The sequence below is a fragment of the Streptomyces sp. NPDC048481 genome, assembly GCF_043200075.1.
In the GTDB taxonomy this organism is placed as follows: Bacteria; Actinomycetota; Actinomycetes; order Streptomycetales; family Streptomycetaceae; genus Streptomyces.
This window is the reverse complement of sequence record NZ_JBICXC010000007.1, coordinates 341,667-441,631: the sequence shown is the minus strand read 5'-3', so window position 1 is coordinate 441,631 and position 99,965 is coordinate 341,667. Positions and strand designations below refer to the sequence as shown.

The following is a 99,965-nucleotide window of genomic DNA, read 5'->3' as shown; positions in this document are numbered from 1 at the left end:
GTTGATAGGCCGGATGTGGAAGCCCAGTAATGGGTGAAGCTGACTGGTACTAATAGGCCGAGGGCTTGTCCTCAGTTGCTCGCGTCCACTGTGTTAGTTCTGAGGCAACGACCGTTGCCGGTTAGAGCTGGAAACAAGTAAAAAGTGTGCTTGTTCGCTCGAAACCATTAGGGTTTCGGTGGCCATAGCGTGAGGGAAACGCCCGGTTACATTTCGAACCCGGAAGCTAAGCCTCACAGCGCCGATGGTACTGCAGGGGGGACCCTGTGGGAGAGTAGGACGCCGCCGAACAATCTTTGGAAAGGACCCTTGGTCCCAGCGTTCAGCTGGGACCAAGGGTCCTTTTCGTTTTTCTGGAGCGCGCCGGGTACGTGGGTGCGCGAGAATGTTTGCTGTACCGATGACAGGAGTCACCCATGTCCACCAACTCTCCCGACGACCGACCTGAGCGCGACCAGCGGCGACGGGACAGTGGGGACCGCGGCGACCGCGCCGGCAGCCGCGGTGACCGCGGTGACCGCGGCGGCTTCCGCCGCGACGACCGCGGCGACCGTCCGGCGTTCCGTCGTGACGACGACCGGAGCGGAAACGGCCGTCGGGACGACAACCGGGGTGGCGGCGGTTACGGCCGTCGTGACGACAGTCGTGGTGGTGGCTTCGGCGGTCGCGACGACAACCGGGGTGGCGGTTATGGCCGTCGGGACGATCGTCGTGAGGGGGACCGGGGGTCCCGGCCCGGGTTCCAGCGCGATGACCGCGGCGACCGTGGGCCGCGTCGCGACGACCGTGGCGGCGACCGGCCGGGCTTCCGCCGCGACGACCGCGGTGACCGTCCCGCCTTCCGCCGGGACGACCGCCGTGACGACCGCCGTGACGACCGGGGCGAGCGCCCCGCCTTCCGCCGCGACGACCGTGGAGATCGGCCGGCGTTCCGTCGGGACGACAACCGGGGTGGCGGCGGTTACGGCCGTCGTGACGACAGTCGTGGTGGTGGCTTCGGCGGTCGCGATGACAACCGGGGTGGCGGTTATGGCCGTCGGGACGATCGTCGTGAGGGGGACCGGGGGTCCCGGCCCGGGTTCCAGCGCGATGACCGCGGCGACCGTGGGCCGCGTCGCGACGACCGTGGCGGCGACCGGCCGGGCTTCCGCCGCGACGACCGCGGTGACCGACCCGCCTTCCGCCGCGACGACCGCCGTGACGACCGCCGTGACGACCGGGGCGAGCGCCCCGCCTTCCGCCGCGACGAGCGTCGGGATGATCGCCGTGACGACCGTGGGGACCGTCCCGCGTTCCGGCGCGAGGAGCGTCGTGACGACCGGGGTGAGCGTCCCGCCTTCCGCCGCGACGAGCGTCGGGATGATCGCCGTGACGACCGTGGGGACCGTCCCGCGTTCCGGCGTGACGAGCGTCGTGACGACCGGGGTGAGCGCCCGGCGTTCCGGCGGGATGACCGGCGGGACGATCGTGGTGGGTTCCGTGGGCGGGACGACCGGGGGGCCGCTCCCCGTGGTCCCCGTCGGGACGACCGTGGTGGACGGCCCGGTGGGTTCGGCGGTCGGGACCGCGACCGTGACGGCGGCGGCTACGGCCGGCGTGACGATCGCCGGGACGACCGGCGTGGCGGCGGCGGCCGCTTCCGCGACGAGCGGGACCGGGACCGTGAGCCGATCAAGCGGCTGCCGATCCCGGAGGACGTCACCGGCGAGGAGATCGACAAGGACGTGCGGCAGGAGCTGATGAGCCTGCCCAAGACGCTCGCCGACGACGTCGCCAAGAACCTGGTGATGGTCGCCCGGCTGATCGACGAGGAGCCCGAGCGCGCCTACGCCTACTCCAAGGTGGCCCTGCGGCTCGCCTCGCGCGTCGCCGCCGTCAGGGAGGCGGGCGGGTTCGCCGCGTACGCCAACCAGAAGTACAGCGAGGCGCTCGCCGAGTTCAGGGCGGCCCGGCGGATGAGCGGATCCGTGGAGCTGTGGCCGGTCATGGCCGACTGCGAGCGTGGGCTCGGGCGGCCGGAGAAGGCCCTCGACATGGCCGGCGCTCCCGAGGTGCACAAGCTCGACAAGGCCGGGCAGGTGGAGATGCGGCTCGTCGCGGCCGGCGCCCGTCGTGACCTGGGACAGCTGGACGCGGCCATCGTGACGCTCCAGAGCCCCGAGCTGGCGGCCGGGTCCGTCCAGCCGTGGACCGCGCGGCTGCGCTACGCCTACGCCGACGCCCTGCTCGCCGCCGGGCGTGAGGACGAGGCGCGCGAGTGGTTCGCCAAGGCTGTCGAGGCGGACCGGGACGGCAGCACCGACGCCTCCGACCGGCTCGCCGAGCTGGACGGGGTGGACTTCGTGGACGCCCTGGACGAGGAAGGCGCCGACGACGCGGGCGAGGCCGTCGTGGCGGAAGCGGCGCCCGCCGAGGACGTGACGGAGGGCGCTCCCGAGGCCGGGGCGAAGACCGAGCGCGACGAGGACTGACGTCCGATGAAGGGGCGGGACCCGGTGACACCGGGCCCCGCCCCTTCGTGCGTTCGGGCTCAGACGTCCAGTGCGCGCAGGACCAGTCCCGAGGCGGGCTTGGGGCCGAACGACGTCGACTTGCGGGGCATCGTGACGCCCTGGCGGGCGAGGTCGCGGACGACCTCCTCGCGGACCGGGTGCAGCAGGACCGCCGTGCCGCCGTCGCGTTCGGCCTTCCGCACGGTCGCGGCCGTGTCGTGGATGTAGGCGATGCGGGCGGGATCGTCCTCCGGGATGCCCCAGACGTGATCGAGGAGCGTCGCGTGCAGGACCGTCGCGTCCAGGGTGCGCCAGGCCTGCGGGCGGTCGGCGGGGACCGTGCGGGCGAGGAGGTCCGGGTCCGGGCCGTCGACGAGGTGGAAGGCGCCGTCGCCGGCGAGGAGGAACGCGTTGCCCGCGCAGGCGGCGTCGGCGAGGACGTCGAGGGCTTGCGGGAGGCCGACGTCCAGGGACCGTACGCGGAAGTGCCCGTCGAGCGCCGCCAGGGCCTCGGCGACCGGCAGGCCGTGCAGGAGGCGGTGGATGGCGCGCACGCGCAACGGGTAGCGCGCCGTGTCCACCAGGAGGACGAGGCCGTGGTCCCAGGGGCCGGGCCCGGACTGCTCGGAGCGCAGCCGGAGGTAGGTCGCCCAGCGGTGGTGGCCGTCGGCGATCAGGGCCTGTCGGCGGGCGAGGTCCTGCTGGACGCGGGCCGTCTCGGCGGGGTCGGTGATCGCCCAGAGCCGGTGGCTGTAGCCGTCCTCGGTGGTGGTGGACAGCAGCGGGGGAAGGACGGCCGCGCGGTCCACGGCCTCCGCCGCCGCGCCGTCGCCCCGGTAGGTGAGCAGGAGGGGTTCCAGGTTCGCGTGGGTGGCCCGCATCAGGGCCGCGCGGTCCGCCACGATGTGCGGCATGACGTCCTCGTGGGGCAGGACGACGCCCTCCGAGGGCTCCGAGAGGCGCAGGGCGCCGATCAGCCCGCGCTGGAGCATGCCGTCCGCGTGGCGTTGCTCGTAGACGTACAGGGCGGGCTCGGGGTCGGCCGTCAGGACGCCTTCGGCGAGCCAGCGGCGCAGGGTGCCGGCGGCCTGTTCGTTGCGGGCGGCGGGGGTGGCGGCCTGAGGCAGGATCAGGCGGACGATGTTGTACGGGTCCGCGTCCTGGAGGTGATGCAGGCCGTCGGGGCGCACCACGACGTCGTACGGCGGGGAAGTGACGGCGGCGAGGCTGCCGACCCGGTCGGGGTCGTAGCGCAGGCCTCGGAACGGGGTGAGTTCCAGGCCTCGGGGCGCCGTCGCCTCGGAGGGACCTGCTGTGTTCATCCCGGCATCGTACGTGTGCCGGTGGCGTGCGGGATGATCGAGGGAAAGCGGACCGAACGAGGAGCGATGTGGAATGAGCCGGAGTGCCAGGACGAGGCCCGAGGGCAGTGGGCAGGCCCTGAGCGAGGCGTACGACACGGCTCTGCTCGACCTCGACGGGGTGGTGTACGCGGGAGGGAACGCGATCGTGCACGCCGTCGAGTCGCTCGCCTCCGCGCGGGAGGGCGGCATGCGGCTCGCGTACGTCACCAACAACGCGCTGCGCACGCCGGACACGGTGGCCGGCCATCTGTCGGAGCTGGGCATACCGGCGGTCGCCGACGACGTCATCACGTCGGCGCAGGCGGTCGCGCGGCTGATCGGCGAGCAGGTGCCGGCGGGGTCGCGGGTGCTGGTGATCGGCGGGGAGGGGTTGCGGGTCGCCCTGCGTGAGCGAGGGCTGGTGCCGGTGGAGTCGGCGGACGACGACCCGGCGGCCGTGGTGCAGGGCTTCGGCGGGCTCGACCTGCCGTGGGGGCGGTTCGCGGAGGCGTCGTACGCCGTCGCGCGCGGGGTGCCGTGGTTCGCGTCGAACACGGATCTGACGATTCCCAGCGGGCGGGGCATCGCGCCGGGCAACGGCGCGGCGGTAGAGGTCGTGCGGATCGCGACCGGCGCCGAGCCGCAGGTGGCGGGCAAGCCGCTGCCTCCCATGCACCGGGAGACGATCCTGCGCACGGGCGCGGAGCGGCCGTTGGTGGTCGGGGACCGGCTGGACACCGACATCGAGGGAGCGTTCAACGGCGAGGTGGACTCGCTGCTCGTCCTGACCGGAGTGACCGACGGGCCGCAACTGCTCGCCGCGCCGCCGCAGCACCGGCCGACGTACGTCGACGCCGACCTGCGCGGGCTGCTCACCGGGCAGCCGGAGGTGGCCGTGGCGGAGGACGGGTTCCGGTGCGGCGGCTGGACGGCCACCGCCGGGTCGGAGCGGCTGGAGCTGGCCGGCGCGGGCGAAGCGCTGGACGGGCTGCGGGCGTTGTGCGCGGCGGCCTGGACGGCGGCCGGGGACGGAACCTGCGAGCTGGACGGGGGGAAGGCGCTGGCCCGGCTCGGCCTGTGAGGAGTGAGCGCCGGCTCAGGGCGTGCGGGGCGGGGGTGAAGGGCGCGTGCCGGGCCGGAGGACGCGGGCGGGCCCGGGACCTGGCATCGTTGCGAGGGTAGGCTAACCTAACTGCGTGTTGGTCGACAGTGTTCCCGTACCGCGCGCGGAGACCGCGCCCGCGCCCCCGGACCGCCGGGCGGTCCGCTCCTTCGGGCTCCTCGCCGCCGTGGCGGTGCTGCTGCTGGTGGCAGTGGCGAGCATCGCCGTCGGGGCCAAGGAGTTGACGGTCGCGCAGGTCTGGCACGGGCTGTTCCACGACTCCGGGACCTACGCCGACGTCGTCGTCGACGAGCGGCTCTCACGGACCGTGCTCGGGCTGCTCGTCGGGGCGGCGCTCGGCCTGTCGGGAGCCGTCCTCCAGGCGCTGACGCGCAACCCGCTGGCGGACCCCGGGCTGCTCGGGCTCAACGCGGGCGCGTCGGCCGCCGTGGTCACCGCCATCTCCTTCTTCGGCGTCACCAGCCTGAGCGGCTATGTGTGGTTCGCGTTCTGCGGGGCGGCCGCGGTCGGGGCGCTGGTCTGGTTCCTGGGCGGCAGCCGGGGGGCCACCCCGGTGCGGCTCGCGCTCGCCGGCACCGCCGTCAGCGCCGCGCTCTACGGCTATCTCCAGGCCGTCATGATCCTGGACGGCGCCGCGCTCGCCCGGATGCGGTTCTGGACCGTCGGCTCGCTGTCCTCGGCGACCGACGACACGATCCGGCAGGTGCTGCCCTTCCTCGTGGCCGGCACGCTCCTGGCGTTCGCCCTCGCCCGGCCGCTGAACGCCGTGGCGATGGGCGACGACACCGCCCGGGCGCTCGGCGCGAACCTGAACCGCACCCGGGCGCTGTCGATGCTCGCGGCGACCGTGCTGTGCGGCGCGGCGACCGCGGCCTGCGGACCGATCGTGTTCGTCGGGCTGATGGTCCCGCACGTGGTCCGCTCGTTCACCGGGCCCGACCTGCGCTGGATCATGCCGTACGCGGCGGTCCTGGCGCCGGTGCTGCTGCTCGGCTCCGACGTCGTCGGGCGGGTGGTGGCCCGGCCGTCGGAGGTCCAGGTCGGCATCATCACCGCGATCATCGGCGGCCCGGTCTTCATCTTTCTCGTACGACGGCGGAGGACGGCCCAGCTGTGAAGAGCGCGCAGAAGACCCCCCGCGGCCCCCGTGCGCTGCGCACCCGGGGCGGGCTGTCCGTCCGGCTGGACCCGCGGGCGCTGGCCGTCGTCGTGCTGCTGGCCCTCGCCGCGCTCGCCGCGGGCGTGGTGCTGATCGGCACCGGCGACTTCCCGATCCCGGCGGCCGACGTCGTGCGCACGCTGTTCGGCCACGGGGACGCCGGACAGGAGTTCGTGGTCAACGAACTGCGGCTGCCGCGGGTGCTCGTGGGGCTGCTCGTGGGGGCGTCGCTGGGTCTGGGCGGGGCGCTGTTCCAGGCCGTGTCGCGCAACCCGCTGGGCAGCCCGGACGTGCTGGGGCTCGGGCAGGGGGCGACGGCCGGCGCGCTCGTGATGATCGTGCTGTTCTCCGGGAGCGCCGCCCAGGTGACCGTGGGCGCGCTCGTCGGCGGGCTGGTGACCGGAGCCCTGATCTATCTGCTGGCGTGGAAGCGGGGCGTCCACGGGTACCGGCTGGTGCTCGTCGGCATCGGCGTCTCGGCCGTCGCGACGGCCGTCAACGGCTACCTCCTCACCAAGGCCGACTTCGTCGACGCGGCCCGCGCCGTGGTGTGGATGACCGGGACGCTCGACGGCCGGGACTGGAAGCAGGTCTGGCCGCTGCTCGCGCTGGCCGGTGTGCTGGTGCCGGTCGTCCTCGGCCACGCGCGGGGGCTGCGCATGATGGAAATGGGCGACGACGTCTCCCAGGCGCTGGGCGTGCGCGTGGAGCGTGTGCGGCTGGTGCTCATGGTGTCCGCCGTGCTGCTGACGGCCGCCGCCACCGCCGCCGCCGGGCCGGTCAGCTTCGTGGCGCTCACCGCGCCGCAGCTCGCCCGGCGGCTGACCCGCTCGCCCGGACCGAACCTCGTGGCGTCCCTGTGCATGGGCGCCGCCCTTCTGGTGACCGCCGACTGGGCCTCGCAACGGCTCTTCGGGGACGGGCAGCTGCCCGTGGGCGTGGTCACCGGCGTGCTGGGCGGCGTCTATCTGCTGTGGCTCCTCGTCACCGAGCGCAGGGCTGGCCGCATATGACCGGCGCGCGCAACCGCCCCGAGCCACGGCCCGCACGCCCCGGCCCGGGTCCTGGCCGCCCGGCCGACCGCGACAACCCAGGGAGCATCGTGAACCGCCTGTCCGCCGAGGACGTCACCCTCGCCTACGACCAGAGGGTCATCGCCGAACAGCTGTCGGTGGAGATACCGGACAACTCCTTCACCGTGATCGTCGGCCCGAACGCCTGCGGGAAGTCGACGCTGCTGCGCGCGCTGTCGCGGATGCTGAAGCCGAACCGGGGCCGGGTGCTGCTGGACGGGCAGGTCATCCAGTCGATGCCCGCGAAGAAGGTGGCGCGCACGCTGGGGCTGCTGCCGCAGTCGTCCGTCGCCCCCGACGGGATCACCGTCGCCGACCTGGTGGGCCGCGGCCGCTACCCGCACCAGGGCGTCCTGCGGCAGTGGTCGGCCGAGGACGAGCGGGTGGTGCGGGAGTCCATGGCGCGGACCGGGGTCGCCGAACTCGCCGACCGCTACGTCGACGAGCTGTCCGGCGGCCAGCGCCAGCGCGTGTGGATCGCGATGGCGCTCGCCCAGCAGACCCCGCTGCTGCTGCTCGACGAGCCGACCACGTTCCTCGACATCCAGCACCAGATCGACGTCCTCGACCTGTGCGCCGAACTCCACGAGGAACAGGGGCGCACGCTCGTCGCGGTGCTGCACGACCTCAACCACGCGGCCCGCTACGCGACCCATCTGATCGCCCTGAGGGGCGGCCGGGTCATCGCCGAGGGCGCGCCGGGCGAGATCGTCACCGCCGCCCTGGTCGAGGAGGTCTTCGGGCTGCGCTGCCAGGTCATCGACGACCCGGAGACGGGGACGCCGCTGGTCGTGCCGGCGGCGCGCAGGGCGCGGACGGGCGCCGGGAGGCTCGCGGCTACAGAAGCTTCCTGAGCTGGAACAGGTCCTTCAGGCCGGCCTCCAGCTTCACCCGGCCCGAGCCCCAGGCCTTGGCGAAGTTCAGCTCGCCGTCGACCATCGCCACCAGGTCGTCGCCGGTCATGGTCAGTCTGATCTGCGCCTTCTCCACCGGAGGGCCCTGGAGGGTGTCCTGCACCACGATCCGGCCGCCCGTCATACGGCCGACGAAGGTGACGTCCAGGTCGGTGATCCGACAGCTCACCGAGCGGTCCAGGGCCGTGGCCGTGCGGACGTCCCCCTGGGCGCTCTGCATGGAGTCGGAGAGCTTCTCGAGTGCGGCGCGGCACTCCTCGATCGTGGCCATCGCGCACGACGGTACCCCAGGCGTTCGCGGTAGCGTCTGGGCATGAGCGACACAGTGCCGGAGACCGGACCGCGCGCGGCGCAGGCGCCGACGGCGGCCGTGCCCGAGGAGCGCGGGCGGGCGGCCGGCCCGGAGCGGGAGCAGACGGCCGGTCCGCACCCGGAGCAGGGGGCGGGCCCGGAGCAGGCGGCCGAGCGGGACCCCGCCGCTCCCGCGCCGCTGGCCGTCCCCCGGGTCCCCACCGGGCACGCCGACGTGGACGCGTGGCTGGAGCGGCTGGCCGACGCCGACCACCTCGCCACCGACGGACACGTCGAGGTGTACGAGGATGTACACCGGGGGCTGCGCGACGCGCTCACCGCGCTCGACGCCCGCCCCGGATCCCCGGCGCCCGCACCGTCGCACGACCGTCGGACGCCTTCACCCTCGCATGGCAGTAGGAGCTGAACCGAACGTGGCAGGAGTCGCACGTCGCCGTCTGGACGCGGAGCTGGTCCGCCGCAAGCTCGCGCGCTCGCGTGAGCACGCCGGGCAGCTGATCGCCGCCGGCCGGGTCAGCGTCGGCAGGACCGTCGCGACGAAGCCGGCCACCCAGGTCGAGACCGCGGCCGCGATCGTCGTCGCCGCCGACGCCGACGACCCGGACTACGTCTCCCGCGGCGGGCACAAGCTCGCCGGGGCGCTGGAGGCGTTCGTGCCCCAGGGGCTCGCGGTGCGCGGGCGGCGGGCGCTCGACGCCGGCGCCTCCACCGGAGGGTTCACGGACGTGCTGCTGCGCGCGGGCGCCGCCCACGTCGTCGCCGTCGACGTGGGATACGGCCAACTCGCCTGGTCCCTGCAGAGCGATGAACGCGTCACCGTCAAGGACCGTACGAACGTACGCGAGTTGACGCTTGAAGCGATCGATGGGGAGCCTGTGGATCTTGTCGTGGGGGACTTGTCCTTCATCCCGCTCGGGCTGGTGCTGCCGGCCCTGGCACGGTGCGCCGCACCGGACGCGGACCTGGTGATGATGGTCAAGCCGCAGTTCGAGGTGGGGAAGGAGCGGCTCGGCAGCGGGGGTGTCGTGCGCAGCACGCAGCTGCGGGCCGAAGCCGTCCGAGGGGTGGCCGCGAAGGCGTGGGATCTGGGACTGGGCGTGCGGGGGGTCACCGCCAGTCCGCTGCCCGGGCCGTCGGGCAATGTCGAGTACTTCCTGTGGCTCCGGGCAGGGGCGCCCGCCCTGGACCCGGCCGACGTCGACCGTGCAGTTGCGGAGGGGCCGCGTTGAGTCAGAACCGAGCTCGTACTGTTTTCCTGCTCGCGCACACCGGACGGCCGGCGGCCATCCGCAGCGCCGAGCTGGTGGTCAAGGGCCTGCTGCGCGAGGGCATCGGGGTGCGCGTCCTGGAGTACGAGGCCTCCGACCTGCATGTACCGGACGACGTGGAGCTGGTCGCCGAGGCCACCCCGCAGTGCCTGGAGGGGTGCGAGCTGCTCATCGTCCTCGGCGGTGACGGCACGCTGCTGCGCGGCGCGGAGTTCGCACGTGCGTCCGGGGTGCCGATGCTGGGCGTCAACCTCGGCAGTGTCGGCTTCCTGGCCGAGGCCGAACGCGACGACCTCGACAAGGTTGTCGACCGGGTGGTGACGAGGGCGTACGAGGTCGAGGAGCGCATGACCGTCGACGTCGTCGTGCACCGCAACGGGGACATCGTGCACACCGACTGGGCGCTGAACGAGGCGGCGGTGCAGAAGGCCGGCGCCGAGAAGCTCCTCGAGGTGGTGCTGGAGATCGACGGGCGGCCCGTCACCGGGTTCGGGTGCGACGGCATCGTCCTGTCGACGCCCACCGGCTCCACCGCCTACGCGTTCTCGGCCGGCGGGCCCGTGGTGTGGCCCGAGGTCGAGGCGCTGCTGATGGTGCCGATCAGCGCGCACGCGCTGTTCGCCAAGCCGCTCGTGACCTCGCCGAACTCGGTCCTCGCGGTCGAGCTGCTGCCGCACATCCCGCCGGGCGTCCTGTGGTGCGACGGGCGGCGGACCTTCGAGCTGCCTCCGGGCGCCCGGGTCGAGGTGCGGCGCGGCGCGGTGCCGGTGCGGCTCGCCCGGCTGCACCACGCCTCCTTCACCGACCGTCTGGTGGCGAAGTTCGCCCTGCCCGTCGCGGGATGGCGCGGGGCGCGGAACTAGGAAGGGACCCGCGCCCGCCGGGCTGGTCCGACGGCGGGCGGCGGGGCTCCGCGGGGGCCGGGGAGACGTGTCCACCCGCCCGGGTGACAGGGTGCCTCGCACTTTCCCTCCCCGACCTCGTAAGGTCGTCTCCGTGTTGGAGGAGATGCGGATACGGTCGCTCGGAGTCATCGACGACGCTGTCGTCGAGCTGTCGCCAGGCTTCACCGCCGTCACCGGTGAGACGGGCGCGGGCAAGACTATGGTGGTCACCAGCCTCGGACTGCTGCTGGGCGGACGCGCCGATCCCGCGCTGGTGCGGATCGGTGCGGAGAAGGCGGTCGTGGAGGGGCGGATCACGGTGCCCCCGGGCGCCGCGGCGGCCCTGCGGGCCGAGGAGGCGGGCGCCGAGCTCGACGACGGGGCGTTGCTCATCAGCCGGACCGTTTCCGCCGAGGGGCGGTCGCGGGCGCACGTGGGCGGGCGGAGCGTGCCCATGGGCGTGCTCGCCGAACTCGCCGACGAGCTGGTGGCCGTGCACGGGCAGACCGACCAGCAGGGGCTGCTCAAGCTGTCCCGGCAGCGGCAGGCGCTCGACCGGTACGCGGGAGACGCGGTGACGGTCCCGCTCGCCAAGTACACCGAGGCCTACCGGCGGCTGCGGGCGGTGACCGTCGAGCTGGACGAGATCGTCACCCGCGCGCGTGAGCGGGCGCAGGAGGCCGACCTGCTGCGCTTCGGACTCGACGAGATCGCTGGCGTCGAACCGCGCGCCGGGGAGGACGTCGAGCTGGCCGAGGAGGCCGAGCGGCTCGGACACGCGGAGGCCCTGTCGTCCGCCGCCACGGCCGCGCACGCCGCGCTGGCCGGGAACCCCGAGGATCCCGAGGGCATCGACGCCGCCACCCTCGTGGCGGGCGCGCAGCGGGCCCTGGAGGCCGTCCGGGCGCACGACCCGGCGCTGGCCGCGCTCACCGACCGGATCGGGGAGATCGGGATCCTGCTCGGCGACGTCGCGGGCGAGCTGGCCGGATACGCCGACGACCTGGACGCCGATCCGCTGCGGCTGGCGGCCGTCGAGGAGCGGCGGGCCGCGCTCACCGCCCTCACCCGCAAGTACGGGCCGGATGTGAACTCCGTGCTCGCCTGGGCCGAGCAGGGAGCCGCCCGGCTGACCGAGCTGGACGGCGACGACGGGCGCATCGAGGAGCTGACCGCCGAGCGGGACGCGCTGCGGGCCGAACTGGGCGAGCTGGCGCAGGCGCTGACCGACGCGCGCACCGACGCCGCCGGACGGTTCGCCGCGGCCGTGACCGCCGAGCTGGCCTCGCTGGCCATGCCGCACGCGCGCGTGTCGTTCGACATCCGGCAGACCGAGGATCCGCAGGGCGTCGAGGTCGGCGGCCGTCGGGTCGCCTACGGGCCGGCCGGCGTGGACGAGGTGGAGCTGCTGCTCGCCCCGCATCCGGGCGCCCCGGCGCGGCCCGTCGCCAAGGGCGCGTCGGGCGGTGAGCTGTCACGCGTGATGCTCGCCGTCGAGGTCGTGTTCGCCGGTACGGACCCGGTGCCGACGTATCTCTTCGACGAGGTCGACGCGGGCGTGGGCGGCAAGGCGGCTGTCGAGATCGGGCGCCGGCTGGCGCGGCTCGCCAGGACCGCTCAGGTGGTGGTCGTCACGCACCTGCCGCAGGTCGCCGCCTTCGCCGACCGGCAGCTGCTGGTCGAGAAGACCGACGACGGCTCGGTCACCCGGTCCGGGGTGAAGGTCCTGGAGGGCGAGGAGCGCATCCGCGAACTGTCGCGCATGCTCGCCGGCCAGGAGGACTCCGAGACGGCGCGGGCCCATGCGGAGGAACTTCTCGCCACGGCCCGCGCGGACGGCTGACGGCCTCAGCGGCCCGGTCGGCCGGCGGCGGGTCCGTCGTCACGGCGACGGCCGCCCGGAGCCGGCCGGGGCCGCTCCTGACGCGGCGGCACGCACGGCGGAGGGAGGCGGTCCGGCGTGGGCCGGTGGTCCGCGGACCGGCCGGTCGAACAGAGAATCGGGAGGCTTCACCCGTGGGGGTGAAGCCCGAGGGGTCGCGACCCGTCACGCGGAGGGCGCAGGGCCCGGAACACCCGTACGTCCTGGCATTCTTGGGCGGAAGACGTGGAGGAACCTCAGCGGTCCACCCCTCCGCCCGGTCCCTCTGTACGTTTCTTCGTGACCGTCCGACGCCGAACCAGGAGCCCCGGCCACGTGAGCAGCCACTCACCGCACGGCCAGTCGCCGCTGCGCACCGTGCAGGTGCTGGGCGGCGGCAACGCCGGCAGCAGCGCACACGTGCGCTCCCTGACCGCGGGGCTCGTCGCGCGGGGCGTGCGGGTGACGGTGTGCGCCCCCACCGACGCCGATGACACCTACGACTTCACGGGCGCTGGTGCCGAACACGTGCACGTGCCGCGCAGCAGCGACCCGGGCTCCGTGACGGCGCTCCGCGCGGCCTGCACGGACGCCGACCTCGTCCACGCCCACGGCCTGCACGCCTCCTTCAGGGCCGTCCTCGCGCTCAGCGGCCGCAGCACCCCGCTCGTCGTCACCTGGCACAACCGCGCGCACGCCGAGGGCGCCCGCGCACATCTGCTGCGACTGCTGGAACGACGTGTCGCGCGGACGGCCGCGGTGGTCCTGGGCACCACCTCCGACCTCGTCGACCGGGCGCGCCGCACCGGCGCGCGGGACGCGCGGCTGGCCGCGGTGGCGCTGCCCCGGCCTCCGCGGGGGGAGGGACCGCACGACGATTGCGAACTGCCGCTGCCCAAGCTGCGCGCCGAACTCGGCGCGATCGGCCGCCCCTTGCTCGTCGCCGTCGGCTCGCTGGACCGGCACCGGGGCTACGACCTCCTGCTCGACGCCTCGCACGCGTGGCGCGACCTGGATCCGGCGCCCCTGGTCGTGATCGCCGGGGAGGGGCCGTACCGCGCGGAGCTTCAGCGCCGCATCGAGGCGGATGCGCTCCCGGTCCGGCTCGCCGGCCTGCGCGACGACGTCGGCGAACTCCTGGCCGCCGCCGACCTCGCGCTGCTGCCCGGCGGCGGTGAGTCGCGGTCCGTGCTGGCACAGGAGGCGCTGCACGCGCGGGTGCCGCTCGTCGCGGCTCGGGCGGCCGGCGTCCGCGAACTCGTCGGGGACGCGGCCGAGCTGGTGCCGTCCGGCGACGCGCGGGCCTTCGGCGCCGCCGTCGTGCGGCTGCTCGGCGACCCCGCGCGGGCCGGGCGGCTGCGCGAGGCGGGCGCCCGGCAGGCGGCCACCTGGCCCACCGAGGACGAGACCGTCGCCCAGGTGCTCAGCGTCTACGACGAGCTGACGCAGCCCCGTCCCATGATCTGACGCCGGCCGCGCGGGAGGCGGCCCGCGCCGCTCTCCCCGACGCCCTCGGCGGCACGGCGCGTGGCATCACGGCACGTGGCGTCACGGCACGTGGCGTCGCGCGCGCAGCGCCAGGCTCAGCGCGAGGACCGTCTGGGGGTCGTCGAGGTCGGTGCCGAGCAGTTCGCCGATGCGGGCGAGGCGGTTGTAGAGGGTCTGCCGGTTCAGATGCAGCTCGCGGGCCGTCTCCGCCTTGCGGCCCGCGTGCGCCAGATAGGTCTCCAGGGTCGGCAGCAACGGCGGCTTGGAGCGCAGGTCGTGATCGCGGACCGGCCCGATCGCACGGTCCACGAACGCCGCCAGGTCCCGGTGGTCGCGCAGCCGCCACAGCAGCAGATCGATGTCCAGGCGGCGGGCGTCGTACCAGGGGCGGTCGGGGAGGCCGTGCGCGGCCGTCGCCGTCTCCGCGGCGTGCCGCAGGCCCGCCGAGGCGGCCGCCCAGCCGCCGGCCACGCCCACGACCACCACCGCGGGCGCGGCGCCGGGCCGCTGCATCCCGGCTCGCTCCACCCCGGCCCGCAGGGCCGCCGCGACCCGGTCGGCCACGGCGGGCCGCTCGGACTCCGAGCGCAGGCCGAGCAGCACCGGCACCCGGCCCTCCACCGGGCGCACCCCCAGCAGCACCGGCACGCCCAGCGACGTCAGCTCCTCGGCGACCGCCCGCGCCAGCACGGCCCAGCCGCCGCCGGGGGAGGGGCCCTCGCCCAGCCGCATGACGACCGGCAGCAGCGGCCCGGCGGCGGGCCTGAAGCCCAGCACCCGGGCCTGCGCCGGGGCGTCCTCCGCGGCGATCCGCCCCTCGGCGAGGTCGGTCAGGAAGTCGCCCCGGCCGCGCGCGGCCAGCTCGTCCTCCTGGCGGGCCTGCATCAGCACCACGGCCAGCACGCCCGCCGCGCGTTCGGCCGCGATCCGGTGCACGGGAGCCAGCGGGCCGCGCACGGGCAGCTGCACCAGCCGGGCGCGCACCGCACCCGCCCCCGGCCCGCCCCCGGGCACGTCCACCAGGACCGAACCGGCGGGGGGCGGCGCGTCCTTGTGCGGGCCGCGCAGCCCCTCCCACACCTGGAGCGGATCCGCGCCCTGCGGGCCCTCCCCGGCCGCGTACAGCAGCCGTCCGTCGGTCGTCTCCAGGAACACCGGGTTGTCGCCGAAGCCGGCCAGGATCCCCAGCACCTGCGGGATGCCGCCGCCGCCGAGCAGGGCGTTCGTGCAGCGCCGGTGCACCTCCTCGGCCTGCTGGAGAAGGGCGTAGTGCCCGTTGACGATCTCGGTGTGGACCTCCTCCGTGACCGTCACGAACGCCACCTCGCGGTGCAGTTGGACGAGCGGGAGCCCCGTGCCGCGGGCCGTCTCGACCAGGGCGGAGGGCAGCCGCTCGAAGCGCGGCCCCAGCTCGATCACCAGGGCCGCGATGCCCCGCTCGGCCAGGGTGCGCACGAACGCCCGCTGCTCGGCGGGGCGGCTGCCCAGGCCGTAACCCGTGGTCAGCAGCAGTTCGCCGCCCTTGAGCAGCGAGGCGATGTGCGGGACCTCGCCGGCGTGCACCCAGCGCACCGTGCGCTCCAGCCGCTCGCCGCCCGCGAGGACCTCGGGCAGTCCGCTGCGCAGGCCGGGCAGCTCCAGCGCGCGCCGCACGGTGATGCCGGCGCTGCGGCTGGCGAATCGGTGGTCCGGGGGGCTGTTCGTGGGTCGGTCCGCGGGGCTGTCCATGCAGCGGACGCTACCTGCGCGGACGTTCCGCCGACATCCGCGGGGCGGTGTCAGGAGGGCCGGATGTTGTGGTTGAAGCGGAACACGTTTCCGGGGTCGTAGTCCCGCTTGACGCCCGCGAGCCGCCGGGCGTTCGCCTCGCCGACGCCCGCCACGACCCGGTCGCCGCCCTCGTCGCCGATGAAGTTGAGGTACACCGCTCCGGTGCTCCACGGCTGCGCGTCGGCCCGGACGTCCCGGACCCACCGCACGCACCGCTCGTCGTCGGCCGGGTCCTCCCACAGCCCGAAGGGGTGCACGGCCCAGGGCGCGTCCCGGTACGGCACGGGGTACTCGTGCGGTCCGGAGCCGATCGCGCCGCCCTGCGGGAACAGCGTGTGCATGGTGCCGGTGGGCACGGGCACGGTCAGACCGCGGGCGCAGTGCACGTCGACGAAGTCGTCCGGGAGGCCGGTCAGGTACTCCGCCGACCAGTGGTTCCGCATGCCGGGCGGGTCGTCGAGCATGCACTGGACGTCGGCGTACGGCATCGCCCCTACGACCTCCGCCTCGTGCGGCAGCGCCAGCAGGGGCTGGGCCAGCTTGCGCAGGTCCTCCTCGGCGCCGGCGTACGTCAGCAGCACCCCGCACAGCAGCGAGCCGACCAGATGCGGCGGGACGAACTCCGCGGGCGGGCCGGTGAAGTAGATGACGGCGCCGCTCGCCTCGTCCGGGCGGGCCGCGATGACGTCCCGGAAGGTGCGGGTGGCGTCGGGGCCGAACTCCGGCTGGCAGAGCAGCAGCGCGATGGAGAACTCGGGCAGCTCGTGCAGCTTCAGGGTGAGCGCGGTGGCGACGCCGAAGTTGCCGCCGCCGCCGTGCAGCGCCCAGAACAGGTCCGGGTGGTCGTCGGCGTCCGCGCGCACCCGCCCGCCCTCGGCGGTGACCAGTTCGACGTCGAGCAGGTTGTCCACGGCCAGACCGAAGCAGCGGTCCAGCCAGCCGGTGCCGCCGCCCAGGACGAAGCCGCCGACGCCGGTCGTGGAGGCGCGCCCGCCGGTCGTGGCCAGCCCGTGGGGCCCGCACGCGCGGTCCAGGTCGCTCATGGTGGCGCCGCCCGCGATCCGGGCCGTCCGGGCGGCCGGGTCGACGGTGACCGTGCGCATGTGGCGCAGGTCCACCACCAGGGCGTCGTCCCCGAGCGCCATGCCGGCGACGCTGTGCCCTCCGCCGCGCACCGCGACGGGCAGGTCCAGGTCGCGGGCGCAGCGCACCGACCGCACGACGTCGGCCTCGTCGACGCACTGGGCGATCACGGCCGGACGGCGGTCGATCATCGCGTTGAAGACGGTCCGGGCCGTGCAGGGGCCAGATGGCTCCAGCGTAGGCGGGCGCGGCCGCCCGGTCCTGTTCTGCGGCCGCACGTCACCGGTCCGTAAGACCTCGGCCCGGCCGCGGGAACCGGGCGTCAGCCGCCGTAGGCCCCCGACGCCGTCAGGCGCAGCGCCGTGTCGATCAGCGGGACGTGGCTGAAGGCCTGCGGGAAGTTGCCGACCTGGCGCTGGAGGCGCGGGTCCCACTCCTCGGCGAGCAGACCGAGGTCGTTGCGCAGCGCGAGCAGCTTCTCGAACAGCTTGCGCGCCTCGTCGACCCGGCCGATCATCGCGAGGTCGTCCGCCATCCAGAACGAGCAGGCGAGGAACGCGCCCTCGTCGCCGGGCAGACCGTCCACGCCCTCGTCGCCGCCCGACGTCGGGTAGCGCAGGATGAAGCCGTCCGGGGTGGACAGTTCGCGCTGGATCGCCTCGATGGTGCCGATCACCCGCTTGTCGTCCGGGGGCAGGAAGCCCATCTGCGGGATGAGCAGCAGGGACGCGTCCAGCTCCTTGGAGCCGTAGGACTGGGTGAAGGTGTTGCGTTCCTTGTCGTAGCCCTTCTCGCACACGTCCCGGTGGATGTCGTCGCGCAGCTCGCGCCACTTGTCCAGCGGGCCGTCCGCGTCGCCGGACTCGATCAGCTTGATGGTGCGGTCGACCGCGACCCAGGCCATGACCTTGGAGTGCACGAAGTGGCGACGCGGGCCGCGCACCTCCCAGATGCCCTCGTCGGGCTCGTCCCAGTGCTGCTCCAGGTAGCGGATCAGCTTCAGCTGGAGCAGGGAGGCGTAGTCGTTGCGGGCCAGGCCGGTCATGTGGCCCAGGTGCAGGGCCTCGGTGACCTCGCCGTAGACGTCGAGCTGGAGCTGGTGCGCGGCGCCGTTGCCGACCCGGACCGGGCCGGAGTTCTCGTAACCGGGCAGCCAGTCCAGCTCGGCCTCGCCCAGCTCGCGCTCGCCCGCGATGCCGTACATGATCTGGAGGTTCTCGGGGTCGCCGGCGACCGCGCGCAGCAGCCACTCGCGCCAGGCGCGGGCCTCCTCGCGGTAGCCGGTGCGCAGCAGCGAGGACAGGGTGATGGCCGCGTCGCGCAGCCAGGTGTAGCGGTAGTCCCAGTTGCGGACGCCGCCGATGTCCTCCGGCAGGGAGGTGGTGGGGGCGGCGACGATACCTCCGGTCGGGCCGTACGTCAGCGCCTTGAGCGTGATCAGGGAGCGGATCACGGCCTCACGGTAGGGGCCGTGGTACGTACAGTGCTCGACCCACTCGCGCCAGAACTCCTCGGTCGCCTCCAGGGACTGCTCGGGCTCCGGCAGCGGCGGCGGCTCCTTGTGCGAGGGCTCCCACGAGATCGTGAACGCGATCCGGTCGCCGGGCGCGACGGTGAAGTCGGCGTACGTGGTCAGTGCCTTGCCGTAGGTCTCGCAGTCGGTGTCGAACCACACCGAGTCCGGGCCCGCCACGGCCACCGTGCGGCCCTCGTGCTTGTGCACCCACGGCACGACCCGGCCGTAGGAGAACCGCATCCGCAGGGTCGAGCGCATCGGCACCCGGCCCGAGACGCCCTCGACGATCCGGATCAGCTGGGGCGCGCCGTCGCGGGGAGGCATGAAATCGGTCACCCGGACCGTGCCGCGCGGGGTGTCCCACTCGGACTCCAGGATCAGCGAGTCGCCGCGGTAGGTGCGCCGGGCGGCGCGCGGCGGAGGCGCGTCGGAGGCGTGCGCCGGACCGAGGCGCCAGAACCCGTGTTCCTCCGTGCCGAGCAGACCGGCGAAGATCGCGTGCGAGTCGAAGCGGGGCAGGCACAGCCAGTCCACTGTCCCGTCACGGCAGACCAAGGCGGCGGTCTGCATGTCTCCGATGAGTGCGTAGTCTTCGATGCGCCCGGCCACGTGCAACTCCAGTCGAACGGCCACGTCACCCCCATGGGACACGGGGGCTGTCGCTAGTGCGGTCAAGGGGTCGTTGGTAATGCGTCGTTGAGCGCTGAAGCAAAGCAGCCGCTCGGCCCTCAGGGCAAAACGCCGATTATTGCTCAACGAACTGCCGGGCTCCCGTTGTTCCGGTGGGGGACGGGCGGGGGTGTGCCGTCTTGCCGACCGGGCTCGGCAGTGAGTGTCCGAGCAGGATACGACGCACGTAGATGATCTGCGTGCCGCTCCGGGCAACGCGGGTGGGCCGAACGGGTGAGCAACGGGTGAGAAACCGGTGCTCGTGCGCCCCACCGTGGCGGGCCGTGCGCGGAGCGTGGCCGGAAGCCATCTCTCCGCGGCGCTGATACCCTGGTAGCCCGTGGACCGGTGGTCTCGAAGCCCCCGAACCGCACCCTCGAATCGCGACCACGGGAGCCCCCTCTTGGCCATGACGCCCAAATCCACGACGACCAAGCACATCTTCGTCACCGGGGGTGTCGCCTCCTCGCTCGGCAAGGGTCTGACGGCCTCCAGCCTCGGCATGCTGCTCAAGGCGCGGGGACTGCGCGTCGTGATGCAGAAGCTCGACCCGTACCTGAACGTCGACCCGGGCACGATGAACCCCTTCCAGCACGGTGAGGTGTTCGTCACCAACGACGGCGCCGAGACCGACCTGGACATCGGACACTACGAGCGCTTCCTCGACCGTGACTTGGACGGCTCCGCCAATGTCACTACAGGCCAGGTCTACAACACGGTGATCGCCAAGGAGCGGCGCGGCGAGTACCTGGGCGACACCGTGCAGGTCATCCCGCACATCACCAACGAGATCAAGCACCGCATCCGCCGTATGGCGACCGACCAGGTCGACGTCGTGATCACCGAGGTCGGCGGCACCGTCGGCGACATCGAGTCGCTGCCCTTCCTGGAGACCGTCCGCCAGGTCCGGCACGAGGTCGGCCGGGACAACGTCTTCGTGGTGCACATCTCGCTCCTGCCGTACATCGGCCCCTCCGGCGAGCTGAAGACCAAGCCGACCCAGCACTCGGTGGCGGCGCTGCGCAACATCGGCATCCAGCCGGACGCGATCGTGCTGCGCTGCGACCGCGAGGTGCCGACCGCGATCAAGCGCAAGATCTCGCTGATGTGCGACGTCGACGAGGACGCGGTGGTGGCCTGCCCCGACGCGCGCTCGATCTACGACATCCCCAAGACCGTGCACGGCGAGGGCCTGGACGCCTATGTCGTCCGCAAGCTGGACCTGCCGTTCCGCGACGTGGACTGGACGACGTGGGACGATCTGCTCGACCGCGTCCACAACCCCGACCACGAGATCACCCTCGCGCTGGTCGGCAAGTACATCGACCTGCCCGACGCCTATCTCTCGGTCACCGAGGCGCTGCGGGCCGGCGGCTTCGCCAACAAGGCCCGCGTGAAGATCAAGTGGGTCACCTCCGACGACTGCAAGACCCCGGCGGGCGCCAAGGCGCAGCTCGAGGACGTCGACGGGATCTGCATCCCCGGCGGCTTCGGCGACCGCGGCGTGCTCGGCAAGGTCGGCGCGATCCGCTACGCCCGCGAGAACAGGATCCCGCTGCTCGGGCTCTGCCTGGGCCTCCAGTGCATCGTGATCGAGGCCGCGCGCAACCTGGCCGGCATCGGCGACGCCAACTCCACCGAGTTCGACCCGGCCACCGGTCACCCGGTCATCTCCACGATGGCCGAACAGCTCGACATCGTGGCCGGCGAGGGCGACATGGGCGGCACGATGCGCCTGGGCATGTACCCGGCGAAGCTGGCCGAGGGCTCCATCGTCCGTGAGGTCTACGACGACAAGGAGTACGTCGAGGAGCGGCACCGCCACCGCTACGAGGTGAACAACGCCTACCGCGCCGAGCTGGAGAAGAAGGCGGGCATCCTGTTCTCGGGCACCTCGCCGGACGGCAAGCTCGTCGAGTACGTCGAGTACCCGCGCGACGTCCACCCCTACCTGGTGGCCACGCAGGCGCACCCGGAGCTGCGGTCGCGGCCCACGCGTCCGCACCCGCTGTTCGCCGGCCTGGTGAAGGCGGCGGTCGAGCGGAAGACCGCCGCGGGGCCGAATCCGGAGTGACACACCGGTTGTACGGTGGCCGGGGTGCAAACCTTCAACGGGTTTGCACCCCGGTTTCGTTTGCGCAGGTGGCACGGTGGAAGGACGCAGGGCATGACGATCAAGGACACTCCGCAGGCGTGGGAGATCCGGGCCACCCGAACCCCCTTCGTGGGCGGCAAGACCTCGGTGCGCACCGACGAGGTGGTCATGCCCGACGGCGCGGTGGTGCGCCGGGACTACCAGGTGCATCCCGGTTCCGTGGCGGTGCTCGCCCTCGACGACGAGGACCGTGTGCTGCTCATCAAGCAGTACCGCCACCCCGTCCGGCACAAGCTGTGGGAGATCCCGGCCGGCCTGCTCGACGTGCCCGGCGAGAACCCGCTGCACGCGGCCCAGCGCGAGCTGTACGAGGAGGCGCACGTCAAGGCCGAGGAGTGGCGCGTTCTCACCGACGTCTACACGACTCCCGGCGGCTGCGACGAGTCCGTGCGGATCTTCCTGGCCCGGGGGCTGTCGGAGGCGGAGGGGCAGCGCTTCGCGGTGGAGGACGAGGAGGCCGACATGGAGCACGCGCGGGTCCCGGTCGCCGACCTGGTCCGGGCGGTCCTGGCGGGCGACGTCCACAACAACTGCCTCGTGGTCGGCGTGCTGTCGCTGGTGGCGGCCCGCGCCGGGGAGGGCGTCGAGGCGCTGCGTCCGGCCGAGGCGCCCTGGCCGGCCCGCCCGTTCGAGGCCTGAGTCCGCCCGACCGTCCGGCTGTCGTCCGTGGCCGGTTCTCGTCCCTTCGGGCCATCTCCGGTGTGACGATCGGCTGATCCGATCGGGGGGTTCCGGCCGCGCGCCGCCGTTCTCCTCCCGGAACGTCGCAGAGCGTGAACTAGGCTCTGGAATCACCCGATCCGGAGTCCCGGCGGGGGTGCGTGCGCGGTGGGACGGGAGTGTGGCCCGTGACGGATCAGGCAGTGGACACAGACGGCGTGCAGCTGTCCGGACACGCTGCGACAGAGGGCCATTTCCTGGGCCGCACCCGGGAGTTGAAGGAACTGCGCGCCGACATCGAGCGCGCGGGCCTGGACACCATCTCCGGCCGCAAGGCCCCCCGCGCGCGCGTGCTCCTGATCGCCGGCCGGCCCGGCTCGGGACGCACCGCGCTCGCCGAGGAACTCGTCCGGCGGATCGCCGGCCGGTACCCGGACGGCGTGCTGCGCGCCCGTCTCGCCGAGCCCGACGGCACCCCCGTGCCGGTCGAGCGCGCGGCACGTGAACTGCTCACCGCGCTGGACGTGCCCGCGCCCGCCGGCGCCGGCGAGGACGACCTGACGGCGCTGCTGCGCGAAGCCCTCGCACAGCGGCGGGTGCTGCTCCTGCTCGACGACGCGACCGGCGCCGAACAGGTCGACGCGCTGCTTCCCGACGCCCCGCAGTGCCTGCTCGTCGCCGTCTCCTCCGGGCCCCTCACCGGCATCGCCGACGTCCGCCCCTGCACCCTGGGCGGCCTGGACACCAAGTCCGCCCTCGAACTGCTGACCCGGTACACCGGCTCCGTCCGCATCACGGTCGACCCGCGCTCCGCCGAGGCGCTCGTGGAGGCCTGTCAGGGCGAGCCCGCCGCCCTGACGCTGGCCGGCGGCTGGCTCGCCGCCCGCCCCCAGGCCGCCGTCGCCGACCTCGCCCGGCAGCTGCACGCGGAGAGCGACGAGGGCTCGCCGCTGAGCCGCGTGTTCGGGCTCGTGCACGCCGCGCTGCCCGCCCCCGCGGCCCGCGTGCTGCGGCTGCTGAGCCTCGCCCCGGCCGGCCTCGCCGACCCGCACACCGCCTCCGCGCTGGCGGGCTGCTCGGTGGCCGCGGCCCGCACCGTCCTGGACGACCTCACCGCCCTCGGACTGCTGCGGGCCGTGGACTCCCCGCTGCCGCAGTACGAGATCCCCGGCTGTCTGCACCCCCTGCTGCGGGCCGCCGCCCGCGTCCACGACCGCCCCGCCGAGCTCCAGCTGGCCCGCGCCCGCATGCTGGAGCGCACGGTACGGCTGCTTCAGTCCTGCCGGGCCGTCACCGAGACCGACAGCCCCCAGGCCCGCGAGAAGCTCCAGAACATGCCGCGCGCGCTGCGCTTCCCCACCCCGCGCGCGGCCGCCGAGTGGCTGGCCGCGCGCCGGCCCGCCCTGCTGGCCTCGGCCCGCCTCGCGGTCGCGGACGGGGAGCTGGACACCCTGGCCCGCCGGCTGATGTCCCAGCTGGTGCGGGCGATGGTGGCGCACCTGGGCACCCAGGCGGCCGCCCCCGACCTGTACGGCGTGCACCGGCTCGTCCTGGACGTCGCCGAGCGCCGCAGGCTGCCGCGGGAGAAGGCCGCGGCCCTGCTGAACCTGGCCGACGTCGACGCGCGGACGGGCCGCACCGCGGAGGCCCTGGCGCGCTACCGCGCCGCGCTGGACGCCGGACGCCAGGCCGGCGATCCGTACGCGATCGGCCGCGCGATGGAATCCGTAGGCGGCGCGCACCTGGAGCTCGGGGACTACGAGCGGGCCGCCGACTGGTTCGGCCGGGCCCTCGCCCAGCGCCTGGCCCGCGAGGAGCGCGCGGACGCCGCGCGGCTGTACGGCCGCATCGCCACCGCGCACACTTACGCGGGCCACTACGGGGAGGCCCAGCGGGCCTGGCGGGCGGCCGCCGCAGGACACCGCAAGAACGGCGATGTGCCCGCGCACGCACGGGCGTTGAGCGAGCTGGCCCGGGTCCAGGAGTACGCGGGCCGCCCCGAGGACTCGCTGCGCACCTGCGAGGAGGCGGTGGAGTGGGCCGGGCGCGCGGGGGACACCCGCTTGCAGGCCGCGGTGCGGCTGCGGCTGGCCGACACCCTGGACCGCCTGGGCGACCCGGCGGCCGCCCGCCTGCACCGGGGCGAGGCCGAGCGCATCCTGGAAGAGGAGCCCGCGGAAGGCGGTACGGGGCCCGAACAGCCGGATCTCGCCGCTGACACCTGCGAAATCCGCAGTGCATCTGCTGAAGGTTGATGCAATGAAAGGCTAGACAGCGGGAACACCTTCATTAGACTGGCTCTGCCGCACGTTCTCCTGCGGTGCGTCCCGGTGTGCCCTGTATCTCCGGGAATGTCTTCGCTGTGCCCCCACACCCTCTGAGCCAAGGACCGTGATCGACGTGAAGGTCGGCATCCCCCGCGAGGTCAAGAACAACGAGTTCCGGGTGGCCATCACCCCCGCCGGCGTGCACGAGCTGGTGCGCCACGGCCACCAGGTCGTCGTCGAACGAGGCGCCGGCCTCGGCTCGTCCATCACGGACGAGGAGTACGTGGCCGCCGGCGCCCGCATCCTGGAGACCGCCGACGAGGTGTGGGCCGCGGCCGACCTGCTGCTGAAGGTCAAGGAGCCCATCGCCGAGGAGTACCACCGGCTGCGCAAGGACCAGACGCTCTTCACCTACCTGCACCTGGCCGCGTCCAAGGAGTGCACCGACGCCCTCGTCGAGTCCGGCACGACCGCCATCGCCTACGAGACCGTCGAGCTGCCGAGCCGCGCGCTGCCGCTGCTCGCCCCGATGTCCGAGGTCGCGGGCCGGCTGGCCCCCCAGGTCGGCGCCTACCACCTGATGCGCGCCAACGGCGGCCGCGGTGTGCTGCCCGGCGGCGTTCCCGGCGTGCTGGCCGCCAAGGCGGTCGTCATCGGCGGCGGCGTCTCCGGCTGGAACGCGGCGCAGATCGCCATCGGCATGGGCTTCCACGTGACCCTGCTCGACAAGGACATCAACAAGCTCAAGGAAGCCGACAAGGTCTTCGGCACGAAGATCCAGACCGTCGTCTCCAACTCCTTCGAGCTGGAGAAGGCCTGCCTGGAGGCCGACCTCGTCATCGGCGCCGTGCTCATCCCGGGCGCCAAGGCCCCCAAGCTGGTCACCAACGAACTGGTGTCCCGCATGAAGCCCGGAAGTGTCCTTGTCGACATCGCGATCGACCAGGGCGGCTGCTTCGAGGACTCCCGTCCGACCACGCACGCGGAGCCGACCTTCCCGGTCCACGACTCGGTGTTCTACTGCGTCGCCAACATGCCCGGCGCGGTCCCCAACACCTCCACCTACGCGCTCACCAACGCCACGCTGCCCTACATCGTCGAACTCGCGGACAGGGGCTGGGTCGAGGCGCTGCGCCGCGACCCGGCGCTGGCCAAGGGCCTCAACACCCATGACGGCAAGGTCGTTTACCGCGAGGTCGCCGAGGCGCACGGCCTGGAGCACGTGGAGCTGGCCTCCCTGCTCGGCTGAGCCGGGCGGCGCCCGACGGGCCTCTGGAAGCCAAGTCACCTGTTCGTAAAGGCGATACGTCAACAAGGCGCGTCAACCGCTCCCACCCGGCCGGACCTTGCCCGACAAGGTCCGGCCGGATGTGTGTATGGTCACTTTGCGGCTCTCGGCCAACTCGCCTCGAACGTAACTCTTCGACCGATTCGCACACCGGTGAAACCTGCCGTGCGACGGCCGTACGCCCTTGACAGAGGGATGTTTCATTGCCGACACATCGGGCCGGGTACGGCGGATTGTGTTGCTGCGGACGCCCGACACGCCATAGAGTCGCCAACCGTCGGCATGGTGCCACGCTGACCTTGTCTAGAAGTTTCCTGGTCACCAAGGAGGTAAGACGACTTGTGAATGAGTCGACATTTGCTCCCGGGGGTGGTCAACCAGGAATGCCTACGCGGGACCCGGGTTCCGCGGGGCTCGAGGCTGTCGGCTCCGTCGCTGTCCGAACCTTCGCAGCCCACCAGAGCCAGCGCAGCCCCCATATGGCTCTGTCAGCACACCAGAGCATGGATGGCCATCACGTGAACGCCATGGCCGGCGACGGAAGTGGCGCGCCCCACAACCATTTCGCCGACTACGACGAACTGCCCGACGGGCACTTCTACGATCCCGATGCCGAGTACGAGCCGGACCCGGAATACGCGGCCACGCTCGCGCCCGACGCGGCCCGACAGCGCCGAGAGCGCGTCGGTCCGACCGGACGCCCGCTGCCGTACTTCCCGATCCCGGGCCCGCTGACCGAGCACGGCCCCGCGAAGATCATCGCGATGTGCAACCAGAAGGGCGGCGTGGGCAAGACGACGTCGACCATCAACCTGGGTGCCGCGCTCGCGGAGTACGGCCGGCGGGTGCTGCTCGTGGACTTCGACCCGCAGGGCGCGCTGTCGGTCGGTCTCGGCGTCAACCCGATGGAGCTCGACCTCACCGTCTACAACCTGCTCATGGAGCGGGGCATGGCGGCGGACGAGGTGCTCCTGAAGACGGCGGTCCCCAACATGGACCTGCTGCCCAGCAACATCGACCTGTCGGCCGCCGAGGTGCAGCTGGTCTCCGAGGTCGCGCGCGAGTCCACGCTCCAGCGTGCGCTCAAGCCGCTGATGGACGACTACGACTACATCGTCATCGACTGCCAGCCCTCGCTCGGCCTGCTCACCGTGAACGCCCTGACGGCCGCTCACAAGGTGATAGTGCCGCTGGAGTGCGAGTTCTTCGCCCTCCGGGGCGTGGCGCTGCTGACCGAGACCATCGAGAAGGTCCAGGAGCGGCTCAACCCGGAGCTGGAGCTCGACGGCATCCTGGCGACCATGTACGACTCGCGCACCGTGCACAGCCGTGAGGTGCTCGCACGGGTCGTCGAGGCGTTCGACGACCACGTCTACCACACGGTCATCGGACGGACGGTCCGCTTCCCGGAGACCACGGTCGCCGGTGAGCCGATCACCACGTACGCCTCCAACTCCGTCGGGGCCGCCGCCTACCGTCAGCTCGCCAGGGAGGTGCTCGCCCGGTGTCACGCCGAGTGAGTCTGCCGGGGGCCGACGAACTCTTCCGTACGACAGGGGGAACGGCGCTGCAGCCGTCCGCGCCCCGGCGCCCCGCCAACGGCGAGGCCCGGGTGCCGGCGCCGGCCGGCGAGAGCGACGCGGTGGCGGCCGGCGGCACGCAGGACGCGCCGCAGGCCGTGCCCGCGCAGGGCGGCGACGGCGAGGGCGCCGAGCACGCGGCGGCCGACGCCGGCCAGGGCGACGCCGGGGAGTCCCGCACCAGGGGCGCCCAGGGGGAGCGTCCCGACCGGCGGCAGGGCGCGCAGGAAGGTTCTGCCGCGGGCGCCCAGGACGACGGCCAGCCGCGCAAGCGCGGCCGGGCCGCCGCCCGCCGGCCCAGCGGGCGTGAGCGCCACGACGAGAAGATCACCGTCTATGTCTCCGCCGAGGAGCTCATGGACCTGGAGCACGCCCGGCTCGTGCTGCGCGGCGAGCACGGCCTGGCCGTGGACCGCGGGCGCATCGTCCGGGAGGCGGTCGCCGTGGTCCTCGCCGACCTGGAGAGCCGCGGGGACGCCAGCATCCTCGTACGACGACTTCGCGGGCGGTAGCGGTAGCCTGCGAGGGCCATGACCTCGAACGACGTTCCCCCGTCCGCCTCCGGCGGCGCAGCCGGCCGCCGGCGCGCGCTGGGGCGTGGGCCGGGGACGCCGCCTCCGCCCGCCGAACCGATCCCGGCGGCACCGCCCCGCGCGCAAGCCCCCGCGGCACTCCGGCCGCGCCCCACGGCGCCGGCCGACCCCCGCCACCCGGCCGCCCCGGCCCACTCGGGCCCGGACGCGCCGGAGGCGGACGTCACGGAAGCGGACCCGGCTGCCCCGGCGGCCCGCGGCCCGGCGGCGCCGGACACGGCCGTGCCGGATGCCGTCGAGCCCGGTCCCCCGGAGCCGAGCCCGGCGGCGCCGGGCGCCCCGGAGCCCGCTGCCGCGGCATCCGACGTCCGGAGGCCGGACGGCACCGGCTCGGCAGGCCCGGAGGCCGGGAGCCCGCAGGCGGGCGCCCCGGAGGTGGCCGACGGGGTGTTCAAGGTGCGGCTGGCCAACTTCGAGGGGCCCTTCGACCTGCTCCTCCAGCTGATCTCCAAGCACAAGCTGGACGTCACCGAAGTCGCCCTGTCGAAGGTCACCGACGAGTTCATGGCCCACATCCGGGCCATGGGCCCCGACTGGGACCTCGACCAGACGACCGAGTTCCTGGTCGTCGCCGCGACCCTGCTCGATCTGAAGGCGGCCCGGCTGCTGCCCGCCGCCGAGGTCGAGGACGAGGCCGACCTGGCCCTGCTGGAGGCCCGCGACCTGCTCTTCGCCCGTCTGCTCCAGTACCGGGCCTACAAGCAGATCGCCGACATCTTCACGCACCGGCTGGAGAGCGAGGGCCACCGCTACCCCCGCACCGTCGGGCTGGAACCGCATCACGCCGAGCTGCTGCCCGAGGTGGTCATCAGCATCGGCGCGGAAGGGTTCGCGAGGCTCGCGGTCAAGGCGATGCAGCCGAGGGCCGAGCCGCAGGTGTACGTCGACCACATCCACGCGCCGCTGGTGAGCGTGCAGGAGCAGGCCGGGATCGTCGTCGCACGGCTGCGTGAACTCGGCGAGGCGAGCTTCCGGGCCCTGGTGGCGGACACCGACGACACCCTCACCGTCGTCGCCCGCTTCCTCGCGCTGCTGGAGCTGTACCGGGAGAAGGCCGTCGCCCTCGACCAGGAGACCGCGCTCGGCGAGCTGCTGGTGCGCTGGACGGGCGGGGACGGGGACGCGCAGCCGACGGTGACCGACGAGTTCGACCGGCCGCCGGAGGAGCCGGGGAAGGAGACACGGACGTGAGCGAGGAGACCGTCGCCGCGCTGGACCTGAAGCCGGCCCTGGAGGCCGTCCTGATGGTCGTCGACGAGCCCGCGACCGAGGAGCATCTCGCGAAGATCCTCCAGCGGCCGCGGCGGCAGGTCGCCGACGCGCTGCGCGAGCTGGCCGACGAGTACACCGTGCAGCGGCGCGGCTTCGAGCTGAGGCTCGTCGCGGGCGGCTGGCGGTTCTACACCCGGCCCGAGTACGCGGCGGCCGTCGAGGGCTTCGTCCTGGACGGCCAGCAGGCCCGGCTCACGCAGGCCGCGCTGGAGACCCTCGCGGTCGTCGCCTACCGCCAGCCGGTCAGCCGCAGCAGGGTCTCCGCGGTGCGCGGAGTGAACTGCGACGGCGTGATGCGCACCCTGCTCCAGCGCGGTCTGGTGCAGGAGGCGGGCGCGGAACCCGAAACAGGTGCGATCCTGTATGTGACGACGAACTACTTCCTGGAGCGGATGGGCCTGCGCGGCCTGGACGAACTCCCGGAGCTCGCGCCCTTCCTCCCCGAGGCGGCGGCGATCGAGGCCGAGACCCAGGAGGGTGTGCCGTCGTTCGATCCGGACGCTCCGGATTCCGAGGACGCAGACGACAAGACGGAACTTTGATGCGAAGCAGCAGCGGCAGGAACAGCAGCGGAAACAACGGCGGGAGCCGTGGTGGCAACAGCGGCGGCCGCGGCGGGAACAGCGGTGGTCGCGGCGGGAACAGCGGCGGACGCGGTAACTACCGTGGCGCCGGCAACGCCCGCGACGACCAGCAGGGCGGCCGGCCCAAGAACCCGCGCCCGGAGGAGCGCCGGTACGACGTCGGCCCCGGCGGCACCCACGAGGGGCCGAAGACCGGGCGCGGCTCGTCCGCGCGCGGCGGCGCCAAGGGCGGCCCCAAGCAGGGGCAGGGCACCGGGCGCGGCCGGTGGGTGCCGGCGACCTCGCGCGAGTACGAGGCGCGGGCCGAGGAGCGCAACCGCGAGCGGTACGCGGGCAAGAAGGACGTCAAGCTCCCCAAGACGTTCCCCGGCGCCGAGCAGGAGGGCGAGCGGCTGCAGAAGATCCTCGCACGGGCGGGCTACGGCTCCCGGCGCTCGTGCGAGGAGCTGATCGAGCAGGCGCGCGTCGAGGTCAACGGCGAGATCGTCCTGGAGCAGGGCAAGCGGGTCGACCCCGAGAAGGACGAGGTCAAGGTCGACGGCCTGACCGTGGCGACGCAGTCGTACCAGTTCTTCGCGCTGAACAAGCCGGCCGGCGTCGTCTCCACGATGGAGGACAACGAGGGCCGCCAGTGCCTCGGCGACTACGTGACCAACCGCGAGACGCGGCTGTTCCACGTGGGTCGGCTCGACACCGAGACCGAGGGCGTCATCCTGCTCACCAACCACGGGGAGCTCGCGCACCGGCTGACGCACCCCAAGTACGGCGTGAAGAAGGTCTACCTCGCGCACATCGTGGGCCCGATCCCGCGTGACCTGGGCAAGAAGCTCAAGGACGGCATCCAGCTCGACGACGGCTACGCGAAGGCCGACCACTTCCGCGTCGTCGAGCAGACCGGCAAGAACTACCTGGTCGAGGTGACCCTGCACGAGGGCCGCAAGCACATCGTGCGCCGGATGCTGGCCGAGGCCGGCTTCCCGGTCGACAAGCTGGTGCGCGTCGCCTTCGGCCCGATCACCCTGGGCGACCAGAAGTCGGGCTGGCTGCGCCGGCTGTCCAACACCGAGGTCGGCATGCTGATGAAGGAAGTCGACCTCTAGGAACCAACTCCCGGGCCCCCGGGGCTTGTGCCGGACGACACCCCTTTTTATAGTCGTGGTGACTATTAAGAGGGGGTGTCCGTCATGCGGGGCCACGACAAGGACGCCGACGACCGCGACCGCGAGCGCGACGGCGACGACCGGGACGCCGGCGGCCAGCGTGCCTACGACAAGTACGCCTACGAGCCCTTCGCCGTCACCGTCGACCTCGCCGTCCTCACCCTCCGCGCCGGCGCCCTGCACGTCCTGCTCGTCGAGCGCGGCCAGGAGCCCTACGCGGGCCGCTGGGCGCTGCCCGGCGGCTTCGTGCTGCCCGACGAGTCCGCGGAGACCGCCGCCCGGCGCGAACTGGCCGAGGAGACCGGCCTGGCGGACGTCTCGGGCCTCCATCTGGAGCAGTTGCGCACCTACAGCGAACCCGGCCGCGACCCCCGGATGCGGGTCGTCTCCGTCGCCTTCGCCGCCCTCCTGCCCGACGCCCCCGAACCCACCGGCGGCGGCGACGCCCGCCAGGCGCGCTGGCAGCCGTACGAAGACGCCGGGCCGCTCGCCTTCGACCACGACCGGATCCTGGCCGACGCCCACGACCGGGTCGGCGCCAAGTTCGAGTACACCTGCCTCGCGACCGCCTTCTGCCCGCCCGAGTTCACCCTCGGCGAGCTCCAGCAGGTCTACGAGACCGTGTGGCGGACCGGCCTCGACCGGCCCAACTTCCGCCGCAAGGTGCTCGCCACGCCGGGCTTCGTCGAGCCCGTCCCCGGTGGCGCGCGTCTGACCGGCGGCCGGGGCAAGCCCGCCGCCCTCTACCGCGCGGGCGCCGCCACCGCGCTCCACCCGCCCCTGCTGCGACCGCCCCGGGAAGGACGTTCCGCATGACCACCTCGACCACCGTCCGAAAGCGCGCCACCGGCTCCCTGCTGGGCCTCGCGCTGGGCGACGCCCTCGGTTTCCCGACGGAGTTCGACGACGTCCCCTCGATCCTCGCCAAGTGCGGGCCGTGGCGGGAGATGGACCTCCCGGCGCGCGCCCTCGTCTCCGACGACACCCAGATGACCCTCGCGGTGGGGCGCGCCCTGCGGACCGCCATGGACCGCGGGCTCCTCGTGCCGGACGCCCTGGCGCCGCAACTGCGCAAGGAGTTCGTGGCCTGGAACCGGTCACCGGACAACAACCGGGCCCCCGGGCGCACCTGCCTGACCGCGTGCGACCTCCTCGAGGACGACGGGCGGCTGTGGCAGGACGCCAGTCAGATCGGCTCCAAGGGCTGCGGCGCCAACATGCGCGTCGCCCCGATCGGCCTCGTCCCCGGCCTCAGCGACGAGCAACGGGCCGGCGCCGCCCAGCTCCAGGCCGCCCTCACCCACGGCCACCCCACCGCCCTCGCCGCCTCCGACCTCACCGCGCACGCCGTGCGCCTCCTCGTCCAGGGCGCCGACCCGGCCGCACTGGTCGGGCTGCTGCGCTCCTACGCCCTCGACAACCGCTCCCGCTACCACCACCGCTGGCTCGGCGACCTGTGGACCCGCGCCCAGGACCCGAGCCCGGAGCACTTCGTCGCGCGCGGCTGGGACGAGTGCCTGGCCGTCCTGGAACGCCTCCAGGAGACGCTGCGCCACCCGTCGCCCGAGACGGACCCCTGCCTCGCGGCCGGGGAGGGGTGGATCGCCGAGGAGGCCCTGGCCGCCGGCCTGCTGTGCTTCCTGCTCTTCCCCGACGAGCCGCTGACCGTCCTGCGCCGGGCGGCCTGCTCCTGCGGGGACTCCGACTCCATCGCCTGTCTCGCGGGCGCCTTCGCGGGCGCGCACGCCGGCGCGGACGCCTGGCCGACGGACTGGGCGGACCGGATCGAGTACCAGGGGGAACTGGTGACGCTCGGGGCGCTGTGGGACCAGTGAGCCGGTGACCGGGCGGGCCCTCAGGCCAGGCTGATCGTGCCCCGCGCGACCGTGATCTTCTCGGCCGGCAGCGGGACGGACGCCGGGCCGCGGGCCACCGAGCCGTCCGCGACACGGAACTCGCTGCCGTGGCAGGGGCAGTGGATGACGCCGTCGGCGACGCTGGAGACCGTGCACCCCTGGTGGGTGCAGATGGCGGAGAACGCCTTGAAGTCGTCCTTCGTCGGCTGGGTGACGACGACCTTCTCGTCGGCGAAGATCTTGCCGCCGCCGACGGGGATGTCGGCCGTCTTCGCCAGCTCCCCGCCGCCGGACGCGTGCGTCGGCTTGTCGGACGACGACGAACCGCCGTCGCCGTACTTGCCGCAGGCCGCCGTGAGCGCCGCGGCCGCGCCGCCCGCCGCCAGGAGAACCGTGCGCCGTGTCGCGGGGAGGGTCATGTCGTCACTCCGAACGTGCGGAAGAACCAGAGGGCGGAGGTGAGCCAGATCACCGTCAGCACGGTGAAGACGAGCCCGCCGACGATCGGCAGCAGCAGACCCGGAAGGCGCTCCCTGCGGAGCAGCAGCATCTTGGCACTGAACGCGCCGAAGAAGAAGCAACCCAGGACGGAGTGCCACATCACGCGTGTTCCGTACGTCTGATACCCGAGCGCGTACAGACAGTGCACCGCGACCGGGACCGCGATCAGGAAGGCGGCGCGGCCCGACCAGCGGTGCAGCGCGCCGGACCAGACGGGCCCGGGCAGCTTCCCGTAGAGCATCGGCGCCGAGGCCAGCTGCACCAGGGCGAAGAACATCGAGGCCGACGCCAGCCAGGCCTTCACCGCGCCCGTGCTGCTGAAACCGGCCAGGTCGAAGGCCGTCCCGGTCGGCTCGTGCACGCTGCCGTAGACGCCCAGGGCGACCGCCACGGCGCAGGCGACCAGCACCGGGACCAGGAAGCGGGCCGGGCCCGGGCCGCGCCCCGCGGGCTCGGGGACGCCGCGCGCGGCGGCGTTCGGGTCGACGGTCATGGGGCTCCCTGCTCGAACGGGGGTCAGGGGGTGACGGGCCCGGCGCCCGGGACGCGGAGGGCGGCGGGCGCGGGCGCGGGTGCGGGGGAGGCGGGGGGAACCGTGCTCCGGGCCGGGGCGGGGGCCGGGCTCGGCGAGCGCTCCCGGTACGGGGAGGTCGGGGCCTTCGTCCCCGTCGTCGCGTCGAGCGTCAGCAGGGCCAGGCCGAGCACCAGCCCCGCGAGGAGGGTGAGCAGAGGTCCTGGACGCTTCATGCCGGGCCTTCCCCGATGCGGGTGTCCTGCCGCCAGCGTGCCACGGCGGCGCGGGCCGCACCCCTTGTGCAGGGCGTGCGGGGGCATCGCCGTCTCGGCACGCGGGCGCGCGCACCCGACCGGCGCGGGCTGACTAGGCTGGACACGTCACGTGGACGTGTCCCGTGGACGTGCCGCGCGGCCGTGTCACGTGCCGCGGCCCGGCACACCGGGCCCCGGCGCACGAGGGCGCGGGCCGTCCGCCGGCACACCGACGCATCAGCACACTTCAGCGAGGAGCAGCGCCGTGGCGGTACGAGCGGTCCGGGGAGCCGTCCAACTAGAGCGGGACGAGGCCGGCCACATGGACGAGCAGGTGGGGGCGCTGCTCACCGCCGTCCTCGAGCGCAACTCGCTCGCCGCCGACGACCTGATCAGCATCTGGTTCACGGCCACGCCCGACCTGCACAGCGACTTCCCGGCGGCCGCGGCCCGCAAGCTCGGCATCGTCGACGTGCCGCTGATCTGCGCCCAGGAACTGGACGTCGAAGGCGCCATGCCGCGGGTGGTGCGCATCCTCGCGCACGTCGAGTCCGACCGGCCGCGCGCCGAGATCAGCCACGTGTACCTCGGCGCCGCGGCCGCCCTGCGCAAGGACATCGCCCAGTGAGGACCGCGCTCGTCATCGGCACCGGGCTGATCGGCACGTCCGCCGCCCTGGCCCTGGTGCAGCGGGGCGTCGCCGTCCACCTCGCCGACCACGACCCCGAGCAGGCCCGTACGGCGGCCGCGCTGGGCGCCGGCACCGACGAGAGCCCCGACGGTCCGGTGGACCTCGCGATCGTCGCCGCCCCGCCCGCCCACGTGGCCGGCGTGCTCGCCGACGTGATGCACCGGGGCGTGGCCCGCGGATACCTCGACGTGGCCAGCGTCAAGGGCGGACCGCGCCGCGAACTGGAGGCGCTCGGCCTCGACCTGTCGGCGTACATCGGCACGCACCCCATGTCGGGCCGGGAGAAGTCGGGGCCGCTCGCCGCGACCGGCGACCTCTTCGAGGGCCGCCCCTGGGTGCTGACGCCGACCCGGGACACCGACACCGAGGTGCTGAACCTCGCCCTGGAGCTGGTCTCGCACTGCCGGGCCGTGCCGGTGGTCATGGACGCCGACGCCCACGACCGCGCCGTGGCGCTCGTCTCCCACATGCCCCACCTGGTCTCCAGCATGGTCGCGGCGCGCCTGGAGCACGCCGAGGAGGCCGCCGTACGGCTGTGCGGACAGGGCATCAGGGACGTCACCCGGATCGCCGCCTCCGACCCCCGGATGTGGATCGACATCCTGTCCGCGAACCCCGGCCCGGTCGCCGACCTCCTCACCGAGGTCTCCGCCGACCTGGAGGAGACCGTCCAGGCGCTGCGCGCCCTTCAGTCCGGTGACGACGCGAAGCGGCGCGAGGGCGCGGGCGGAGTCGAGAACGTCCTGCGCCGCGGCAACGCGGGCCAGGTCCGCGTCCCCGGCAAGCACGGAGCGGCCCCGCGGGCCTACGAGATCGTCGCCGTGCTGATCGACGACCAGCCGGGCCAGCTGGCCCGCATCTTCGCCGACGCCGGGCAGGCGGGCGTCAACATCGAGGACGTCCGCATCGAGCACGCGACGGGGCAGCAGGCGGGCCTGGTGCAGCTCATGGTCGAACCCAAGTCGGCGCCGGTCCTCTCGGCGGCACTCCGCGAACGAGGCTGGGCGATCCGCCAGTGACCAGGCCGCCGGCCGGTCGGCCGAGCCGGACCGAGGGACTGCCGGACAGCCCGTCCGCCGGACACCGGGCCATCGAACCGCCGGGCCGTCAGGCCGCCGGTCGGTGCATCGGCCCGGCGGCCTGAGCCGCGGGCACAGGGCCGCTGCCGGGGTCCGGTCGCCCGACGGCTGAGCGGTGGGGCGGCCGGGCAGCCCGTGGCCGGCCGTGCGACGGCTGCCGTGCCGAGCGGGCCGGCCGGGGGTCCGGCCGGGTCGCTGAGGCGGCTCGGCGCGGGGGATCGGCGGTGAGCCGGCCGGAGTCGGCGGAGGCCCGGCGGAGGGCGGGGTGGGGGCCGGGTGGGCCCGTGCGGCCGGACGAGTGATGTGCGGCCGGTAACCTGGTACGGGGCACAGTCGCGCCCCGTACCTCCACCGCCTCGCACCAGGAAGGTGTCCCCCCGTGGAAAACGGCGCCGCCCAGCCCGTGATCGTCGCCATCGACGGTCCGTCCGGCACCGGCAAGTCGAGCACGTCCAAGGCCGTGGCCGGCCGGCTCGGACTGAGCTACCTGGACACCGGCGCCCAGTACCGGGCGATCACCTGGTGGATGGTGAACAACGGGATCGACATCGAGGACCCCACCGCGATCGCGGCCGTCGCCGGCAAGCCCGAGATCCTCTCCGGCACCGACCCGGCCCACCCGACGATCACGGTGGACGGCGTCGACGTCGCCGCGCCGATCCGCACCCAGGAGGTCACCTCCAAGGTCAGCGCGGTGAGCGCCGTGCCCGAGGTGCGGGCCCGGATCACCGAGCTGCAGCGGTCGCTGGCCGCCGCCGCCGAGCGGGGCATCGTCGTCGAGGGGCGCGACATCGGCACGACCGTGCTGCCCGACGCCGACCTGAAGATCTTCCTCACCGCCTCCCCGGAGGCCCGCGCTGCCCGCCGCAGCGGCGAGCTGAAGGGCGCCGACCTGCACAGCACCCGTGAGGCGCTGATCAGGCGGGACGCGGCCGACTCCTCCCGCAAGACCTCCCCGCTCGCCAAGGCGGACGACGCCGTCGAGGTGGACACCACCGCCCTGACGCTGACCCAGGTCATCGAATGCGTCGTCACCCTCGTCGAGGAGAAGCGGGCCGCGCGGTGACACCGACGACGGCCGTGCCCTCCGAACGGGGCGCCGAGGTCGGGCGGCGCATCGGCGTCGGTCTGATGTACGGGCTGTGGAAGCCGCGCGTGCTGGGCGCGTGGAAGGTGCCGGCGAGCGGCCCGCTGATCTTCGCGATCAACCACTCGCACAACATCGACGGCCCGATGGTGATGGGCGTGGCGCCCCGGCCGACGCACTTCCTGATCAAGAAGGAGGCGTTCGTCGGCCCGCTGGACCCCTTCCTCACCGGCATCGGCCAGCTCAAGGTCGACCGGGACACCACCGACCGCACCGCCATCACCCGCGCGCTGGGCGTGCTGGACAACGGCGGGGTCCTCGGGATCTTCCCGGAGGGCACGCGGGGCGAGGGCGACTTCGCCGCGCTGCGCGCCGGGCTCGCCTACTTCGCGGTGCGCGGCGGCGCGCCGATCGTGCCCGTCGCCGTGCTGGGAAGCACCGAGCGCAGCGGACGGTTGATAAAGGCGCTGCCCCCGCTGCGCTCCCGCGTGGACGTCGTCTTCGGAGACGCGTTCGAGGCGGGCGACGGCAGCGGACGGCGCACCCGCAAGGCGCTGGACGAGGCCACCGAACGCATTCGCAAACAGCTCGCCGCCCACCTGGAAAACGCCAGGCGCCTGACGGGGCGCTGAGCGACACTGAATACCGAGTAGTGGATCAACCCGGGCAGAACGGGTGCTCCACCGATCACCACGAATGAACGACGAGGTACGGACTTCATGAACGACCACATCCAGCCCGACGGCTCGGACTCCTTCGAGCACGACCACGGGGCGCTCGGCGACGCCGAGTACGCGGAGTTCATGGAGCTCGCCGCGGTCGAGGGCTTCGACATCGAGGACGTCGAGGGCGCCATCGAGGAGGCCGGCCACGGGCCGCTGCCCGTGCTCGCCGTCGTCGGCCGCCCCAATGTCGGCAAATCGACCCTGGTGAACCGGATCATCGGCCGCCGCGAGGCCGTCGTCGAGGACAAGCCGGGCGTGACCCGCGACCGCGTGACCTACGAGGCCGAATGGGCGGGCCGCCGCTTCAAGCTCGTCGACACCGGCGGCTGGGAGCAGGACGTCCTCGGCATCGACGCCTCCGTGGCCGCCCAGGCCGAGTACGCGATCGAGGCCGCCGACGCCGTCGTCTTCGTCGTCGACGCCAAGGTCGGGGCGACCGACACCGACGAGGCGGTCGTCCGGCTGCTGCGCAAGGCGGGCAAGCCCGTCGTGCTGGCCGCCAACAAGGTCGACGGCCCGAGCGCGGAGGCCGACGCGGCCTACCTGTGGTCCCTCGGGCTCGGCGAGCCGCACCCGATCTCCGCGCTGCACGGCCGCGGCACCGGCGACATGCTGGACGCCGTCCTGGAGGCCCTGCCGGAGGCCCCCGCGCAGACCTTCGGCACCGCGGTGGGCGGCCCGCGCCGGATCGCCCTCATCGGCCGCCCGAACGTCGGCAAGTCCTCGCTGCTGAACAAGGTGGCCAACGAGGAGCGCGTCGTCGTCAACGAGATCGCGGGCACCACCCGCGACCCGGTCGACGAGCTGATCGAACTCGGCGGCGTCACCTGGAAGTTCGTCGACACGGCGGGTATCCGCAAGCGCGTCCACCTCCAGCAGGGCGCCGACTACTACGCCTCGTTGCGCACGGCCGCGGCCGTGGAGAAGGCCGAGGTGGCGGTCATCCTGATCGACGCCTCCGAGTCGATCTCGGTCCAGGACCAGCGCATCGTGACGATGGCCGTGGACGCCGGACGCGCCCTGGTCATCGCCTACAACAAGTGGGACACCCTCGACGAGGAGCGCCGCTACTACCTGGAGCGCGAGATCGAGACCGAGTTCGCCCAGGTGGCGTGGGCGCCGCGGGTGAACGTCTCGGCGCGCACGGGGCGGCACATGGAGAAGCTGGTCCCGGCGATCGAGGCCGCGCTGGCGGGCTGGGAGACGCGTGTTCCCACCGGCCGCCTGAACGCCTTCCTCGGCGAGCTGGTCGCCGCCCACCCGCACCCGGTGCGGGGCGGCAAGCAGCCGCGCATCCTCTTCGGCACCCAGGCCGGCACCAAGCCCCCGCGGTTCGTGTTCTTCGCCTCCGGCTTCATCGAGGCGGGTTACCGGCGCTTCATCGAGCGCCGGCTGCGCGAGGAGTTCGGCTTCGAGGGCACGCCGATCCACATCTCGGTCCGGGTGCGCGAGAAGCGCGGCGGCAAGAAGAAGTGACGACACGGCTGGAGGGCGGCGCCCGTTGCGGGCGCCGCCCTCCAGCCGTGTGCGCGCGGACCCCTCCGAGGGGGCCGCTCAGAAGCTTCTGCGGGGGGCCGGCGGAAGGGCCGCCGGGACGTGGTGCATCGCGGTGGGCGCCGGCTGCTGCTGGCCGATCTGCCCGACCCGCTGCCACTGGGACTGCTGCCCGGTCCCGTGCCGCGCGCTCTGCGCCCCCGCGCTGTAGGCGCTGTACGAGCTGGAGAACGACCCCGGGCGCGGCGCCGGGTAGGAATTCGTGGAGCCCGTGCGGTAGGGGATGTTCCCGAACGCGGTGAACCCCAGTTCGTCCTCGCCGCTGCGGTCGCCCGGCAGCGAGCGGAACGTCTTGACGTACTCCGCGTAGAGCGCGTCGTAGATCGGCGTGGCCGAGGGGCCGCCCTGGGAGTCCTGAGCCGGTCGCGCGGACGGGATCGACTGGTAGGACGGGGGGCGGGGAACGTCGTAGGTGTGCACGTATGTCCAAACGACGCGGCGCGCGAAGAGATGCGGCACGGCGGGAGTCCGCGAAGGACGCCCACCGTGCCGCCGCGTGCCCGGCGCCCGCGGGGGAGCCGGGCGCGGGGACACGAGCGGTCCGCGCCGCGCCGGGCGCCCACCGCCGCCGTCCGGCGGGCGGGTAGGGCTCGGGGCCCGCGAGGGGGAGGCCCTGGGCCTGGCGAGGGAAGGCCCGGGCCCCCGGGAGGGGCGGCTCAGGTGCCCGCGAGGGGGAGGGCCGCGCCGACCAGGTGCCCGTTCGCGGCGGCCTTGTCCAGGGCGTCCCGCAGGAGGTCCTCACGGGGCTGGCGTCCGATGGAGCCCACCGGCGAGGCGAACATCAGCACCTGCTGGTGCTTGTTGGCGGCGGCCCGCCACCCCTCCGTCACCTGGAGCGGCTGGTGCGCCTGCCACCAGGCGACCGGCTGGCCGCCGTTGGACGACGGCTGGAGCACGGCGTGCAGCTGCCCCATCGCCAGCAGGACGGACCAGCCGTGCTGCACCGGCGGCACCTCGGTCAGCTCGCTGAGCGGCATGAAGCCCTGCTCGATGAGGAGCGGCAGGAAGTCGTCGCCGGCGCCGGTCGTGCCGGGGCGCACGATGGGCGCGGTCGGCTCGACGACCAGCGCGGGGTGCAACTCGCCCGCGATCAGGACGAGTCCGCTCGTCACCCCGAGCACCGCCTGCTCGGGCACGATCTTGTCGGGGTCCAGGTCGACGGTGTCGCCGCTGATGGAGCGCACCGCGCCCTGCAACTGCTCCTCGGTGACCTGGACGATCTGGGACGGCAGACAGGTGGCGTGGGCGAAGGCGAGGACGGCGGTCTCGTCCCCGATGAACAGGACGGTGCTGGTGTGCTCGTTCTCGGAGTCGCCCGGGGTGCGGCAGGACGTGCAGTCGTAACTGCCCGGGGCGTTGTCTCCGGCGAGCAGCCGGTCGGCTTCTTCGTCGCCGATCTCGGCGCGTACCTCGTCGCTGACGTCGAGCATGCGCGGCACGGGTGGCTCCCTCGGATGCGGTGCGTGGGCGAGGCCGGGTGCTCCGGCTCGTGGTCCGGGCGGTACCCGGCTCATGAAGATGACAACGGGCGATCTGTGGCGGGAGTCACGCTTCAGAGCGAACGGAATCGAACCATCCCGACCCGGCCTTCACTCTGCGTGCGGAATCGACTACTCCACGTCAAGTAACGGGCGGGTCACGACAGTTGGACCGGTGACCCGGCTCACACGGCGAGTGGAGCCGTGACCGACAAATGACTACAAGCAGGCATGAACCAGGTGTCCGGAATTCGCCGCTACCAGAGGTAACCGTGAACTGGCCTGCGGCGATGGCGGATCGGTTGATAACGGGGCGTCAGGTTCCCTAGATTGCTCCGCCGTGTGCAACGAGCACCGCTCGGGAACGTCCGCCGGCCGCGCAGAGCCAGACAGCGCGCAGCACCATCGCCGGCGGTCGGGGCCGGGCGCGCCGACCGCGTTCCTGCGCGGCCGCCGCGCTCCGGTCAGGGGGAGCCCGGGTACGTAGAGAGGGATCTACATGTCCGATTGTGCCGATCAGCACTCCCGCAAGTCGTCGCGCAGGACGGCGGTCCTCGCCGGGGCGGTTCTTCTCGCCCCCCTCGGACTGCTCTCCGCCACCGCGGACGCGACGGCGGCCGACAGCGGGGTGTGGGACCGCATCGCCCAGTGCGAGAGCGGCGGCAACTGGCACATCAACACCGGCAACGGGTACTACGGCGGACTGCAGTTCTCCGCCGGCACCTGGCGCGCGTACGGCGGGACCGCCTACGCGCCGACCGCCGACAAGGCCGGCAAGGCACAGCAGATCTCCGTGGCCGCCAAGGTGCAGAACGCCCAGGGGTGGGGCGCGTGGCCGACCTGCTCGGCGCGCGCGGGAGCGGCCGGCAGCGCACCGGGGGCCGACCGCCCCTCCTCGGCCCGTTCCGACTCGGCCGGCACGAAGTCCTCGAAGTCCTCCAGGTCCTCACGGTCGTCGCAGTCCTCGCAGTCCTCGCAGTACGCGGCGGCCGGGAAGCCGGCGCAGTCCACCCGTTCCGGCTCCGAGTCGTCGGGAGCGGGTTCGTCCACGACCGCGGAGCGCGCCTCCGGGCAGACCTCGCGGGGCGCATCGCGGGGTGACTACACCGTCCGCCGGGGCGACACCCTGAGCACCATCGCGGCCCGCAACGGGATGACCTGGCAGCGCGTCTACGCCGGCAACCGGGACGTCATCGGCGGCGATCCCGACCTGATCGTCCCGGGGCAGCGCCTCACGCTCTGACCCGTCCGCGCTCCGCACGGCGACGCGGCGGCCCCGTCCGGCAGGGTGGCCGGAGGGGGCCGCCGCGCCCGTACGTCCGTACGGAGGATGTGTGGGGATGTGTGGGGGAGCCGTGTATTTCCTATGGGCCGTCAGCTTTCGGGTGGGTCGGCGACAGCGAAATGAACCGGTCCTCCGGGGCGCGTTTCCGACTCTTTCCGACGGGCTATTCACGACTGTCGGACGGGTGCCGACAATTGCGTTCGATTACGCGGAGAAGGCCTCCGGAACCGCCCGTCCGTGTGACGGTCCGCTGTGCACGAATGGCCGTACGACGGCGTAAACGCGTGTCGGGATCCTGTGACAGAAGTGTGACCGGCCGGTTCCGTGTCCGGGATTCGGTGTTCCCGCAAGGCGCCGGGGCCTAGCGTGGAGTCATGGCACCGAACACCGCTCCGCAGGCGGAGCCCCAGGACAGTCCGGACGGTTACGTCGGCCTGGAGGCCGGGCAGGCCGAACGGCTCGCGCGTGAGCGGGGGTGGTCGACGGTCCGCTCGTTGGAGCCCGGGGCCATCGTCACCATGGAGTATCGCTTCGGGCGGCTGAACCTGGAGGTGCGGGACGGCCGCGTGGCCCGCGCCTGGAAGGGCTGAGCAGGCCGGCGCCGCGGCGCACGGCGGCCGTGGGTACGGCGAGGGCCCCGACTCCTCCAGGAGTCGGGGCCCTCGCCATGCTCGGACCGGGTGCGTACCGGAGTCCGTCGTGGTGTGGCGTTCGCCGAGGTCAGCCGCCGGTGAGGGGGCGGGCCCCCGAGGCGGCGGCGCCGCGCGGGAGGCGGTCGGGGTACGGCGGGCGGCGGCTGCCGACCGGGGTGACCGGGGTGCGCTCGGAGCGGGTCGTGTGCGGGCCCTGGGCCAGGTAGGCGGGCGCGCGGGGGGCGCGGGCCGGGGTGACCGGTTCACGGGCGGCGGCGGTCTCGTCCTGCGCCGTGGGGAGCGGGGTGAGCGGGACGGGCACGGCGACGGGGGCGGTCGGCGCCGGAGCGGCGGCCGTGCGGCGGCGACGCTCGCGCAGCCGGTCGCGCAGCGCGAAGACCGAGACCTCGGCGCGGGCGATCAGCGGCTCGCACCAGGGCAGCGCCAGCAGGATCAGCAGCCCGGCGGCCCAGCCCAGCACCACGTCGCTCAGCCAGTGCGTACCGAGGTAGACGGTGGTGAGGCCGACGCCGAGGGAGACGACGGCGGACACGGCGGACAGCCAGCGGCGCGCCCTGGGCGTGGACGCCAGATACGCCAGGATTCCCCAGGTCACGACCGCGTTGGCGGTGTGGCCGCTGGGGAATATATCGCCGCCCAGACCCATCTCGTTCGAGCCGATGGTGGTCGCGTAGTGCGGTCCCAGCCGGCCCATGCCGAGCTTCGCCGCGCCCACCGTGATGTTCAGCAGCAGCAGCGAGGCGCCCAGCGTGAGCAGCGGGCGCAGGGTGTGCTGGCGCCAGGATCTCCAGCCGAGCCAGGCGGCGACCATCACGGCGGTCGGGCCGCGCTGGCCGAGGACCACGTAGTAGTCGAGGAAGGCGTGGATCTCCGGCCACTGCTGGTACGGCCGGAAGAACATGACCTGCCAGTCGAGGCGGACCAGCCACGACGTGATCACCACGAGCCACACGATCGCCAGATAGAAGGCCAGGGTCGCCAGCAGCAGGGCGACCCTGTGCCGGCTCATCTTCGGCACATCGATGTGGGCCGGTCGTTCCGGCTCACGGTCGAGCCTGGCGAACACCCGGTCCAGACGGGTGAGGTTTCGTTCGGTACGCACCTAAACGACGTTACAGCGAGTGAGCTCTCGACCCGGCCGAATCCGCCGGTTTGTGATGACGATGTGATGTGGGATTGCTCTCAGAACACTGTTTATCCCCATGGAATCGCTAATCGTCGAACAGTGTTCCCTTCAATTCCTTTGATCATTCCTAGGGATAGTTTTAGGTAACCGATGAAAGGCTTCACCTGAAAGCCGGACGGCCTCACGGGGGACCGGAGCCGTTCAGCCACCACGCCCCGTACACGGCCGAGGCGGTGGCCACGCATCCCACGACCAGCGCCGCCCGGCCCGTGCGCAGCCGGGACAGGGCCAGGGCGAGCGGCAGCAGCAGCGGGAAGGCCGGCAGGAGCAGCCGCGGCTTGGAGCCGAAGTAGCTGGACGCGCACAGGGCGAGCGCGAGGACCGTGCCGCCGTACACCAGCAGCGGCAGCGGCTGGCCCTGCCGCACACAGACCGCGAACAGCCACAGCAGCAGGACGACGCCGGCGATCAGTCCGAGGCCGGCGAGGGCGCCGGGGACCGACGTGAACTTCCCGGCGATGAAGCGGGCGAAGGCGAGGCCCCCGTCGAAGCCGTTGCGCCAGCCCGCCTGGACGTCGAGGTAGCCGAGCGGGCCGCGGCCGGTGCGGTGGCCGACCCACAGGACGTAGCCGGCGGCGCCGAGGGGCGCGAGGAGCATGGCGAGGGCGCGTGGGGCGCAGCGGGGCGTCGACGCAGTCGCTTCGCGCCCCGCGGGGGCTTCGGCGGACGGACCGGGGGCGTGTACGGGGGCGGGCGCGCCGGAGGCGGGCGCTGTGCTGCGGGTTCCCGCGATCGAGGACTCCCGGCCGACCGCACGGTCCCGCAGGAGTGACGCCGCGCAGGCCGCCCATACCGCGGCGACCACCGCGAGTCCCACCGGGCGGGTCAGACCGGACAACGAGGCCAGGGCCCCCGCGGTCACCCACCGCCCGGTGAGCACCGCGTACAGCGACCACGCGGCGAGCGCGGTGAACAGGGACTCGCTGTACGCCATCGACTGCACGATCCCGACCGGCAGCACGGCCCACACCAGCACCGCGCACACCCCGGCCCGCGGTCCGTACACGTGGTCGGCGACCGCGAAGATCCCCCAGGCCGCCGCGAGCGAGGCGAGCAGCGCCACGACGAATCCGGCGTCGGCGTACGACACCGGGGTCACCGCGTGAAGAAGTCTTTCCAGCCAGGGCAGCAGCGGGAAGAAGGCCAGATCGGCGTGCACGTCGCCGTTCGGCAGGCGGATCTCGTACCCGTAGCCCCGCCCGGCGACCCTGCTGTACCAGATCGCGTCCCAGCGGGCGGTGAGCAGTGTGTACGCGCTCTTGTCGCGGGCGGCGCTCCACAGGGCGAGGCCGAGCAGGCCCAGGGCGCGCACGGCCGCGTACCCCAGGAGGGCGGGGGCCGCCCGGAACGGGGACGCGGAGCCGGGGGGCCTCGCACGGGTCTGGAGATCGGTCACGGGCTCGATTATCGACGGGCGGCTCGCGGCCCCGGGCCGCGAACCCCGCTGCGGGCTTCGCGGCGCGGGAGCGCCGACACGCCCCGCACGCCGGGGCCGGAAGGGCTCCGTGCGCCCTGCGGCGCCGGGTCACGGGACCCTCCGCGCGCCCCGCCCGGGAGCCGGGTGCCGACCCGTGCGGGCCGGTTGCGCAGTGGCGTACGCCACACGGGTCGCTCCGGAGCGGTGAGATGTCCGCCACGTGGGCCTGGCGCGAACTCGCGTACGCTGCGTGTCACTCGTGTTCGTTTGCGCGGGCCGGAGATCACCGCTCCTCTCCGGCCGAGTCGCGGGGAGTCCCCACCCCGCGAGCCCGCCGAACCGGGGGATCACCTGGGAGGTACGTACATGTCCGGGACGACCACGGCCGCCGCTCGGCTGCGCCGGAGGACGGCCGGGGCCGGTGCCAACCGCTGGGTCGTCCTGGTGGTGTTGTGCGTCAGCCTGCTCCTGGTCGCCGTCGACGCGACCGTCCTGCACGTGGCGGTGCCCGCCGTCACCGAGGACCTGCGGCCCGACGGTATCGAGCTGCTCTGGATCGTCGACACCTATCCGCTGGTCTGCGCCTCGATGCTGATCCTGTTCGGCACGCTCGGCGACAAGGTCGGCCGCAGACGGATCCTGCTGCTCGGATACGCCCTGTTCGGCGTCGCCTCCGCGCTGGCGGCCTTCGCCGGGAGCGCCCAGACGCTGATCGCGGCGCGGGCGCTGCTGGGCGTGGGCGGCGCGATGATCATGCCCGCGACGCTGTCGATCCTGCGGCAGGTGTTCCCGGACCGGCGTGAGCGGGCGCTGGCGGTGGGCATCTGGAGCGCGGTGGCCGCGGTGGGCGCGGCGATCGGACCGCTGCTCGGCGGCTTCCTCCTCGAACACTTCTGGTGGGGCTCGGTCTTCCTCGTCAACATTCCGCTGATGCTCGTCAGTCTGCCGGTGGGACGGCTGCTGCTGCCCGAGTCGCGCGGCGCGGGGGACGGCCCGTGGGACGTGGTCGGCGCGCTGATGGCGGCGGCCGGACTGTTCGGTGTCGTCCTGGGCGTCAAGCGGCTGGGCGGCGGCGAGCTGGGGCCGTTCACCGTGGTGCCGCTGGCCGTGGGGGCGGTGCTGATCGTCCTGTTCGTACGACGTCAGCGGCGGCGCACGCATCCTCTGGTGGACCTGGGGATGTTCGCGCGGCCGGCGTTCAGCACGGCGGTCGGGTGCATCGTGCTGGCCATGCTGGCGCTGGTCGGCCTCGAACTGATCGCGGCGCAGTACCTGCAACTCGTGCTGGGCCTGTCTCCCCTGGAGACGGGACTGCGGCTGCTGCCGCTGACCTTCGCCGCGATGGCGGCCGGGCTCGCGGGAGCCCGGCTGCTGCGCGGGTTCGGGCCGCGGCGGATGGTGTGCGGGGGGTTCCTGCTCACGGCGGCGGCCGTGCTGGTGCTGACCGCGATGGGCGGCTCGGACAACGCGGGGCTGCTGCTGTCCGGGTTCCTGCTGCTCGGGTTCGGCCTGGAGACGACGTTGTTCGCGGCGTACGAGTCGATGCTGAGCGAGGCCCCGCAGGAGCAGGCGGGCGGGGCGGCGGCGATCGGCGAGACGTCGTACCAGCTGGGGGCGGGGATCGGGATCGCGCTCCTCGGGACGGTCATGAACGCGGCGTACGCTCCCGGCCTGTCCTCCGTGCCCGGGGTGCCGGCGTCGGCGTCCGCGGCCGCGGGGCATTCGCTGGGCGAGGCCTACGAGGTGGCCGGGCAGCTGGGCGGGCCGGCGGGCGCGGCGCTGCGGCACGTCGCGAAGGACAGCTTCGTGCACGGCCTGCATGTCACGCTGCTGGTGAGCGCGGGGTTGCTGCTGCTGGGGGCGGTCATGGCGTTGCGGTTGCCGCGGATCATGCAGTGCGAGGCGCCTCCGGCGGGGGTGGGGGTTCCCGCACCTCGGGAGGTCGTGCAGTCCCGCGTCTCGGCCTGACGCCCGGTCGGCGGCCTGCGGCCTCCCCGCCCGCTCTCCCGTGGGGGTCTTCGCCGCCGGCGGCTGCCCGCATGTGCGCGCGGCGCGCGGCCTGCGGCCCCGCCGCCTGCTCTCCCACCCGCGCACCGCCCGTGGCGGTCGGTGGAGGGGTGGGCGTTGCCTGTGGGGGTTTCTCGCCGCCGGCGGCTGCCCGCTCGGGCGTCAGGCGGTCTGCGGCCCCTGCCAAGCCTCGCCCGCTCGCCCACCCCCCCTCTCCCGGCCGGGACACTGGACGTCCGGGGTGGGGGGGTCGTAGGGTCGGGCGGGAGTTGTTTACTAGCGGTGCTAGTTTTAGGTTCTGCCGGAGGCTGTCGTATGTCCGCGTCCTCGAAGTTGCCCCCGTTCGACCCCGCCGACCCGCTCGGGATCGACGATCTGCTGGACGCCGAGGATCTCGCGATCCGTGACACCGTGCGCGGCTGGGCCGCGGACCGGGTGCTGCCGTACGTCGCCGAGTGGTACGAGAGCGGGGAGCTGCCGGTCATCCGGGAGCTCGCCCGGGAGCTCGGCGGGATCGGGGCGCTCGGGATGTCGCTCAGCGGGTACGGGTGCGCGGGTGCGAGCGCCGTGCAGTACGGGCTCGCGTGTCTGGAGCTGGAGGCCGCCGACTCCGGGATCCGCTCGCTCGTCTCCGTGCAGGGGTCCCTGGCGATGTACGCCGTGCACCGCTTCGGCTCCGAGGAGCAGAAGACGCGGTGGCTGCCCCGCATGGCCGCCGGTGAGGTCATCGGGTGCTTCGGGCTCACCGAGCCCGATCACGGGTCCGACCCGGCGGCCATGCGGACGTACGCCAAGCGGGACGGCTCCGACTGGGTGCTCAACGGCCGCAAGATGTGGATCACCAACGGGTCCGTCGCCGGGGTGGCCGTCGTCTGGGCGCAGAGCGACGACGGGATCCGCGGCTTCGTGGTGCCCACCGACGCTCCGGGGTTCTCCGCGCCCGAGATCAAGCACAAGTGGTCCCTGCGGGCCAGTGTGACCAGCGAACTCGTGCTCGACGACGTGCGGTTGCCGGCGGACGCCGTCCTGCCGGAGGTCACCGGGCTGCGCGGCCCGCTCAGCTGTCTGTCCCACGCGCGCTACGGCATCGTCTGGGGCGCGATGGGCGCGGCCCGGTCCTGTTTCGAGACCGCGGTCGAGTACGCGAGGACCCGGGAGCAGTTCGGGCGGCCCATCGGCGGGTTCCAGCTCACGCAGGCCAAGCTCGCCGACATGGCGGTCGAGCTGCACAAGGGGATTCTGCTCGCCCACCATCTGGGGCGGCGTATGGACGCCGGCCGGCTGCGTCCCGAGCAGGTCAGCTTCGGCAAGCTCAACAACGTGCGGGAGGCGATCGAGATCTGCCGGACCGCCCGCACCGTCCTCGGGGCCAACGGGATCTCGCTCGAATACCCCGTCATGCGGCACGCGACGAACCTGGAGTCGGTCCTCACCTACGAGGGCACCGTCGAGATGCACCAGCTCGTGCTGGGCAAGGCGCTCACCGGACTCGACGCCTTCCGCTGACCCGGCCCGGGGGGCCGAGGCAGGGCCGGCGAGCGGCCCCGCCTCAGCTCTGGTTGAAGAAGCCGTCCGTGCGGTGCGCGGACGGATCCCCGTTCACGATCTCGGTGTTGGCGGGGGTCAGCAGGAACACCCGGGTGGACACCCGCTCGATCGAGCCCCGCAGGCCGAAGATCAGCCCCGCCGCGAAGTCGACGACGCGCTTGGCGTCGGCGGCCTCCATGGCGGTGAGGTTCATGATGACCGGCACGCCCTCGCGGAACAGTTCACCGATCGCCCGCGCGTCCCGGAAGCTGTCCGGGGTGACGGTGCCGATGCGGCGGCCCTTCTCCTCGGCCGTGTCCGCCGCCACCTTCACGCGCGGGTCGGTGACCCAGACGTCCTGCGAGTCGGTCCCCTCGGAATAGTCGTCGTCGTAGTAACGCTCGTCATCGTTGTCGTCGACGAGGCCAAGCCAGGCACTCGCCTTGCGCACCGATCCCATGGACGCCTCCTCTCACAGCGGTCTTTCTGCTTTCCGCATTCCCCATGGTCGTCCATGATGCGGATGTCGCGCCAAGTGGTTAGACGCCGCGCGGGGGGTTTGTGACGGTACTGGTGCACAGCTAATACGTCGAGAGCCCGCGTCTCCCAAGGGTCGCACCGCATACGGCTGCTGACTGTGAGTGAAATATGATTCTTCGTGGCGGACGGGTGACGGACGGTGCGTCCGGGTGAACCGAGTGCCCCGGATCCGGCATGACAATCGGTCGATAACATGCGGCAGCTCATGTCCCAAGGACGACGGGGGTTGTCGTGTTCGGAATCGTCAGGCCGTGCTCTCACCGGCTCGGAAAGGGTCTCAAGACCCAGTGGATGGCCCACCTGTGCGGGCTGTGTCTCGCGCTGCGCGGCGATCACGGGCAGTTCGCCCGGGTCGTCACCAACTACGACGGTCTCATCATCTCGGTTCTGACGGAGGCTCAGGCCGAGCGCGTCACCGCCGACGGATGGCGGCGCACGGCGGGACCGTGCCCGCTGCGGGGCATGCGCACCGCCTCCGTGGCCCAGGGCGAGGGCGCGCGGCTCGCGGCCGCCGTCTCGCTGGTGCTCGCCTCCGCCAAGGTGCGTGACCATGTCGCCGACGGGGACGGGATGCTGGCGCGGCGGCCGGTCGCCGCCGCCGCGCGCCGGGTCGCCGAGAGCTGGGGACGGGCCGGGGAACGCGGCGGGGCCGCCGTCGGGTTCGACACCGCCGTACTCGTCGACGCCGTGGACCGGCAGGTCGGGATCGAGGCGCTCGCCGGGCCGGGCACCTCGCTGCTGACCGTCACCGAGCCGACGGAGACCGCCACCGCCGCCGCCTTCGCGCACACCGCCGTCCTGGCGGGCCGGCCCGGCAACGCCGCGCCGCTCGCCGAGGCCGGTCGGCTCTTCGGGCGGCTGGCACACCTGCTGGACGCCGTCGAGGACCAGGCGGCGGACGCGGCGGCCGGCGCCTGGAACCCGCTGACGGCCACGCACACCCCGCTCGCCGAGGCCCGCCGGCTCGCCGACGACGCGCTGCACGGCATCCGGCTCGCCCTGCGCGACGTCGAGTTCGTGGAGGGCAGGCTGGCGCACCTGCTGCTCGCCCACGAGCTGGGACGGTCGGTGGACCGGGCGTTCGGCACGCAGTCGTGCGGACACGCGCACGGAACGCCGGACGCGGCCGCCCCCCGAGCGGGGGAGGGAGCGGGACCCGAGGTGGCGACGCCGGGGCCCGCGGGCGCCTTCGGGCCGCCGACCGGGCCGTACGCGCCGCACGACCCGGCCGGTCCGAACGCCCCGCATCCGCCCGGCGGTCCCTACGGCAACCCCTACGGAGGTGAGCCGCCCCGGCCGCAGAAGCGGGGCTTCCTGGCGGGCTGCGCGGTCGCGATCGGTCTGTGCTGCACCTGCAAGGTCTGCTGCGCCGACGAGTTCGAGGGCCCCTGGTCGAGGAAGAAGCGCGAGGGCCTGTGCAACGACTGCGGGGACTGCGGGAACTGTGACTGCGGTTGCTGCGACTGCTGTGACGGGTGTTCCTGCTGTGAGTGCTGCGCCTGCGACTGCTCCTGCTGACGCCCCGTCATATGCCGTGCCCGGACGTCCGTCGTCCGTGCGCGGCCGCGGGGGCGGTGAGCGCGGGGCGTCGGGCATCGGGCGCCGGGCGCCGGGTGTCGGCGGGACGTGTCCGCGTGCGGTTGTCCGGGGTGCGGTTGTCGGGGGTGCGTCATGAGGGTGTGCGGCGCGCTGCGCGAGGGCCATACGGAGGGTCGAATTCCGGACACCGGGGGCCTTGTGGCGGCCTGAACGGTGGCCTTGCGCCCGCTGTGCGGCCCCGGCTGCGCGGTCCCGGCGAGGCCCCCGCCCGCGTCGGGCGGGCCGTTGCGCGCATCCCTGCGCAGGTCACCCTCGGGCCCGGTCCGGCGCGGGGCCGAGTCCCGTCCGCGGCCGGTGGGTGCGTCCCGGCGCCTTGGACGGCGCGTGGACGGCGGACGGACGCCGGGCGGCAGCGGTGCGCGCCGGTCCTCGGGAGCGCCCGAGAGGTCCGGCGAGGTCCGGGAAGGGTGTGACGTTCTCCCGGAAGCGCCGGGGACGCCCCGGGGCCCGGACGCTGAGGCGGGGCCGGTCGGCGGCCGTCGTCCGCCACGCGCGCCGGCCGGGCGCCGGACACCGGGACCCGGCCGCGGACCACCGCCTGCGGCGGGCTCGGCGGGGCCAGTGGGACAGCTCGGCGGACGTCGCGTTCCTCCACGCCACCGCCGGGGCGGCCGGTCGGCGCCGCCGGTTCCCGACGCCCCCGCGCACCGGACGCGCCGGACGGCGTACCGGCGGCCGCCTGCACGGCCGTACTGCCTCCGTGCGCCGTTGCCGGTACTTCGGTCCGTTCGCGGCCCCGTCCGGGAAGACATGGGACGTGGCGGTCGGGGAACAGCAGGGCAACCCGGTCTGAGCTGGGGCAAGAGGGCTGCAAGAGGGATCGACTCACGCAGTTCGTTCACGGTTTGACGGCTGAAAGGCACCCTTGCGCCTACCGGCCGTTCGGCCGAATACTCCCCCTCAGCGCTTGTCAGGGTCACGGCGTGTCCGAAATCCGGACGAACGTCGGCCCTGGCTGCGCCTCACGGGCTCCGACCCCACACACGACGGGCCCCCGACTTCCCCTGGGAGGGAACGAAACGTGAGGATCAAGCGCACCACCCCCACCACCCCCGAGAGCGGCATCTCGAGACGGACCCGGCTGACCGCCGTGGCCACCGGACTCGTGGCCGCGGCCGCCGTCGCGATTCCCCACGCGAGCGCGGCGGACAACACCACGTTCAGCGCGGCCGAACTCCGGAGCGCCGGCGCCTCGGTGCTGAAGGCGGACGTCCCGGGCACCGCCTGGGCGGTCGACAGCAAGACCAACCGACTGGTGGTCACCGTCGACAGCACGGTCTCCGACGCCGAGATCGCGAAGATCAGGCAGCAGGCGGGCGGCAACGCCGGAGCACTGACGATCAAGCACACCCCGGGGAAGTTCAACAAGCTCATCGCCGGCGGCGACGCCATCTACGGCGGCGGCTACCGCTGCTCGCTCGGCTTCAACGTCCGCAGCGGCAGCACCTACTACTTCCTCACCGCCGGGCACTGCGGCGAGGTCGCCTCGACCTGGTACTCCAACTCCGGCCAGACGAGCACCCTGGGCACCAACGTCAGCTACAGCTTCCCGACCAACGACTACGCGCTGGTCCGCTACACCAACTCCTCCGTCACCAAGTCCGGCACCGCGGGCAACACGGACATCACCAGTGCGGGGACGCCCAGCGTCGGCGCCACCGTCTACCGTGACGGGTCGACCACCGGCATCCACAGCGGCCGGGTCACCGCGCTGAACGCGACCGTGAACTACGGCGGCGGCGACGTCGTCTACGGCATGATCCAGACCAACGTCTGCGCCGAGGGCGGCGACTCCGGCGGCGCGCTCTACTCGACCAGCGGCGTCGCCTACGGCCTCACCTCCGGCGGCAGCGGAAACTGCAGTTCCGGCGGCACCACCTTCTTCCAGCCGGTGGTGGAGGCCCTGAACGCCTACGGAGTCAGCGTCTTCTGACCCTCGTCCGGCAGCTCGCCGCGTCTGTCGGTGTGTCGCGGCTTGCGGTCCGTTCCGTCCTCCGGCCCGTCCCTTCCGCCGGGCTCACCAGGGCCCCCGCACGCGATGCGTCGCGCGCGGGGGCTCCTCGCCGTCCGGAGCGGGTCCGTCCCCCGGGGACAACACCCGGAAGGGGTGGTGAAGGAGCAGGGGGCGTGCGGTGCCCACCCTGTGCGCTTGTCGAGGTCGACCTTGTGCGCTCCGCGCGGGGTTGGGAAGAGTGGGCCGCCGCCGACCACCCTTCCGGCCCGCCGCGGCCCGCGACACCGCTGCGGACCGGCCCCCACAGGAGGACGCGAGTTGAAGCACCGACGGATATGCGGACGACGGGCGGTGGTCGCGGGCGCGGCGGCCGCCGCGCTCGTCGCGGCGGGAGTCACCCTCCAGAGCGCGAGCGCCGGCGAGCCGGCGAAGAGCCCGCGGCCGGCCGTCCTGTCGGCCCTCGCGGCCGGGAAGCTGGCCTCGACCCTGGGCGCGGACCTGGGCGACGGCGCGGCGGGCACGTACTACGACGCCGAGCGTCACGCTCTCGTGGTGAACGTCCTCGACGAGGACGCCGCGCACACCGTCGAGGCCGCCGGGGCCCGGGCCAGACTCGTCGGGAACACCCTCGCCGAACTGACCGGCGCCCACGCCAGGCTGAAGGCGGACGCGACCGTCCCGGGCACCGCCTGGGTGACCGACCCGACCACCGACAAGGTCGTGGTCTCCGCCGACCGCACGGTGTCCGACGCGCAGTGGGCCAAGCTCTCCGAGATCGTCGACGGACTCGGACCGGTGGCCGAACTGAGGCGCTCCAAGGGCGAGTTCACCCCCTTCATCGCCGGCGGCGACGCCATCGGCGGAGGCGGCGGGCGCTGCTCGCTCGGCTTCAACGTCGTCAAGGGCGGCAAGCCGTACTTCCTGACCGCCGGGCACTGCACCGACGCGATCTCCACCTGGTCGGACGCCTCCGGCGCGACGATCGGCGCCAACGAGGCCTCCAGCTTCCCGGGCCACGACTACGGCCTGGTCAGGTACACCGCCGACGTGCCCCACCCGAGCGAGGTGAACCTCTACGACGGCTCGGCCCGGCCGATCACCGGCGCCGCCGAGGCCACCGTCGGCATGAAGGTCACCGGCAGCGGCTCCACCACCCGCGTGCACTCCGGCACGGTCACGGGCCTGGACGCCACGGTCAACTACGGCAACGGCGACATCGTCGACGGGCTGATCCAGACCGACGTGTGCGCCGAGCCCGGCGACAGCGGCGGCTCCCTCTTCTCGGGCAGCAGCGCCGTCGGCCTGACCTCGGGCGGCAGCGGCGACTGCACCTCGGGCGGGGAGACGTTCTTCCAGCCGGTGACGGAGGCCCTCGCGGCCACGGGGACGCGGATCGGCTGACGTCCGGCACGGCCGCGTCTCACGTCGCGTTCCGCGCGCCGCGCGTGCGCAGGACCGAGGCGAGCAGGGTGACGACGACGCCCCCGACCGCCCACGCGGACAGCACCAGCAGGGACGCGGTCATGTCGTTGCCCTTGAAGTAGGCGATCGAGCGCGCCGCCCAGGTTCCCGCGCCGGGCGGCAGCGCCGGGCCGATCGCCTTCCAGAACGGCGGGAGCAGGGGAGGCGGCAGGGCGCCGCCCGCGCTCGGGTTGCCCAGGATCACCACGAGCAGGATGACGAGCCCGATGCCGGCGAGCCCGAAGACGCCCTGGAAGGCGAGCGTGGCCGCGCCGACGGCGAAGACGATCAGCGTCCCGAGCCCCCAGTAGGCCGCGACCCCGCCCGGCAGGGCGTCCAGGACCGGTCCGGCGATCAGGGCGCCGCCGAGTCCGCCGACGGCGGCGACGACGGCCATGGCGAGCAGCCGGATCACCGCGCGCCGCGGGGTGGAGCGGCCGGCGCCCGAGCTGACGACCATGATCGAGGCGCAGAGGTAGCCGCCCACGCACCAGCCGACGGCCAGGTAGAAGGACGTCAGTCCGTTGGCGTCCTCCTTGGCGGCGGGGACCACGTCGACGGTCCGCAGGGTGCGCCCCTGGGACTTCTCCAGGGAGGTGGTGAGCGTCACCAGGGTGGCGGCCAGCACCTTGCCGCCGCCGGTGGCCACCAGGAGGGTGTCGGCGCCGTTCGCCGGGCCGGTGACCAGGGCGCCGTCGATCTTCCGGTCGAGGATCTGCGCGCGCGCCGTCGCCGCGTCGGCCACCGCCCGCGGGTCGAGGGGGCTGCCGGGCAGCTTCTCCAGCCGGGCCACCGTCTGCCGGGCGACGGCCTGGGGCGCCACCACGCCGAAGGGCACGTCCTTGGGCCGCGGGTCGTGCAGGGCCCCGACGTAGGAGGCGATGAAGAGCAGATGGAGGGCGACCACGCCGACGACCAGCAGCGTGGCCCGCGGGGTCACGGCGTCCTTCACCTCGTCGAGGAAGGAGCCGCGGGAAGGGCCGCGGGGGGCGTCGGCGCCGGTGCTCTGTGTCATGTCCCCACGGTCCGGGGAGCGGCATGTTTCCGCAGGTGGGGGGCGTCCGAACGGCTGTCGTACATACGTTCGGAATTTGGTCTATGGTGGGGGAGGGAGAGTAGTGAACTGATGTTCGATTCGGTCGGGCTCATGCGATGCGGGAGGTGCGGATGCCGGGGTTCACGCATCTGCACACCGTCTCCGGGTTCTCCCTGCGGTACGGGGCCTCGCACCCGGAGCGGCTGGCCGAGCGCGCCTCGGAGCGGGGCATGGACGCCCTCGCCCTCACCGACCGCGACACCCTCGCGGGCACGGTCCGCTTCGCCAAGGCCTGCGCGAAGGCGGGCGTGCGCCCGCTGTTCGGGGTGGACCTGGCGGTGACGGCCCCCGAGCGCCCGCAGGGCGACGCGTCCGTGCGCCGGGACCGCCGCCGAACTCCCGTGCGCGGCGGCGCCTTCGTCGACGAGTCGACGCCCCGCGTCACCTTCCTCGCCCGCGACGGCGCGAAGGGCTGGGCCGACCTGTGCCGGCTGGTCACGGCCGCGCACGCGGGGGACGGGGGCGGGGACGGCGCGGCCCTGCCCGCGCTGCCCTGGGCCGACAACCACGGCGACGGCCTGACCGTCCTGCTCGGCCCTGCCTCCGACGTCGGCCGCGCGCTCACCGCGGGCCGTCCGGACCGGGCCGCGCGGCTCCTCGCCCCCTGGCGCGAGGCGTACGGCGACGCCCTGCGCCTGGAGGCCGTCTGGCACGGGCGCACCGGCACCGGCCCCGGCTCCCTGCGGCTGGCCGCCCGCACCGTCGGCTTCGCCGCCGAACAGCGGATCCGGCCCGTCCTCAGCAACGCCGTGCGGTACGCCGACCCCGGCCAGGGCCCGGTCGCCGACATCCTGGACGCGGCCCGCCGGCTCGTCCCCGTCGACCCCGCCAGGGAACTGGACTCGGGCGAGGCCTGGCTCAAGGGCGCGGACGCCATGCTCGGGGCGGCGGAGCGGATCGTGGAGGCGGCGGGCTTCCGGCGGGACGTCGCCCACCGGCTGCTGGAGCAGACCCGGGCCGCGGCCGCCGAGTGCCTGGTCGACCCCGAGGACGACCTGGGCATGGGCGCCGTCCACTTCCCCGAGCCGCACATCGTGGGCGCGGACCGCCGCACCGCCCAGCGGACGCTGGCCTCGCGGGCGGCGGCGGGGATGGTGCTGCGCGGCTACGACCGCTCCGCGACGGCGCGGGCGTACTGGGAGCGGATGCACGACGAACTCGACATCATCGCCCACCACGGATTCGCCTCCTACTTCCTGACGGTCGCTCAGGTCGTGGACGACGTGAGGAAGATGGGCATCCGGGTCGCCGCGCGCGGTTCGGGCGCGGGCTCCCTCGTCAACCACCTCCTCGGCATCGCCCACGCCGACCCCCTGGAGCACGGGCTGCTGATGGAGCGCTTCCTGTCCCGGGAGCGGGTCGTGCTGCCCGACATCGACGTCGACGTGGAGTCCGCGCGCCGGCTGGAGGTCTACCGCGCGATCATCGGCCGTTTCGGGGCCGAGCGGGTGGCGACGGTCGCGATGCCGGAGACGTACCGCGTCCGGCACGCGATCCGGGACGTCGGCGCGGCCCTGTCCATGGACCCGGCCGAGATCGACCGCGTCGCCAAGTCCTTCCCGCACATCCGGGCCCGGGACGCCCGCGCGGCCCTCGCGGAACTGCCCGAACTCCGGGCGCTGGCAGGGGAGAAGGAGAGGTACGGGCGGCTGTGGGAGCTGGTCGAGGCCCTCGACGCCCTCCCGCGCGGAGTCGCCATGCACCCGTGCGGGGTGCTCCTGTCCGACGCCTCCCTGCTCTCCCGCACGCCGGTCGTGCCCACCAGTGGCGAGGGGTTCCCGATGGCCCAGTTCGACAAGGACGACGTCGAGGACCTCGGGCTGCTCAAGCTGGACGTGCTGGGCGTGCGGATGCAGTCGGCGATGGCGCACGCGGTGGCGGAGGTGGAGCGGGCCACGGGCGAGCGCGTCGACCTGGACGCGGTCGAGGAGGGCGACCCGGCGACGTACCGGCTCATCCGGTCCACCGAGACGCTCGGATGCTTCCAGATCGAGTCGCCGGGCCAGCGGGACCTGGTGGGCCGGTTGCAGCCGGCCTCCTTCCACGACCTCGTCGTCGACATCTCCCTCTTCCGGCCCGGCCCGGTCGCCGCCGACATGGTGCGGCCGTTCATCGAGGCCCGGCACGGGCGCGCGCCGGTCCGGTACCCGCATCCCGACCTGGCGGAGCCGCTGCGGGACACCTACGGCGTCGTCGTCTTCCACGAGCAGGTCATCGACATCGTCGCGATCATGACCGGCTGCGGGCGGGGCGAGGCGGACCGGGTGCGGCGAGGGCTGTCCGACCCGGAGTCCCAGGGGCGGATCAAGGTGTGGTTCGCCCAGCACGCGGCGGCCCGGGGCTATGACGCAGAAACGATTCAGCGGACCTGGGAGATCGTCGAGGCCTTCGGCTCCTACGGCTTCTGCAAGGCGCACGCGGTCGCCTTCGCCGTCCCCACGTACCAGTCGGCGTGGCTGAAGGCCCACCACCCGGCGGCCTTCTACGCCGGACTGCTCACACACGACCCCGGGATGTACCCCAAGCGGCTGCTGCTGGCGGACGCCCGGCGGCGCGGGGTGCCGGTCCTGCCGCTGGACGTGAACCGGTCGGGCGTCGCCCACCGTATCGAACTGGTGTCTGAATCAAGAGAGTCGACGGCGCCGACGAAATCCCCCAATGCGGCCGATTCCGGCGATCCGGCCGGTTCCGCCGGGCGTTGGGGGCTGCGACTGGCCCTCTCCGACGTCCACGGCATCAGCGAGGCCGAGGCGGCGCGGATCGCGGACGGGCAGCCGTACGCCTCGCTGGTGGACTTCTGGGAGCGGGCGCGTCCGAGCAGGCCGCTGGCGGGACGGCTCGCCCAGGTCGGCGCCCTGGACGCCTTCGGCGGCAACCGGCGTGACCTGCAACTGCACCTGACCGAGCTGCACCGGGGCGGACGCGGGGCGGGCGGCGGGCAGCTCCCCCTGGCCGGCGGGCGCAGGACGGCCCCGGCGGGCCTGCCCGACCTGACCTCCGCCGAGCGGCTCAGCGCCGAGCTGGGCGTGCTGTCCATGGACGTCTCGCACCATCTGATGGACGACCACGGCGACTTCCTCGCCGAGCTGGGCGTGGTCTCGGCCCGGCGGCTGCGGGAGGCGCGGCACGGGGAGACCGTACTGGTCGCGGGCGCCAAGGCGGCCACCCAGACCCCGCCGATCCGGTCCGGCAAACGGGTCGTCTTCAGCACCCTGGACGACGGCACCGGCCTGGTCGACCTGGCCTTCTTCGAGGACTCCCACGACGCCTGCGCCCACACCGTCTTCCACTCCTGGCTGCTGCTGGTGCGCGGGGTGGTGCAGCGGCGCGGGCCGCGCAGCCTCAGCGTGGTGGGCTCGGCCGCCTGGAACCTCGCCGATCTGCTGGAGGTGCGCCGGGACGAGGGGCTGGAAGGGGTCGCGGCCCGGCTGGCCGCCCCGGAGGGTCCCAGCGCGGGCGCCCCCGGCGACGGCGACGGCCCGGCGCGCGGCCGCCTCGCCGGTTCGGACGGACCGCCCGCGCCGGCGGGCTCGGCCGCCCAGGACGCGATGGAGCGGCGCCGGCTCCGCATGCCCACGGGGTACGAGATGCACCCCTGGGCCGATCTGCGCCCCGCGGGCGAAGGGCCCGCGGTGGGAAGGAAGTTGTGGCACCAGAGTCCGGGGAGTGCGGGATGACCATCCTCTGCGTACGTTTCCAGCTTCCTCCGGCGCGCGAGGCCGCCCTGCCGGCGCTGCTCGGGCTGCTGGAGGAGTTCACACCGGTCGTCGAGGCGCTGCCGCCGGACGGGGCGCTGGCCGATCTGCGGGGCGCCGAGCGGTACTTCGGGCGCAGCGCGGTGGAGCTGGCCTCGGTCGTCCGGGTGCGGGCGCTCGCGCTGCACGGCGTCGACTGCGTGATCGGCGCCGGCCCCGGCCCGCTGACGGCCCGCATGGCGCTGCGGGACGCCCGGCCCGGGATGACCCGGGCGGTCCCCGCGGACGGGGTGCGCGCGTTCCTCGCCGGGCAGCCCGTCACCGCGTTGCCCGGGGTCGGCGCGGCGACCGCCCGCGTCCTGTGCGAGTACGGTCTGGACACCCTCGGCCGGGTCGCCGCCGCACCCCTGTCCACGCTCCAGCGCCTGGCCGGCGCGAAGGCGGGCCGGGAGCTGCACGAGAAGGCGAACGGCGTCGACCGGGGCCGGGTGGTGCCGAACTCCGTGTCGCGGTCGCTGGCCGCGGAACGCCCCTTCGACCGCGACGAGCTGGACCCCGGCCGGCATCGCCGGGCCCTGCTCTCGGCCGCCGGGGAACTGGGCGTCCGGCTGCGCGCCGTGGGGAAGGTCTGTCGCACCCTGACCCTCACCGTGCGCTACGCCGACAGATCCTCCACCACCCGCAGCCGCACCCTGAAGGAGCCGACCGCGCATTCGGCGGCCCTGACCGGGGCGGCGTACGGACTGTACGAGGCGCTCGGTCTCCAGCGTGCCCGGGTCCGTGCGGTCGTCCTGCGCGCCGAGGCGCTGGGCCCCGCCGAACAGGCCTCCTACCAGCTCACCTTCGACCCCGTCGACGAGAAGGTCCGCCGGATCGAGGAGGTCGCCGACCGGGTGCGGGCGAAGTTCGGTCCCGACGCGGTGAAGCCGGGAACGCTGGCGGCGTGAGGGGCGGCGGGGTCAGTTGGCCCACGGGGGAGCGATCCGGGTGCCGTCGGCGAGTTCCGCCTCCAGGCCGATGGACGTGGTGACCCAGGACAGCGCGGTGTGGTCGGTCGGGTTCTCGACGGCCAGGGTCGCCCCCGGGTTGACGATCACCGTGTCGCCGGCCCTGATCCGCTCGGCGCGGCCGTCGAGGGTGAGGATCAGCTCGCCGACGAGCAGATGGAAGATCTCCTCCCGGCTGACGGTGTGCGCGGGAGCCCTGGTCCCGGCGGGGATCTCGCCCCGCCAGGCGCACAGTTCCTTGCTGCCGGTGAGGGGGGTGGCGTACGAGACGAAACGGGCGCCGTGGATCTCGTGGGTGACGGCTTCGGCGGAGCGGACGACGGGCACGGGTGCCTCCTGGAAGGAAATGGTCAAGCAGGTTGACTAAGTTCCTCTATGGTCAAGTTGCTTGACCATATTGTCAAGGGTGTTTCAATTGCGGCCGTGCATGATTCCGAAGCCCTCGCCCTGTCCGCCGTCCTGCTCGCCGCCGCCGGGGAGCTGACCCGGCGCATCGACGACGGCGTCACCGCCCGCGGCTTCGAGGCGCGGCCCTCCTACGGCTTCGCCTTCACGCGGCTCTCCCGGGGCGGCGCGACCGTCACCGAGCTGGGCGTCCATCTCGGCGTCACCAAGCAGGCGGCGAGCCAGCTCGTCGACGAACTCGTGCGCCAGGGGTACGTCGAGCGCCGGCCGCATCCCGGGGACGCGCGCGCCCGGCTGATCGTGCTCACCGAGCGCGGCCGGGACTGCACCCGGGCGGCGGAGGAGGCGGCCGCCGAGGCGGTGCGGGCCTGGGGCGAGGTGCTCGGCGAGGAGCGGCTGAGCGCCCTGTACGCCCAGTTGGCACGCATTGCACCGGAAGGACCCATTCGCCCCGTCTGGTGATCGCTTATCACTGGCGGCGGCCCGGTCGTGGCTATCACTGGAAGTTTTTACCGACGCGTAACTTCACACTTCACTTACTCGCCCGTAACTTGACGAGTGAACAGCATCCTCGTGATCCGGATCACAGGCGTAAGGCCATCGCACCTCCCTTGATCCGCAAGGAGACCGATCGATGCTGCCCTGGAAGCGTGTGCTCCGACCGTTCGCCGCCCTGCTGCTGGCCGCCGCGGCCCTCACCGTCCCCGCCGTCTCCGCCGCCCACGCCGACTCCGACTCCGCCGCTGCCGGCGCCGAGACCGCCGCCGTCAACGCCGCGGCGAGCGGCTGGAACGACTACCGCTGCAAGCCCTCCGCCGCCCACCCCCGCCCCGTCGTCCTCGTGCACGGCACGCTCGGGAACTCGGTCGACAACTGGCTGGCCCTCGCCCCCTATCTCACGGTCCGCGGCTACTGCGTCTTCTCCGTCGACTACGGCCAACTGCCCGGCGTCCCGCTCTTCCACGGCCTCGGCCCCATCGACGCGTCGGCCGGACAGCTCTCCGCCTTCGTCGACAAGGTGCTCGCCGCCACCGGCGCGGCCGAGGTCGACCTCGTCGGCCACTCCCAGGGCGGCATGATGCCGCGCTACTACCTGAAGTTCCTCGGCGGCGCCGCCAAGGTCGGAGCGCTCGTCGGCATCGCCCCCGACAACCACGGGGCCACCCTCAGCGGACTCACCAAGCTGCTCCCGTACTTCCCCGGCGCCGAGGACCTGATCACGGCCGCCACCCCCGGCCTCGCCGACCAGTTGCCCGGATCGGAGTTCCTCACCAGGCTCAACGCGGGCGGTGACACCGTCCCCGGCGTCCGCTACACGGTCATCGCCACCAGATACGACGAGGTGGCGACCCCGTGGCGCAGCCAGTACCTCAGCGGCTCCGGCGTGCGCAACGTCCTGTTGCAGGACCTGTGCCCGCTGGACCTCTCCGAGCACGTGGCGATCGCGCTGTTCGACCGGATCGCCTTCCACGAGGTGGCCAACGCCCTCGACCCGGCCCACGCCACCGCCACCACCTGTGCGTCCGTGCTGAGCTGACGCCGAGCCCACCGCGGGCCCCGCGCTGCCCGGGGCCCGCTGTGCAGGATCGTTCCGCCGGGGCCTGTCCGGCCTGAGCCGCCGGTCAGGCCCCGGAGTCGTGCGGCCGCCTCAGCGGCCGTGGCCGCCGGCCGCCGCCCGTCTGCGCACCGACGCGAACAGCAGCCCCGAGCCCAGCGCCAGGACGGCCGCGCCGCCCACCGCCAGATACGGGGTGCCGTCGTCGCCGGTCCGCGCGAGACTCCCGCCCGTGGCCGGCCCGGCGGCCGCCTTCGGCCCGCCGTCGCCGGAGGGCGCCCCGGCCGCGGCGAACTCCGCGCCGGAGGGCTGCGTGCGGGACGGCCGCGGGGCGGACGGCTGCGCCTTGGCCGACGGTCCCGCGTCCCGGTCCGTCGTCGTGGCGGCGTCGCCGTCCCCGTGGCCGTGGTGCTCGACGCTCGACCGGCCGGCACCGGCGTCGATCTGCCGCCCGGACGGCGCGGAAGCGGCCGGCGCCGCTCCGGCGGCCGCACCGCCCCCGCCGCCCCCGCCCGTCCCGGCGAAGGTGACGTCCGAGCATGAGTAGAAGGCCTCCGGGCTGTCCGAGCGCTGCCAGATCGTGTACAGCAGCTGGCGGCCGGAACGCTCGGGCAGCGTTCCCGGGAAGGCGGCGACGCCGCCGGCCGGAACCGGGTCCACGGCCGTCGCCACCGGGTGCCCCAGGTCCAGGTCGGACCAGGCGAGCGGGCGGGCCGGGTCGTATCCGGGCTTGGTGATGTAGACCGTGAAGGCGCCCTTGTGCGGGGCCGTCACCCGGTACCTGAAGGTGTGCGCGCCGCCGGCGACGCTCGTGGCCGGCCGGTCGGTGCGGGCCAGGTCCAGGCCCCTGAACTCCGCGTTGCCCGCGCTGCACAGCCTGCCGTCGGCGATCAGCTCCCGGTGGCGGCCGGCGGCGTCCCCGACGCGAACGCCGTTCCAGTCGTACAGCGCCTGTGTCCCGCCCGCCGCGACCACGGCCCGGCAGGCGGCCGACCTCGGGCTCTCGGGTCCCTCCGCGTAACACTGCGCGACCCGGCTGACCGGACCGATCGTCGAGCCGTGCGCGGACGCCGGCCCGGCGGCCAGCGCGGTCAGGGCCAGCGCGGCCAGACCGGCGGCGGTGACGGCGGCGGCCTTGCGGCGTGCGGGCATGGGGGGTCTCCTGGGAAGCGGGGCGTCGGGCGGGCGGACGGCGGCGAGAACCGCGCCGCGTCCAGGAAACCGTGAAAACCCCTGCTGGAGACGGTTCGAGGCGACCTTTAGGGTCGCCTTAAGGAAGAGCTGAGGCAGAGATCAGACAGGGGCGTCCACCGCATGACGAACGAGGGGATCCGGCCCGCCACGGCGGCCGACGTAGCGGCCGTGAAGGCCGTGACGGACGCGGCGTACACGCCCTACATCGAGCGCATCGGGCTGGTGCCCCGGCCGATGGAGGCGGACCACGCGGCGGACGTCGCCGCGGGGAAGGTGTTCGTCACCGGCGCCCCGGCCACGGACGGCGCGGGCGGCCGCGAGGTGGCCGGTCTCGTGGTCGTCGAGGCGCGCGCGGACCATCTGTTCCTCGACAGCATCGCCGTCCACCCCGACGCCCGCGGCACGGGCGTCGGAGGGCGGCTGCTGCGCTTCGTCGACGCACACGCGCGTGCCCTGGGCCTGCCCGAGGTCAGGCTGTACACGCACGTGATGATGTGGGAGAACCAGAAGATCTATCCGCGCCACGGCTATGAACTCGTGGAGCGGCGCGCGGACGGGGTGTACGACCGCTTCCACTACCGCAAGCGGCTGGACTGAGCGCGGGCCGGCACCGCCCGGGGCGCGCTCCGGGGCCGCCGGACGTCAGCCATCCGGCCACCAGGTGCGCGCGATGTCCTTGCGCACCTCCGGGCGTCCGGCGGGCCGTTCGTCGGCCTCCTCGCGGATCCTGCGGGTGTCCGTCTTCTTCAGGGGCTTCTGCACGGTCGTGCGGCGCATGGCTGCCTCCTAGAGGAGCTACCGAGTTCCGCGTTCTCACGGAGGTAGACCCTTTCGGGGAGAGTTCCTCATCGTCCCCCGGTCTGTCAGTGGCGGGTGTCACGATTCGACTGTCATTCGAGTGTCAGTGGCAGGTGTCACTGTGGGGCACATGAGTGAGAAGAGTGACGCGACGACTTCGCCACGTGTCGACTGGGACGCGGCGGCCGCCGCCTTCGACGAGGAGCCCGACCACGGACTGCGCGACCCCGACGTGCGCGCCGCCTGGACCGGCCGGCTGCGGGCCTGGCTGCCGGAACGCCCCTGCGACGTGCTCGACCTCGGCTGCGGCACCGGCAGTCTGTCGCTCGTCGCCTCCGAACAGGGACACCGGGTGACGGGAGTCGACCTGTCCCCGGCCATGATCGGCCTGGCCCGCGCCAAACTCGCCGGGCGCGACGCCGCGTTCCTGGTCGGTGACGCCGCGGCGCCGCCCGTCGGGGAGGAGCGCTTCGACGTCCTGCTCGTCCGGCACGTGCTGTGGACGCTGCCCGACCCCGCCCGGGTCCTGCGCCACTGGCGCGCCCTGCTGCGTCCGGGAGGGCGGCTCGTGCTGGTCGAGGGTCTGTGGGGGACCGTCGCCCCGGTGGGCATACCGGCGGACCGGCTCACCGCGCTGCTCGCCCCGCTGAGCGACCGTGTGCGCGTGGAGCCGCTGTCGCGGGACGCCCGCCTGTGGGGCGGCCCCGTGACCGACGAGCGGTACGCGGTGGTGGCCCTCGTCTGACGCCCCCGACGGGCCGCTCACGCCAGGAGCGACTCCAGGCCGCCGTCCACGCGGGCGAGCGCCTCCAGTTCGTCCAGGGCGGCCATCGCGGCGGCGGCGGCCGCGGGGTCCCGCCGCGCGAGCCCGCTCTCGGCGAACTCGTCCTCGTCCAGCCGCCGTACGTCGCCGCCGTCGGCGGATCGCCACAGGTCCAGGTCGAGATCCTCCACGACCAGCTCACCGCCGGACAGGGCGGCCGGGCGGGTCACGTCGCAGTACCAGCCCTTCAGGCCGCCCGCCGCGTCGCGCACCTCCTTGACCGAGTACCAGCGCTCACGCCAGTAGTGCTCCGTGAACACGTCGCCCGCCTCGAAGCGGACGAAGCCGAAGTCCCGTACGCCCGCACCGGCCCAGGGCGCGCGCACCGTGATCCGCGAGCCGTCGTCGGACAGGACCTCGGCCGCGTAACGGATCTTCGTCCGCCCCGCCTTGACCAGGACGACGTCCACCTGACCCACCGGCTCAGCCGAGTTCGCGGACATACCGCACCTCCGACGCGCAGATCTCGTACCCGAACCACCGGTTGACCGCGAGCATCGCGTCGTTGCCCGCGTCGTTGCCGGTGTGCGCCTCCGTGTACCCCGCGGCGCGGGCCCGGTGCAGGGAGTGGTTCTTCACCAGCTTGGCCAGACCCCGGCCCCGGTGGGCACGGGCGGTCCCGGTCATCCCCGTGGCATACCTGCCCGCCGTGCCGGTGTGGGCCACGCTGAAGGCCACCGGGCGGCCGTCGGCCACGGCGACCGTGGTCAGCTCCCGGTTCAGATGCGGGTGCCTCCAGTACTCGTCGACCCAGGCCTCGTAGTCGCTCAGCTCGGTGGCGACGTCGCCCGGCTCGTCCGAGCCCGCCTCCGCGTCCAGTTCGAACAGCGGGCGCGGATCGTCCGCGAAGTCGGCGGCGGTGCGCAGCCGCACGCCGGGCGGCGGATCCTGCAACGGCGGCAGCGCGGCCCCGGCCAGGTCCAGCCGGAGGAAGTGGGCGCTGCGCCCGGCCCGGTAGCCGCGCCGCTCGGCGAAGGCCCGGTCGCCCGGCGTGTCCAGCACCCAGGCGAAGAGCTTCGTCGCCCCGTGCGCCGCGAGGTGCTCCTCGGCCGTCCTGACCAGCAGCGCGCCCGCCCCGCGCCCGGTGTGCGCCGGATCCACGTACACGTTGAGCGCGCCCTGGCCCGGCTCCGGACTGTCATGGACGACGTTCACCTGGGCCGTGCCGACGATCTCGCCGTCCGCCACGGCCACCAGCTTGCGGGCGTGGGCGCCGTGGTGGGAGAGCGTGAGGCCGTGCAGCACGGAGGCCGGGCTGAAGAACACGTAGGGCAGTGCGCGGTGCCGGACCCGGACGAAGCCCTCGATGTCGGCGGTGGACTCGGGACGCAGGTCGCGCACGGTGACGGTCATGGGGCGCACGCTACGGTCGGCCGGCCCGGGGACGCCTCCCATTTTCCGCCGGTGCGGGACAATCGGCCCGTGACCTTGAAGATCCATATCGATGACGGCGCCGCACCCTACGAGCAGGTGCGCGCGCAGATCGCCGAGCAGGCCCGGTCGGGAGCGCTGCCGGTCGGCTACCGGCTGCCGACGGTGCGCGGCCTCGCCGAGTCGCTCGGCCTCGCCGCGAACACCGTCGCCAAGGCCTACCGGGCGCTGGAGACCGACGGGGTGATCGAGACGCGGGGCCGCAACGGCACGTTCGTCGCCGCCTCGGGGCCGGCCGCGCACCGGGAGGCCGCCGGCGCCGCGGGCGCCTACGCCGAGCGGGCCCTGCGGCTGGGGCTCACCGAGGAACAGGCCACGGCAGCCGTCCGCGAGGCCCTCCGGGCGGCCTACGGGGCGTGACGGACGACCCATGACCGGCGCAGACCTGCGGTCCGTGCCGGGGCCGGTGGGACGGCCCGTCGCGGGAGGGCTCGGGACGGCCTGGCGCGTGACGTCCCCGCGGGGCAGGGCCCGGCGGGTCGCGCGACGGGGTGTGGTCAGCCGCGGGCGGCGAGCGCGCGCGGTGTGCGCGTCACCCGCAGGCCCGCCCGCTCCGCCGTCCTGCCGAACAGCGCCGCGTCGCCGACGGCCGCGCCGCCGGGGTCGTTGTTGAAGTACGCGTAGACGTCGGCGTCGCGCGCCCAGGTCGTCGCGACGCGGTCGACCCAGGTCTCCAGCGCCCGGTGCCCGTAGCGCGGCCAGGGTTGGGCCCGGCCCTGGTGGAAGCGGACGTACCCCCAGTCGGCGGTGCGCCACAGCGGAGTGACGGGCCGCGACGCGACGTCGGCCCAGCACAGGGCCGCGCCCCGGGACCGCAGCACCTCCCGCACCTCCGCCGTCCACCAGGAGTCGTGCCGCGGCTCCACCGCGACGCGGACGCCCGCCGGGAAGCAGGCCAGACAGGCGTCCAGCAGCCCCGGATCGCCGCGCAGCGTCGGCGGCAGCTGGAGCAGCACCGGCCCCAGGCGCGGTCCGAGCCCGGCCGCGTGGGCCATCAGCCGGTGCACGGGCTCCTCGGGGTCGCGCAGCCGTTTGATGTGGGTCAGATAGCGGCTCGCCTTCACCGTGACCGTGAAGTCCGACGGGACGCGCTCGGCCCAGGACGCGAAGGTCTCCCGCGAGGGCAGCCGGTAGAACGCGTTGTTGATCTCGACGGTGGCGAAGTGGGCGGTGTACTCCTCCAGCCACCGCCGCACGGGCACCTCCGCCGGGTACAGCACGCCCTTCCAGTCCTTGTACTGCCAGCCCGACGTACCGACGTACAGCGTCATACCTCCATCAAAACACCCGGGCCGCGTGCGTGTGCCCCGAGGCGGTCAGAGGTACAGCCCCGCGTCCGCCCCGCCCCGCGGCTCCGGCAGCGAGGCGGGGGAGACCCCCCGGCGCAGCGCGTACAGCTCCGCCAGGGTGGCGCCCTCGCGGCCGACCCCCTCCTCCGTGCCGAGCCAGTCCACCGCCTCCGCGCGGGTCAGCGGGCCGACCTCGATACGGGCCATGCAGCGGCCTGGGCGCACGACGGCGGGGTGCAGCCGCTCCAGGTCCTCGTTGGTGGTGACCCCCACCAGGACGTTGCGGCCCTGCCCGAGCAGGCCGTCGGTGAGGTTCAGCAGCCGCGACAGAGCCTGGCCCGCCGTGTGTTTGGCCTCGCCGCGGATCAGTTCGTCGCAGTCCTCCAGGAGCAGCAGCCGCCAGCGGCCCTTGCCGGTGCCGTCCTCCTCGCCGATCGCGATGTCCATGAGGTAGCCCACGTCGGAGAAGAGCCGCTCCGGGTCCAGGACGCAGTCCACCTGGCACCAGTCCCGCCAGGAGCGGGCCAGGGTGCGCAGCGCGGAGGTCTTGCCGGTGCCGGGCGGGCCGTGCAGCAGGAGCAGGCGGCCCGCGATGTCCTGCGGGGTCGTCGTCATCAGGCCGTCCATCGCCTCGGCGACGGGGGCCGTGTAGTTCGCGCGCACCTCGTCCCAGGTGCCCGCGCTGATCTGACGGGTCGTGCGGTGCGGTCCGCGCCGCGGGGAGACGTACCAGAAGCCCATGGTCACGTTCTCCGGCTGCGGTTCGGGCTCGTCCGCCGCGCCCTCGGTGGCCTCGTCGAGCACCTTGGCGGCCAGTTCGGCGGTGGTCGCGGTGACCGTGACGTCCGCGCCGCGGTTCCAGCGGGAGACCAGCAGCGTCCAGCCGTCCCCCTCGGCGAGCGTCGCGCTGCGGTCGTCGTCGCGGGCGACCCGCAGCACCCGGGCGTGCGCGGGCAGCAGGGTAGCGCCGGAGCGTACGCGGTCGATGTTCGCGGCGTGCGAGTACGGCTGCTCGCCGGTCGCGAAGCGGCCGAGGAACAGCGCGTCGACGACATCGGACGGCGAGTCGGAGTCATCGACGGTGAGCCGGATCGGCAGAGCGTCCTGTGGCTGGGCAGACATGCGGCCATGATCCGGCACCGGGGGCCCGTGCGCATCCGGTTTCCGTGGTCCGCGCGGTGTGTCGGCAATGCCGGACATGCTGCGTGCGGTGCGTTTCACCCCTTTGTCGAACGGCGGGTCAGGAGCCCTTCGGCACCCGCCCTTCCGGGTCGGGACGGGTCCGGCCCGTGCCGAACGGCGTGGCGGGGCCGAAAGGTTCTTGGCATGGACACTTCCCGTCAATGCGGCTGCTTGCTACGAAAGTTGTGGCAGAGAACCTGCTAAAGGAGGTTCCATGAGACGTTCCCGACTTGTCGTATTCGTCAGCTCAGTCCTCCTCGCCCTCGGCGCCACCCTCACCGGGGCGGGCGCCGCGCAGGGATCCCAACTCGCCGCCACCGGCGGCTATGTGGCCCTCGGCGACTCCTACTCCTCCGGCGTCGGCGCGGGGAGCTACCTCAGCTCCAGCGGCGCCTGCAAGCGCAGCACCAAGGCGTACCCGTACCTATGGAACGCCGCCCACGCCCCCGCCTCCTTCACCTTCGCGGCTTGTTCGGGAGCCCGTACGGGTGATGTCCTGGCGAGTCAGCTCGGCGGCCTGAACTCCTCCACCGGCCTCGTCTCGATCACCATCGGCGGCAACGACGCCGGCTTCGCCGACGTCATGACGACCTGTGTCACCAGCTCCGACAGCGGCTGCCTGAGCCGCATCGCCACCGCCCGGGCCTACGTCGACTCGACGCTCCCCGGCAAACTCGACGGCGTCTACTCGGCGATCAGCTCCCGGGCTCCGCACGCACGCGTCGTCGTCATCGGCTACCCCCGCTTCTACCGGGTCGGCGCCCTGTGCCTCGGCCTGTCCGACACCAAGCGCTCCGCCATCAACGGCGCGGCCGACTACCTCGACGCCGCCGTGGCCCGGCGGGCCGCCGCCCACGGCTTCGTCTTCGGCGACGTCCGCACCCCGTTCAGCGGCCATGAGATCTGCTCCGGCAGCTCCTGGCTGCACAGCCTCGACCTGCTGAACATCGGCGAGTCCTACCACCCGACCGCCTCCGGGCACTCGGGCGGCTACCTCCCGGTCCTCACCAGCGCGGCCTGACCGCCCGCCCCCGGCTCACTCGGACGGAGACGAGGAGGGGGAGGCCCCGCCCGACGGGGTCTCCGTCTCGCAGGTCACCGAGAACGGCACCGGCTGCGACGTCGCCTTCACCGGATCGCGCACCTCGACGGCGATGGAGTTGCGATAGGTGCCGCTCTCGGCGTACGTCGACACGATCACCTTGTCCTGCTTCGACTTCCCGCCGCCCGAGGGGAAGTCGAGCGTCTTCCAGGTCTGCCCGGACAGCTCGCCGTCCTTCGTCACCCAGCGGTAGGACACCGTCGCGGGCAGCCGCCCCACCGTGATCGTCGCGGTGAACGAGGGCGCGTCGGAGTCCTGCGGCGGGCACACGCCGGTGTAGTCCGTGTGGGAGCCGGCGACGGCGACCGAGACCGTCTGCTCCGGCGCGGCGGACGACGGGCTCCCGCTCGGGCTCGGGCTCGGCGACGCCGCGGCCGACTCGCTCGTCTCACGCTGCGGCGCGGGCGAACTCACCGCCTCCGAGGCGCTGTTCGTGACGTCGCCGGAATCGCCCTTGTCGCCGTCGTTCCGGTGCAGCAGCCCGTACGTCAGTCCCGCGACCGCCAGCGCCAGCACCGCGACACCCGCGACGAGGAGCACACCGGCCCGCCGGCCCCGGTCCGGCTCCGCCGGAGAGGGCGACCGCCCCGGCGCGCCGCCGGGTCCCGTCGCCCACGGCTGCGGCGCGGTCGGGCCCGTGGCGCCCGCGGAACCGTGCCGGAAGGGTTCGGCGCGGGTCGGCGCCGTCGGCGGAAAGGGCGCGTACGCCCCGCGGGCCGTACCGGGATCGCCGGAAGCGGAGGGCGTGCCCCCGGCCGCGACCAGCCGCAGGTCCCGCTCGGCCCGGTCGGCGGGCAGCCGTTCGGCCGGGTCCTTGCGCAGCAGGCCCTCGATGACCGGCGCGAGCGGTCCCGCGCGCCGCGGCGGCGGCAGCTCCTCGTCGACGACCGCCCGGAGCGTGCTCAGCGGAGTGTCGTACCGGAAGGGGGAGTTGCCCTCGACCGCCGCGTACAGCAGCACGCCGAGCGACCACAGGTCCGACTCGGGCCCCGGCGTACGGCCCAGCGCGCGCTCCGGCGCGAGGAACTCGGGGGAGCCGATGACCTCGCCCGTCATGGTCAGCGCGGAGGTGCCCTCGACGGTGGCGATGCCGAAGTCGGTGAGCACCACCCGGCCGTCGTTCGACATCAGCACGTTGGCCGGTTTGACGTCCCGGTGCAGCACGCCCGCCTCATGGGCGGCCCGCAGCGCGGCCAGCACCTCGGCGCCGATGTGCGCGACCCGCGCGGGGTCGAGCGGCCCCTCGGCGTCGAGCAGTTCGGCCAGCGAGATGCCGTGCACGATCTCCATGACGATCCAGGGCCGCCCGTCCTGGACGGCCACGTCGTACACGGTGACGACGTTGCGGTTCGCGACCCGGGCGGCCGCCCAGGCCTCGCGCTCGAGCCGGGCGTACAGGCGCTCGACGTCGGCGGCGGCCAGACCGTGCGGCGCGCGCACCTCCTTGACCGCGACCTCACGGTGCAGCACCTCGTCCCGGGCCCGCCACACCGTGCCCATGCCGCCTTCGCCGAGCGGCGTCAGCAGACGGTAGCGGCCCGCGATCAGACGTTCACTGCCCGGTTCTTCGGACACCGCGCCCCCATTTCGCTCTTCGCATCCGGGCGAAAACCTCCGCAACCCCACCAACGTAGCTCAGCTCAGTACGGATGCGGCCCCCCTGAGCACCAGTCCGGCGCCGAGGACCACCACGAGGAACGCGGACCACAGGGGCAGGTTGCGCCGCACGGTCGCCACGGCCGGGTGGGCCGTCCAGCGCGGCTGCCGGTCCAGCAGGCGGGTCGCCCCCGCGCCGAGCCGGACGACGGCGAACCCGGCGGCGGTCAGGGTCAGCGCGAGGCCGACGCCGTACGCGACGACGAGCAGCAGCCCGAACCAGGCCTGCCCGAGCGCGGCCGCGCCGACCAGCACGACGACCGCCGACGGGCTGGGCACCATGCCGCCGGCGAACCCGAGCAGGAGCGTGCCGCGCAGGGTGGGGGCGACGGCATGGGTGTGGGTGTGGCCGCCGTGGGTGTGGGTGTGGGTGTGCCCGTGGTCGTGGTCGTGGTCGGGTCCGTGTGCGTGACCGTCTTCGTGCCGGCGCTCGTGCCCGTGCTCGTGCGGACGGCCGTGGCCGTGACCGGGTTCGTGGCTGTGGCCGTGCCCGTGGCCGTCCGCGTCCTCGGGGACGGGATGCGCATGGGTGTGCGCAGTGGTGGCCCCGACCAGGGCGAGTTGACGGTCCGCGGCTCTCGCGGGCTCGCGGTCGGGCGAGTGACCGTCCTGCGGGTGCGGGTGCGGGTGCGGGTGCGGGTGGGTGTGGCCGTGCGCGGTGCCGCCCCGGCCGCGCCAGGCGCGGCGGGCCAGGGTCACGCCGGCGAAGAGCACCAGCGCGCCGCTCGCCAGCCCCAGCCAGGCGATCACCGAGGGCGCCGCGGCCGAACCGGCGGTGACGAGGAGGCCCAGGGCGACGACGCCGAGCGTGTGCGTGACGGTGACCGACGCGGCGAGCGGCAGCACGTCCTTCATCCGCGCCCGGCCGCCGCGGGCGGCCGCCGTCGCGGCCATGATGGTCTTGCCGTGCCCGGGGGCGACCGCGTGCAGCGCGCCGAGACCGACGGCGATCACCAGGGCCAGCGCGGCGAAGCCGAGCGTGAGGTGCTGCCGGGCGACCAGGTCGTCCAGGGCCCGTGTCCAGCGGTCGGCGCCCCGCGGCAGCACGGAGGCGGCCGGAGCGTCCCGGTCCTGCTCGACGAGCGCCGCGCCACCCGGCCGCACCCGCACGGACGCGGTCGACGTGTCCGCCGGAGAGGAGAGCAACTCCTTCGGATAGCTGGTCAGTTCGCCCGACAGCGACTTCTCCGGGACGTCGGACGCGGTGAGCGTCATCCGGTCGCCGCGCGCGGTGATCTCCCGCCAGCCGGGCCCGGAGGAGACGCCCGCGCTGTGGAAGCCGACGGATACGGAGTCCCCGGCGGCGACGTCGGACAGCGGGGCGGTCAGCCGGCACTCGACGCGCAGCGTGTCGAGCCCCGCCTGACCGGGCCGCACGGACGCCTTGCCCGCGCCCGCGGAAAGGGCCACGGCGCGGCCGTCGACGGTGAGCCTGCTCCCGGAGGCGGCCGTCGCACAGCGCTCCCGAGCCCAGGCGTCCATCCCGAGCCGCTCGATGTCCGGCTTCGCCTGGGTCGCCGGGATCTCGGCGAGGTCCTCGACGTGGTCGACGCGCAGCTGCCCCGGGGCGGCGACGAGGCCGTCGTAGCGGTTGACGGTGAAGTTGCCGAGCGGGTGCGCGCTCGCGCCGGTGGAAGGGACCAGCACGAGCGCGCAGCCGGCCGTGAGCACGGCCGCGCAAGAGGCGAACAGACGACGGGTGCTCACTTGCCCGCCTCCAGCGTCTTGAGGGCCGCGCGGGCCTGACGGGCGCCCAGCGGCGAGAACCCGGGGTTCAGCTTCAGCGCGGCGGACAGATGCGTCCGGGCGTCGGCCCGGTGGCCGGTGGCCTGCTCGATCATGCCGCGGTGGTAGAGGAAGGCCGCGTTGCGGTAGCCGGTGGCCGTGGCCTGCCGGGCGTAGGGGAGGGCCTCGGCGTCCTTGCCGTCGACGTGCAGGGCCCAGGCGAGGGCGTCCGCCGTGTGCACGGTGTGCCGGCGGGACCAGTCGTCGCGGGCCGCGCGCAGGGCCGTGGCCCGGTCGCCGTGGTCGGCGGCGGCGAGCGCGGTGTCCAGGTCGGCGTTGACGCCGTTGGCACGGGCGATCGCGGTCCACGCGTCGACGAGCGTGTACTGCTCCCCGGCCTTCGCACGGTCTGCGGCGCCGCCCCGGGCCTCGTACAGCTCGCCCAGCTCCACCAGCGGTGCGGGGAGCGGATAACGGGCGACGATCAGCTCCAGCCCCTTGACGGCCTCGGCCTGCCGTCCGCTCGCGGCCTGCGCGCGGGCTCGGCCCTCGAGTGCGGGGAGGTAGTTCTCGTCGGCGGCGAGGGCGCGGGCGTAGTGGGTGAGGGCGGTGGCGTAGTCGCCCTGGTTCCACGCGAGTTGGCCCAGCTGGGCGGCGACGTAGGCGATGTCGCCGGGCGAGGTGGCCGCGGTGAGCGCCCGCTCCAGGACCCGGCGGGCGGTGGCGACGTCGCCGCGCAGCTCGTGGACGTAGGCGTAGCGGGTGAACACCGGTACGCCGGGCCGCCGTCGGTCGGCGACGCGCACGGCCGCCTCGGCCTCGTCGTAGCGGCCCAGCTCGACGAGGGCGTCGACACGGGAGCACAGCGCCCGCTCGTTGTAGGGGTTCTGCTCCAGGACCCGGTCGGCCAGCTTCAGGGCGTTCGCGAAGTCGTGCCGGGCGGCGGCGAGGGCGGCCCGGCCGGCCAGCGCCTCGTCGTTGTCGGGACGCAGGGAGAGGGAACGCTTCAGCGCCTGCTCGGCCTGCGGGTAACGGGAGGGGTCGCCCTTGGTGCGGGCCTGCTCGACGTAGGCCAGCCCCAGGGTGGCCCAGCCACCGAAGTCCCTCGGCTGGACGCGCAGATGACCTTGCAGGGCGGTGATGCTCGCGTCGAGGTCGCCGCCGGCGAGGAGGCCGGGGGAGACCGCGGCGGCGGTCGACACGGGCATGTCCCGTCCCTCGTGGGCCGCGCCGAACGCGATCGCCCCGGCGGTCAGCGCCACGGCCAGCATGGCGGCGCAGGCGGTGAGCTGGGCGGCCCGCCAGCGACGCCCCGCGGCCCCCGCCCGCCGCACGGCGACGACCCGCTCGTCGACCGCGCCCCCGCCACCGGCCTCCGCGGCGGCGAGGTCATCGGCACCGGCGGGGGCCTGCGCACCGGCGGGCGCCTCCGCATCTGCGTCAGCGGTCGCGCCGGCGGCGTCTCGCGCACCGGGCCCGGTCGCGTCCGTGTCGGCCTGCGAACCGGCGAGGGCACGCGCGTCCGCATCTGCGCCCGCGCCCGCGTCCGTGGCGACGGCGCTCTCAGCGGTCGTGCCGGACTGCGGGGTGGCCGTCGTCCCCGGTGCGGCCCCGGTCGCGTGCCGCGGGCCGGAGGCCTCCGCGGAGGCGGGGGCGGCGGTCGGCGCCGGCTGTTCCCGGTGCGGGGCCGGTGCACCGCAGTCCGGTTCGCCGGTGACCGGCGCCGGTCGGGCGCAGACCGGTGGGGTGTGCTCCGGTTCGCCGTCGTTCGTCCGCGCGGACATGCCCTCTCCTAGGTCGCCTGGGGTGGTTCCGTCTGCTCACGTGGGGGCGGCGCGGCCCGCGCCGTGGGGGATGAATACGCGGGCCGCGCCAGTCGGTGGGACAGGGCCGGGGAGCGCAGGATTCTCCCCGGCCCGTTCAGGGGGAGGGCCTAGTAGGCCCGCCGCCGGCCACGCCACCACATCAGGCCGCCGCCGATGAGGAGGATGCCCGCCGCGCCCGCGCCCGCGGAGGATGCGATCAGCGTGGTGTTGTCGGTCGAGCCCGTGAGGGCGTCGCCGAGCTGGCTGCGGACGTCGGCGCCGCTCTTGGCGCTCGCGCCGCGCGAGCCCTCGGTGGGCAGGGCGACGTAGGGGAAGGACTTCTCGAAGCCCTTGTCGTTCTTGTCGACCGCGTCGCCCAGGTCGTTCTTGGAGCCCACCAGTTCGCCCTCGACGACCTGGAGCGAGGCGTCGATCACGTCGTCCGTGAGGCGGCGGCCGTTCGGGAAGCCCGCGTTGTCACCGTCGAGGACGCCCAGCCGCTTCGGGTGCATGGACGGCTTGATCGAGGTGTTGAGGCGCAGCTCCTCCGAAGGCGTCACGTACGGCGGCTGGTTGAGGCCCTTGACGCCCTTCAGGAACACGTCGACGAGGTCGTTGCGCGGCTCGGCCGGCGCCTTGATCTTGTAGATCGCCTCGATGAGCTTGGGCAGCTCCGGGTTGGTGACGTTCTTCAGGAACTGGCCGTCGTCCTTGGGCTGGGACGCGTTGAACCGGTCCTTGTCCTTGATCGGGTTGACGACCTCGTTGACCAGCGGGTTGCCCAGCCGGGAGACCTGCGAGTAGTAGCCCTGGGCGTTCTGGCGCTGGGTCGTCGACCAGATGCCGACGATCGGCTGGTGCTTCGACTCGGCGATCATGTCGCTCGGGAGCTGAAGCGCGATGGAGTTGACGTTGTAGCCCTTGAGCGTGTCGTTGCCGACCTCGGAGAGGTCGCCGCCGTAGAGCAGGTCGAAGACGCGCAGGTCCAGGAAGAACGGGTCGTCGGCCTGGCCGGCGAACGTCTTCGCGCCGTTGGGCAGCTTGTAGATCGCCTGGTCGCGCAGCTTCTTGTAGTTCGGCATCGACGCCTTGCCCACGTTCGACGGCGCCACCGGCACGTCGTCCGCGATCTTCGTCTTGTGCTCGACCTTCCCCTTCTTCAGCTTGAGCAGCTCGAGGTCGTACGTCTGCGTCACGTTCAGGTCGGGGTCGTACAGACTGTCGACGGCTCCGGTGTTGTAGAGGAACGTCTTCTTGTTCTTCGTGTGCGTCTTGAACGTGTAACGGAAGGTCAGGTCCTCCTTCGCGTCGCCGTTGTTGTCGATGTGCAGGTCGTACTGGGCGTCCTCGGCGAACGGGAAGAAGTTCGGGCCGCCCGCGGGCTCCTCGAACGGGATCCAGTTCGCGACGATCGTCGTCGTGTCCGGGTGGTCCGGGCTGACGAACGCGTACACGTCGGTGTTGTCGTACTGCGGGGTGCCCGAGATGAGAGGAGCCTCCCGGTGGCTGGAGGCGTAGGCGGCCCCCGGGGCCAACGTGGCGGCGCCGGCGGCTGCGAGCCCCCCGGCGGCCAGCGCACCGCATATGAGGGTCGCGACGCTCCTGCGTCCGTTGCCGCTCCTGGAGAAAGCTGTCATGCCGTCCGTCCTCTGTGCCAAGTTGCCTGACGGACAGTGATACGGAGCGGAGGGCGGGTTCGGATTGGTCCGGAGCGAAAAACTTTTTCTTTCCTGATCACCCGCGTTTTCGCCGCTCGGATCCGTACACATCCACCGGAGGTGTGTTCGTTTGCGGATGCCTGGTGTGACGGGACGGCCCGGGTGCGGGGGGCGCAGGGAGGGGGACGGCATGGAGGCGGACGAGCTTCTGGTGCTCGTGGCGGGGGGCGACCAGCGGGCCTTCGAACGGCTCTACGCCCTCGTCTCCGGACCGGTGTTCGGACTCGTGCGCCGGGTCGTCCGCGATCCCGCGCAGTCCGAGGAAGTCGCCCAGGAGGTGCTCCTGGAGGCCTGGCGCTCCGCGGGCCGCTTCGACCCGAACCGCGGCAGCGCCCTGTCCTGGATCCTCACCCTCGCCCACCGCCGCGCCGTCGACCGGGTGCGCAGCGCCCGCGCGGCCGTCGACCGGGAGCAGCGTGAGGCCTCCCGCTACCACGACCCCGCGTTCGACCAGGTGGCCGAGGAGGTCGAGGCGGGCCTGGAACGCCAGTTGGTCCGCCGCTGCCTGAACCGGCTGACGGAGCTTCAGCGTCAGTCCGTCACCCTCGCCTACTACGACGGTTACACGTACCGTGAGGTGGCCGACCGGCTGTCCCTGCCGCTGGGCACGGTGAAGACACGGATGCGTGACGGGCTCACGCGGCTGCGCGGCTGCCTGGGAGGCGCCGCATGAGTCTGCTCGGCCTGTTCCGCCGCGAGGACCCGCACTCGCTGGCCGCCCCCTACGCGCTGGACGCCCTCGAGACCGACGAGCGCCGCCGTTTCGAAAGACATCTCAAGGGCTGCGACCGCTGCTCCGCCGAGGTGCGGGAGCTGGCCGAGGACGCCGTGCGGCTGGCCTGGTCGGCGGCCGCCCCGCCGCCGGCCGCGATGCGCGAGCGGGTTCTGGCCGCCGTCCAGCGCACCCCGCAGGAGGCGTCGCGCGCGCCGGTGCGCGAGCACGCGCCCCAACTGCCCCCGCACGTCTGGGGCGCGCAGCCGCCGCCCCGCCGCTCCGGCGGCAGCTCCCACGCGTCCGGGCGCGGCGGGAAGCCCCGCGCGCGCCGTCCGCTGTTCGTGCCGCTGGTGACGGCCACGGCCGCCGCGGCCCTCGTGGTGGCGTCGCTCTTCGCCGTCCAGGCCGGGCGGACCCAGGACCGGCTGGACGCCGAGCGCGCCCAGGCACGTGAGATCGCCCACGTTCTCGCGGCTCCGGACGCGCGGGCGGGCAACGGGAAGGACGCCGAGGGCCGGAGTATCGGAGTGATCGCTTCCGTTTCGGAGGGGCGGGCGATCGTCACCTTGAGCGGATACGACGCGTTGCCCGCCGGGCGGGCGCATCAGCTGTGGCTCATGCGCCCGAACGCGCAACCGCGCTCCCTCGGGCTCTTCGCGGGCGACACGCCCCTGGTCGCCACCGGTCTCGACCGGGCGGCCACGTCACTCGCTGTGACCGTCGAGCCGGCCGCCGGATCGCCACAGCCCACTACTCAGCCGGTTGTCCAACTCACCCTGAAATCGGTTGGATTCGGAGAGTGATCGGAGAGGCGTCGTCAACCTCCTTACGGGGAAGGTGAATCAGGTGAGCTCGATACACGGGTGCCGCGACGGGGCGATAGGGTTACCCTGCCCGGGCCGGGTGGACTCGTACGGGTGGGGAGTGACATGGAACAGATAACGATGCACAGCAGGGCGCGGGTCCCTGCGATCACCTGCGGGAGCAGCGCGACGAGTTCGCGTCTGGACCGCCATCTCTCGGTGCTGGCGGGTCCCGCCGTCCCGCAGCGGGAGACGGCCGAGGCGACCTCGCTGATGCGGGAGCTGACCGCGCGTGAGCCCGTGCGCGACCACGGTTCCGGCAGGACGACGCGGGCCAGGGTCAGCCGCGTCTCGCTCTTCGCGCCACTGCGCCGACTGCGCCGTTCGCTCTTCGGCGGTCACCGGCACTGACCCGCCGGCACGTCGTCATGTACTGAGTCCCGCGCTCAGGCGGCCACACCGTCCCGGCGCAGCGCTGCGATCTCCTCGTCCGTCATCCCCACGGCACGCAGCAGCGCTTCGGTGTGCTCCCCGAGCGCGGGCACGTCCCCCATGCGTGCCTCCGCCCCGCCCGGCAGCGTGATCGGGGGCAGCAGCGCCCGCAGCGGTCCGACCGGCGTCCCCACCTCCCGCCAGCGGTCGCGCGCCGCGAGCTGGGGATGCTCGGCCAGTTCGTGCAGATCCCGCAGCCGCGCGCAGGCGATGCCCGCCGCCTCCAGTCGCGCCAGCGCCTCGTCGGCGTCCAGCGCGCCCAGCGCCCGCGCCACCAGGGCGTCGGTGCGCTCCCGGTTCCGCACCCGTGCCGCGTTCGTGGCGTACGCCGGATCGGTCCCCAACGCGGGCTGCCCGAGGACTTGTTCGGCCAGCCGCCGCCACTCACGGTCGTTCTGCACCGACAGCAGCACCCGGCCGCCGTCGGCCGTCGCGTAGGCGTCGTAGGGCGCGATCACCGCGTGCGCGAGACCGGTGCGGGCCGGGGCGGACCCGCCGTGCATCGTGTGGTGCAGGGGGTGGCCCATCCACTCCGCGAGCGCCTCCAGCATCGACACCTCCACCGGGCCGCCGCGTCCGGTGACGCCCCGCCGCACCAGAGCCGCCAGGGCGCCGGAGAAGGCGTACATGGCCGCCGCGACGTCCGCCGCCGGGATCCCCGCCTTCACCGGCTGCTCGGGCGTGCCGGTCACCGACACCAGGCCCGCCTCGCACTGTACGAGCATGTCGTAGGCCCGCTTGCCCGCGTAGGGGCCGGCCGGCCCGTACCCGGAGATGTCGACGGCGACCAGCCGCGGGTGCGCCGCGCACAGGGTGGCCGCGTCCAGGCCGAGCCGGGCCGCGGCGCCCTGCGCCAGGTTCTGCACGAACACGTCGGCGCCCGAGATCAGCCGCCGTACGACGTCCAGGCCGCGCGGGTCCTTCAGGTCCAGCGCGACGGACTCCTTGCCCCGGTTGCACCACACGAAGTGCGAGGCGAGACCGCCGGCGGCGGTGTCGTAGCCGCGCGCGAAGTCGCCGCCGTCGATCCGCTCGACCTTGATCACCCGGGCGCCGAGGTCGGCGAGCTGCCGGGTCGCGAACGGCGCCGCGACGGCCTGCTCGACGGCGACCACCGTGAGGCCCTCGAGGGGCAGGGGCTGCTGCGGGGGAAGGGGCGGCGGCGAGGGCCGGAGGGGCTGGTCCATGGAAGGGATCATGACCCCTGACCGGCGGCCCTGTCAGCAGCCCCCGCTCACCGGCGTCGACAGGCCCCGCCGGCACCCCGCACGCCGATCCGGACGACGGGCCCTAGCCTTCGCCCCGCGCGTACCGCCGTACGGCGAGCGGCGCGAAGACCGCGAGCAGCAGGACGCACCAGGCCAGCGACCCGGCCACCGGATGCGCCACGGGCCAGGCGGAGTGCGGGGGGACGGGCGCGTTGCCGAACAGGTCCCGCAGGGCCGTGGTCACCGCGCTGAGCGGGTTCCACTCGGCGAGCGTGCGCAGCCAGCCCGGCAGGCCGTCGGTCGGGATGTAGGCGTTGGACATCAGGGGCAGCAGGAACGTCGCGCTGCCCAGCTGGCCGGCCGCCTCCTCGCTGCGCGAGAGCAGCCCGAGGTGGATCCCGGTCCAGGTGCAGGCGAACCGGAAGAGCAGCAGCAGGCCCAGCGCGCCGGCCGCGGCCGCGGCCGAGCCCTCCACCCGCCAGCCGACGGCCAGCGCCACCAGGAGGAAGGGCGCCGTCCCGGCCGCGGTGACGACGAGGTCGGCCGCGGCCTGTCCGAGCGGCACCGCCGCCCGGCTCACCGGCAGCGTGCGCAGCCGGTCCGTCACCCCGCGGTGGACGTCCTGGGCCGCCTGGAACATCCCGGTCATGATCCCGTTGGCGGCGGTGGCCACCAGCAGGCCCGGCACGAGGAAGGACCGGTACTCCTCGCCGGGCATCGACAGGGCGCTGCCGAAGAAGTAGCCGAAGAACAGCAGCATGGTGATCGGCATGCTCTGGGTGAGGATCACCAGCGCCGGGTTGTTGCGGACCCGCAGCAGTTGCCGGCCCAGTATGGCCGTTCCGTCGTACGTGAGGGCGGCGGCGCTCATGCGGCGATCTCCTGTTCGGCCGTGAGGTGCAGGAACACCTCGTCGAGGGTCGGGGGGCGCAGTGTCGCGTCGAGCAGCGGCACGCCCGCCGCGTCGAGTTCGCGCACCAGGCGGGGCAGGGTGAGCGTGGTGTCGCGGGAGACCGCGCCGACGCTGGCGCGGGCCGGGTCCGGCGCGGCTTCGGCGCCCGTGATCCGGGCCAGCGCCGCGGCCGCCCTCGGCAGGGCCGCCGGATCCGCGACGACGGCTTCGGCGTAGGAGCCGATCGACGCCTTGAGGTGCCGGGGCGAACCGGTGTGCGCGACGCGGCCGCGGTCCACGAGGGCTATGTCGTCGGCGAGTCGGTCGGCCTCCTCCAGGTACTGGGTGGTCAGCAGGACCGTCGTGCCGTCCCGCCCGAGTTCGCGCACGGCGTCGTGGACCTCGCCCCGGCCGGCCGGGTCCAGTCCGGTGGTCGGCTCGTCGAGGAAGAGGACTCGGGGCCGGCGGATCAGGGCGGCGGCGAGGTCCAGGCGACGGCGCATGCCGCCCGAGTAGGTGGCGGCGGACCGGTCGGCGGCCTCGTCCAGCCCGAACCGGGCGAGCAGGTCGTCGGCGCGCGCCGCCGGACCGCGCACCCGGTGCAGACGGGCGAAGAGCCGCAGGTTCTGCCGCCCGGTGAGGTCCCCGTCCACCGTGGCGTACTGCCCGACGACGCTGATGGCGCCGCGCACGGCCGCGGCCTCCCGGACCAGGTCGTGGCCGGCGATCCTGGCCGAGCCCGCGTCGGGGCGCAGCAACGTGGTCAGCAGCCGGACCGCCGTGGTCTTGCCCGCGCCGTTGGGTCCGAGGAGCGCGCAGACCGTGCCGCGCGGGACGGCGAGGTCGAGGCCGCGCAGGGCGCGCACCTCGCCGAACCGCTTCTCCAGACCTTCACTAAGTACATCGTACGTAGAAGTCATGCCGCGACCATAGCGCACTACGTACGGTGTACGTAACTACCATGGTGGCCGAGGTGATGTTTCGATGGCGGGCCGAGCGGCCGTACCCGAAGTGATCTGGGCCCGTCCCGAGCGGACGGGCCGCGGACCCAGACCCGCGTACACGCGCGCCGACATCGCGGCGGCCGCCGTGCGCACGGCCGACGAGGGCGGCCTCGACGCCGTGTCCATGCGGCACGTCGCCGCCGCCCTGGGCTGCGGGACCATGTCGCTGTACAACTACGTCCCCCGCAAGGAGGACCTCTACGAACTGATGGTGGACGCCGTCAGCGGCGAGCACGAGCTGTGGGAGCCCGGCGGGGACTGGCGGGCGGACATGCGCCGGGTCGCCCACGACACCCGGGCCCTGATGCGCCGCCACCCCTGGCTGCCCAAGCTCATGTCACCGGCCTACGGGTTCAGCCCCAACGCCCTGCGCTACCTGGAGCACTGTCTCGCCTGCCTGGATCCGCTGGACATGAAGTACGGCATGAAACTCCAGCTCGTCGCCATGCTCAACGCGGTCGTGACGACCTATGTGGCGAGCGAGCTGGCCACCGCCGAGCGGGTCCGCTCCCTGCCCTGGTCGGAGGAGCAGGAGAACGCGGTGCGGATCGCCTACCTGGGGAGCCAGGTGGCCGGCGGGGCGTTCCCGCGGATGGCGGCGGCGTTCACGGAGGACGCGGGGCCCATCGACCTGGAGGCGGTGTTCGCGACGGCCGTGGACCGGGTGCTGGACGGCTTCGTGCCCCGGGGGTGACCCTCACAGCAGCGCGAACTGGCCCTCCGGGCCCTCCTCGTGATGGTCCAGCACGGTCGCCGGGCGGCGCGCGGAGGCCGGCACCGGCAGCACGCCCGCCGCGCGCAGCTCCGCCGCGGTGAGGGCGTCGGGCACCGTCCATCGCGCCTGCCGCACGCGGACCTCGGCCAGCAGCGTCAACACGGTGACCAGCTCCAGGAGTTCGGACGTCCAGGCCTGCTGCCAGGCCGCCGGCCGGATCGCCGCGAGGCCGCCCGGCCCGGCGTCCCGCGCGGTGCGCGCCGCGAACCACCGCTCCAGCACCCGCTCCCCGCCGGTCTCGAAGTCCCAGGCCTCCGGCGGAACGGGGGAGATGCGGCCCTCGTCGAGGTGGAGGGTCTCGGCGTCGCGGTCGTAGCGCAGGGTCAGCGGGCGGGACGGGAGCGGGGCACGGACGTAGGGCCGGCGCCCGCCGGGCAGCCGCGGGCGCTCGCCGTCGCGGCGCAGCAGCCACAGCGCGCGCCGGCCCGAGGCCACGCCCTCGGCCCAGAACCCGGGGTCCCGGGTCAGCGGGACGGTCAGATCGGGGCGGACGGCGGTCAGGGTCCAGGCCAGGAAGTCCACCGGGTCGTCGGAGAGGCCGAGCCGGCGCAGCAGGTCCGGCAGGCCCGGCGCGAGGTTGGGTTCCTCGCCGCCGGGCCGCCGGTACAGGGGCCGGATCCGGCCGGGCCGCACCAGCGGCAGCAGCGACGTCACCAGCAGGGGCGGCTCGGGCGTCTCCACCACGAAGACCTGCCGTTCGTCCGCGACCCGCCACAGCTCGGGGCGGGCCGCGTCGATGAGGCGCTGGTCGGGGATCAGCCACTGCTCGTCGAAGGGCGCGGCCAGTACCCGGACCGGCTCGGGGCACGGGCCCGAGGCGCGCGCCAGCCTGCGCGTCCCGCCCCGCGGGCCGGGCAGCTGTCCCACCGCCGAGTGCAGGGTGCGCGAGCGCGTCGGCTCGAAGAGGGCCTCGCGGTCCGCGCCTTCGGCCTTCAGCAGCGCGTCCCAACGGGCCTTCAGGGACGCCGGGTCGGGCGCCGTCGGCCACCCCCGGCCGAGCCGCGGCGGTGCGACGGACCACGGCATGAGGTCCGCCAGCGGCGGAGCGTCGTCGTGCGTCACGCCGGGCATCGTACGACGGCTCGCGGACCGCGCGGCACGGCTCGTCACGTCGCGTCGAGCGTGACCGTGAACGAGAAGCGGTCGCCCCGGTAGTGGATGACGGCCGCGTCGAGCACCCGGCCCTCGGCGTCGTGCGTGACCCCCGTGTAGTGCAGGATCGGGCTGAGCAGCGGGACCTGGAGCAGCCGTGCCGTCTCCGGGTCCGCCAGCCGCGCCTCCACGGTGTCGGTGATCCTGCCGATGTCCGCGCCGACGACGTCCCGCAGCACCTTCGTCATGGGCCAGCGGACCAGGTCGTCGGGGTCGATGAGGGCGGCCAGCTCGGGGCGGACGTAGTTGCGGGCGTGGTTGGTGGGCTCGCCCGTCTCCTCGTCGCTTCTGAGGCGGTGGTAGGCCGCCACCTCGGCCAGGTCCGGGAAGTGCTCGGCGACCTCGGCGGGGACGGCCGTGCGGCCGTGCTCCAGCAGCTCGGTCGTCATGCCGGACTGCTGGGCCACGATCGCGTCGACCGAGCCCAGCAGCCGCACCGGGGCCCCGCGCCGGGCCGTCGGCTCGATGAACGTGCCCCGGCGCCGGTGCCGGGTGATCAGCCCCTCGTCCTCCAGCTCCTTCAGCGCCTGCCGCATGGTCAGCACGCTCACCCCGTAGTGCCCGGCCAGCTGTTCCTCGGTGGGCAGCCGGAGCGGGTCGCGGGGCGAGCGGCCCAGTATCGAGGCGCGCAGCGACTGCGACACCTGGTACCAGAGCGGCAGCTTGCGGGTGAGGACGATCGAGTCCGGGGCGAAGGAGGTCACGGGCTATCCGTACCGGTCGGCACCGTTCAGTGCAATGTGCCGTCGGCGGGCCGGAAGTGCCGTTCGAGGCCCTGCCAGACGTCGTCGTAGCGCTGCTGCAGATGGTCGGCGCGTGCGGCCTGCGGGGTGAGGACGAGCGGCCAGCGCGTCTCGAACATGAACGCCAGCCCGTCGTCGACGCGCTGCGGCCGCAGCTCGGCGGCGCTGGCGCGGTCGAAGGTCTCCCGGTCCGGGCCGTGCGCCGACATCATGTTGTGCAGCGAACCGCCGCCCGGCACGAAGCCCCCCTTGCCGGCCGTCTTGGCGTCGTACGCGCCCTGGATCAGGCCCATGTACTCGCTCATCACGTTGCGGTGGAAGTACGGCGGCCGAAAGGTGTCCTCGCCGACCAGCCAGCGCGGCGCGAACACCACGAAGTCGACGCCGGCCAGCCCGGGGGTGTCCGAGGGGGAGGTCAGCACGGTGAAGATCGACGGGTCCGGGTGGTCGTAGGAGATCGTCCCGATGACGTTGAAGCGGCGCAGGTCGTACACGTACGGCGTCAGGTTGCCGTGCCAGGCCACGACGTCGAGCGGGGAGTGGCCGTAGGTCGCGCTCCACAGGTGGCCGCAGAACTTGTTGACCACCTCGACCGGGCCCTCGACGTCCTCGTAGGCGGCGACGGGCGCGCGGAAGTCGCGGGGGTTGGCGAGCCCGTTGGCGCCGATCGGCCCGAGGTCGGGGAGGCGGAAGAGCGCGCCGTAGTTCTCGCAGACGTAGCCGCGCGCGGAGGCGTCCAGCAGGTCGACGCGGAAGCGGACCCCGCGCGGGATCAGCGCCACCTCGCCGGGCCCGGCGTGCAGCAGCCCGAACTCCGTGCGCAGCAGCAGCCCGCCCTCCTCGGGGACGATCAGCAGCTCGCCGTCCGCGCTGCTGAAGACGCGCTCCATGGAGGCGTTCGCGTGGTAGAGGTGCACGGCCATGCCGGAGCGCTGGGCCGCGTCGCCGTTGCCGCCGAGCGTCCACAGGCCGGCGAGGAAGTCCGTGCCGGCGGGCGGCTCGGGCAGCGGGTCCCAGCGCAGCCGGTTGGGGTCGGGGACGGTCTGCGCGAAGGGACCGGTGCGGATAGCGCCGTCACCGCACCGGGTGAACGCCGGATGCGCGGCCGAGGGACGGATCCGGTACAGCCACGAGCGGCGGTTGTGGGCGCGCGGCTCGGTGAACGCCGTGCCGCTGAGCTGCTCCGCGTACAGGCCGAGAGGCGCCCGCTGGGGGGAGTTGCGGCCCTCCGGCAGGGCGCCCGGCACCGCCTCGGAGGCGTGCTCGTTGCCGAACCCGGAGAGGTAGGCCAGCCCCTCGGCCGTCTTGCGTGCGTCCCCGCTGCTCATCATGGCTCCCTTGCCGACTGAATCCTGTGCATCACCGTAGGATTGCGGTTTCCCGGATGCAAGAGGGCCGGGACTCCTCCTCTCGGAGGACGATCACGGCGGGCCCGGAACCAGACTTCAGGGGGACCCGCGGGCCGCACCGTTGCTCTAGTGTCCCGATCATGTCGTGGACGCGCACCCTTCCCGCCGCGCTCGCGGTCTGTGTCCTGCTGCTGACCGGATCCGTGGGCTGCGGCTCCGGCGGTACACGGGACGCCGGGGAGACGGACTCTCCCGCGCCCGCGGGCAAGGTGCTGGACCACACCGACGACGACGGGCGCCACTACCGCGAGGTGGCGAAGAAGGGCGCCCCCGAGGTCGGCGTGGAGGTCCAGCCGGACGCCGCCCGCGGCGGCTGGGACGTGCGCGTGAAGCTGGCGCGGTTCACGCTCTCGCCGTCGGGAACGGCGCAGAAAGCGGTCGCCGGCCGCGGTGTCGCCCGGCTCTACGTCGACGGCCAGCAGGTCGCCGACCTGCGCAGACCCTCGTACCGCATCCCGGCCGGCTACCTCCCGCACGGCACCCACGAGGTCACCGTCCGCCTCTACGCCGACGACACGACGGTGTGGGCGGTGGAGGGCAGGCCGGTGGAGGCCACGGCGGACGTCACGGCGTCGGAGCGGTCGCCGGCCGCGTCCGCGCCCGCCTCGCCGTCCCGACCGCCGTCGCCCTGAGCGCGTCGTCCTGGGCGCGTCGGGCTGAGTGCGGCGGGCGCTTTTGCTCGTACACAGGGGCGAGGTTCACCTCGACGCGGGGGAAAGGCATCATGAGGTCCGTGCCCCAAGCGACATCGCTCCGTCGTGCGCCCGTGCAGCGGCGCAGTGCCGAACGGCTGACGAGAATCCTCGACGCCTGCGCCGACCTCCTGGACGAGGTGGGCTACGACGACCTGAGCACCCGGGCCGTGGCCGAGCGCGCGGGGGTCCCCATCGGCTCCGTCTACCGCTTCTTCGGCAACAAGCGCCAGATGGCCGACGCGCTCGCCCAGCGCAACCTCGAACGCTACGCCGAGCGCGTCACCGAGCGGCTGAAGGGGGCCGGCCGGGGGGACTGGCGGGCCGCCATGGACGCCGTGCTCGACGAGTACCTCGCCATGAAGCGCACCGCGCCCGGCTTCTCCCTGGTCGACTTCGGCAACCAGATCCCGGTCGGCGCCCGGCACGCCGAACCCAACCACCGCGTGGCCGACCGCCTCACCGACCTGCTCTCGGAGCACCTCGTCCGCGCCCCCGACGACGACCTGCGCCGTGTCTTCCTGATCGCCGTGGAGGCCGCGGACACCCTCGTCCACCTGGCCTTCCGCGTCGACCCGGAGGGCGATCCGAAGGTGATCGAGGAGACCCGCGAGCTGCTGCGCGCCTACCTGGCGCGGGTGCTGGACTGACGGCCGCGGCCGACCCCTCCCCACGGGGCATACCGCTCGGTATGCTCACCCGGGAGAAGGCGCCGCTGCCCCCAGGAGGACCCGTGTCCCGCACCGCCCTGCGAATCTGCCCGTTGTGCGAGGCCACCTGCGGGCTCACGCTCACCATCGAGGGGACCCAGGTCACCGGCGCCCGCGGCGACCGGGACGACGTCTTCAGCAAGGGCTTCATCTGCCCCAAGGGGGCCTCCTTCGGCGCCGTGGACGGCGACCCCGACCGGCTGCGGACCCCGCTGGTGCGCAAGGACGGCGAACTGCGCGAGGCCACCTGGCAGGAGGCCTTCGACGCCGTGGCCGCGGGCATCCGGCCGGTCGTCGAGCGGTACGGGGCGAACTCCGTGGGCGTCGTCCTCGGCAACCCCAACGTGCACACCATGGCCGGCGCGCTCTACCCGCCCGTGCTGATCGCCGGACTCGGCACCCGCAGCCTCTTCACCGCCTCCACCGTCGACCAGATGCCCAAGCACGTCTCCAGCGGACTGCTCTTCGGCGATGCCAACGCGATCCCCGTCCCGGACCTCGACCGCACCGACCACCTCCTGCTCATCGGCGCCAACCCCCTGGAGTCCAACGGCAGTCTGTGCACCGCCGCCGACTTCCCGGGCAAGCTCAAGGCGCTCAAGGCGCGCGGCGGCACGCTCACCGTCGTCGACCCGCGCCGCACCCGCACCGCCGCCCTCGCCGACCGGCACATCCCCGTGCGGCCCGGCACGGACGCGCTGCTCCTCGCCGCCATGACCCACGTCCTCTTCGACGAGGCCCTCGTCGCCCTCGGCGCGCTGGCCCCGCACGTCGAAGGCCTCGACGAACTCGCGGCGGCCGTCGCCGAGTTCACCCCCGAAGCGGTCGCCGAAGCCTGCGACGTGGAGGCCGCGCTGATCCGCACCCTGGCCCGCGAACTCGCCGCCGCCCCCACCGCAGCCGTCTACGGCCGCATCGGCAGCTGCACCGTGCCCCACGGCACCCTCGCCAGCTGGCTCGTCGACGTCCTCAACATCCTCACCGGCAACCTGGACCGGCCCGGCGGCGCGCTCTTCCCGCAGGCCGCCACCGACCGCACCCCCCGCCCGGCCGGACCCGGGCACGGCTTCCGGCTCGGGCGCTGGCACTCCCGGGTCGGCCGGCACCCCGAGGCCAAGGGCGAACTGCCGCTCTCCGCGCTCGCCGAGGAGATCGACACCGCAACCGACGAGGGCGAACCGGTCCGGGCGCTCATCGCCGTGGCCGCCAACCCCGTCCTGTCCGCTCCCGACGGCGACCGGCTCGACAAGGCCCTCGGCGGCCTCGACTTCATGGTCAGCGTCGACCCCTACCTCAACGAGACCTCGCGCCACGCCGACGTCGTGCTGCCCCCGCCGCCGCCCTCGCAGAGCCCGCACCACGACTTCGCCTTCAACACCCTCGCCGTGCGCAACCAGGTCCGCTACACCCGCCCGGCCGTCCCGCTGCAGCCCGGCCGGATGGCCGAGACCGAGATCCTCGCCCGGCTGACCCTCGCCGCCACCGGCATGCACGGCGCCGACCCCGGCGCCGTGGACGACCTCGTCGTCGGCCAGACCCTCGGCAAAGCGGTCGCCGACCCGCACTCGCCCGTGCACGGCCGCGACCCGCACGACCTCGCCGCACAGCTCACCGGCGACACCGGCCCCGAGCGCCGCCTGGACATGATGCTGCGCCTGGGCCCCTACGGCGACGGCTTCGGCGCCCGCCCGGACGGACTGAGCCTGGCCCGGCTGCTCGCCGCGCCGCACGGCATCGACCTCGGCCCGCTGCGCCCGCGGCTGCCCCAGCCGCTGAAGACGCGCAGCGGCCGCGTCGAACTGCTGCCCCGGCCCATCGCCGACGACCTCCCGCGGCTGCGGGAGGCCGTGCGCCGGCCCGCGGACGGACTCGTCCTCGTCGGCCGGCGGCACCTGCGCTCCAACAACAGCTGGATGCACAACGTCCCCGCCCTCACCGGCGGCACCAACCGCTGCACCCTGCACATCCACCCCGAGGACGCCGAACGGCTCGGGGTGCGCGACGGCGCGCCGGTGCGGATCAAGGGCGCCGGGGGAGAGGTGACCGCGCCGGCCGAGGTCACCGACGGCGTGCGCCGCGGGGTCGTCAGCCTGCCGCACGGCTGGGGGCACGACCGCCCCGGCACCCGCCTGAGCCACGCGGCGACCGTCCCCGGCGTCAACGTCAACCAGCTCCTCGACGGCAGTCTGCTGGACCCCCTGTCGGGCAACGCCGTCCTCAACGGGGTGCCGGTCGACGTGGCCACCGTCCCGGCCCCGTGAGCCGAGCAAAGCTGTGACCTGGAGTTTTGCGCTTATTGCTCGCAGGTCAACGTCTTGTTAACACGGTTTGAACGGACCTAACGTCGACCCACCGCCGACCCCCAGGTGGGATGTTCAAGGGCGAACGTTAGGTATCCACTCATGCTGACCATCCTCGGCTTCGCCATGATCGCGACCTTCCTGGTCCTGATCATGCTGAAGAAGATGTCGCCGATCGCGGCGCTCGTGCTGATCCCGGCGCTGTTCTGCGTCTTCGTCGGAAAGGGCGCCAAGCTCGGCGACTACGTCCTCGACGGCGTCACCTCCCTCGCCCCGACCGCGGCGATGCTCATGTTCGCGATCGTCTACTTCGGTGTGATGATCGACGTCGGCCTCTTCGACCCGGTCGTGCGGGGCATCCTCAAGTTCTGCAAGGCCGACCCGCTCCGCATCGTCATCGGCACGGCCCTGCTCGCCGCGATCGTCTCCCTCGACGGCGACGGCTCCACCACCTTCATGATCACCGTCTCGGCGATGTACCCGCTGTACAAGCGCCTGAAGATGAGCCTGGTCGTGATGACCGGCGTCGCGGCCATGGCCAACGGCGTGATGAACACCCTGCCCTGGGGCGGTCCGACCGCCCGCGCGGCCACCGCCCTCAAGCTCGACGCGAGCGACATCTTCGTGCCGATGATCCCGGCCCTGGCCGTGGGGCTGCTCTTCGTCTTCGTCCTCGCCTACGTCCTCGGCCGCCGCGAGCGCACCCGACTCGGCGTGCTGACGCTGGACGAGGTGCTGGTGGGCGGTCACGTCCAGGAGAAGGGGACGGAAAAGGACCGGGAGCAGGCCGAGTTGAGCGAGACGGTCCTCGTCGGCGCCGGCGGCTCCGGCGCGGGCCGGGCCCCCGGGCCCGCCGCCCCGTCCGCGGGCTCCGGTGCGGCCGTCGGCGACGACGGGAGCGACGACGCCGGCGACGACACCGATGACGACGGTTTCCAGGGCCTCGACCCGCGACGGGCCACGCTGCGCCCGAGGCTGTACTGGTTCAACGCGCTGCTCACGGTCGCCCTGCTGACCTCCATGATCATGGAGTGGCTGCCCATCCCGGTGCTGTTCCTGCTCGGCGCCGCGCTCGCCCTGACCGTCAACTTCCCGCACCTCCCCGACCAGAAGGCGCGGCTCGCCGCCCACGCCGACAACGTCCTCAACGTCTCCGGCATGGTCTTCGCCGCCGCCGTCTTCACCGGCGTCCTCCAGGGCACCGGCATGGTCGACCACATGGCCACCTGGATGGTGGACGTCATCCCCGCCGGCATGGGCCCGCACATGGCGCTCGTCACCGGCGTCCTGAGCCTCCCGCTCACGTACTTCATGTCGAACGACGGCTTCTACTTCGGCGTGCTGCCGGTCCTCGCCGAGGCCGGCGCGGCCCACGGCGTCACCCCGCTGGAGATGGCCCGCGCCTCCCTGGTCGGCCAGCCCCTGCACATGTCGAGCCCTCTCGTCCCGGCCGTCTACGTCCTCGTCGGCATGGCACGGGTCGAGTTCGGCGACCACACCCGGTTCGTCGTCAAGTGGGCCGCCTGCACCTGCCTGGCCATCCTCGGCGCGGGCGTCCTGTTCGGGATCATCTGAGCCTGCCGTGGAGGGACTTGTGAGGCCCGGTGGGAACCGCGGCTGGCTGCTCCGCCTCGTCATCGCCTTCGGCTTCGCGCAGGGGGCGGTGTCCATGGCCCGGCCCGCCGTGTCCTACCGGGCCCTCGCGCTGGGCGCGGACGAGCGGGCGATCGGCGTCATCGCGGGCGTCTACGCCCTGCTGCCCCTGTTCGCCGCCGTGCCGCTCGGCCGGCGCACCGACCACGGCCGCTGCGCACCCCTGCTGCCCGTCGGCGTGGTCCTGATCTCCGGCGGCTGCGTGCTGAGCGGCGTGGCGGGTTCGCTGTGGGCGATGGCCCTGTGGAGCGGGGTCATGGGACTGGGCCACCTCTGCTTCGTCATCGGCTCCCAGACGCTCGTGGCCCGGCAGTCCGCACCGCACGAACAGGACCGCAACTTCGGCCACTTCACCATCGGAGCCTCCCTCGGCCAGCTGGCCGGCCCGGTCGCGGCCGGAGCGCTGATCGACGGCGCGGACATGGCGCGCAGCAGCGCCCTGGCCCTGCTCGTCGCGGGCGCGGGCTGCGCGACGGCGTTCACCTCGCTGTGGCGCGTGGAGCACCGCGGCGCCGCGGCCGGCCCCCGCGGCGGGCCGGGCGGCCGCGTCCCCGTCGGCCGCATCCTGCACACGCGCGGTGTCCCGGCCGGCATCCTGATCAGCCTCTCCGTGCTGTCCGCGACCGACATCCTCACCGCCTACCTGCCGGTGGTCGGCGAACACCGGGGCATCGCCCCGGCCGTCGTCGGCGTGCTGCTCAGCGTCCGCGCCGCGGCCTCCATCGCGTGCCGGCTCGTGCTCACCCCGCTGCTGAGGCTGCTCGGCCGCACGGCGCTGCTGTGCGGGACCTGTCTGCTGGCGGCGCTGCTGTGCGCCGCGATCGCGCTTCCGGCGCCGGTCGGGGTGCTGGGCGCGATCCTCGCGGCGCTCGGGTTCTGCCTCGGGGTCGGACAGCCGCTGTCGATGACGACGGTGGTCCGGGCGGCGCCGGACGGCGCCCGCTCCACCGCCCTCGCGCTGCGCCTCACCGGCAACCGGCTCGGGCAGGTCGCCGCCCCGGCCGCCGCCGGACTGGTGGCCGGGGCCGCGGGCGTGGCCGCGCCGTTCGTGATGCTCGGGGCGCTGCTGCTGCTGTCGTCGGGGGTGGCCGCGCGGTCCTCGGGAGGCGGACGCGGGGACGAGGGCGGGGACGGGGGCGGCACGCCGGTCCCGGACGGCCGCCTGCCGGGGGCGAGGGTGCGAGGCCGCCGGGCCGGGGCGGGCTTGCGCCGGTCGGGCGATGTCTGACGGCGCGTCGGGCGGCGCTCCCACCGTCGGGAGCGCCGATGTGAAAGAGAGTCAGGTGCAAGAGCGATTTGTATGAAAATCGTCCTGACTCGGAGGAATGCGCATGTCCAGCTCGACGCTCCCGCCCGCCTTCGGCGCCCGCCTCGGCGCCACGGCCCTCACGGTGCTCGCCGCCGCGGGTTTCACCTGCCTCGCGGCACCGACCGCCGTGGCCGTAGGGGAGGCCGGCGACATCAGGATCCACCGCGAGCAGGTGCCCCCCGGCGTCTCCAAGGACGACCCGGTGGCCTGCCGGTTCTACCTCGACGCCGCCAACTTCGGTGAACTCCCGACCGTCGGCTACACCATCAAGGCCCGGCCGCCGGCCCCCGACACCGCCACCGTCACCGGCACCATCACCCTGACCGACGGCGCCGGGCACACCGACACCCTGGGGCTCGCCGAAGGGTCCTACACGCTCGAGTGGACCCTCCCCGCCGCCGCCCCCGGCGCCCCTCCGGCCCCCTCGCCCAAGGTGAAGGTCTTCAAGATCAACTGCCCCGAGGGTCAGCGCGGCGGCAACCAGGGCCCGAACCGGCCGATCACCGACGACGGCCGTGAGGTCGCGGCCCCCAACGGCCAGGGCGGCGGCGGACAGGCCGGCTCCGGGCAGGGCGGCAACGGCTGGAGCGGCGAGAAGGGCGGCGGCCCGGCCGGCGGCGTCCACGCCGGCGGCGGCGGTCTCGCCGACACCTCGCACTCCTTCACCCCGCTGGCGGGGGCCGCGGCGGTCGGTCTGGTGGCCGTCGGCGGCGTCGCCTACTTCCGACTGACCCGCCGGCGCAACCATGGTGCCGCGTAGGCGCGTACGCAGGCCCTGGTACCGGACGCGAGTCTTCCGCCTCACCAGGACGGCCGCCCTCACGGCCGTCCTGGTGACGGTCGGAGTCCGGTGCGGGGGACACGGCGCCCCGGCCGCCCCGGCCCGGGCGGGCGGGGCGGCCTCCCACGCCGCGGCCGCCGCCCCGGCCCCCGGGGGCGACGGCGAGCACGACCGGTCGGAGGGCAAGAAGGGGTCCGAGCGGCCCGAGCCCCCGCCGCGCCCGCTCGACCGGTCCCCGGCGACCACCCTGCGGGTGCCCTCCCTGGGCATCGACGCACCGATCGTCCCGCTCCGGCTCGGCCCCGACCGCCACCTCGGCACACCGCCGGTCGACGACCCCGAACTCGTCGGCTGGTACGCGGGCGGCCCGACCCCGGGGGAACCGGGCACGGCCGTCGCCGTCGGCCACCGCGACACCAAGACCGGCCCGGCGGTTTTCGCCGGCCTCGCCCGCGTGGCGCGCGGCGCCACGATCGAGGCGCGCCGCGCCGACGGCCGCACCGCCGTCTACACCGTCGACCGGGTGCGGGTCTTCGACAAGGCCACCTTCCCCGACAAGGAGGTGTACGGCCCGAGCAAGCGCCCCGAGCTGAGGGTCCTCACCTGCGGAGGTCTCTTCCGCCGCACCACGGGCTACACGAGCAACGTCGTCGTCTTCGCCCATCTGACGCGCACCCGCTGACCCGGCGCCGGGCCGCGCCCGTCCCGCGCCGCCCGGCGTCCGGCGCGTCCGCCGCCCGGTGAACCAGCGCGTCCGGTCTCTCACCAGCCGGACACCGGCGTCCGATCCCGCCCCCTCTCTTCCCCCGGCCGGGCACGGTCCGTTAACTTCCGTGACGCAAAGCCCCGTCGACCCGCACGGGGCGGACCGGACCGCGGAGCACCAGCGCCCTAGTGAGTTCCCGGGGACACCTCTCATGACACGCGCCATCTCCCTGCACGACGTCAGCAAGGTCCACGACCGCGGCCCACGGGTGGTGGACCGGCTGTCGCTGGACGTCGCCCCCGGCGAGTTCCTCGTCCTGCTGGGCCCCTCCGGCTGCGGCAAGTCCACCGTGCTGCGGATGATCGCCGGCCTGGAGCACATCACCGAGGGCGAGCTGCGCCTCGACGGCGCCTACGCCAACGACCTGTCGCCGTCCGACCGGGACATCGCGATGGTCTTCCAGAACTTCGCGCTCTACCCGAACATGACCGGCCGCGACAACATCGGCTTCCCGCTGCGCATCGAGGCCCCCGGCGCGGACCCGGGCCCCCGCGTCGACGCCACCGCGCGGATGCTCGGCATCGAGGACCTCCTCGACCGCTTCCCCGGGCAGCTCTCCGGAGGTGAACGCCAGCGCGTCGCCATGGGCCGGGCCATCGCCCGGCACCCCTCCGCCTTCCTGATGGACGAACCGCTGTCCAACCTCGACGCCAAGCTCCGCAACCATCTGCGCGCCGAGATCTCCAAGCTCACCCGGGACCTCGGCGTCACCACGGTCTACGTCACCCACGACCAGGCGGAGGCCATGTCGCTCGGCGACCGGGTCGCGGTGCTGCGCGGCGGGGTCCTCCAGCAGGTGGGCTCCCCGCGCTCGGTCTACGCGCTGCCGCGCAACATCTTCGTCGCCGCCTTCATCGGCACCCCGCGCATCAATCTCCTGCGCGGCATGGTCCGGGCCCCGCTCGACGGTGCGATGACGATCAGCCTCGGCAAACAGGCTCTGCGGCTGCCCGAACCGCTCTCCCCCGACCACAAGCTGCTGCGCGTGCAGCAGGGGCGCGAGGTGATCGTCGGGCTGCGCTCGGAGGCCGTCCGCATCGCCACGCCGGCCGAGGCCCGGCCCGAGGAGACCCACATCACGGGGCTGGTGGAGCACGTGGAGTTCCAGGGGCACGAGGTGCTCGTGCACTTCGACACGGGTTCGCGGTCCGCCCTGGTGCCGGACCTGGAGGCGCCCCGGACGCTCCCGAGGCCGTCCCGGCGGCGCCGGCGCGAGAACGGGGTGCTGGGCCGGCTGCGCGAACGCGCGGGCGGTCTGCGGGCCGGGCCGGCCGTCGTCCTGGACCAGCCCTCGGAGCAGGACGCTCCCGCGCCCGCGCCCGCCGAGCACCGCCCCCTCGGCGACCTCGTCGTGCGCACCACCCCCGACTTCGACCTGCGCCCCGGCATGCAGGTCCCGCTCCTCGTCGACACCGCCCACGTCTTCGTCTTCGACCAGCACGGCGACCGCGTCAGCCCGGCCCCGGCCCGGCTGCCCGACCTCGACGAGTGAGCGGACGCCGTCCCGTTGTCCCCTGGTGCCGGAAAACTAACGACGCTAGTTTAGGTCGTGGACGACGACGCCCGCCGGAGGGAACGCGATGAAGGCACATGACGGCATCTACCTCGACGGCGCATGGCGCCCGGCCTCCGGCCAGGACGTGATCGAGGTCGTCGACCCGGTGGACGAGCAGGTCATCGGCCGCGTCCCGGCGGCCGGGGCCGACGACGTCGACGCCGCGGTGCGCGCCGCCCGGGCCGCCCTGCCCCGCTGGGCCGCGACCCCGCCTGCCGGGCGCGCGGCCCGCCTGGCCGCCCTGCGCGACGTCCTGACCGCCCGCAAGGACGAGATCGCCGAGACCGTCACCGCCGAACTCGGCTCCCCCCTGGCCTTCTCCCAGGCGGTCCACGCGGCCGTCCCGATCGCGGTGGCCGCCTCCTACGCCGAACTGGCCGCGAGCCACGCCTTCGAGGAGAAGATCGGCAACTCCACCGTCTTCCACGAGCCGATCGGCGTGGTCGGCGCGATCACCCCCTGGAACTACCCGCTCCACCAGATCGTCGCCAAGGTCGCCCCGGCGCTCGCCGCGGGCTGCACGGTGGTCCTCAAGCCCGCCGAGGACACCCCGCTCACCGCCCAGCTGTTCGCCGAGGCGGTCCACGAGGCTGGCGTCCCGGCCGGCGTCTTCAACCTGGTCACCGGGCTGGGCCCGGTCGCCGGCCAGGCCCTGGCCGAACACCCCGGGGTCGACCTGGTCTCCTTCACCGGCTCCACGGCCGTGGGCCGCCGCATCGCGGCCACCGCGGGCGCGGCCGTCAAGAAGGCGGCCCTCGAACTCGGCGGCAAGTCCGCCAACGTCATCCTGCCGAGCGCCGACCTCGCCCGGGCCGTCAACGTGGGCGTCGCCAACGTGATGTCCAACTCGGGCCAGACGTGCAGCGCCTGGACCCGGATGCTCGTCCACCGCGACCGCTACGACGAGGCGGTCGCGCTCGCCGCCGCGGCGGCCGCCAAGTACGCCGACCGCATCGGCCCGGTCGTCAACGCCCGCCAGCGCGACCGCGTGCGCGGATACATCGACCAGGGCGTCGCCGAAGGGGCCCGGCTGGTGGCGGGCGGCCCCGGATCCCCGCGCGAGCAGGGCTACTTCGTGCGCCCCACCGTCTTCGCCGACGTCACCCCCGACATGACGATCGCCCAGGAGGAGATCTTCGGACCCGTGCTGTGCCTGCTGCGCTACGAGGACGAGGAGGACGCCCTGCGCATCGCCAACGGCACGGTGTACGGCCTCGCCGGCGCGGTCTGGGCCGGCGACGAGGCCGAGGCGGTGGCCTTCGCCCGACGGATGGACACCGGCCAGGTCGACATCAACGGCGGCCGCTTCAACCCCCTGGCCCCCTTCGGCGGTTACAAGCAGTCCGGCGTCGGCCGCGAGCTCGGCGCGCACGGCCTCGCCGAGTACCTCCAGACCAAGTCCCTCCAGTTCTAAGGGAGTCATCGACCATGGCTGTCCGCGCCGCCGTCCTCCCCGCCGTCGGGGCCCCGTTGGAGATCACCGGGATCGAGCTGCCCGAGCCGGGGCCCGGCCGGGTCCGCGTCCGGCTCGCCGCCGCCGGGGTGTGCCACTCCGACCTGTCCCTGTCCGACGGCACCATGAGGGTGCCGGTCCCCGCCGTCCTCGGCCACGAGGGCGCCGGCACCGTCGTCTCCGTCGGCGAGGGCGTCGGGCACCTCGCCCCCGGCGACCGGGTGGTCCTCAACTGGGCGCCCTCCTGCGGCGCCTGCCATGCCTGCTCCCTGGGCGAGGTCTGGCTGTGCGCCAACGCCCTGGCCGGGGCGGGCGAGGTCCACGCCCGCACCACGGGGGGCGCGGAGCTGCACCCCGGCCTCAACGTCGCCGCGTTCGCCGAGGAGACCGTCGTCCCCGCCTCCTGCGCCCTGCCCCTGCCGGACGGCGTCCCCCTCACCGACGCGGCCCTCCTCGGCTGCGCCGTCCTCACCGGCTACGGCGCCGTCCACCACAGCGCCCGCGTCCGGTCCGGCGAGACGGTCGCCGTCTTCGGCGTCGGCGGGGTCGGCCTCGCCACCCTCCAGGCCGCCCGCATCGCCGGGGCCTCGACGATCGTCGCCGTCGACGTCTCCCCCGAGAAGGAGGCGCTGGCCCGTGCGGCGGGGGCCACCGAGTACGTCGTCGCCTCCGACCGCACGGCACGCGACATCCGCGGCCTCACCGGCGGGCAGGGCGTCGACGTGGCCGTGGAGTGCGTGGGCCGCGCCGTCACCATCCGCACCGCCTGGGAGTCCACCCGGCGCGGCGGCCGCACCACGGTCGTCGGCATCGGCGGCAAGGACCAGCAGGTCACCTTCAACGCCCTGGAGCTCTTCCACTGGGGCCGCACCCTGTCGGGCTGCGTCTACGGGAACTGCGACCCGGCGAAGGACCTCCCGGTCCTGGCCGGCCACATCCGCTCCGGCCGCCTCGACCTGAGCGTCCTGGTCACCGAACGGATCGGCCTGGAGGACATCCCGGCGGCCTTCGACAACATGGTGGCGGGCAAGGGCGGACGGGCGCTGGTGATCTTCTGACGGCGACGGGCCGGGCGGCCGACCGTGGGGAGGGAGGCGGGAGGGCGACGGGGGGGACGGCAGGAACGCCACCCCGGCCGCGGCCGGGTCCCGGTCTCCGTGCCCCCGCCCCCTCAGGTCCCGTTCTCCGTCCCCGCCGCCCCCGCGGTCGTGGTCCCCGCGCGCGCGGTCCCGGCGGGCGCGGTCCCGCCCGGCCCGGCCCCTCCGGGCACGCTCCCCGAGGCCGTTCCCGAGCCGGTTCCCGCCGTGGAGGCCGGCGGCGTCGCGCGCGGTCGGGAGCGGGACACGGCCACGCCCGCCAGGCACAGCGCCCCGCCCGCCAGGGTGAGCAGGCCCGGCACCTCGCCCAGCGCGAGCCACGACATCCCCACGACCAGCGCGGGCACCGCGTAGGTGGTCGCCCCCATCCGGCCCGCCGTCGTCCGGGCCAGCGCGTACGCCCATGTGGTGAACGCCAGCGCGGTCGGGAAGACGCCCAGGTAGACCATGTTCAGCGTCGCGGAGAGCGGCGCGCGGGCCGCGTCGTGGACCAGGCTGCCCGCGAACGGCAGGCACACCACCGCCCCGATCGCGCACCCGAAGGTCGTCACCTGAAGCGCGCTCGCCCGCGCCAGGGCGGGTTTCTGCGCGACGACCCCGCCCGCGTAGCCGACCGCGGCGAGCAGGCACAGCACCACGCCCAGCACCGACGATCCGCCCTCGCCGGACATCGACAGCCCCACCGCCACCGCGCCCGCGAAGGACACCGCCATGCCCGCCAGCAGCCGGGGCGGCAGCGGGTCGCCGAGCAGCCGTGCGCCGAGCAGCGCGATGAGGATCGGCCCGATGTTGACGACCAGGGCCGCCGTCCCGGCGTCGACCTGCTGCTCGCCCCAGTTGAGCACCACCATGTAGAAGCCGAACCACAGCACCCCGGACACGGCGATGCCGCGCCACGCGGGCCGGGGCGGCCACCCCTCGCGCCGTACCGCGCAGACTGCCCCCAGCACCGCCGCGCCGGACAGCAGCCGTCCGAGCGCCAGCGCCCCGGGGGAGTACGCGTCTCCCGCGCTGCGGATCGACACGAAGGCGGACGCCCACAGCACGACGCTGACCGCGGCCGCCCCGGCGGCCGCCCCACGCGTACGTCGTCCCGCACGCCGCGGACTGTTCATCGAGGTCTCCAGCCTGGGAAGGAAAGGTCGGCAGGGAAAAAGTCGGGAAGGGAAGAGCCGGGAAGGAAAGGGCCGGCCAGGAAAGGATCGGCCGGGAAAGGGTCCGGGGTCTCGCGGTTTCCGGACGAGGAGACGGCGGCCTCCCCCGAGGGTCCGGTGCGCGGCGGCGCCGGGGCGCAGGTCAGCGCAGGGCCGCCGCCTCGATGCCGAGCAGCTCGGCCAGCGCCCGTTCACCGGCCGGTGTCACCTTCACCGCCCGCTCCGAGCCGATGCGCACGCACCAGCCGGCGTCGAGCGCGTGCCGGCACAGGGCCGCGCCGGCGGCGCCCGCGAGGTGGGGGCGGCGCTCGGTCCAGTCGAGGCAGGCGCGGGCGAGCGGGCGCCGGGCCGTCCGGTCCAGCGTGATGCCGTTCCCGGCGAACCAGCGTGCTCCGGCCTCGGTCAGCGCGAAGCCTGCGGCCCGGTCCCCCCGGCCGTGCTCCCGGCCGTCCGCCCCGGTCAGCAGCCCTCGCGCGGTGAGGCCGTCGGCGAGGGCGATCCCGAGCCGCCCTGCGAGGTGGTCGTAGCAGGTGCGGCCCCGGGCCATCGCCGAACCGGCCGTCGAGGCGCGCAGACCGCGCGGACGGCGGGCGGCCTCCGGGGCGACCTGCGCGGCGAGGTCCTCCAGGAGCTGGGCGACCCGGGTGTCGTGGAGTCTGACGTACCGGTGCCGCCCCTGGCGCTCCTCGGCCAGCAGCCCGCCCGCCACCAGCTTGCCCAGGTGCTCGCTCAGCGTCGACGCGGCCACGCCCGCGTGCCGGGCCAGCTCCCCGGCGGTCCAGGCCCGCCCGTCGAGCAGCGCCAGCAGACAGGCGGCCCGCGTCTCGTCCGCGACCAGCCCGGCGAGCGAGGCAAGGCCCGGCGCCCGTACGTCCCGATGATCACCCGTGTGTGTGTCGCTCACGGGTCCAGCATGCGCGACGAACGGTTCGGCGTGCG

The 99,965-nt window shown here is 73.8% G+C and carries 87 protein-coding genes, 1 rRNA gene and 1 pseudogene; 56 read left to right on the top strand and 33 right to left on the bottom strand.

Going from position 1 to position 99,965, the window contains the following annotated elements; genetic code table 11:
* Positions 1 to 174 precede the first annotated feature (174 nt).
* Positions 175 to 291, top strand: a 5S ribosomal RNA gene (rrf, locus tag ACGFSH_RS23425).
* 1,388 nt (positions 292 to 1,679) lie between these two features.
* A complete protein-coding gene (locus ACGFSH_RS23420) occupies positions 1,680 to 2,471 on the top strand; it encodes a tetratricopeptide repeat protein (protein WP_393351656.1) in 792 nt (263 codons plus the stop codon).
* A gap of 59 nt (positions 2,472 to 2,530) precedes the next feature.
* On the opposite strand, the gene ACGFSH_RS23415 is transcribed toward ACGFSH_RS23420, so the two are convergent.
* The gene (locus ACGFSH_RS23415; RefSeq protein ID WP_393351611.1) at positions 2,531 to 3,814 is read right to left on the bottom strand and encodes a DUF1015 domain-containing protein; all 1,284 of its coding nucleotides are present in this window, start codon (positions 3,812 to 3,814) and stop codon (positions 2,531 to 2,533) included.
* 73 nt (positions 3,815 to 3,887) lie between these two features.
* Here ACGFSH_RS23415 and ACGFSH_RS23410 point away from each other — a divergent pair, with 73 nt between their 5' ends.
* The 4 genes from ACGFSH_RS23410 to ACGFSH_RS23395 all read left to right on the top strand — a co-directional run bounded on the left by ACGFSH_RS23410 (position 3,888) and on the right by ACGFSH_RS23395 (position 8,044).
* Positions 3,888 to 4,916, top strand: coding sequence for an HAD hydrolase-like protein (locus ACGFSH_RS23410; RefSeq protein ID WP_393351609.1), 1,029 nt, complete (start codon positions 3,888 to 3,890; stop codon positions 4,914 to 4,916).
* A 115-nt stretch (positions 4,917 to 5,031) separates the two neighbouring features.
* Complete coding sequence (locus tag ACGFSH_RS23405) at positions 5,032 to 6,075, top strand: FecCD family ABC transporter permease (RefSeq protein WP_393351606.1); 1,044 nt, start codon at positions 5,032 to 5,034, stop codon at positions 6,073 to 6,075.
* Positions 6,072 to 7,130 (top strand): FecCD family ABC transporter permease, encoded by a 1,059-nt coding sequence (locus ACGFSH_RS23400; RefSeq protein WP_393351603.1) that lies wholly within the window; start codon positions 6,072 to 6,074, stop codon positions 7,128 to 7,130. Before ACGFSH_RS23405 ends, ACGFSH_RS23400 begins: the two co-directional genes overlap by 4 nt.
* An 89-nt stretch (positions 7,131 to 7,219) precedes the next feature.
* Entirely contained in the window at positions 7,220 to 8,044 is an 825-nt protein-coding gene (locus ACGFSH_RS23395) for an ABC transporter ATP-binding protein (RefSeq protein ID WP_393351600.1), read from the top strand.
* On the opposite strand, the gene ACGFSH_RS23390 is transcribed toward ACGFSH_RS23395, so the two are convergent.
* The gene (locus tag ACGFSH_RS23390) at positions 8,028 to 8,375 is read right to left on the bottom strand and encodes an SCP2 sterol-binding domain-containing protein (RefSeq protein WP_393351598.1); all 348 of its coding nucleotides are present in this window, start codon (positions 8,373 to 8,375) and stop codon (positions 8,028 to 8,030) included. The two genes, ACGFSH_RS23395 and ACGFSH_RS23390, sit on opposite strands and share 17 nt — an antisense overlap.
* Positions 8,376 to 8,417: 42 nt before the next feature.
* Between ACGFSH_RS23390 and ACGFSH_RS23385 the strand changes: the two genes are divergently transcribed.
* From ACGFSH_RS23385 to ACGFSH_RS23365, 5 genes are all read left to right on the top strand, one after another.
* Complete coding sequence (locus ACGFSH_RS23385) at positions 8,418 to 8,822, top strand: hypothetical protein (RefSeq protein WP_393351595.1); 405 nt, start codon at positions 8,418 to 8,420, stop codon at positions 8,820 to 8,822.
* A 7-nt stretch (positions 8,823 to 8,829) separates the two neighbouring features.
* The gene (locus tag ACGFSH_RS23380; protein WP_393351592.1) at positions 8,830 to 9,645 is read left to right on the top strand and encodes a TlyA family RNA methyltransferase; all 816 of its coding nucleotides are present in this window, start codon (positions 8,830 to 8,832) and stop codon (positions 9,643 to 9,645) included.
* Positions 9,642 to 10,547 (top strand): NAD kinase, encoded by a 906-nt coding sequence (locus ACGFSH_RS23375; protein WP_069773189.1) that lies wholly within the window; start codon positions 9,642 to 9,644, stop codon positions 10,545 to 10,547. The genes ACGFSH_RS23380 and ACGFSH_RS23375 overlap by 4 nt, the downstream gene beginning before the upstream one ends.
* Positions 10,548 to 10,692: 145 nt before the next feature.
* Complete coding sequence (gene recN / locus ACGFSH_RS23370; RefSeq protein WP_393351654.1) at positions 10,693 to 12,411, top strand: DNA repair protein RecN; 1,719 nt, start codon at positions 10,693 to 10,695, stop codon at positions 12,409 to 12,411.
* Positions 12,412 to 12,765: 354 nt separating this feature from the next.
* Entirely contained in the window at positions 12,766 to 13,896 is a 1,131-nt protein-coding gene (locus tag ACGFSH_RS23365; RefSeq protein ID WP_393351589.1) for a glycosyltransferase family 4 protein, read from the top strand.
* A gap of 81 nt (positions 13,897 to 13,977) precedes the next feature.
* On the opposite strand, the gene ACGFSH_RS23360 is transcribed toward ACGFSH_RS23365, so the two are convergent.
* The 3 genes and pseudogenes from ACGFSH_RS23360 to ACGFSH_RS23350 form a co-directional block, all read right to left on the bottom strand.
* Positions 13,978 to 15,645, bottom strand: a complete 1,668-nt coding sequence (locus ACGFSH_RS23360) for a PucR family transcriptional regulator (RefSeq protein WP_393351587.1) — start codon at positions 15,643 to 15,645, stop codon at positions 13,978 to 13,980.
* A 50-nt stretch (positions 15,646 to 15,695) separates the two neighbouring features.
* A pseudogene (locus tag ACGFSH_RS23355) lies at positions 15,696 to 16,988 on the bottom strand (FAD-binding oxidoreductase); the annotation flags it as partial.
* Positions 16,989 to 17,092: 104 nt separating this feature from the next.
* On the bottom strand, positions 17,093 to 18,895 hold the full coding sequence (locus ACGFSH_RS23350) for a glycoside hydrolase family 15 protein (protein WP_393351652.1): 1,803 nt from the start codon (positions 18,893 to 18,895) through the stop codon (positions 17,093 to 17,095).
* A gap of 469 nt (positions 18,896 to 19,364) precedes the next feature.
* Between ACGFSH_RS23350 and ACGFSH_RS23345 the strand changes: the two genes are divergently transcribed.
* The 11 genes from ACGFSH_RS23345 to ACGFSH_RS23295 all read left to right on the top strand — a co-directional run bounded on the left by ACGFSH_RS23345 (position 19,365) and on the right by ACGFSH_RS23295 (position 32,349).
* On the top strand, positions 19,365 to 21,029 hold the full coding sequence (locus tag ACGFSH_RS23345) for a CTP synthase (protein WP_393351585.1): 1,665 nt from the start codon (positions 19,365 to 19,367) through the stop codon (positions 21,027 to 21,029).
* 93 nt (positions 21,030 to 21,122) lie between these two features.
* A complete protein-coding gene (locus ACGFSH_RS23340; RefSeq protein ID WP_393351583.1) occupies positions 21,123 to 21,749 on the top strand; it encodes an NUDIX domain-containing protein in 627 nt (208 codons plus the stop codon).
* Positions 21,750 to 21,958: 209 nt separating this feature from the next.
* Complete coding sequence (locus ACGFSH_RS23335) at positions 21,959 to 24,025, top strand: tetratricopeptide repeat protein (protein ID WP_393351581.1); 2,067 nt, start codon at positions 21,959 to 21,961, stop codon at positions 24,023 to 24,025.
* A 136-nt stretch (positions 24,026 to 24,161) separates the two neighbouring features.
* A complete protein-coding gene (gene ald / locus ACGFSH_RS23330; protein WP_393351579.1) occupies positions 24,162 to 25,286 on the top strand; it encodes an alanine dehydrogenase in 1,125 nt (374 codons plus the stop codon).
* 422 nt (positions 25,287 to 25,708) lie between these two features.
* The gene (locus tag ACGFSH_RS23325) at positions 25,709 to 26,845 is read left to right on the top strand and encodes a ParA family protein (RefSeq protein WP_256919232.1); all 1,137 of its coding nucleotides are present in this window, start codon (positions 25,709 to 25,711) and stop codon (positions 26,843 to 26,845) included.
* Complete coding sequence (locus ACGFSH_RS23320; RefSeq protein ID WP_393351576.1) at positions 26,830 to 27,417, top strand: hypothetical protein; 588 nt, start codon at positions 26,830 to 26,832, stop codon at positions 27,415 to 27,417. The genes ACGFSH_RS23325 and ACGFSH_RS23320 overlap by 16 nt, the downstream gene beginning before the upstream one ends.
* 18 nt (positions 27,418 to 27,435) lie before the next feature.
* A complete protein-coding gene (locus ACGFSH_RS23315; protein ID WP_393351574.1) occupies positions 27,436 to 28,689 on the top strand; it encodes a segregation and condensation protein A in 1,254 nt (417 codons plus the stop codon).
* Between the two features lie 53 nt (positions 28,690 to 28,742).
* Positions 28,743 to 29,312 carry an SMC-Scp complex subunit ScpB gene (gene scpB, locus ACGFSH_RS23310; RefSeq protein WP_393351650.1) on the top strand — a complete coding sequence of 190 codons (570 nt, stop codon included), beginning with the start codon at positions 28,743 to 28,745 and terminating at the stop codon, positions 29,310 to 29,312.
* A complete protein-coding gene (locus tag ACGFSH_RS23305) occupies positions 29,312 to 30,454 on the top strand; it encodes a pseudouridine synthase (protein ID WP_393351572.1) in 1,143 nt (380 codons plus the stop codon). The genes scpB and ACGFSH_RS23305 overlap by 1 nt, the downstream gene beginning before the upstream one ends.
* A 75-nt stretch (positions 30,455 to 30,529) precedes the next feature.
* Entirely contained in the window at positions 30,530 to 31,330 is an 801-nt protein-coding gene (locus ACGFSH_RS23300; RefSeq protein WP_393351570.1) for an NUDIX domain-containing protein, read from the top strand.
* Positions 31,327 to 32,349, top strand: coding sequence for an ADP-ribosylglycohydrolase family protein (locus ACGFSH_RS23295; protein ID WP_393351567.1), 1,023 nt, complete (start codon positions 31,327 to 31,329; stop codon positions 32,347 to 32,349). The genes ACGFSH_RS23300 and ACGFSH_RS23295 overlap by 4 nt, the downstream gene beginning before the upstream one ends.
* A 20-nt stretch (positions 32,350 to 32,369) precedes the next feature.
* On the opposite strand, the gene ACGFSH_RS23290 is transcribed toward ACGFSH_RS23295, so the two are convergent.
* From ACGFSH_RS23290 to ACGFSH_RS23280, 3 genes are read right to left on the bottom strand one after another with little or no spacing between them, the layout of a single operon-like run.
* A complete protein-coding gene (locus ACGFSH_RS23290; RefSeq protein WP_393351565.1) occupies positions 32,370 to 32,789 on the bottom strand; it encodes a Rieske (2Fe-2S) protein in 420 nt (139 codons plus the stop codon).
* Positions 32,786 to 33,364, bottom strand: a complete 579-nt coding sequence (locus tag ACGFSH_RS23285; protein WP_393351564.1) for a DUF6529 family protein — start codon at positions 33,362 to 33,364, stop codon at positions 32,786 to 32,788. The genes ACGFSH_RS23290 and ACGFSH_RS23285 overlap by 4 nt, the downstream gene beginning before the upstream one ends.
* 23 nt (positions 33,365 to 33,387) lie before the next feature.
* Entirely contained in the window at positions 33,388 to 33,618 is a 231-nt protein-coding gene (locus tag ACGFSH_RS23280) for a hypothetical protein (RefSeq protein ID WP_393351561.1), read from the bottom strand.
* 286 nt (positions 33,619 to 33,904) lie between these two features.
* On the opposite strand from ACGFSH_RS23280, the gene aroH reads away from it, so the two are divergent.
* The 5 genes from aroH to der all read left to right on the top strand — a co-directional run bounded on the left by aroH (position 33,905) and on the right by der (position 38,697).
* Positions 33,905 to 34,267, top strand: coding sequence for a chorismate mutase (gene aroH, locus ACGFSH_RS23275; protein WP_393351559.1), 363 nt, complete (start codon positions 33,905 to 33,907; stop codon positions 34,265 to 34,267).
* Positions 34,264 to 35,349 carry a prephenate dehydrogenase gene (locus ACGFSH_RS23270; protein WP_393351557.1) on the top strand — a complete coding sequence of 362 codons (1,086 nt, stop codon included), beginning with the start codon at positions 34,264 to 34,266 and terminating at the stop codon, positions 35,347 to 35,349. Before aroH ends, ACGFSH_RS23270 begins: the two co-directional genes overlap by 4 nt.
* Positions 35,350 to 35,788: 439 nt before the next feature.
* Positions 35,789 to 36,475, top strand: a complete 687-nt coding sequence (cmk, locus tag ACGFSH_RS23265; protein ID WP_393351554.1) for a (d)CMP kinase — start codon at positions 35,789 to 35,791, stop codon at positions 36,473 to 36,475.
* Positions 36,433 to 37,128 carry a lysophospholipid acyltransferase family protein gene (locus tag ACGFSH_RS23260; RefSeq protein WP_393351552.1) on the top strand — a complete coding sequence of 232 codons (696 nt, stop codon included), beginning with the start codon at positions 36,433 to 36,435 and terminating at the stop codon, positions 37,126 to 37,128. Before cmk ends, ACGFSH_RS23260 begins: the two co-directional genes overlap by 43 nt.
* A gap of 87 nt (positions 37,129 to 37,215) precedes the next feature.
* On the top strand, positions 37,216 to 38,697 hold the full coding sequence (der, locus tag ACGFSH_RS23255; protein WP_393351550.1) for a ribosome biogenesis GTPase Der: 1,482 nt from the start codon (positions 37,216 to 37,218) through the stop codon (positions 38,695 to 38,697).
* Positions 38,698 to 38,775: 78 nt separating this feature from the next.
* Here the strand turns inward: der and ACGFSH_RS23250 are convergent, their stop codons facing one another.
* Positions 38,776 to 39,195 carry a hypothetical protein gene (locus ACGFSH_RS23250; RefSeq protein WP_393351648.1) on the bottom strand — a complete coding sequence of 140 codons (420 nt, stop codon included), beginning with the start codon at positions 39,193 to 39,195 and terminating at the stop codon, positions 38,776 to 38,778.
* Positions 39,196 to 39,431: 236 nt separating this feature from the next.
* Positions 39,432 to 40,214: a hypothetical protein gene (locus ACGFSH_RS23245; RefSeq protein WP_393351548.1), complete on the bottom strand. Its 783-nt coding sequence runs from the start codon at positions 40,212 to 40,214 to the stop codon at positions 39,432 to 39,434.
* A 538-nt stretch (positions 40,215 to 40,752) separates the two neighbouring features.
* Here ACGFSH_RS23245 and ACGFSH_RS23240 point away from each other — a divergent pair.
* Positions 40,753 to 41,496 (top strand): transglycosylase family protein, encoded by a 744-nt coding sequence (locus ACGFSH_RS23240; RefSeq protein WP_393351546.1) that lies wholly within the window; start codon positions 40,753 to 40,755, stop codon positions 41,494 to 41,496.
* 416 nt (positions 41,497 to 41,912) lie between these two features.
* Entirely contained in the window at positions 41,913 to 42,128 is a 216-nt protein-coding gene (locus ACGFSH_RS23235; protein ID WP_329408391.1) for an I78 family peptidase inhibitor, read from the top strand.
* Between the two features lie 130 nt (positions 42,129 to 42,258).
* Here the strand turns inward: ACGFSH_RS23235 and ACGFSH_RS23230 are convergent, their stop codons facing one another.
* Both ACGFSH_RS23230 and ACGFSH_RS23225 read right to left on the bottom strand, forming a co-directional pair.
* Positions 42,259 to 43,293: a phosphatase PAP2 family protein gene (locus ACGFSH_RS23230; RefSeq protein ID WP_393351543.1), complete on the bottom strand. Its 1,035-nt coding sequence runs from the start codon at positions 43,291 to 43,293 to the stop codon at positions 42,259 to 42,261.
* A gap of 205 nt (positions 43,294 to 43,498) precedes the next feature.
* Positions 43,499 to 44,773: a hypothetical protein gene (locus ACGFSH_RS23225; RefSeq protein WP_393351541.1), complete on the bottom strand. Its 1,275-nt coding sequence runs from the start codon at positions 44,771 to 44,773 to the stop codon at positions 43,499 to 43,501.
* Positions 44,774 to 45,160: 387 nt separating this feature from the next.
* Here ACGFSH_RS23225 and ACGFSH_RS23220 point away from each other — a divergent pair, with 387 nt between their 5' ends.
* Positions 45,161 to 46,762 carry an MFS transporter gene (locus ACGFSH_RS23220; protein ID WP_393351539.1) on the top strand — a complete coding sequence of 534 codons (1,602 nt, stop codon included), beginning with the start codon at positions 45,161 to 45,163 and terminating at the stop codon, positions 46,760 to 46,762.
* Between the two features lie 354 nt (positions 46,763 to 47,116).
* Positions 47,117 to 48,307 (top strand): acyl-CoA dehydrogenase family protein, encoded by a 1,191-nt coding sequence (locus ACGFSH_RS23215; protein WP_393351537.1) that lies wholly within the window; start codon positions 47,117 to 47,119, stop codon positions 48,305 to 48,307.
* A 43-nt stretch (positions 48,308 to 48,350) separates the two neighbouring features.
* On the opposite strand, the gene ACGFSH_RS23210 is transcribed toward ACGFSH_RS23215, so the two are convergent.
* Entirely contained in the window at positions 48,351 to 48,788 is a 438-nt protein-coding gene (locus tag ACGFSH_RS23210) for a cell division protein SepF (RefSeq protein ID WP_393351535.1), read from the bottom strand.
* Between the two features lie 311 nt (positions 48,789 to 49,099).
* Here ACGFSH_RS23210 and ACGFSH_RS23205 point away from each other — a divergent pair, with 311 nt between their 5' ends.
* From ACGFSH_RS23205 to ACGFSH_RS23195, 3 genes are all read left to right on the top strand, one after another.
* Positions 49,100 to 50,386 (top strand): DUF5685 family protein, encoded by a 1,287-nt coding sequence (locus ACGFSH_RS23205; protein ID WP_393351533.1) that lies wholly within the window; start codon positions 49,100 to 49,102, stop codon positions 50,384 to 50,386.
* A gap of 1,102 nt (positions 50,387 to 51,488) precedes the next feature.
* Complete coding sequence (locus ACGFSH_RS23200) at positions 51,489 to 52,400, top strand: S1 family peptidase (protein ID WP_393351531.1); 912 nt, start codon at positions 51,489 to 51,491, stop codon at positions 52,398 to 52,400.
* A gap of 339 nt (positions 52,401 to 52,739) precedes the next feature.
* A complete protein-coding gene (locus ACGFSH_RS23195) occupies positions 52,740 to 53,822 on the top strand; it encodes a S1 family peptidase (protein ID WP_393351529.1) in 1,083 nt (360 codons plus the stop codon).
* A 19-nt stretch (positions 53,823 to 53,841) separates the two neighbouring features.
* On the opposite strand, the gene ACGFSH_RS23190 is transcribed toward ACGFSH_RS23195, so the two are convergent.
* The gene (locus ACGFSH_RS23190) at positions 53,842 to 54,897 is read right to left on the bottom strand and encodes a DUF3533 domain-containing protein (RefSeq protein WP_393351527.1); all 1,056 of its coding nucleotides are present in this window, start codon (positions 54,895 to 54,897) and stop codon (positions 53,842 to 53,844) included.
* A 152-nt stretch (positions 54,898 to 55,049) separates the two neighbouring features.
* Between ACGFSH_RS23190 and ACGFSH_RS23185 the strand changes: the two genes are divergently transcribed.
* On the top strand, positions 55,050 to 58,655 hold the full coding sequence (locus ACGFSH_RS23185) for a DNA polymerase III subunit alpha (RefSeq protein ID WP_393351526.1): 3,606 nt from the start codon (positions 55,050 to 55,052) through the stop codon (positions 58,653 to 58,655).
* On the top strand, positions 58,652 to 59,620 hold the full coding sequence (locus tag ACGFSH_RS23180) for a hypothetical protein (protein WP_393351524.1): 969 nt from the start codon (positions 58,652 to 58,654) through the stop codon (positions 59,618 to 59,620). Before ACGFSH_RS23185 ends, ACGFSH_RS23180 begins: the two co-directional genes overlap by 4 nt.
* Before the next feature lie 12 nt (positions 59,621 to 59,632).
* Here ACGFSH_RS23180 and ACGFSH_RS23175 read toward each other — a convergent pair whose 3' ends face one another.
* Positions 59,633 to 60,007: a cupin domain-containing protein gene (locus ACGFSH_RS23175; protein ID WP_329416977.1), complete on the bottom strand. Its 375-nt coding sequence runs from the start codon at positions 60,005 to 60,007 to the stop codon at positions 59,633 to 59,635.
* A gap of 96 nt (positions 60,008 to 60,103) precedes the next feature.
* On the opposite strand from ACGFSH_RS23175, the gene ACGFSH_RS23170 reads away from it, so the two are divergent.
* Positions 60,104 to 60,547 carry a MarR family winged helix-turn-helix transcriptional regulator gene (locus ACGFSH_RS23170; RefSeq protein ID WP_393351522.1) on the top strand — a complete coding sequence of 148 codons (444 nt, stop codon included), beginning with the start codon at positions 60,104 to 60,106 and terminating at the stop codon, positions 60,545 to 60,547.
* A 172-nt stretch (positions 60,548 to 60,719) separates the two neighbouring features.
* Entirely contained in the window at positions 60,720 to 61,622 is a 903-nt protein-coding gene (locus tag ACGFSH_RS23165) for an esterase/lipase family protein (RefSeq protein WP_393351519.1), read from the top strand.
* 111 nt (positions 61,623 to 61,733) lie between these two features.
* Here ACGFSH_RS23165 and ACGFSH_RS23160 read toward each other — a convergent pair whose 3' ends face one another.
* Complete coding sequence (locus ACGFSH_RS23160; protein WP_393351518.1) at positions 61,734 to 62,792, bottom strand: lytic polysaccharide monooxygenase; 1,059 nt, start codon at positions 62,790 to 62,792, stop codon at positions 61,734 to 61,736.
* Positions 62,793 to 62,954: 162 nt separating this feature from the next.
* Between ACGFSH_RS23160 and ACGFSH_RS23155 the strand changes: the two genes are divergently transcribed.
* On the top strand, positions 62,955 to 63,431 hold the full coding sequence (locus ACGFSH_RS23155) for a GNAT family N-acetyltransferase (RefSeq protein ID WP_393351516.1): 477 nt from the start codon (positions 62,955 to 62,957) through the stop codon (positions 63,429 to 63,431).
* A 45-nt stretch (positions 63,432 to 63,476) separates the two neighbouring features.
* On the opposite strand, the gene ACGFSH_RS23150 is transcribed toward ACGFSH_RS23155, so the two are convergent.
* Positions 63,477 to 63,611, bottom strand: coding sequence for a hypothetical protein (locus ACGFSH_RS23150; RefSeq protein ID WP_329408356.1), 135 nt, complete (start codon positions 63,609 to 63,611; stop codon positions 63,477 to 63,479).
* A 151-nt stretch (positions 63,612 to 63,762) separates the two neighbouring features.
* Between ACGFSH_RS23150 and ACGFSH_RS23145 the strand changes: the two genes are divergently transcribed.
* On the top strand, positions 63,763 to 64,377 hold the full coding sequence (locus tag ACGFSH_RS23145; protein ID WP_393351514.1) for a class I SAM-dependent methyltransferase: 615 nt from the start codon (positions 63,763 to 63,765) through the stop codon (positions 64,375 to 64,377).
* A 17-nt stretch (positions 64,378 to 64,394) separates the two neighbouring features.
* Here ACGFSH_RS23145 and ACGFSH_RS23140 read toward each other — a convergent pair whose 3' ends face one another.
* Complete coding sequence (locus ACGFSH_RS23140) at positions 64,395 to 64,898, bottom strand: DUF402 domain-containing protein (RefSeq protein WP_393351512.1); 504 nt, start codon at positions 64,896 to 64,898, stop codon at positions 64,395 to 64,397.
* Complete coding sequence (locus ACGFSH_RS23135; protein WP_393351510.1) at positions 64,879 to 65,808, bottom strand: GNAT family N-acetyltransferase; 930 nt, start codon at positions 65,806 to 65,808, stop codon at positions 64,879 to 64,881. Before ACGFSH_RS23135 ends, ACGFSH_RS23140 begins: the two co-directional genes overlap by 20 nt.
* A gap of 69 nt (positions 65,809 to 65,877) precedes the next feature.
* Between ACGFSH_RS23135 and ACGFSH_RS23130 the strand changes: the two genes are divergently transcribed.
* A complete protein-coding gene (locus tag ACGFSH_RS23130) occupies positions 65,878 to 66,246 on the top strand; it encodes a GntR family transcriptional regulator (RefSeq protein WP_393351507.1) in 369 nt (122 codons plus the stop codon).
* Between the two features lie 137 nt (positions 66,247 to 66,383).
* Here the strand turns inward: ACGFSH_RS23130 and ACGFSH_RS23125 are convergent, their stop codons facing one another.
* On the bottom strand, positions 66,384 to 67,157 hold the full coding sequence (locus tag ACGFSH_RS23125) for a DUF72 domain-containing protein (protein ID WP_393351505.1): 774 nt from the start codon (positions 67,155 to 67,157) through the stop codon (positions 66,384 to 66,386).
* Positions 67,158 to 67,202: 45 nt separating this feature from the next.
* Positions 67,203 to 68,297, bottom strand: a complete 1,095-nt coding sequence (locus ACGFSH_RS23120) for a DUF5925 domain-containing protein (protein ID WP_393351503.1) — start codon at positions 68,295 to 68,297, stop codon at positions 67,203 to 67,205.
* Positions 68,298 to 68,571: 274 nt separating this feature from the next.
* Between ACGFSH_RS23120 and ACGFSH_RS23115 the strand changes: the two genes are divergently transcribed.
* Positions 68,572 to 69,378, top strand: coding sequence for an SGNH/GDSL hydrolase family protein (locus ACGFSH_RS23115; RefSeq protein WP_393351501.1), 807 nt, complete (start codon positions 68,572 to 68,574; stop codon positions 69,376 to 69,378).
* Between the two features lie 15 nt (positions 69,379 to 69,393).
* On the opposite strand, the gene ACGFSH_RS23110 is transcribed toward ACGFSH_RS23115, so the two are convergent.
* The 4 genes from ACGFSH_RS23110 to ACGFSH_RS23095 all read right to left on the bottom strand — a co-directional run bounded on the left by ACGFSH_RS23110 (position 69,394) and on the right by ACGFSH_RS23095 (position 76,282).
* The gene (locus ACGFSH_RS23110) at positions 69,394 to 71,034 is read right to left on the bottom strand and encodes a protein kinase (protein WP_393351499.1); all 1,641 of its coding nucleotides are present in this window, start codon (positions 71,032 to 71,034) and stop codon (positions 69,394 to 69,396) included.
* A 60-nt stretch (positions 71,035 to 71,094) separates the two neighbouring features.
* Positions 71,095 to 72,822: a nickel transporter gene (locus tag ACGFSH_RS23105; protein WP_393351497.1), complete on the bottom strand. Its 1,728-nt coding sequence runs from the start codon at positions 72,820 to 72,822 to the stop codon at positions 71,095 to 71,097.
* Positions 72,819 to 74,624, bottom strand: coding sequence for a tetratricopeptide repeat protein (locus tag ACGFSH_RS23100; protein WP_393351495.1), 1,806 nt, complete (start codon positions 74,622 to 74,624; stop codon positions 72,819 to 72,821). Before ACGFSH_RS23100 ends, ACGFSH_RS23105 begins: the two co-directional genes overlap by 4 nt.
* Before the next feature lie 149 nt (positions 74,625 to 74,773).
* The gene (locus ACGFSH_RS23095) at positions 74,774 to 76,282 is read right to left on the bottom strand and encodes a DUF4331 domain-containing protein (RefSeq protein WP_393351494.1); all 1,509 of its coding nucleotides are present in this window, start codon (positions 76,280 to 76,282) and stop codon (positions 74,774 to 74,776) included.
* Positions 76,283 to 76,493: 211 nt separating this feature from the next.
* Between ACGFSH_RS23095 and ACGFSH_RS23090 the strand changes: the two genes are divergently transcribed.
* The 3 genes from ACGFSH_RS23090 (at position 76,494) to ACGFSH_RS23080 (ending at position 78,292) form a co-directional block, all read left to right on the top strand.
* Positions 76,494 to 77,036 (top strand): sigma-70 family RNA polymerase sigma factor, encoded by a 543-nt coding sequence (locus ACGFSH_RS23090; RefSeq protein WP_393351492.1) that lies wholly within the window; start codon positions 76,494 to 76,496, stop codon positions 77,034 to 77,036.
* Positions 77,033 to 77,881, top strand: coding sequence for an anti-sigma factor domain-containing protein (locus ACGFSH_RS23085; RefSeq protein ID WP_393351490.1), 849 nt, complete (start codon positions 77,033 to 77,035; stop codon positions 77,879 to 77,881). Before ACGFSH_RS23090 ends, ACGFSH_RS23085 begins: the two co-directional genes overlap by 4 nt.
* Positions 77,882 to 78,007: 126 nt before the next feature.
* Positions 78,008 to 78,292, top strand: coding sequence for a hypothetical protein (locus ACGFSH_RS23080; protein WP_393351489.1), 285 nt, complete (start codon positions 78,008 to 78,010; stop codon positions 78,290 to 78,292).
* 35 nt (positions 78,293 to 78,327) lie between these two features.
* Here the strand turns inward: ACGFSH_RS23080 and ACGFSH_RS23075 are convergent, their stop codons facing one another.
* The 3 genes from ACGFSH_RS23075 to ACGFSH_RS23065 form a co-directional block, all read right to left on the bottom strand.
* Positions 78,328 to 79,560, bottom strand: coding sequence for a CaiB/BaiF CoA transferase family protein (locus ACGFSH_RS23075; RefSeq protein WP_393351487.1), 1,233 nt, complete (start codon positions 79,558 to 79,560; stop codon positions 78,328 to 78,330).
* 103 nt (positions 79,561 to 79,663) lie between these two features.
* Entirely contained in the window at positions 79,664 to 80,452 is a 789-nt protein-coding gene (locus ACGFSH_RS23070; RefSeq protein WP_393351485.1) for an ABC transporter permease, read from the bottom strand.
* The gene (locus ACGFSH_RS23065; RefSeq protein WP_393351483.1) at positions 80,449 to 81,393 is read right to left on the bottom strand and encodes an ATP-binding cassette domain-containing protein; all 945 of its coding nucleotides are present in this window, start codon (positions 81,391 to 81,393) and stop codon (positions 80,449 to 80,451) included. The genes ACGFSH_RS23070 and ACGFSH_RS23065 overlap by 4 nt, the downstream gene beginning before the upstream one ends.
* Positions 81,394 to 81,457: 64 nt before the next feature.
* On the opposite strand from ACGFSH_RS23065, the gene ACGFSH_RS23060 reads away from it, so the two are divergent.
* Positions 81,458 to 82,171: a TetR/AcrR family transcriptional regulator gene (locus ACGFSH_RS23060; RefSeq protein ID WP_393351481.1), complete on the top strand. Its 714-nt coding sequence runs from the start codon at positions 81,458 to 81,460 to the stop codon at positions 82,169 to 82,171.
* Positions 82,172 to 82,174: 3 nt separating this feature from the next.
* Here the strand turns inward: ACGFSH_RS23060 and ACGFSH_RS23055 are convergent, their stop codons facing one another.
* From ACGFSH_RS23055 to hmgA, 3 genes are read right to left on the bottom strand one after another with little or no spacing between them, the layout of a single operon-like run.
* A complete protein-coding gene (locus ACGFSH_RS23055) occupies positions 82,175 to 83,323 on the bottom strand; it encodes a type ISP restriction/modification enzyme (protein WP_393351478.1) in 1,149 nt (382 codons plus the stop codon).
* Positions 83,324 to 83,358: 35 nt separating this feature from the next.
* Entirely contained in the window at positions 83,359 to 84,108 is a 750-nt protein-coding gene (locus ACGFSH_RS23050) for a GntR family transcriptional regulator (protein ID WP_393351477.1), read from the bottom strand.
* Positions 84,109 to 84,134: 26 nt separating this feature from the next.
* Complete coding sequence (gene hmgA, locus ACGFSH_RS23045) at positions 84,135 to 85,478, bottom strand: homogentisate 1,2-dioxygenase (protein ID WP_393351475.1); 1,344 nt, start codon at positions 85,476 to 85,478, stop codon at positions 84,135 to 84,137.
* A gap of 158 nt (positions 85,479 to 85,636) precedes the next feature.
* Between hmgA and ACGFSH_RS23040 the strand changes: the two genes are divergently transcribed.
* The 10 genes from ACGFSH_RS23040 (at position 85,637) to ACGFSH_RS22995 (ending at position 97,833) form a co-directional block, all read left to right on the top strand.
* Positions 85,637 to 86,188, top strand: a complete 552-nt coding sequence (locus ACGFSH_RS23040) for a hypothetical protein (RefSeq protein ID WP_393351472.1) — start codon at positions 85,637 to 85,639, stop codon at positions 86,186 to 86,188.
* Positions 86,189 to 86,280: 92 nt separating this feature from the next.
* Entirely contained in the window at positions 86,281 to 86,898 is a 618-nt protein-coding gene (locus ACGFSH_RS23035) for a TetR family transcriptional regulator (RefSeq protein WP_393351471.1), read from the top strand.
* Positions 86,899 to 86,981: 83 nt separating this feature from the next.
* The gene (locus ACGFSH_RS23030; RefSeq protein WP_393351469.1) at positions 86,982 to 89,219 is read left to right on the top strand and encodes a molybdopterin oxidoreductase family protein; all 2,238 of its coding nucleotides are present in this window, start codon (positions 86,982 to 86,984) and stop codon (positions 89,217 to 89,219) included.
* A 141-nt stretch (positions 89,220 to 89,360) separates the two neighbouring features.
* Positions 89,361 to 90,833, top strand: a complete 1,473-nt coding sequence (locus ACGFSH_RS23025) for a CitMHS family transporter (protein ID WP_393351467.1) — start codon at positions 89,361 to 89,363, stop codon at positions 90,831 to 90,833.
* Between the two features lie 19 nt (positions 90,834 to 90,852).
* Positions 90,853 to 92,139, top strand: coding sequence for an MFS transporter (locus ACGFSH_RS23020; RefSeq protein WP_393351465.1), 1,287 nt, complete (start codon positions 90,853 to 90,855; stop codon positions 92,137 to 92,139).
* Between the two features lie 103 nt (positions 92,140 to 92,242).
* Positions 92,243 to 92,980, top strand: a complete 738-nt coding sequence (locus ACGFSH_RS23015; protein ID WP_393351463.1) for a hypothetical protein — start codon at positions 92,243 to 92,245, stop codon at positions 92,978 to 92,980.
* Entirely contained in the window at positions 92,967 to 93,683 is a 717-nt protein-coding gene (locus ACGFSH_RS23010) for a class F sortase (RefSeq protein ID WP_393351460.1), read from the top strand. The genes ACGFSH_RS23015 and ACGFSH_RS23010 overlap by 14 nt, the downstream gene beginning before the upstream one ends.
* Before the next feature lie 235 nt (positions 93,684 to 93,918).
* The gene (locus ACGFSH_RS23005) at positions 93,919 to 95,259 is read left to right on the top strand and encodes an ABC transporter ATP-binding protein (RefSeq protein ID WP_393351458.1); all 1,341 of its coding nucleotides are present in this window, start codon (positions 93,919 to 93,921) and stop codon (positions 95,257 to 95,259) included.
* 88 nt (positions 95,260 to 95,347) lie between these two features.
* Positions 95,348 to 96,736: an aldehyde dehydrogenase family protein gene (locus tag ACGFSH_RS23000; RefSeq protein ID WP_393351455.1), complete on the top strand. Its 1,389-nt coding sequence runs from the start codon at positions 95,348 to 95,350 to the stop codon at positions 96,734 to 96,736.
* Positions 96,737 to 96,750: 14 nt separating this feature from the next.
* Positions 96,751 to 97,833 carry a Zn-dependent alcohol dehydrogenase gene (locus ACGFSH_RS22995; RefSeq protein WP_393351453.1) on the top strand — a complete coding sequence of 361 codons (1,083 nt, stop codon included), beginning with the start codon at positions 96,751 to 96,753 and terminating at the stop codon, positions 97,831 to 97,833.
* A gap of 113 nt (positions 97,834 to 97,946) precedes the next feature.
* Here the strand turns inward: ACGFSH_RS22995 and ACGFSH_RS22990 are convergent, their stop codons facing one another.
* Positions 97,947 to 98,987 carry a DMT family transporter gene (locus ACGFSH_RS22990; RefSeq protein ID WP_393351451.1) on the bottom strand — a complete coding sequence of 347 codons (1,041 nt, stop codon included), beginning with the start codon at positions 98,985 to 98,987 and terminating at the stop codon, positions 97,947 to 97,949.
* Positions 98,988 to 99,168: 181 nt separating this feature from the next.
* On the bottom strand, positions 99,169 to 99,930 hold the full coding sequence (locus tag ACGFSH_RS22985; RefSeq protein WP_393351449.1) for an ArsR/SmtB family transcription factor: 762 nt from the start codon (positions 99,928 to 99,930) through the stop codon (positions 99,169 to 99,171).
* Positions 99,931 to 99,965: the final 35 nt, after the last annotated feature.

Excerpts from the sequence above, each read along its gene's own strand:
- ACGFSH_RS23360 (WP_393351587.1), bottom strand. The coding sequence starts at position 15,645 with ATGGACAGCCCCGCGGACCGACCCACGAACAGCCCCCCGGACCACCGA.
- ACGFSH_RS23220 (WP_393351539.1), top strand. The coding sequence starts at position 45,161 with ATGTCCGGGACGACCACGGCCGCCGCTCGGCTGCGCCGGAGGACGGCC.
- ACGFSH_RS23035 (WP_393351471.1), top strand. The coding sequence starts at position 86,281 with ATGAGGTCCGTGCCCCAAGCGACATCGCTCCGTCGTGCGCCCGTGCAG.
- ACGFSH_RS23040 (WP_393351472.1), top strand. The coding sequence starts at position 85,637 with ATGTCGTGGACGCGCACCCTTCCCGCCGCGCTCGCGGTCTGTGTCCTG.
- ACGFSH_RS23240 (WP_393351546.1), top strand. The coding sequence starts at position 40,753 with ATGTCCGATTGTGCCGATCAGCACTCCCGCAAGTCGTCGCGCAGGACG.
- ACGFSH_RS23090 (WP_393351492.1), top strand. The coding sequence starts at position 76,494 with ATGGAGGCGGACGAGCTTCTGGTGCTCGTGGCGGGGGGCGACCAGCGG.
- ACGFSH_RS23070 (WP_393351485.1), bottom strand. The coding sequence starts at position 80,452 with ATGAGCGCCGCCGCCCTCACGTACGACGGAACGGCCATACTGGGCCGG.
- ACGFSH_RS23390 (WP_393351598.1), bottom strand. The coding sequence starts at position 8,375 with ATGGCCACGATCGAGGAGTGCCGCGCCGCACTCGAGAAGCTCTCCGAC.
- ACGFSH_RS23125 (WP_393351505.1), bottom strand. The coding sequence starts at position 67,157 with ATGACGCTGTACGTCGGTACGTCGGGCTGGCAGTACAAGGACTGGAAG.
- ACGFSH_RS23410 (WP_393351609.1), top strand. The coding sequence starts at position 3,888 with ATGAGCCGGAGTGCCAGGACGAGGCCCGAGGGCAGTGGGCAGGCCCTG.
- ACGFSH_RS23100 (WP_393351495.1), bottom strand. The coding sequence starts at position 74,624 with ATGTCCGCGCGGACGAACGACGGCGAACCGGAGCACACCCCACCGGTC.
- ACGFSH_RS23285 (WP_393351564.1), bottom strand. The coding sequence starts at position 33,364 with ATGACCGTCGACCCGAACGCCGCCGCGCGCGGCGTCCCCGAGCCCGCG.
- hmgA (WP_393351475.1), bottom strand. The coding sequence starts at position 85,478 with ATGATGAGCAGCGGGGACGCACGCAAGACGGCCGAGGGGCTGGCCTAC.
- ACGFSH_RS23015 (WP_393351463.1), top strand. The coding sequence starts at position 92,243 with ATGTCCAGCTCGACGCTCCCGCCCGCCTTCGGCGCCCGCCTCGGCGCC.
- ACGFSH_RS23210 (WP_393351535.1), bottom strand. The coding sequence starts at position 48,788 with ATGGGATCGGTGCGCAAGGCGAGTGCCTGGCTTGGCCTCGTCGACGAC.
- ACGFSH_RS23000 (WP_393351455.1), top strand. The coding sequence starts at position 95,348 with ATGAAGGCACATGACGGCATCTACCTCGACGGCGCATGGCGCCCGGCC.
- ACGFSH_RS23075 (WP_393351487.1), bottom strand. The coding sequence starts at position 79,560 with ATGGACCAGCCCCTCCGGCCCTCGCCGCCGCCCCTTCCCCCGCAGCAG.
- ACGFSH_RS23180 (WP_393351524.1), top strand. The coding sequence starts at position 58,652 with ATGACCATCCTCTGCGTACGTTTCCAGCTTCCTCCGGCGCGCGAGGCC.
- ACGFSH_RS23280 (WP_393351561.1), bottom strand. The coding sequence starts at position 33,618 with ATGAAGCGTCCAGGACCTCTGCTCACCCTCCTCGCGGGGCTGGTGCTC.
- ACGFSH_RS23060 (WP_393351481.1), top strand. The coding sequence starts at position 81,458 with ATGGCGGGCCGAGCGGCCGTACCCGAAGTGATCTGGGCCCGTCCCGAG.
- ACGFSH_RS23055 (WP_393351478.1), bottom strand. The coding sequence starts at position 83,323 with ATGCCCGGCGTGACGCACGACGACGCTCCGCCGCTGGCGGACCTCATG.
- ACGFSH_RS23115 (WP_393351501.1), top strand. The coding sequence starts at position 68,572 with ATGAGACGTTCCCGACTTGTCGTATTCGTCAGCTCAGTCCTCCTCGCC.
- recN (WP_393351654.1), top strand. The coding sequence starts at position 10,693 with ATGCGGATACGGTCGCTCGGAGTCATCGACGACGCTGTCGTCGAGCTG.
- ACGFSH_RS23345 (WP_393351585.1), top strand. The coding sequence starts at position 19,365 with ATGACGCCCAAATCCACGACGACCAAGCACATCTTCGTCACCGGGGGT.
- ACGFSH_RS23145 (WP_393351514.1), top strand. The coding sequence starts at position 63,763 with ATGAGTGAGAAGAGTGACGCGACGACTTCGCCACGTGTCGACTGGGAC.
- ACGFSH_RS23085 (WP_393351490.1), top strand. The coding sequence starts at position 77,033 with ATGAGTCTGCTCGGCCTGTTCCGCCGCGAGGACCCGCACTCGCTGGCC.
- ACGFSH_RS23290 (WP_393351565.1), bottom strand. The coding sequence starts at position 32,789 with ATGACCCTCCCCGCGACACGGCGCACGGTTCTCCTGGCGGCGGGCGGC.
- ACGFSH_RS22990 (WP_393351451.1), bottom strand. The coding sequence starts at position 98,987 with ATGAACAGTCCGCGGCGTGCGGGACGACGTACGCGTGGGGCGGCCGCC.
- ACGFSH_RS23025 (WP_393351467.1), top strand. The coding sequence starts at position 89,361 with ATGCTGACCATCCTCGGCTTCGCCATGATCGCGACCTTCCTGGTCCTG.
- ACGFSH_RS23385 (WP_393351595.1), top strand. The coding sequence starts at position 8,418 with ATGAGCGACACAGTGCCGGAGACCGGACCGCGCGCGGCGCAGGCGCCG.
- ACGFSH_RS23190 (WP_393351527.1), bottom strand. The coding sequence starts at position 54,897 with ATGACACAGAGCACCGGCGCCGACGCCCCCCGCGGCCCTTCCCGCGGC.
- ACGFSH_RS23005 (WP_393351458.1), top strand. The coding sequence starts at position 93,919 with ATGACACGCGCCATCTCCCTGCACGACGTCAGCAAGGTCCACGACCGC.
- ACGFSH_RS23325 (WP_256919232.1), top strand. The coding sequence starts at position 25,709 with ATGCCTACGCGGGACCCGGGTTCCGCGGGGCTCGAGGCTGTCGGCTCC.
- ACGFSH_RS23140 (WP_393351512.1), bottom strand. The coding sequence starts at position 64,898 with ATGTCCGCGAACTCGGCTGAGCCGGTGGGTCAGGTGGACGTCGTCCTG.
- scpB (WP_393351650.1), top strand. The coding sequence starts at position 28,743 with ATGGTCGTCGACGAGCCCGCGACCGAGGAGCATCTCGCGAAGATCCTC.
- ACGFSH_RS23065 (WP_393351483.1), bottom strand. The coding sequence starts at position 81,393 with ATGACTTCTACGTACGATGTACTTAGTGAAGGTCTGGAGAAGCGGTTC.
- ACGFSH_RS23135 (WP_393351510.1), bottom strand. The coding sequence starts at position 65,808 with ATGACCGTCACCGTGCGCGACCTGCGTCCCGAGTCCACCGCCGACATC.
- ACGFSH_RS23215 (WP_393351537.1), top strand. The coding sequence starts at position 47,117 with ATGTCCGCGTCCTCGAAGTTGCCCCCGTTCGACCCCGCCGACCCGCTC.
- ACGFSH_RS23150 (WP_329408356.1), bottom strand. The coding sequence starts at position 63,611 with ATGCGCCGCACGACCGTGCAGAAGCCCCTGAAGAAGACGGACACCCGC.
- ACGFSH_RS23415 (WP_393351611.1), bottom strand. The coding sequence starts at position 3,814 with ATGAACACAGCAGGTCCCTCCGAGGCGACGGCGCCCCGAGGCCTGGAA.
- ACGFSH_RS23340 (WP_393351583.1), top strand. The coding sequence starts at position 21,123 with ATGACGATCAAGGACACTCCGCAGGCGTGGGAGATCCGGGCCACCCGA.
- ACGFSH_RS23260 (WP_393351552.1), top strand. The coding sequence starts at position 36,433 with ATGCGTCGTCACCCTCGTCGAGGAGAAGCGGGCCGCGCGGTGACACCG.
- ACGFSH_RS23080 (WP_393351489.1), top strand. The coding sequence starts at position 78,008 with ATGGAACAGATAACGATGCACAGCAGGGCGCGGGTCCCTGCGATCACC.
- ACGFSH_RS23315 (WP_393351574.1), top strand. The coding sequence starts at position 27,436 with ATGACCTCGAACGACGTTCCCCCGTCCGCCTCCGGCGGCGCAGCCGGC.
- der (WP_393351550.1), top strand. The coding sequence starts at position 37,216 with ATGAACGACCACATCCAGCCCGACGGCTCGGACTCCTTCGAGCACGAC.
- ACGFSH_RS23295 (WP_393351567.1), top strand. The coding sequence starts at position 31,327 with ATGACCACCTCGACCACCGTCCGAAAGCGCGCCACCGGCTCCCTGCTG.
- ACGFSH_RS23165 (WP_393351519.1), top strand. The coding sequence starts at position 60,720 with ATGCTGCCCTGGAAGCGTGTGCTCCGACCGTTCGCCGCCCTGCTGCTG.
- ACGFSH_RS23095 (WP_393351494.1), bottom strand. The coding sequence starts at position 76,282 with ATGACAGCTTTCTCCAGGAGCGGCAACGGACGCAGGAGCGTCGCGACC.
- ACGFSH_RS22995 (WP_393351453.1), top strand. The coding sequence starts at position 96,751 with ATGGCTGTCCGCGCCGCCGTCCTCCCCGCCGTCGGGGCCCCGTTGGAG.
- ACGFSH_RS23155 (WP_393351516.1), top strand. The coding sequence starts at position 62,955 with ATGACGAACGAGGGGATCCGGCCCGCCACGGCGGCCGACGTAGCGGCC.
- ACGFSH_RS23235 (WP_329408391.1), top strand. The coding sequence starts at position 41,913 with ATGGCACCGAACACCGCTCCGCAGGCGGAGCCCCAGGACAGTCCGGAC.
- ACGFSH_RS23185 (WP_393351526.1), top strand. The coding sequence starts at position 55,050 with ATGCCGGGGTTCACGCATCTGCACACCGTCTCCGGGTTCTCCCTGCGG.
- ACGFSH_RS23160 (WP_393351518.1), bottom strand. The coding sequence starts at position 62,792 with ATGCCCGCACGCCGCAAGGCCGCCGCCGTCACCGCCGCCGGTCTGGCC.
- ACGFSH_RS23010 (WP_393351460.1), top strand. The coding sequence starts at position 92,967 with ATGGTGCCGCGTAGGCGCGTACGCAGGCCCTGGTACCGGACGCGAGTC.
- ACGFSH_RS23120 (WP_393351503.1), bottom strand. The coding sequence starts at position 68,297 with ATGTCTGCCCAGCCACAGGACGCTCTGCCGATCCGGCTCACCGTCGAT.
- ACGFSH_RS23305 (WP_393351572.1), top strand. The coding sequence starts at position 29,312 with ATGCGAAGCAGCAGCGGCAGGAACAGCAGCGGAAACAACGGCGGGAGC.